The 95,671-nt window shown below is 70.9% G+C and carries 98 protein-coding genes, 2 tRNA genes and 2 pseudogenes; 58 read left to right on the top strand and 44 right to left on the bottom strand.

The features are described 5' to 3' along the window. The 5 genes from ACK4TT_RS12855 to ACK4TT_RS12835 form a co-directional block, all read left to right on the top strand. Positions 1 to 381 (top strand): aconitase family protein (locus tag ACK4TT_RS12855; RefSeq protein WP_410213087.1); only part of this gene is annotated, 381 nt, incomplete at its 5' end. After that, on the top strand, positions 378 to 1,274 hold the full coding sequence (locus ACK4TT_RS12850; RefSeq protein WP_410213086.1) for a VOC family protein: 897 nt from the start codon (positions 378 to 380) through the stop codon (positions 1,272 to 1,274). The genes ACK4TT_RS12855 and ACK4TT_RS12850, both read left to right, overlap by 4 nt. Further along, entirely contained in the window at positions 1,274 to 1,885 is a 612-nt protein-coding gene (leuD, locus tag ACK4TT_RS12845) for a 3-isopropylmalate dehydratase small subunit (RefSeq protein ID WP_409633530.1), read from the top strand. Before ACK4TT_RS12850 ends, leuD begins: the two co-directional genes overlap by 1 nt. Positions 1,886 to 1,914: 29 nt before the next feature. After that, entirely contained in the window at positions 1,915 to 2,967 is a 1,053-nt protein-coding gene (leuB, locus tag ACK4TT_RS12840) for a 3-isopropylmalate dehydrogenase (RefSeq protein WP_410213085.1), read from the top strand. A gap of 14 nt (positions 2,968 to 2,981) precedes the next feature. Continuing rightward, the gene (locus ACK4TT_RS12835; protein ID WP_410213084.1) at positions 2,982 to 3,389 is read left to right on the top strand and encodes an EVE domain-containing protein; all 408 of its coding nucleotides are present in this window, start codon (positions 2,982 to 2,984) and stop codon (positions 3,387 to 3,389) included. Here the strand turns inward: ACK4TT_RS12835 and ACK4TT_RS12830 are convergent. Next, entirely contained in the window at positions 3,379 to 4,305 is a 927-nt protein-coding gene (locus ACK4TT_RS12830; RefSeq protein WP_409633524.1) for a GNAT family N-acetyltransferase, read from the bottom strand. The genes ACK4TT_RS12835 and ACK4TT_RS12830 overlap by 11 nt on opposite strands. A gap of 214 nt (positions 4,306 to 4,519) precedes the next feature. Here ACK4TT_RS12830 and ACK4TT_RS12825 point away from each other — a divergent pair, with 214 nt between their 5' ends. Further along, positions 4,520 to 5,098, top strand: coding sequence for a two-component system response regulator (locus tag ACK4TT_RS12825; protein ID WP_409633522.1), 579 nt, complete (start codon positions 4,520 to 4,522; stop codon positions 5,096 to 5,098). Continuing rightward, entirely contained in the window at positions 5,095 to 5,556 is a 462-nt protein-coding gene (locus ACK4TT_RS12820; protein ID WP_409633520.1) for a hypothetical protein, read from the top strand. Before ACK4TT_RS12825 ends, ACK4TT_RS12820 begins: the two co-directional genes overlap by 4 nt. A 20-nt stretch (positions 5,557 to 5,576) precedes the next feature. Here ACK4TT_RS12820 and ACK4TT_RS12815 read toward each other — a convergent pair whose 3' ends face one another. Next, positions 5,577 to 6,377: an SDR family NAD(P)-dependent oxidoreductase gene (locus tag ACK4TT_RS12815; protein ID WP_409633518.1), complete on the bottom strand. Its 801-nt coding sequence runs from the start codon at positions 6,375 to 6,377 to the stop codon at positions 5,577 to 5,579. A 165-nt stretch (positions 6,378 to 6,542) separates the two neighbouring features. On the opposite strand from ACK4TT_RS12815, the gene ACK4TT_RS12810 reads away from it, so the two are divergent. The 3 genes from ACK4TT_RS12810 to ACK4TT_RS12800 all read left to right on the top strand — a co-directional run bounded on the left by ACK4TT_RS12810 (position 6,543) and on the right by ACK4TT_RS12800 (position 10,186). After that, positions 6,543 to 8,462 (top strand): potassium transporter Kup, encoded by a 1,920-nt coding sequence (locus ACK4TT_RS12810; RefSeq protein ID WP_409633516.1) that lies wholly within the window; start codon positions 6,543 to 6,545, stop codon positions 8,460 to 8,462. After that, the gene (locus ACK4TT_RS12805; RefSeq protein WP_409633514.1) at positions 8,463 to 8,828 is read left to right on the top strand and encodes a hypothetical protein; all 366 of its coding nucleotides are present in this window, start codon (positions 8,463 to 8,465) and stop codon (positions 8,826 to 8,828) included. It begins immediately after the preceding gene. Positions 8,829 to 8,917: 89 nt separating this feature from the next. Continuing rightward, positions 8,918 to 10,186, top strand: coding sequence for an argininosuccinate synthase (locus ACK4TT_RS12800; protein ID WP_409633512.1), 1,269 nt, complete (start codon positions 8,918 to 8,920; stop codon positions 10,184 to 10,186). On the opposite strand, the gene ACK4TT_RS12795 is transcribed toward ACK4TT_RS12800, so the two are convergent. Continuing rightward, positions 10,183 to 10,389: a KTSC domain-containing protein gene (locus ACK4TT_RS12795; RefSeq protein WP_409633510.1), complete on the bottom strand. Its 207-nt coding sequence runs from the start codon at positions 10,387 to 10,389 to the stop codon at positions 10,183 to 10,185. The two genes, ACK4TT_RS12800 and ACK4TT_RS12795, sit on opposite strands and share 4 nt — an antisense overlap. 115 nt (positions 10,390 to 10,504) lie before the next feature. On the opposite strand from ACK4TT_RS12795, the gene ACK4TT_RS12790 reads away from it, so the two are divergent. Both ACK4TT_RS12790 and ACK4TT_RS12785 read left to right on the top strand, forming a co-directional pair. Then, the gene (locus tag ACK4TT_RS12790; protein ID WP_410213083.1) at positions 10,505 to 10,906 is read left to right on the top strand and encodes an MAPEG family protein; all 402 of its coding nucleotides are present in this window, start codon (positions 10,505 to 10,507) and stop codon (positions 10,904 to 10,906) included. A 101-nt stretch (positions 10,907 to 11,007) separates the two neighbouring features. Further along, on the top strand, positions 11,008 to 11,592 hold the full coding sequence (locus ACK4TT_RS12785) for a CC0125/CC1285 family lipoprotein (protein WP_410213082.1): 585 nt from the start codon (positions 11,008 to 11,010) through the stop codon (positions 11,590 to 11,592). An 18-nt stretch (positions 11,593 to 11,610) separates the two neighbouring features. On the opposite strand, the gene ACK4TT_RS12780 is transcribed toward ACK4TT_RS12785, so the two are convergent. Together ACK4TT_RS12780 and ACK4TT_RS12775 are read right to left on the bottom strand one after the other, a co-directional pair. Further along, complete coding sequence (locus ACK4TT_RS12780) at positions 11,611 to 13,071, bottom strand: glycosyltransferase (RefSeq protein ID WP_409633504.1); 1,461 nt, start codon at positions 13,069 to 13,071, stop codon at positions 11,611 to 11,613. 74 nt (positions 13,072 to 13,145) lie between these two features. Beyond that, a complete protein-coding gene (locus tag ACK4TT_RS12775; protein WP_410213081.1) occupies positions 13,146 to 14,282 on the bottom strand; it encodes a serine hydrolase domain-containing protein in 1,137 nt (378 codons plus the stop codon). 139 nt (positions 14,283 to 14,421) lie between these two features. On the opposite strand from ACK4TT_RS12775, the gene ACK4TT_RS12770 reads away from it, so the two are divergent. Beyond that, complete coding sequence (locus tag ACK4TT_RS12770) at positions 14,422 to 14,976, top strand: TetR/AcrR family transcriptional regulator (protein ID WP_409633500.1); 555 nt, start codon at positions 14,422 to 14,424, stop codon at positions 14,974 to 14,976. 84 nt (positions 14,977 to 15,060) lie between these two features. On the opposite strand, the gene ACK4TT_RS12765 is transcribed toward ACK4TT_RS12770, so the two are convergent. Together ACK4TT_RS12765 and ACK4TT_RS12760 are read right to left on the bottom strand one after the other, a co-directional pair. Continuing rightward, a tRNA-Gly gene (locus ACK4TT_RS12765) sits at positions 15,061 to 15,135 on the bottom strand. A gap of 92 nt (positions 15,136 to 15,227) precedes the next feature. Further along, complete coding sequence (locus tag ACK4TT_RS12760; RefSeq protein ID WP_409633498.1) at positions 15,228 to 15,968, bottom strand: DUF6065 family protein; 741 nt, start codon at positions 15,966 to 15,968, stop codon at positions 15,228 to 15,230. Positions 15,969 to 16,027: 59 nt separating this feature from the next. Here ACK4TT_RS12760 and ACK4TT_RS12755 point away from each other — a divergent pair, with 59 nt between their 5' ends. The 4 genes from ACK4TT_RS12755 to ACK4TT_RS12740 all read left to right on the top strand — a co-directional run bounded on the left by ACK4TT_RS12755 (position 16,028) and on the right by ACK4TT_RS12740 (position 18,439). Then, positions 16,028 to 16,549, top strand: a complete 522-nt coding sequence (locus ACK4TT_RS12755; protein ID WP_409633496.1) for a prolyl-tRNA synthetase associated domain-containing protein — start codon at positions 16,028 to 16,030, stop codon at positions 16,547 to 16,549. 86 nt (positions 16,550 to 16,635) lie between these two features. Continuing rightward, positions 16,636 to 17,550, top strand: a complete 915-nt coding sequence (locus ACK4TT_RS12750) for a tetratricopeptide repeat protein (protein WP_409633494.1) — start codon at positions 16,636 to 16,638, stop codon at positions 17,548 to 17,550. A 13-nt stretch (positions 17,551 to 17,563) separates the two neighbouring features. After that, positions 17,564 to 18,223, top strand: coding sequence for an LON peptidase substrate-binding domain-containing protein (locus ACK4TT_RS12745; protein ID WP_409633492.1), 660 nt, complete (start codon positions 17,564 to 17,566; stop codon positions 18,221 to 18,223). Positions 18,224 to 18,232: 9 nt separating this feature from the next. Then, positions 18,233 to 18,439 carry a Trm112 family protein gene (locus ACK4TT_RS12740; RefSeq protein WP_409633490.1) on the top strand — a complete coding sequence of 69 codons (207 nt, stop codon included), beginning with the start codon at positions 18,233 to 18,235 and terminating at the stop codon, positions 18,437 to 18,439. On the opposite strand, the gene ACK4TT_RS12735 is transcribed toward ACK4TT_RS12740, so the two are convergent. Continuing rightward, positions 18,440 to 19,693 (bottom strand): UbiH/UbiF/VisC/COQ6 family ubiquinone biosynthesis hydroxylase, encoded by a 1,254-nt coding sequence (locus ACK4TT_RS12735; RefSeq protein WP_410213080.1) that lies wholly within the window; start codon positions 19,691 to 19,693, stop codon positions 18,440 to 18,442. A gap of 153 nt (positions 19,694 to 19,846) precedes the next feature. Next, positions 19,847 to 20,248: an endonuclease domain-containing protein gene (locus tag ACK4TT_RS12730; protein WP_410213079.1), complete on the bottom strand. Its 402-nt coding sequence runs from the start codon at positions 20,246 to 20,248 to the stop codon at positions 19,847 to 19,849. Positions 20,249 to 20,465: 217 nt separating this feature from the next. Between ACK4TT_RS12730 and ACK4TT_RS12725 the strand changes: the two genes are divergently transcribed. The 3 genes from ACK4TT_RS12725 to ACK4TT_RS12715 are packed head-to-tail and all read left to right on the top strand — an operon-like array spanning position 20,466 to position 23,875. Next, positions 20,466 to 21,569, top strand: a complete 1,104-nt coding sequence (locus ACK4TT_RS12725; RefSeq protein ID WP_409633483.1) for an HlyD family secretion protein — start codon at positions 20,466 to 20,468, stop codon at positions 21,567 to 21,569. A gap of 39 nt (positions 21,570 to 21,608) precedes the next feature. Then, positions 21,609 to 23,219: a DHA2 family efflux MFS transporter permease subunit gene (locus tag ACK4TT_RS12720; protein WP_409633481.1), complete on the top strand. Its 1,611-nt coding sequence runs from the start codon at positions 21,609 to 21,611 to the stop codon at positions 23,217 to 23,219. After that, positions 23,219 to 23,875 (top strand): TetR/AcrR family transcriptional regulator, encoded by a 657-nt coding sequence (locus ACK4TT_RS12715; RefSeq protein ID WP_409633479.1) that lies wholly within the window; start codon positions 23,219 to 23,221, stop codon positions 23,873 to 23,875. Before ACK4TT_RS12720 ends, ACK4TT_RS12715 begins: the two co-directional genes overlap by 1 nt. Positions 23,876 to 23,888: 13 nt before the next feature. On the opposite strand, the gene ACK4TT_RS12710 is transcribed toward ACK4TT_RS12715, so the two are convergent. The 5 genes from ACK4TT_RS12710 to ACK4TT_RS12690 form a co-directional block, all read right to left on the bottom strand. Continuing rightward, positions 23,889 to 24,704, bottom strand: coding sequence for an enoyl-ACP reductase (locus tag ACK4TT_RS12710; protein ID WP_409633477.1), 816 nt, complete (start codon positions 24,702 to 24,704; stop codon positions 23,889 to 23,891). Positions 24,705 to 24,764: 60 nt separating this feature from the next. Then, complete coding sequence (locus tag ACK4TT_RS12705; RefSeq protein ID WP_409633475.1) at positions 24,765 to 24,917, bottom strand: oxidoreductase-like domain-containing protein; 153 nt, start codon at positions 24,915 to 24,917, stop codon at positions 24,765 to 24,767. 91 nt (positions 24,918 to 25,008) lie between these two features. Beyond that, positions 25,009 to 26,220 (bottom strand): beta-ketoacyl-ACP synthase I, encoded by a 1,212-nt coding sequence (fabB, locus tag ACK4TT_RS12700; protein ID WP_409633473.1) that lies wholly within the window; start codon positions 26,218 to 26,220, stop codon positions 25,009 to 25,011. A 34-nt stretch (positions 26,221 to 26,254) separates the two neighbouring features. Next, positions 26,255 to 26,782 (bottom strand): 3-hydroxyacyl-[acyl-carrier-protein] dehydratase FabA, encoded by a 528-nt coding sequence (gene fabA, locus ACK4TT_RS12695; RefSeq protein WP_410213078.1) that lies wholly within the window; start codon positions 26,780 to 26,782, stop codon positions 26,255 to 26,257. 59 nt (positions 26,783 to 26,841) lie between these two features. Next, positions 26,842 to 27,363, bottom strand: a complete 522-nt coding sequence (locus ACK4TT_RS12690) for an SH3 domain-containing protein (RefSeq protein WP_409633469.1) — start codon at positions 27,361 to 27,363, stop codon at positions 26,842 to 26,844. Positions 27,364 to 27,498: 135 nt separating this feature from the next. On the opposite strand from ACK4TT_RS12690, the gene ACK4TT_RS12685 reads away from it, so the two are divergent. Further along, entirely contained in the window at positions 27,499 to 28,485 is a 987-nt protein-coding gene (locus tag ACK4TT_RS12685) for a 2-hydroxyacid dehydrogenase (protein WP_409633467.1), read from the top strand. A gap of 38 nt (positions 28,486 to 28,523) precedes the next feature. Here ACK4TT_RS12685 and ACK4TT_RS12680 read toward each other — a convergent pair whose 3' ends face one another. Together ACK4TT_RS12680 and ACK4TT_RS12675 are read right to left on the bottom strand one after the other, a co-directional pair. Further along, entirely contained in the window at positions 28,524 to 30,311 is a 1,788-nt protein-coding gene (locus tag ACK4TT_RS12680; protein ID WP_410213077.1) for an autotransporter domain-containing protein, read from the bottom strand. 259 nt (positions 30,312 to 30,570) lie between these two features. After that, on the bottom strand, positions 30,571 to 31,320 hold the full coding sequence (locus tag ACK4TT_RS12675) for a HesA/MoeB/ThiF family protein (protein ID WP_409633461.1): 750 nt from the start codon (positions 31,318 to 31,320) through the stop codon (positions 30,571 to 30,573). Positions 31,321 to 31,373: 53 nt separating this feature from the next. Between ACK4TT_RS12675 and hslV the strand changes: the two genes are divergently transcribed. The 4 genes from hslV (at position 31,374) to ACK4TT_RS12655 (ending at position 35,061) form a co-directional block, all read left to right on the top strand. Further along, positions 31,374 to 31,937, top strand: a complete 564-nt coding sequence (hslV, locus tag ACK4TT_RS12670; protein WP_409633459.1) for an ATP-dependent protease subunit HslV — start codon at positions 31,374 to 31,376, stop codon at positions 31,935 to 31,937. Beyond that, the gene (locus ACK4TT_RS12665; RefSeq protein ID WP_410213076.1) at positions 31,924 to 32,772 is read left to right on the top strand and encodes a DUF4440 domain-containing protein; all 849 of its coding nucleotides are present in this window, start codon (positions 31,924 to 31,926) and stop codon (positions 32,770 to 32,772) included. The genes hslV and ACK4TT_RS12665 overlap by 14 nt, the downstream gene beginning before the upstream one ends. A gap of 217 nt (positions 32,773 to 32,989) precedes the next feature. Next, positions 32,990 to 34,294 (top strand): ATP-dependent protease ATPase subunit HslU, encoded by a 1,305-nt coding sequence (gene hslU, locus ACK4TT_RS12660; protein WP_409633455.1) that lies wholly within the window; start codon positions 32,990 to 32,992, stop codon positions 34,292 to 34,294. Between the two features lie 8 nt (positions 34,295 to 34,302). Next, positions 34,303 to 35,061: a M48 family metallopeptidase gene (locus ACK4TT_RS12655; RefSeq protein ID WP_409633453.1), complete on the top strand. Its 759-nt coding sequence runs from the start codon at positions 34,303 to 34,305 to the stop codon at positions 35,059 to 35,061. Positions 35,062 to 35,077: 16 nt separating this feature from the next. Here the strand turns inward: ACK4TT_RS12655 and ACK4TT_RS12650 are convergent, their stop codons facing one another. Beyond that, complete coding sequence (locus ACK4TT_RS12650) at positions 35,078 to 35,551, bottom strand: DUF2244 domain-containing protein (RefSeq protein WP_410213075.1); 474 nt, start codon at positions 35,549 to 35,551, stop codon at positions 35,078 to 35,080. A gap of 68 nt (positions 35,552 to 35,619) precedes the next feature. Here ACK4TT_RS12650 and nth point away from each other — a divergent pair, with 68 nt between their 5' ends. The 7 genes from nth (at position 35,620) to ACK4TT_RS12615 (ending at position 40,462) form a co-directional block, all read left to right on the top strand. Then, positions 35,620 to 36,291, top strand: a complete 672-nt coding sequence (gene nth / locus ACK4TT_RS12645; protein ID WP_409633449.1) for an endonuclease III — start codon at positions 35,620 to 35,622, stop codon at positions 36,289 to 36,291. A gap of 62 nt (positions 36,292 to 36,353) precedes the next feature. Then, on the top strand, positions 36,354 to 37,343 hold the full coding sequence (locus ACK4TT_RS12640) for an adenosine kinase (protein WP_409633447.1): 990 nt from the start codon (positions 36,354 to 36,356) through the stop codon (positions 37,341 to 37,343). Between the two features lie 5 nt (positions 37,344 to 37,348). After that, positions 37,349 to 37,939, top strand: a complete 591-nt coding sequence (gene hisB / locus ACK4TT_RS12635; protein WP_409633445.1) for an imidazoleglycerol-phosphate dehydratase HisB — start codon at positions 37,349 to 37,351, stop codon at positions 37,937 to 37,939. 72 nt (positions 37,940 to 38,011) lie between these two features. Continuing rightward, positions 38,012 to 38,647, top strand: a complete 636-nt coding sequence (gene hisH / locus ACK4TT_RS12630; protein ID WP_410213074.1) for an imidazole glycerol phosphate synthase subunit HisH — start codon at positions 38,012 to 38,014, stop codon at positions 38,645 to 38,647. Next, entirely contained in the window at positions 38,644 to 39,366 is a 723-nt protein-coding gene (hisA, locus tag ACK4TT_RS12625; RefSeq protein ID WP_409633441.1) for a 1-(5-phosphoribosyl)-5-[(5-phosphoribosylamino)methylideneamino]imidazole-4-carboxamide isomerase, read from the top strand. The genes hisH and hisA overlap by 4 nt, the downstream gene beginning before the upstream one ends. After that, complete coding sequence (gene hisF, locus ACK4TT_RS12620) at positions 39,366 to 40,133, top strand: imidazole glycerol phosphate synthase subunit HisF (protein ID WP_409633439.1); 768 nt, start codon at positions 39,366 to 39,368, stop codon at positions 40,131 to 40,133. The genes hisA and hisF overlap by 1 nt, the downstream gene beginning before the upstream one ends. Then, positions 40,133 to 40,462, top strand: coding sequence for a phosphoribosyl-ATP diphosphatase (locus ACK4TT_RS12615; RefSeq protein WP_409633437.1), 330 nt, complete (start codon positions 40,133 to 40,135; stop codon positions 40,460 to 40,462). Before hisF ends, ACK4TT_RS12615 begins: the two co-directional genes overlap by 1 nt. A gap of 189 nt (positions 40,463 to 40,651) precedes the next feature. Here the strand turns inward: ACK4TT_RS12615 and ACK4TT_RS12610 are convergent. The 3 genes and pseudogenes from ACK4TT_RS12610 to timA form a co-directional block, all read right to left on the bottom strand. Further along, positions 40,652 to 40,822 (bottom strand): annotated as a pseudogene (locus ACK4TT_RS12610) (Smr/MutS family protein); the annotation flags it as partial. A 266-nt stretch (positions 40,823 to 41,088) separates the two neighbouring features. After that, the gene (locus tag ACK4TT_RS12605) at positions 41,089 to 42,180 is read right to left on the bottom strand and encodes an MltA domain-containing protein (RefSeq protein WP_409633802.1); all 1,092 of its coding nucleotides are present in this window, start codon (positions 42,178 to 42,180) and stop codon (positions 41,089 to 41,091) included. 10 nt (positions 42,181 to 42,190) lie between these two features. Then, the gene (gene timA / locus ACK4TT_RS12600) at positions 42,191 to 42,808 is read right to left on the bottom strand and encodes a TIM44-related membrane protein TimA (protein WP_409633433.1); all 618 of its coding nucleotides are present in this window, start codon (positions 42,806 to 42,808) and stop codon (positions 42,191 to 42,193) included. Between the two features lie 164 nt (positions 42,809 to 42,972). Between timA and secB the strand changes: the two genes are divergently transcribed. Beyond that, the gene (secB, locus tag ACK4TT_RS12595; RefSeq protein ID WP_409633431.1) at positions 42,973 to 43,449 is read left to right on the top strand and encodes a protein-export chaperone SecB; all 477 of its coding nucleotides are present in this window, start codon (positions 42,973 to 42,975) and stop codon (positions 43,447 to 43,449) included. 177 nt (positions 43,450 to 43,626) lie between these two features. Here secB and dnaQ read toward each other — a convergent pair whose 3' ends face one another. The 5 genes from dnaQ to ACK4TT_RS12570 form a co-directional block, all read right to left on the bottom strand. After that, on the bottom strand, positions 43,627 to 44,331 hold the full coding sequence (gene dnaQ, locus ACK4TT_RS12590; RefSeq protein WP_409633429.1) for a DNA polymerase III subunit epsilon: 705 nt from the start codon (positions 44,329 to 44,331) through the stop codon (positions 43,627 to 43,629). A 401-nt stretch (positions 44,332 to 44,732) separates the two neighbouring features. Next, entirely contained in the window at positions 44,733 to 45,326 is a 594-nt protein-coding gene (coaE, locus tag ACK4TT_RS12585) for a dephospho-CoA kinase (protein WP_409633427.1), read from the bottom strand. Next, the gene (aroE, locus tag ACK4TT_RS12580) at positions 45,323 to 46,195 is read right to left on the bottom strand and encodes a shikimate dehydrogenase (protein WP_409633425.1); all 873 of its coding nucleotides are present in this window, start codon (positions 46,193 to 46,195) and stop codon (positions 45,323 to 45,325) included. The genes coaE and aroE overlap by 4 nt, the downstream gene beginning before the upstream one ends. Further along, complete coding sequence (locus ACK4TT_RS12575; RefSeq protein ID WP_410213073.1) at positions 46,192 to 46,791, bottom strand: Maf family protein; 600 nt, start codon at positions 46,789 to 46,791, stop codon at positions 46,192 to 46,194. Before ACK4TT_RS12575 ends, aroE begins: the two co-directional genes overlap by 4 nt. Then, complete coding sequence (locus ACK4TT_RS12570) at positions 46,788 to 47,669, bottom strand: pyruvate, water dikinase regulatory protein (RefSeq protein ID WP_409633800.1); 882 nt, start codon at positions 47,667 to 47,669, stop codon at positions 46,788 to 46,790. The genes ACK4TT_RS12575 and ACK4TT_RS12570 overlap by 4 nt, the downstream gene beginning before the upstream one ends. Positions 47,670 to 48,161: 492 nt before the next feature. On the opposite strand from ACK4TT_RS12570, the gene hemE reads away from it, so the two are divergent. From hemE to rho, 4 genes are all read left to right on the top strand, one after another. Then, on the top strand, positions 48,162 to 49,199 hold the full coding sequence (gene hemE, locus ACK4TT_RS12565; protein WP_409633421.1) for a uroporphyrinogen decarboxylase: 1,038 nt from the start codon (positions 48,162 to 48,164) through the stop codon (positions 49,197 to 49,199). Continuing rightward, positions 49,193 to 50,230 (top strand): ferrochelatase, encoded by a 1,038-nt coding sequence (gene hemH / locus ACK4TT_RS12560; protein WP_410213090.1) that lies wholly within the window; start codon positions 49,193 to 49,195, stop codon positions 50,228 to 50,230. The genes hemE and hemH overlap by 7 nt, the downstream gene beginning before the upstream one ends. Beyond that, on the top strand, positions 50,227 to 50,703 hold the full coding sequence (locus tag ACK4TT_RS12555) for a CopD family protein (protein ID WP_410213072.1): 477 nt from the start codon (positions 50,227 to 50,229) through the stop codon (positions 50,701 to 50,703). Before hemH ends, ACK4TT_RS12555 begins: the two co-directional genes overlap by 4 nt. A gap of 292 nt (positions 50,704 to 50,995) precedes the next feature. Further along, entirely contained in the window at positions 50,996 to 52,426 is a 1,431-nt protein-coding gene (gene rho / locus ACK4TT_RS12550; protein WP_409633417.1) for a transcription termination factor Rho, read from the top strand. 315 nt (positions 52,427 to 52,741) lie between these two features. Here rho and ACK4TT_RS12545 read toward each other — a convergent pair whose 3' ends face one another. Together ACK4TT_RS12545 and ACK4TT_RS12540 are read right to left on the bottom strand one after the other, a co-directional pair. Then, the gene (locus tag ACK4TT_RS12545) at positions 52,742 to 53,710 is read right to left on the bottom strand and encodes a quinone oxidoreductase family protein (RefSeq protein ID WP_409633415.1); all 969 of its coding nucleotides are present in this window, start codon (positions 53,708 to 53,710) and stop codon (positions 52,742 to 52,744) included. Next, entirely contained in the window at positions 53,710 to 54,423 is a 714-nt protein-coding gene (locus ACK4TT_RS12540) for a dienelactone hydrolase family protein (RefSeq protein WP_409633413.1), read from the bottom strand. Before ACK4TT_RS12540 ends, ACK4TT_RS12545 begins: the two co-directional genes overlap by 1 nt. A gap of 96 nt (positions 54,424 to 54,519) precedes the next feature. Between ACK4TT_RS12540 and ACK4TT_RS12535 the strand changes: the two genes are divergently transcribed. The 6 genes from ACK4TT_RS12535 to ACK4TT_RS12510 all read left to right on the top strand — a co-directional run bounded on the left by ACK4TT_RS12535 (position 54,520) and on the right by ACK4TT_RS12510 (position 60,752). Then, entirely contained in the window at positions 54,520 to 54,762 is a 243-nt protein-coding gene (locus tag ACK4TT_RS12535; protein ID WP_409633411.1) for a DUF6489 family protein, read from the top strand. Then, positions 54,759 to 56,096 carry a tRNA uridine-5-carboxymethylaminomethyl(34) synthesis GTPase MnmE gene (gene mnmE / locus ACK4TT_RS12530; RefSeq protein ID WP_409633409.1) on the top strand — a complete coding sequence of 446 codons (1,338 nt, stop codon included), beginning with the start codon at positions 54,759 to 54,761 and terminating at the stop codon, positions 56,094 to 56,096. The genes ACK4TT_RS12535 and mnmE overlap by 4 nt, the downstream gene beginning before the upstream one ends. A 476-nt stretch (positions 56,097 to 56,572) precedes the next feature. Further along, complete coding sequence (gene mnmG, locus ACK4TT_RS12525; RefSeq protein WP_410213071.1) at positions 56,573 to 58,423, top strand: tRNA uridine-5-carboxymethylaminomethyl(34) synthesis enzyme MnmG; 1,851 nt, start codon at positions 56,573 to 56,575, stop codon at positions 58,421 to 58,423. Then, on the top strand, positions 58,420 to 59,064 hold the full coding sequence (gene rsmG / locus ACK4TT_RS12520) for a 16S rRNA (guanine(527)-N(7))-methyltransferase RsmG (protein WP_409633405.1): 645 nt from the start codon (positions 58,420 to 58,422) through the stop codon (positions 59,062 to 59,064). Before mnmG ends, rsmG begins: the two co-directional genes overlap by 4 nt. Beyond that, entirely contained in the window at positions 59,048 to 59,875 is an 828-nt protein-coding gene (locus ACK4TT_RS12515) for a ParA family protein (protein ID WP_409633403.1), read from the top strand. Before rsmG ends, ACK4TT_RS12515 begins: the two co-directional genes overlap by 17 nt. 4 nt (positions 59,876 to 59,879) lie before the next feature. Next, positions 59,880 to 60,752, top strand: coding sequence for a ParB/RepB/Spo0J family partition protein (locus tag ACK4TT_RS12510; RefSeq protein ID WP_409633401.1), 873 nt, complete (start codon positions 59,880 to 59,882; stop codon positions 60,750 to 60,752). Here the strand turns inward: ACK4TT_RS12510 and holA are convergent. From holA to ACK4TT_RS12490, 4 genes are all read right to left on the bottom strand, one after another. Continuing rightward, positions 60,749 to 61,801 (bottom strand): DNA polymerase III subunit delta, encoded by a 1,053-nt coding sequence (gene holA, locus ACK4TT_RS12505; protein ID WP_409633398.1) that lies wholly within the window; start codon positions 61,799 to 61,801, stop codon positions 60,749 to 60,751. The genes ACK4TT_RS12510 and holA overlap by 4 nt on opposite strands. Positions 61,802 to 61,805: 4 nt before the next feature. Then, entirely contained in the window at positions 61,806 to 62,309 is a 504-nt protein-coding gene (gene lptE, locus ACK4TT_RS12500) for an LPS assembly lipoprotein LptE (RefSeq protein ID WP_410213070.1), read from the bottom strand. Then, positions 62,306 to 64,897 (bottom strand): leucine--tRNA ligase, encoded by a 2,592-nt coding sequence (gene leuS / locus ACK4TT_RS12495; protein WP_410213069.1) that lies wholly within the window; start codon positions 64,895 to 64,897, stop codon positions 62,306 to 62,308. Before leuS ends, lptE begins: the two co-directional genes overlap by 4 nt. Positions 64,898 to 64,986: 89 nt before the next feature. Then, entirely contained in the window at positions 64,987 to 65,484 is a 498-nt protein-coding gene (locus tag ACK4TT_RS12490) for a DUF3576 domain-containing protein (RefSeq protein WP_409633392.1), read from the bottom strand. Between the two features lie 271 nt (positions 65,485 to 65,755). Between ACK4TT_RS12490 and ACK4TT_RS12485 the strand changes: the two genes are divergently transcribed. Continuing rightward, entirely contained in the window at positions 65,756 to 66,163 is a 408-nt protein-coding gene (locus tag ACK4TT_RS12485; protein WP_410213089.1) for an NtrZ family periplasmic regulatory protein, read from the top strand. Here the strand turns inward: ACK4TT_RS12485 and ACK4TT_RS12480 are convergent. After that, positions 66,160 to 66,783 carry a thiamine phosphate synthase gene (locus tag ACK4TT_RS12480; protein ID WP_409633388.1) on the bottom strand — a complete coding sequence of 208 codons (624 nt, stop codon included), beginning with the start codon at positions 66,781 to 66,783 and terminating at the stop codon, positions 66,160 to 66,162. The two genes, ACK4TT_RS12485 and ACK4TT_RS12480, sit on opposite strands and share 4 nt — an antisense overlap. On the opposite strand from ACK4TT_RS12480, the gene ACK4TT_RS12475 reads away from it, so the two are divergent. Beyond that, the gene (locus tag ACK4TT_RS12475) at positions 66,776 to 67,438 is read left to right on the top strand and encodes a YggS family pyridoxal phosphate-dependent enzyme (RefSeq protein WP_410213068.1); all 663 of its coding nucleotides are present in this window, start codon (positions 66,776 to 66,778) and stop codon (positions 67,436 to 67,438) included. The two genes, ACK4TT_RS12480 and ACK4TT_RS12475, sit on opposite strands and share 8 nt — an antisense overlap. Here ACK4TT_RS12475 and ACK4TT_RS12470 read toward each other — a convergent pair. Continuing rightward, positions 67,435 to 67,950: a L,D-transpeptidase gene (locus ACK4TT_RS12470; RefSeq protein WP_409633384.1), complete on the bottom strand. Its 516-nt coding sequence runs from the start codon at positions 67,948 to 67,950 to the stop codon at positions 67,435 to 67,437. The two genes, ACK4TT_RS12475 and ACK4TT_RS12470, sit on opposite strands and share 4 nt — an antisense overlap. Positions 67,951 to 67,998: 48 nt before the next feature. On the opposite strand from ACK4TT_RS12470, the gene ACK4TT_RS12465 reads away from it, so the two are divergent. Next, complete coding sequence (locus ACK4TT_RS12465) at positions 67,999 to 68,682, top strand: response regulator transcription factor (protein WP_409633382.1); 684 nt, start codon at positions 67,999 to 68,001, stop codon at positions 68,680 to 68,682. A gap of 54 nt (positions 68,683 to 68,736) precedes the next feature. Here the strand turns inward: ACK4TT_RS12465 and ACK4TT_RS12460 are convergent, their stop codons facing one another. Both ACK4TT_RS12460 and ACK4TT_RS12455 read right to left on the bottom strand, forming a co-directional pair. Then, the gene (locus tag ACK4TT_RS12460; protein WP_409633380.1) at positions 68,737 to 69,543 is read right to left on the bottom strand and encodes an exodeoxyribonuclease III; all 807 of its coding nucleotides are present in this window, start codon (positions 69,541 to 69,543) and stop codon (positions 68,737 to 68,739) included. 235 nt (positions 69,544 to 69,778) lie between these two features. Next, on the bottom strand, positions 69,779 to 70,426 hold the full coding sequence (locus ACK4TT_RS12455; protein ID WP_410213067.1) for a LolA family protein: 648 nt from the start codon (positions 70,424 to 70,426) through the stop codon (positions 69,779 to 69,781). A gap of 92 nt (positions 70,427 to 70,518) precedes the next feature. On the opposite strand from ACK4TT_RS12455, the gene ACK4TT_RS12450 reads away from it, so the two are divergent. Next, a complete protein-coding gene (locus ACK4TT_RS12450; protein WP_409633377.1) occupies positions 70,519 to 70,773 on the top strand; it encodes a UvrB/UvrC motif-containing protein in 255 nt (84 codons plus the stop codon). Here ACK4TT_RS12450 and ACK4TT_RS12445 read toward each other — a convergent pair. Beyond that, positions 70,770 to 73,151, bottom strand: a complete 2,382-nt coding sequence (locus tag ACK4TT_RS12445) for a DNA translocase FtsK 4TM domain-containing protein (RefSeq protein WP_410213066.1) — start codon at positions 73,149 to 73,151, stop codon at positions 70,770 to 70,772. The genes ACK4TT_RS12450 and ACK4TT_RS12445 overlap by 4 nt on opposite strands. Before the next feature lie 120 nt (positions 73,152 to 73,271). On the opposite strand from ACK4TT_RS12445, the gene ACK4TT_RS12440 reads away from it, so the two are divergent. From ACK4TT_RS12440 to ACK4TT_RS12420, 5 genes are all read left to right on the top strand, one after another. Next, positions 73,272 to 73,679 carry a hypothetical protein gene (locus ACK4TT_RS12440; RefSeq protein ID WP_409633373.1) on the top strand — a complete coding sequence of 136 codons (408 nt, stop codon included), beginning with the start codon at positions 73,272 to 73,274 and terminating at the stop codon, positions 73,677 to 73,679. 52 nt (positions 73,680 to 73,731) lie between these two features. Beyond that, entirely contained in the window at positions 73,732 to 74,196 is a 465-nt protein-coding gene (locus ACK4TT_RS12435; protein WP_409633371.1) for a hypothetical protein, read from the top strand. A 207-nt stretch (positions 74,197 to 74,403) separates the two neighbouring features. Next, a complete protein-coding gene (dnaK, locus tag ACK4TT_RS12430) occupies positions 74,404 to 76,314 on the top strand; it encodes a molecular chaperone DnaK (protein ID WP_409633369.1) in 1,911 nt (636 codons plus the stop codon). A 174-nt stretch (positions 76,315 to 76,488) separates the two neighbouring features. After that, positions 76,489 to 77,652 carry a molecular chaperone DnaJ gene (gene dnaJ / locus ACK4TT_RS12425; RefSeq protein ID WP_410213065.1) on the top strand — a complete coding sequence of 388 codons (1,164 nt, stop codon included), beginning with the start codon at positions 76,489 to 76,491 and terminating at the stop codon, positions 77,650 to 77,652. Between the two features lie 199 nt (positions 77,653 to 77,851). Next, positions 77,852 to 78,574 carry a transglutaminase-like cysteine peptidase gene (locus tag ACK4TT_RS12420; protein WP_409633365.1) on the top strand — a complete coding sequence of 241 codons (723 nt, stop codon included), beginning with the start codon at positions 77,852 to 77,854 and terminating at the stop codon, positions 78,572 to 78,574. Positions 78,575 to 78,580: 6 nt separating this feature from the next. Here the strand turns inward: ACK4TT_RS12420 and ACK4TT_RS12415 are convergent, their stop codons facing one another. Next, positions 78,581 to 80,512, bottom strand: a complete 1,932-nt coding sequence (locus ACK4TT_RS12415) for a PQQ-binding-like beta-propeller repeat protein (RefSeq protein ID WP_410213064.1) — start codon at positions 80,510 to 80,512, stop codon at positions 78,581 to 78,583. Positions 80,513 to 80,674: 162 nt separating this feature from the next. On the opposite strand from ACK4TT_RS12415, the gene ACK4TT_RS12410 reads away from it, so the two are divergent. The 3 genes from ACK4TT_RS12410 to ACK4TT_RS12400 all read left to right on the top strand — a co-directional run bounded on the left by ACK4TT_RS12410 (position 80,675) and on the right by ACK4TT_RS12400 (position 83,130). Then, a tRNA-Arg gene (locus ACK4TT_RS12410) sits at positions 80,675 to 80,751 on the top strand. 274 nt (positions 80,752 to 81,025) lie between these two features. Then, complete coding sequence (locus ACK4TT_RS12405) at positions 81,026 to 81,310, top strand: hypothetical protein (RefSeq protein ID WP_410213063.1); 285 nt, start codon at positions 81,026 to 81,028, stop codon at positions 81,308 to 81,310. 146 nt (positions 81,311 to 81,456) lie between these two features. Then, entirely contained in the window at positions 81,457 to 83,130 is a 1,674-nt protein-coding gene (locus ACK4TT_RS12400) for an MFS transporter (protein WP_410213062.1), read from the top strand. Positions 83,131 to 83,134: 4 nt separating this feature from the next. Here ACK4TT_RS12400 and ACK4TT_RS12395 read toward each other — a convergent pair whose 3' ends face one another. From ACK4TT_RS12395 to ACK4TT_RS12385, 3 genes are all read right to left on the bottom strand, one after another. Next, positions 83,135 to 83,497 (bottom strand): hypothetical protein, encoded by a 363-nt coding sequence (locus ACK4TT_RS12395; RefSeq protein ID WP_410213061.1) that lies wholly within the window; start codon positions 83,495 to 83,497, stop codon positions 83,135 to 83,137. Positions 83,498 to 83,700: 203 nt separating this feature from the next. Continuing rightward, complete coding sequence (locus ACK4TT_RS12390) at positions 83,701 to 85,350, bottom strand: ATP-binding protein (protein WP_410213060.1); 1,650 nt, start codon at positions 85,348 to 85,350, stop codon at positions 83,701 to 83,703. A 215-nt stretch (positions 85,351 to 85,565) separates the two neighbouring features. Continuing rightward, positions 85,566 to 86,084, bottom strand: a complete 519-nt coding sequence (locus ACK4TT_RS12385) for a BLUF domain-containing protein (RefSeq protein ID WP_410213088.1) — start codon at positions 86,082 to 86,084, stop codon at positions 85,566 to 85,568. Between the two features lie 647 nt (positions 86,085 to 86,731). Between ACK4TT_RS12385 and ACK4TT_RS12380 the strand changes: the two genes are divergently transcribed. Beyond that, positions 86,732 to 87,796: a chemotaxis response regulator protein-glutamate methylesterase gene (locus ACK4TT_RS12380; protein WP_409633353.1), complete on the top strand. Its 1,065-nt coding sequence runs from the start codon at positions 86,732 to 86,734 to the stop codon at positions 87,794 to 87,796. Further along, positions 87,793 to 88,632 carry a CheR family methyltransferase gene (locus tag ACK4TT_RS12375; protein ID WP_410213059.1) on the top strand — a complete coding sequence of 280 codons (840 nt, stop codon included), beginning with the start codon at positions 87,793 to 87,795 and terminating at the stop codon, positions 88,630 to 88,632. Before ACK4TT_RS12380 ends, ACK4TT_RS12375 begins: the two co-directional genes overlap by 4 nt. Before the next feature lie 116 nt (positions 88,633 to 88,748). Here the strand turns inward: ACK4TT_RS12375 and ACK4TT_RS12370 are convergent, their stop codons facing one another. The 3 genes from ACK4TT_RS12370 to ACK4TT_RS12360 form a co-directional block, all read right to left on the bottom strand. Further along, positions 88,749 to 91,148, bottom strand: a complete 2,400-nt coding sequence (locus tag ACK4TT_RS12370; RefSeq protein ID WP_410213058.1) for a methyl-accepting chemotaxis protein — start codon at positions 91,146 to 91,148, stop codon at positions 88,749 to 88,751. 147 nt (positions 91,149 to 91,295) lie between these two features. Beyond that, entirely contained in the window at positions 91,296 to 91,838 is a 543-nt protein-coding gene (locus tag ACK4TT_RS12365; RefSeq protein WP_409633347.1) for a chemotaxis protein CheW, read from the bottom strand. After that, the gene (locus tag ACK4TT_RS12360; protein WP_410213057.1) at positions 91,835 to 94,810 is read right to left on the bottom strand and encodes a chemotaxis protein CheW; all 2,976 of its coding nucleotides are present in this window, start codon (positions 94,808 to 94,810) and stop codon (positions 91,835 to 91,837) included. The genes ACK4TT_RS12365 and ACK4TT_RS12360 overlap by 4 nt, the downstream gene beginning before the upstream one ends. Positions 94,811 to 95,167: 357 nt before the next feature. On the opposite strand from ACK4TT_RS12360, the gene ACK4TT_RS12355 reads away from it, so the two are divergent. Next, on the top strand, positions 95,168 to 95,554 hold the full coding sequence (locus tag ACK4TT_RS12355; protein WP_409633343.1) for a response regulator: 387 nt from the start codon (positions 95,168 to 95,170) through the stop codon (positions 95,552 to 95,554). Between the two features lie 9 nt (positions 95,555 to 95,563). Here ACK4TT_RS12355 and ACK4TT_RS12350 read toward each other — a convergent pair. Continuing rightward, positions 95,564 to 95,671 (bottom strand): annotated as a pseudogene (locus ACK4TT_RS12350) (IS5/IS1182 family transposase); the annotation flags it as partial.

The following is a 95,671-nucleotide window of genomic DNA, read 5'->3' as shown; positions in this document are numbered from 1 at the left end:
GTCGTGTTCATCGGCTCGTGCACCAACAGCCGCATCGAGGATCTGCGGTCGGCGGCGAAGATCGTTGAGGGCCGCAAGGTCGCCCCCGGCGTCCGGGCCATGGTGGTGCCGGGCTCCGGCCTGGTGCGCGCCCAGGCCGAGGAAGAAGGCCTCGACCAGATGTTCAAGGCCGCGGGCTTCGACTGGCGCGAGCCGGGCTGTTCCATGTGCCTCGGTATGAACCCCGACCGCCTGGCCCCCGGCGAGCGCTGCGCCTCGACCTCGAACCGCAACTTCGAGGGCCGCCAGGGCCGCGGCGGGCGCACCCACCTGATGAGCCCGGCCATGGCCGCCGCCGCCGCCGTCGCCGGCCATATCGCGGACGTCCGGGACTTCCTGTGATCGCCGCCGCCATCTCCGGGCTCGACCACGTCGCGCTCTGCGTCCGCGATCTCGACGCGGCGGTCCAGGGCTATCGCAAGCTCCTGGGCGTGGAGCCCAACTGGATCGGTGGGGACGGCGGGGCCCGCCACGCCTGGTTCCAGTTCCCGAACATGGCGCTGGACGTCATCAGCCCCCACGGCGAGGGCGCGTTCGGCGACCGCATCCGCGCTCATCTGGGCGCCCACGGCGAGGGGATCTGGGCGCTCGCGTTCACCGTGGGCCGCGTAGAGGCCGACCTCGCGCCGTTCGCCAGGCTGATGGCCCGGCGCGGCCTGCGCATGACCGAGCCGGCCCTCACCCGCTCGACCCACGACGACGGGCGCAGGCGCTACTGGCTGGGCTCCAATCCCCGCCCCGACGACACCGGCGGCCTGCAGGTGCTGCTGATCGCCCCGCCCCGCGACGGGACCCACTGGCCGATGTCGAAGCCCGCGGGACCCGCGCCGGTCACCCGGCTCGACCACGTGGTGATCCAGACGGCCAGCGCCGACCGGGCGCTCGCCGTCTGGGGGGCCAAGCTCGGCCTAGACCTTCGCCTCGACCGCGAGAACGCCCAGTGGGGCGCGCGCCAGATGTTCTTCAAGGCTGGCGAGACGGTGGTGGAAATCGCCGCCAGCCTGAAGGCGCCGCCCCCCGGAATCGGGTCCGACGCGCCCGACCGCTTCGGCGGCCTGGCCTGGCGGGTGGCCGATCCCGAGGCCGCGCGAGAACGTCTCGTCGCCGCCGGCTTCGACGTCTCGGAGGTCCGCGCCGGCCGCAAGCCGGGCACCTGCGTCCTCACCGTCCGCGACGCCCCCGCCGGCGTCCCCACCCTGTTGCTCAGCGCCGAACCCGCCCTCGAGAAAGCCTGATGGAAGCCTTCACCCGCCTCGACGCCAAGGCCGCGCCCCTGCCGCTGGCCAACATCGACACCGACCAGATCATCCCCAAGCAGTTCCTGAAGACGGTGGAGCGCGCGGGCCTGGCCAAGGGCCTGTTCTACGACTTCCGCTTCGACGAGCAGGGTCGCGAGAAGCCCGACTTCGTCCTGAACCGGCCCGAGTACAAGGGTGCGGGCGTGCTGGTGGCCGGCGACAACTTCGGCTGTGGGTCCAGCCGCGAGCACGCGCCCTGGGCCCTGATGGATTTCGGCATCCGCTGCGTGATCTCCACCAGCTTCGCCGACATCTTCTACGGCAACTGCTTCCAGAACGGCCTCCTGCCCGTGGTGCTGAAGGCCGAGGAGGTCCGCCAGCTCATGGACGAGGCGCGCGGCGGCAACCACGTGGTCAGCGTCGACCTGGAGGCCCAGACCGTCACCTCGCCGTCGGGCGCGGTGTTCACCTTCGAGATCGACGCCCAGCGCAAGGCCAAGATGCTGAAGGGCCTGGACGCCATCGGCGAGACGCTGGAGGCCGAGAAGGACATCGACGTCTACGAGATGAAGCAGGCGCTGGCCCAGCCGTGGCTGGAAGGCGCGTGAGCCGCCGGCCCCAAGACCCAGAGGATATGATGACCGACCTGCTGCTCCTGCCCGGCGACGGGATCGGGCCCGAAGTGACGGCCCAGGTGCGCCGCGTGGCCGAGCGCCTGGCGCCGGAGTTCTCCATCGACGAGCGCCCCTTCGGCGGGTCGAGCTACGACCAGCATGGGACGCCGCTGACCGACGAGGCCCTCGAAGCCGCCAGGGCGTCGAAGGCCGTGCTGATGGGCGCCGTCGGCGGCCCGCGGTGGGCCGGAGTCCCCCGCGACAAGCGTCCCGAGGCCGGGCTGCTGGCCCTGCGCGCCGGCATGGGGGTGTTCGCCAACCTTAGGCCCGCCCTCTGCTTCGAGCCCCTGGCAGACGCCTCGACGCTCAAGAGGGAAGTGGTCGAGGGCCTGGACATCATGATCGTCCGCGAGCTCACCGGCGGAATCTATTTCGGCAGCCCGCGCTTTATCGAGGAGCTGCCCGGGGGCGGCAAGCGGGCCGTGGACACCCAGGTCTACACCACCGCCGAGATCGAGCGGGTCGGCCGCATCGCCTTCGAGCTGGCCCGCGGCCGCCGCAACAAGGTGACGAGCTGCGAGAAGTCCAACGTGATGGATAGCGGCCTGCTCTGGCGGGAGGTGGTCACCGACCTGCACAGGCGCGATTACGCCGACGTCCAGCTCGAGCACATGCTGGCCGACAACGCGGCCATGCAGCTTGTGAAGAACCCCCGCCAGTTCGACGTCATCCTGACCGACAACCTTTTCGGCGACATCCTTTCGGACGAGGCCTCGCAGCTCACCGGCGGTTTGGGCCTGCTGCCCTCGGCGGCGCTGGGCGAGGCCGGCAAGCCCGGCCTCTACGAACCCATCCACGGCTCGGCCCCGGACATCGCGGGGAAGGGGATCGCCAATCCGCTGGCGGCCATCCTGTCGTTCGAGATGGCGCTGCGCTGGTCCCTGGGCCGCGCCGATCTGGCCGACCGCCTCTACGGCGCCGTGGTGAAGGCCCTGGAGAAGGGCGCGCGCACGCCCGACATCGGCGGTAAGCTCACCACCGTGCAGATGGGCGACGCGGTCCTGGCGGAGCTCTGAACCCGGAGGCGTCCATGGCCCACTGGCTGGTGAAGTCCGAGCCCAACACCTACAGCTTCGCCGACCTTGAGCGGGACGGCCGCACCGTCTGGGACGGCGTGCGCAACAACGCCGCGGCCCTGCACCTGAAGGCCATGAGGGTCGGCGACGAGGTGCTGTTCTACCACTCCCAGGAAGGCCTGGCGGTGGTGGGGATCGCCAGGGTCGCCCGCGCGGCCTTCCCGGACGCCAGCGATCCCTCCGGCCGCTTCGTGGCCGTGGAGCTGGAGCCCGTGCGGCCGCTGGCCAGGCCCGTGACGCTGACGGAGATGAAGGCCGAGCCGGCGCTTTCCGGGATGGCCATGCTGCGCCAGTCGCGGCTGTCGGTGTCGCCGGTCAGCTCCGCCGAATGGGCGACGATCCTGGGGATGGCTAAAGCCTGAGCCGCCAGGTCTCGCCGACCTCCTCGACGCCGAAGTCGTCGTGGGTCCAGGTCTCCTCGATCGTGAAGCCCGCGTCGGCGTAGATCCTGCGCGCCGCCGTCAGGACCGCATGGGTCCACAGCACCACCTCCCGGTAGCCGGCGGCCCGGGCGAAGGACAGGCACTCGTCCACCAGCCGGCGCCCCAGCCCCTCGCCGCGGGCGGCGGGGGTCAGCAGCAGCAGGCGCAGGCGGGCCACGTCCTCGGCCTCCGGCTCCTTCACCAGGAACACCGAGCCCAGCCGCTCGCCCTCGCGCTCGGCGATCCAGCAACGCTCGCGCGCGGGGTCGTGCGTCTCCAGGAAGTCGGCGACGATGCGCGCCGTCAGGGCCTCGATCCCGGCGCCCCAGCCGTACTCGCGGCCATAGACCTCGGCGTGGCGCTCGACGACCCAGCCCATGTCCCCGGGCTCGGGGCCTCGCAGGACGGCCGGCGGCTTCACGCGTCCCGGCGCCAGCAGGCGCTCGGCGTCGCCCAGGCCGCGGATCAGGCGGTCCTGCTCGCCGGGCGCCAGGGCCTTGACCATCGCCGCCACCCGGGCCGCCTGCCTGCGGTCGATCTCGGCGAAGGCCTCGGCGCCGGCGGGCGTCAGGTGCAGGCGCACGCTGCGGCCGTCGTCGGCCGAGCGCTCGCGGCGGACGAGGCCGTCGCGCGCCAGCTTCGCCAGGATGCGGCTGAGGTAACCCGGGTCGAGGCCGAGCTCGGCGCCCACCGCCTTGGGCGTCACGCCGGGCGTCTTGTCCAGCTCATACAGGACCCGGCTTTCGGCCAGGGTGTAGGGACCGCCCAGGAAAGCGCGATCCAGGACCCCGATGGCCCGGGTGTAGAAGCGGTTGAAGCGGCGGATGGCCGCCACGGTGTCCTGCGGAGCCGTCATGGAGCGAGGGAACGCTGAGAAGTTGACCGAGTCAACTATTTTGCCGGCCGCGACCGGTCGCCGCACGGCCCGGCGTTGCACTTCACGGGTAAATACAACCCCTTAGGGCGTCATGCATCCAGAGGTGGAAGAAAATCCCCGGCGCCCGGAAAGCTCGTGTTAACGGCGTTCATCGTTAAGCTTGCCCCGAACGGAGGTCCCAGGGGGCAGGCCGATGTCGCTCGACGGCGCTTCGCGCGCGCGTTTCAATCTGGACAGGGCGGCGGTCCTGCTGCTGGACGACACGCCCCTGGGCATGTCGATCCTGGTGCAGATCATCACCGGCCTGGGCGCCAAGACCCTCTACCGCTGCACGAGCGTCGAGCAGGCCCGCGAGGTGGCGTCGACCTACGAGCTGGACCTGGCCATCGTCGATGGCATGGCGCCCTCGGGCGTCGGCTACGACTTCGTTCGCTGGATGCGCACCGAGGCCAAGGAGCCCAACTGCTACACCCCGGTGCTGATCACCACGGCCCACACGCCGGCCAGCGACGTGGCGCGGGCCCGCGACTGCGGCGGGCACATCATCATCAAGAAGCCCATCGCCCCGAAGGTCATGCTGGAACGCATCCTGTGGGTGGCGAAGGAAGGCCGGCCGTTCCTGTTCTCCGGCAGCTACGTCGGCCCCGACCGCCGCTTCCGCAACGACGGACCGCCCGACGGCGTGGGCCGCCGCCGCGAGGACCTGATCGAGAAGGCCGACGACGCCGTGGCCGAATCCCAACCCCAACCGGAGGCCCGGGCGGTTTCATGAGTTCCGTGCGTTTCGTCTTCCCCAAGGTCCGGCTGGCCGAGATCCTCAAGACCCCGGGCGGACTGACGGTGGCCGAGGCGCTGGAGCGCGCCGAGGCGAACCTGGAGGAGATCCGGCCCACCTGCATCGCCGAGCTGGCGACCCTGCTGGAATACGCCGAGGCCGCCTTCGAGCGACTGGCCGAGGATTTCGACGACGCCGGCCTGGCCGACCTCTACGCCATCGCGGTGCGCGGCATCGGGGCGGGCGCCGTCTGCGGCGCGCCGGGCGTGGACGATGCGCTCACCAGCCTCTGCGACCTCATCGACCACCTGCGCACCACCGGCCACTACGACCGGCCGGCCGTGGGCGTTCACGTGCGCGCCTGGCGCCTGCTGATGAACCCGGACCTGCCGCTGGCCGGCGCCCAGCCGGTCCTGGACGGCCTGCGCAAGGTCAGCGCCCGCTACGCGGCCTAGAGTTCGGGCCCAAGGCCGCCTCACGTCTTTCGGAAACGCCCGCCCTGGCTGGCCATGAGCGCCAGGGCCCATTCGTCCGGGAGCAGCTTGGCCGCCGCGGCGATGGCCTTGTTCGGCGCGCCGGGGACGCAGACCACGCGCCCGGCCTCCACCGCCTCGTAGCCGGCGGCCGCCACCTCGTCGGCGCCCAGCCACAGCCAGGACGGGGTGGATGCGCTGACCATCGCCCGGGTGCCGTTCACGTCGTGGAACTCGGTGAAGGTGAAGCCGGGGCAGAGCGCGGTCACGTGCACGCCCTCGTTCGCCACCTCCAGCGACAGGCTCTGGGAGAACTTGATGAGCAGGCTCTTGGAGGCGGCGTAGAGCGTATGGCCGGCCGCGCCGGGAACCAGGCCCGCCAGCGAGGCCACGTTGACGATCCGCCCGAAGCGCCGCTGGACCATGCCCGGCAGGACGCGATGGGCCAGTTCGCAGGGGGCGGTCACCATCACCTGCAGGAAGGCCGCCTGGTCGGCCCAGCGGGTGTCGGCGTAGGTCCCGGGCAGGCCGTAGCCGGCGTTGTTGACGAGGGCGTCCACGGTGCGGCCGTGGGCGGTGAGGTGGTCTAGGATCTGGCCCGGACCCTCGGGCTGGGCCAGGTCGGCGGCCACCGTCAGGGTCTCGACCCCGTAGCGCAGGCGGATCTCCTCGGCGATCTGGTCGAGCCGCTCGGTCCGGCGCGCGGTCAGCGCCACGTCGTAGCCGTGGCTGGCCAGGATCCGCGCGAAGGCGGCGCCGATGCCGGCGGAGGCCCCGGTGACCAGCGCAAGTCTGCGGTCCATGTGGTGAAACCCCCTCTCGCCCGACGCGGATGAAACTACGTGGCCCGGCGGCGGGCGCAACCCGCGCATTGAACCCCGTCTGGTTTGGGTGTATCGGCCCGCCCGCGTGACGGCATGGGGCCGCCCGAAGGGAACACTCTAGAGTTCCGTTCCCGGAGACGATGGATGGCTGAACCGGCCGGCGCTCCCGACAACGGAGCCCAGGGAACGCATCACGCGCCCAAGGACAAGTTCTGGGCCCTGGCCCTTGGCTCGGTCGGCGTCGTGTTCGGCGACATCGGCACGAGTCCGCTCTACGCCATGCGCGAGGCGCTGCACCATTCCCGCAGCGGCGGAACCGCCGAGCTGGCGGTCCTGGGCGTCGTCTCGCTGATCACGTGGGCGCTGATCCTCATCGTCACCGTCAAGTACGTCGTCTTCCTGATGCGGGCGGACAACAAGGGCGAGGGCGGCACGCTCGCGCTCATGGCGCTGGCCCACCGGGTGACTCCCGGGAAGCGGTCCGCGATGATCTTCTTCCTGGGCGTGGCCGGCGCGGCGCTGTTCTACGGCGACGGCATCATCACGCCCGCGGTCTCGGTGCTCTCGGCGGTGGAGGGCCTGCGCGAGGCGCCCGGCGCCGGCCACCTGCTGGCCCCCTACGTCCTGCCGATCTCGGCCGGCATCCTGGTGGGCCTGTTCCTCGTCCAGTCGCGGGGAACGGCCAGCGTGGCCCGCTTCTTCGGGCCCATCACCGCCGTGTGGTTCCTGGTGCTGGCCGGACTCGGCGCCTACCACATCGCCGACGACCTCTCGATCTTCCGGGCGCTCTCGCCGCACTACGGCGTGCTGTTCCTGATCGACAACGGCTTCCTGGGCTTCGTCATCCTGGGCAGCGTGTTCCTCGCCGTGACCGGGGCCGAGGCCCTCTACGCCGACATGGGCCACTTCGGCAAAGGCCCGATCCGGGCCGCCTGGGCCGTTCTGGTGCTGCCGTCGCTGCTGCTCAACTACCTGGGCCAGGGCGCCCTGGTGCTCTCCCGCCCCGAGGCGCGGGCCAACCCGTTCTTCGAGATGATCCCCGAAGTCGCCTACTGGCCCGTGCTGCTGCTGGCCACCACGGCCACGGTCATCGCCAGCCAGGCCGTCATCACCGGCGCCTTCTCGATGACCCAGCAGGCCGTCCAGCTCGGCCTCTTCCCGCGCATCGACATCCGCCGGACCAGCGAGACCCAGGCCGGCCAGATCTACGTGCCCCAGGTGAACACCTTCCTGCTGGTGGGCGTGCTGGTGCTGCTCGTCATGTTCCGCACCTCGTCGAACCTGGCCGCGGCCTACGGCATCGCCGTCACCGGGGCGATGTTCGTCGACACCCTGCTGTTCTTCTACATCGTCCGCTACATGTGGAAGCGGCCGACCTGGCAGGCGGTCGCCGCCTCGGCGGCCTTCGGCGCGCTCGACGTGGTGTTCATCTCCTCGAACCTGCTGAAAGTCCCGCAGGGCGCCTGGCTGCCCCTGGTGCTGGGCGCGGCCCTGGTGGTGGTCATGTGGACCTGGACCCGCGGCACCCAGATCCTGACCGACAAGACACGCCGCGACAGCGTCACCATGGCCGAGCTGGCCGACATCCTGAAGGCCCGCGCCCCGCACCGGGCGCCGGGCACGGCCATCTTCCTGACCTCGGACCCCGAGACGGCGCCCGTCGCCCTCATGCACAACCTCAAGCACAACAAGGTCCTGCACGAGAAGAACATCATCCTCACCGTCGCCACGGCCGAGACGCCCAGGGTCAAGGAAGAGGATCGCGTGCGGATCGAGCCCATGAACGAGGACTTCAAGAAGGTCTTCATCACCTACGGCTTCATGGAGAGCCCCAACGTGCCCAAGGCGCTGGGGCTGTGCCGCAAGCTGGGCCTGAAGTTCGACATCATGGCCACGAGCTTCTTCCTGGGGCGGCGCTCGGTGGTCCCCTCGGCCCAGTCGGGCATGCCGCTCTGGCAGGACAAGCTCTTCATCTTCCTGATGAAGAACGCCGCCAACCCCACCGACTTCTACAAGATCCCCCCCGGCCGCGTGGTCGAGCTCGGCACCCAGGTGACCGTCTAGATGCTGGGCCTGCTCCCCTATGTGGGCGACGGCCTGTGGATCCTGGTGATGGCCGCCATCGCCTCGACGAGCCGCGCGGCCCTGGCCCGCATCCCCCGCGGCGTCCGCATGCCCCTGCCGTTCGCGCCGCGCGCCGGCGCCCGGCCGCGGGGTCCGCGCGACGCGGCCTTCGCCCTGGCCATCGGCGCGCCGCTGCTGGTGGGCCTGGCCCTGCTGATCTTCGGCCGGCTGGCCGAGACGCCGGACAAGGCGATGCTGATCTTCCTCGTCCGCACGGCCACCGCCCCCCTTTTCGCCCTGGCCCACATCGCCTGGCTGCGCGGCGCCCTCCGGACGCTCGAGGACGAAGGCGCCCTCAGGCCGTGAGACTTCGCCCTTGAACGCGAGCGCCCGGCGCCCTTAAAGGCGCGCGTTCCCGCGTATCCGCACCTCATTTGGCAAGGTCCCCTCCCGCAATGGCCGACAAGCCCGTCAAGAAGGTCGTGCTCGCCTACTCCGGCGGCCTCGACACCTCGATCATCCTGAAGTGGCTGCAGACCGAGTACGGCGCCGAGGTGGTGACGTTCACGGCCGACCTGGGCCAGGGCGAGGAGCTGGGCCCGGCGCGGGAGAAGGCCTTGATGCTGGGCATCAAGCCCGAGAACATCTTCATCGACGACCTGCGCGAGGAGTTCGTCCGGGACTTCGTGTTCCCGATGTTCCGCGCCAACACGGTCTACGAGGGCCAGTACCTGCTGGGCACCTCGATCGCCCGGCCGCTGATCGCCAAGCGCCAGATCGAGATCGCCCGCCAGGTCGGCGCCGACGCCGTCTGCCACGGCGCGACCGGCAAGGGGAACGACCAGGTCCGCTTCGAGCTGGGCTACTATGCGCTGGAGCCCGACATCCGGGTGATCGCGCCCTGGCGAGAGTGGAACTTCCGGAGCCGCGAGGCCCTGATCGACTTCGCCGAGAAGCACCAGATCCCGATCAGCAAGGACAAGCGCGGCGAGGCGCCGTTCAGCGTCGACGCCAACCTGCTGCATTCCTCCTCGGAAGGTAAGGTCCTCGAGGACCCGGCGGTGGAGGCCCCCGAGTTCGTGCACATGCGCACGATCTCGCCCGAGGCGGCCCCCGACAGGCCCACGGTCATCACCATCGACTTCGAGAAGGGCGACCCCGTGGCCATCGACGGCCAGAAGCTGTCGCCCGCGGCCCTGCTGACCAGGCTGAACGAACTCGGCCACGACAACGGCATCGGCCGCCTCGATCTGGTGGAAAACCGCTTCGTCGGCATGAAGTCGCGCGGCGTCTACGAGACCCCCGGCGGCACGATCCTGCTGGCCGCCCACCGGGGCATGGAGAGCATCACCCTCGACCGGGGCGCCATGCACCTCAAGGACGAGCTGATGCCGAAGTACGCCAGCCTGATCTACAACGGCTTCTGGTTCGCCCCCGAGCGCGAGATGCTGCAGGCGGCCATCGACCACTCGCAGGCCATGGTCTCGGGCCAGGTGCGGGTGAAGCTCTACAAGGGCAACGTCACGGTCATCGGCCGCACCTCGCCCTATTCGCTCTACGACCAGGAGCTGGTGACCTTCGAGGAAGGCGCCGTGGCCTACGACCACCGCGACGCGGCGGGCTTCATCAAGCTCAACGCCCTGCGCCTGCGGGTCACCGCCAACCGCGACCGGCGCCTGGGCAAGCCCCTGCCGCCCGCCGGCGGCGAGCACTTCAAGGGCTAGCTGTCCAGCCGGTTGTAGGGATAGCGGTCGCGGATCTCGGCCTGGAAGAACCGCCCCTTGGACGGGGCCTCCAGGAACGAGCGATGCACCTCGCCCGGCACGCCCACGTAGACGTAGCGCTCGCCGCCCTCGAAGCGCACCAGGAGCTTCGAGCGCTGGGCGTCGTAGTCGATCTCCCGGATGGCTGCGGATTCGACGTCCATCGGCGCTCTCCCAGCGGTTCGGTCTCGCTCCTAAACGCCGGGGCGGCGGCGGACGGTTCCCCTTTCGCCCGGGAGGCGCCAAGCTCGCCGGCAAATCGGGGGGAGACCGAAGACCATGCAGACCCACGCCTACGTCGCCATCGTCACCATCCTGGCGCTCCTGACCTATCTCTGGATGGGCCTTGCGGTCGGCGCCGCGCGCCGCAAGTGCGGCATCGCCGCGCCGTGCATGACCGGGGACCCCGCCCTCGAGCGCGCGATCCGGGCCCACTCCAACACCCTGGAGTGGCTGCCGGTCTTCCTGCCGTCGATGTGGCTGTTCGCGCTCTACTGGAGCGACCTCGTGGCCGCGGCCCTCGGCCTCGTCTGGATCGTGGGCCGCATCGCCTATCAGCGCGGCTACGTCGCCGACCCGGCGAAGCGGGAGATCGGCTTCCTGATCCAGGCGCTCGCCACGGCCATCCTGCTGTTCGGCGCCCTGGGCCGCGCGGTGTGGGTGCTGGCCGTCACGGGCTGAGCCCAGAACTTGCGCCAGATCATGGCGACCACGATTGCGACAAGGTGTTGTGCCATCTAGCCTCGGTATCGAGGGACATCTTGCGAGTTCGAGACAGGAAAATGTCGAAGAAATCAGCCGCCGTCGCCATCGGCCTGGCCCTGGCCGCCGGCCTGGCGGCCTGCGCGACGCCTACGCCGTACCAGCCGAATATTCCCGGTCAGGCCCAGTCGGGCGGGTATTCGGAGATCCAACTGGAAGCCAACCGCTTCCGGGTGAACTTCCAGGGCAACACGCTCACCTCGCGCGAGACCGTGGAGGGCTACCTGCTCTACCGCGCCGCCGAGCTGACGGTGCAGCAGGGCTTCGACTGGTTCAGCATCGTGGACCGGGCCACCGACCGGCAGACCCGCACCTACGTCGAGCCCGACCCGTTCTACCGGCCCTGGTACGGTCCGACCTACGGCTACTGGCGGCCCTACTGGCGCTACTACGGCCGGAGCTACGGCTGGCGGACCTGGGACCCCTTCTGGGGCGACCCCTTCTGGGCCAACCGCGTCGACGTGCGCACGGTGGACAAGTACGAGGCCACCGCCGAGGTCGTCATGGCCAAGGGCGCCAAGCCCGCCGACGACCCGCGAGCCTTCGACGCCCGGGCGGTGATCGACAACCTGCGGCCCCGGATCCGTTATCCCGAGCCGAAGTAACGGCCATGGGCGGGGCCGTCAGGCCTCGCCCATTCGCGCCATCAGGGCCGCCGTGAGCGCCTCGCGGCGGTCCCACAGGTCGCGGTACCAGGCCACGCGGTCGGCGATCTGGTCGGCGAACATCCGCTCCTCGCGCACATAGGCCCAGGCGTTGCGCGCCAGGCGCAGGCGTTCGCCTTCGTCCTCCAGCAGCCCGCCCAGCATCGCGGCCCAGTCCCGGGGCCGCCGGGCGATCAGGCCGGTCTCGCCATGCCGGAGGGTGGCGGCGTAGACGGTCGGCGAGGCTACCGTGACGCAGCCGCGCGCGGCGGCCTCCAGGAATTTCACGTCGCTCTTGGCTTCCATGAACGGCCGGTCGTCGACGGGTGAGAGCGACACGGCGCAGGTTCCCATGAGGTCGAGGTAGGCGTCATAGGGCAGGATGTCATGCAGGCGCTTGCGGGCCGTGGGCAGGGCGTCGAACACGGCCCGGTCGCCCACGACCTCGAACTCCGCGTCCGGAAACCGTGCGACCACCGGCGCCAGCGAGCGGGCGACCGCGACCGCGACCGGACCGCGCTGCACCGCCCCGTAGAACACCCGGCGGGGGCGCTCCTGCGGCTCCGGCCCCAGCTCGAAGACGGCGTTCGGCGCCACCCGGACCTCGGGGTTGACGGCCCCGAACAGCTTCGCCAGCCGGGGCGTCGAGGTCTGCACCGCGTGGGCGAAGCGGAAGCGCGCCCAGTCGGCCTCGTCCACCGCCCGCCCGGCCGTCCGGGCCACCAGCTCCGGGTGGTCGTCATGCTCGACCACCGCCACCCAGCCGCGGCGGATGCATTCGGCGATGCCGGCGCGCCAGGCCGCCGCGTCGCGCACGGACGGACGCTGCAAGATCACGACCCGGGCCAGGTCCGGGGGGACCTCGGGGGGTCTGAAGGGCGGGGCGCGGAAGGCGAACACGAGGCCGGGGTCGGTGCGCAGGGCGTGGGCCGGGAGCCGCGTGCGCACGTCCAGCAGGTCGCGGGCGAAGGCGACGAAATGGCAAAGGAGCGGGGCCGGCCCCGGCCCCTTGCGGCCGACGAAGACCAGGCCCTGACGCGCCACGGCCTCCGACAGCGACGCGGCCTCCGCCGAAAGGTCGCCCGTCCGGTCGTCGAAGAACTCGGCGGGCGGCGCGATCAGGTGCAGCCGCAGGAGCGAGACGCCGGCCGCCGCCGCCGCCGCGATCAGCGCCTGGGCCCGCTCGGGCGGACCGGGCGGCACGACGGCCGTGACGGTCCCGCCGGGCGCCAGCGCGGCGGCCAGGTCGGCGTCCAGGGCGCCCAGGTCCTCCAGGACCAGGGCCTCGACGGTCCCGGCGTCGAACCGCGCCCTGGGGTTCCGCGCGAGGTGGGCGGCCTCGAACGCCCGGGCGTCGCGTCCGACGTAGCTCAAGGCCCGCGCGGAGACGGGCGTCCGCGCCAGCAGCGCCTGCTGATGTTCGGACAGGATCTCGGCCATGACCCCTGCCTAGCGGGTTTGCCGGCCAAGGGGAATCGGCCGGGCGCGGCTAGCGGACGGCGGGCGTTGCGGCCTCAGCCGTAGACCGCGTCCCGGACATCGGTGACGAAGCGTCCCGCCATGCCCTCGAAGGCCGTGTTGGTCAGCGCCACGACCGAGAGCCTGTTCACGGGATCGACGAACCAGCTGTGGCCGTAGACGCCGCCCCATTGCAGCGTTCCCGCCGCTTGCGGCGTGCCGGTGGGCTCCGGATCGCGGAGCACCGCCCACCCGTAGCCGAAACCCCAGCCGGGGCCCTGCGTTTCCGCCTGCGGGCCAACGTGGTCGTCCATCATCATGGCGACGGTCTCGGGCCTCAGGAAGGGCCCGCCGCCGTTGCGGATGGCTTCCAGCAAGGTCAGGACATCGGCCGCCGAGCCCGCCATGCCGGCCCCGCCCGACGGATAGGAACTCCCAATGAGAATGCGGTTCGGCGAGAACCGGACGGCGCCCTCCCAGAGCGGTGCGACGACCACGCCCTCCATCCGGACCGGCCCCGCGGGACCGTCGGCGTAGGGCACGGCGAGCCGGGCCGGATCGGCGAGGGAAAAGCCAGCGTCCGCAAGGCCGAGGGGGTCGGTCACTTCGTCCCGAACGACGCGGTCCAGGCGCTTGCCAGTCGCGGCCTCGAGCACCGCGCCGATCACGTCCGTCCCGAGCGAATAGCGCCAGGCCGCGCCCGGTGCGAACGCCAGCGGGGCTCGCGCCAGACGATCCAGGTTCTCGTCGAGGGCCAGTCCAGGCTGGTCGAGGCCGTCCGAAACGTCGAGCCGGTGATAGGCGCCGTCGTCAGGCTCGAGGAAGCGATAGCTCAGGCCGGAGGTGTGGGTCAGGAGCTGATGCAACGTGATCTCCGGACGCGACCCGTCCGGCAGGGCGGGACGGAACGCCGGCAACCATCGGCTGACGGGCTGGTCCAGGGCGATCGCCCCCCGCTCCACGAGCCGCATCGCCGCCGCCGCCACGAAGGGTTTGGACACCGAGGCGAGCCGGAAGATCGCATCCTCGCGCATCGGCGTCCCCGCCTCCCGGTCGATGAACCCGGCGCCGCGCCCGTAGGCGATCTCGCCGTTCCGGGCGACGATGACGACCGCGCCCACGAGTCTGTTGTCCGCGATGGCGCTGTCGATGGCGCGGTCGAGCCTGGATCTGAGGGAACATTGCTGACTCACCGGGAAATCTCCCATATTATCACAACGATCACTACACAATATCCGGCTGCGGTGAGTTTCCACAATGGTCGATGTGACAATTAGCAGAGCGCCGGCGCGTCGGCGCGGCCGGCCTCCGGCGTTCGACCGGGCGAAGGTGTTGGCGAAGGCGGGCGAGACCTTCTGGCGGCTGGGCTACGAGGGCGCGTCGATCGTGGACCTGACGGGCGCCATGGGTATCACGCCGCAGAGCCTCTACGCCGCCTTCGGCTCGAAGGCCGAGCTCTACCGGGAGGCGCTCGGCTGGTATGGCGCGGCGTTCGCGACGCTGCCGGACGAGAGGCTTGCGGCGCCCGGCGCGCTCGACACCCTCGCGGAATGGCTGGAGGTGCAGGCGGCGCTATTCACCGGCCCGGCCCATCCGCCCGGCTGCATGATCTCCACCGCCATGCTCGCCTGCGCGGTCGAGAACGATCCCGTCGCCCGGATGGCGTCAGATATGCGCGAAGCGGCCGTGGCGCGCATCCGCGAGCGGCTGGAGCGGGCGAAGGCGGAGGGCGAGCTGAACCCCGGCGCCGATCCCGGCGCGCTCGCCCGGTTCGTCGGCGCGATCATCCAAGGCATGTCCGTGCAGGCGCGCGACGGGGCGAGCGAAGCGGACCTTGTGGCCGTGGCCCGCCTTGCTGGCGAAGAACTGGCCCGTCAGCGGGCCTGACCCCGCCCGGCGCCCGAGCGCCGCCGAAAAGCAGAACGCCGCCCCGAAGGGCGGCGCTGTATCGCTGTTTTTCCCGAGGAAAAATGGAGCGGGCGAGGCGATTCGAACGCCCGACCCCAACCTTGGCAAGGTTGTGCTCTACCCCTGAGCTACGCCCGCGCTCCGCGGAGGTCGGTGACGGCCTCCAATTGCGAGGCGGGCCTTATGGCAGACGGCTTTTCGCTTTGCAAGCGGCCTCGCGCGGCATTTTTTCAGCCGAATTTCGGGGCCTTCAGGCGGCGCTTGTTGACGTGGCCCTGCGGGGCGGGCGCGACCTCCTCCGGGAACTCGCCCTTGAAGTAGTAGCGCTGCCAGGCCTCCTTGGTGGCCTCGGGGTCGCCGCGGAAGATCTTCTGGTTGAACTCGCTGCGGTGCTTCTCCCAGACGTCGTACTGGTGGCGCAGCTCCGGGTTGGAATCCAGGCGCCGGATGACCGGCTGGATCTCGTGCAGCGGGTGGTCCTGCAGCAGGGTGATGAAGCAGAAGGGCTCGCCCTTCTCGAACCTGACCTTCCCGGGCCGGGTGAAGATCCAGTTCATGGTGAAGGGGAAGGGCAGCCAGTCGGTTTCGACCACGCCGGCCAGGGGCTGGATGCCGTCCTTCACGTGATTGGGCGGGCCCATGACCATCATCGACCAGCCGGGCGGGGTGCGGAACAGGTATCCCGCGTGAAAGGTCAGCACGCCGTGGCTGAAGTGGCTGGAGGCGAGCGTGTGGAAGTCCGGGTGCGGGTGGTCCGGCGTCAGCTTTATGTCGTTCTGGTGGATGCCCCCTGTCCACTCGGCGGTGAACCCCACCGGCGAGAGCAGCTCCCAGCCCGAGGTGTTGGCCATCGAGAGCGGCAGGCAGCGGTAGGGATGGCGGGCCGAGAACCGGTCCATCCAGGCGCGGTCGGGGCGGCCGGGGACCAGCTCGGGCGGGTTGCGGGAGACGGGATAGCACTCGAGTTCCATGGGCCAAGACCCTTAATGCCCCCCTCGCCTTCCCGTCCAGTTCGGCTATTGGAGCCGCCATGCCCATGACGCGCGACGAACTGCTGGCCTTCCTCGGCGAGATCGGGGTCGGGCAGACCACCCACGACCATCCGGCCGTCTTCCGCGTGGAGGAGGGCGAGGAGATCAAGGCCCGCATCCCCGGCGCCCACACCAAGAACCTGTTCCTGAAGGACGCCAGGGGCCAGCTCTGGCTGGTCTCGGCCGAGGGCCACGCCGTCATCGACCTGAAGCGCCTGCACACGGTGATCGGCTCGGCCCGCCTGTCGTTCGGCAGCGCCGGGCTGATGGAGGAGGTCCTGGGCGTCACGCCGGGCTCGGTCACCGCCTTCGCCCTGGTCAACGACAAGGACCGGCGCGTGCGTTTCGTCCTGGATCGCACCCTGGCGGAAGCGGACCTCGTCAACTTCCACCCGCTGACCAACACCGCCACCACCACCGTGGGCCGCGAGGGCTTCCGGCGCTTCCTGGCCGCCGTCGGCGTCGAGCCGATGGTGGTGGACTTCGAGGCCATGGCCGTGGTGGAGATGGCGGCGCGTTGAAGCGGGCCGCACTTGCGACCATCTTCCGGTCGAGGCGTTCTAGCGGCTCAGCAGGACACGACAGTTAGGACAGGGATTTTCGGGCCATGACCCTGATCGGGGAGACCGGCGGCGCGCCGGCCGGCGGCGTGAACCTCGCCGACATCATCAAGGACGCCACCGACGCCAGCTTCATGGCCGACGTCGTCGAGGCCTCGAAGACCACGCCCGTCATCGTCGACTTCTGGGCGACCTGGTGCGGGCCCTGCCGCCAGCTCGGCCCGGCGCTGGAGAAGGCCGTCGCCGCCGCCAAGGGGGCGGTGAAGCTGGTCAAGGTCGACATCGACAAGAACCCGGCCTACGCCGGCCAGCTCCGCGTGCAGTCGATCCCGGCGGTGTTCGCCTTCGTCGACGGCCGCCCGGTGGACGGCTTCATGGGCGCTCTGCCCGACAGCCAGGTGAAGCAGTTCGTCGACCGCCTGGCCAAGCAGGGCGGCGGCGGCTCGCCCATCGACCAGCTCCTCGACATGGCCCGCGAGTCCCTCGAACTCGGCGACCCGGGCGGGGCGGCCCAGGCCTACGCCCAGGTGCTGCAGGCCGAACCCCAGAACGTGAAGGCCCTGGGAGGGCTCGCCCGCCTCTACCAGAAGTCCGGCGACCTTGAGCGGGCCCGCGAGATCCTGGAGATGGCCCCGGAGGGCGCCAAGGACCCTGACCTGGACGGGGTGCGCGCCGCCCTGGCCCTGGCCGCCGAGGCGCCGTCCGAGACCGCCGCCTTCGAGCAGCGGATCGCCGCCGATCCCGACGACCACGAGGCCCGCTTCGAGCTCGCCAAGGGGCTCGCCGCCGGCGGCTTCATGGCCGAGGCGGTGGACCACCTGCTGGAGATCGTCGCCCGCGACCGGACCTGGAACGACGAGGCGGCCCGCAAGCAGCTCCTGACCGTCTTCGAGGCGGCCGGGCCGATGTCCGAGGTGGCCAAGCAGGGCCGGCGCAAGCTCTCGTCGATCCTGTTCAGCTAGGGCGGAGGGCGACGTGGCGGCCTACCGGCGCTTGAGCGACCTGCCCCAGGTGATCCCGGTGTTCCCGCTGGACGGCGCCCTTCTGCTGCCCGGCGGCGACCTGCCGCTGCAGATCTTCGAGCCGCGCTACCTGAACATGGTGGACGACGCCATGGCCGGCGACCGGCTGATCGGCATGATCCAGACCAGGCCCGGCGGCGACCGGGTCCGCCCGGCCCTGCAGGCCGTGGGCTGCGTCGGCCGGATCACCAGCTACGCCGAGACCTCGGACGGCCGCTACCTCATCACGCTCACCGGCGTCTGCCGCTTCGACGCGGGCGAGGAGCTGATCCTGCGCACCCCCTACCGGCAGATGCGGGTCCGTTACGACCGCTTCGAGGGCGACCTCGCCCGGGACGAGGCGGCCGAGGCCTCGGAGGCCGCCCGGGCGAAGTTCGCCACGGCGCTCAAGCGCTACCTGAACCGGCGCGAGCTCGACATCGACTGGGAAACCGCCAGCACCGCGCCGCTGGAGGCCCTGGTCAATTCGCTCAGCATGGGCCTGCCGTTCGAGCCGGCCGAGAAGCAGGCGCTGCTGGAGGCCCCCGACCTCACCGGGCGCTTCGAGACCCTGACCGCGCTGCTGGAGATCGATTCCAGCGAGCCGGATGACGATCCCCAGCCGTTGCAGTAGAGGGTGGCCATGGAAGACGCCCTGCCCGCTCTGGAAGTCGACGTGGACCCGCGCCTGCTGGAGGTCCTGGTCTGCCCGGTGACCCGCGGACCGCTCGAATACGACCGCGCGAAGCACGAGCTGGTCAGCCGCCAGGCCCGGCTCGCCTACCCCATCCGCGACGGCGTGCCGATCATGCTCCCCGAGGACGCCCGCGAACTGGGCGAGGGGGAGTAGCTACAGCGCCTCGCCGCGCAGCAGCCGGGGCAGGTCGCCGACCGCGCCGCCGGCCTCGTGCATGAAGAACCGCCGCGCGGGCCCGATCCGGTTGACCGCCGCCATGCCGACGCCGCGCGCCAGCCGGACCAGCGGGTTGTCGTTGGAGAACAGCCGCACGAAGGCGTCCATGCCCGCCGAGAGCGTCACCGTGTCGAAGCGCCGCCAGGCCGCGTAGCGCTCCAGGACGACCTCGGAGCCGATGTCCTCGCCCAGGCGCGCGGCGTCCACCAGGGTCTCGGCCAGGGCCGCGGCGCCCTTCAGGCCCAGGTTCAGCCCCTGGCCGGCGATGGGGTGGACCCCGTGGGCGGCGTCGCCCAGCAGGGCTGTGCGCGGGGCCGTGAAGCGCTCGGCGAGCTGCAGGCTGAGCGGATAGGTGAAGACCGGCCCCTCGACGCGCACCTCGCCCAGGAACTCGCCGAACCGGCGCTCCAGATGGGCCTGGAAGACCTCGGGCCGGGCGGCCTTCAGCGCGTCGGCGCGGGCCGTGCTCTCGGTCCACACCAGGCTGGCGCGGTTGTCGGTGAGCGGCAGGATGGCGAAGGGCCCGCCTGGCAGGAAATATTCGTGGGCCACGCCCTCGTGCGGCCGCTCCAGGCGGACCGTGGCCACGACGCCGGTCTGCCTGTACGCCCAGCCGATGACGCCGATGCCGGCCGCCTCGCGGATCACCGAGCCGCGCCCCTCGGCCCCCACCACCAGGGGCGCCGATAGAGTGCGTCCGTCGGCCAGCGTCACCGTGGCCAGCCTGGGTCCGAACGCGGCGCCCGTCACCCTGACGGGGGCGATCACCTCGATGCCGGCGTCCTGGATGGCCTGGGCGAGGCCCGCGCGGGTGCGGCGGTTCTCCAAGAGGTAGCCCAGGGGCTCGCCCTCGGACCGGTCGGCGATCTCGGCGGAATCGAAGCGCAGGAAGAACGGCGTGGGCCCGCCCGTGGACGCCCCCGGCGTGCGCCCGTCGGTGACCAGGATCTGCTCGATCGGCTGGGCGTGGGGATCGAAGGCCGGCCCCAGGCCCAGGGCCCGCCACTGCCGGTAGGCCGCATAGGCGATGGCCGAGGCCCGGCCGTCGAAGGCCGGAGCGAGCTGGGCGTCGAAGGGGACGGGATCGACCAGCACCGGCTTCAGCCCGCCCCGATGCAGGGCCAGCGCCAGGGTGGCCCCCGCCATGCCGGCGCCGGCGATGATCACGTCGGCCTGAGTGCTCTTGGTCATGGCCCGTGGTTACGCCACGAAGCCGGCCCGGCGTCCAGTGGCGCGAGAGGGGAAGCATTGGCGCGAGCGAGGCTCCCCTCCTCTCCCCCCGCGCAGCGAGAGGGGAGAGGGTAGGGTGAGGGGCGACGCCGACCTGTCCGCCGCCCTGCCGGTTCAGCCAGAACCCACCGCCGGCCGCTCCCCGCCGCAAGCCTCCAGGATCGTCAGGCAGACCCCCTCGCGGTTGGTCAGCACCGCCGAGTTCCAGAACCGGATCACCCGCAGGCCCAATCCCTCGAGGAACGCCGTCCGCCGCGCGTCGTAGTCGGCCTGATCGGCGTGCTGACCGCCGTCGAGCTCGACCACGAGGCTCGCCTCCACGCAGAGGAAATCGACGATGAACGGCCCTTTCGGAACCTGACGGCGCCAGCGCCGGCCGCCCAGGCGCCGAGCCCGCAAGGCGTTCCACAGCCGCGCCTCGGCCTCGGTGTCTTCCCGGCGCATCGCCCGCGCCCGGTCACGCGGGGTGGTGTCCTTCAGCGTCTTGAACGTCGCCATGGCCGAAGAGTGGGTCATGGCTGGACCAGCGTGCAAGCCTTGCCCCCTGCGTCGCCCCTCTCCCCAACCTCTCCCCTCTCGCTTCGCGGGGGGAGAGGAGGGCGCTATCAGCTCCCCAGAAAATAATCTGGACGTTTCGGTCCAACTTTCACTTGTCGGTTACCGCTCCCGTCCCTATGTGGCGACCGATTGGACTGCGCAGTCCATTTTTGAGTTCTTCCCGGGATACGAAGTCATGGCGGGATTGCCCAAGCGTTTGGTTCCCATCGTCGCGGGGGGCGTGGCCACGGTCGCGGTCGCGGTCGGCGGCGGCGTCTGGTGGATGGACAAGCAGCGGTTCGAGACCACCGACAACGCCTTCGTCCAGGCCGACAAGGTGACCATCGCCCCCCTCGTCGACGGCTACGTCGCCGAGGTGCTGGTGAACGACAACGCGGCCGTCCGCCCGGGCCAGGTGCTGGTGCGAATCGACCCCGCCACCATCAAGGCCAAGCTGGCCCAGGCCGAGGCCAACGCGGCCGCCCTGGAGGCCGCCGTCCGCCAGGTGGACGACAAGGCCCGGCTGGAGCAGGCCCTCATCGCCCAGAAGTCGGCCGCGGTGGAAAGCGCCGCCGCGGAAGCCCAGCTCGCGAACGCCGAGCTCTCCCGCTACGGCCAGCTCGCCAAGTCCGGCTGGGTGTCCACCCAGCGGGCCCAGACCGCGCGGGCCGCCGAGCGCCAGGCCAGCGCCGCCGTGGAGCAGGCCCGCGCCGCCCTCGAGGCCGAGCGCCGCGCCGCCGCCGCCCTCGATTCGGCCCGCGCCCAGAGCCTCGCCCAGGCCGCGGCCGCCCGCGCCGCCGTCGAGCAGGCCCGCATCGACCTTTCCCGCACCGAGATCCGCGCCCCGGCCGCCGGCGTGGTGGGCGCCCGCTCGGTGCGTCCCGGCCAGTACGTCCGCACCGGCTCGGCGATGATGAGCCTGGTGCCGCTGGGCGACGCCTATGTGGTGGCCAACTTCAAGGAGACCCAGGTCGCGCGCCTGCGCATCGGCCAGCCGGTCGAGATCCACGCCGACGCCTTCGGCAAGGAGACGCTCAAGGGGCGCATCGACAGCTTCGCCCCGGCGACCGGGGCCGAGTTCGCCCTGATCCCGGTGGAGAACGCCGTCGGCAACTTCACCAAGATCGCCCAGCGCCTGCCGGTGAAGATCGCCGTCGACCCCGGGCAGCCCCTCTCCGGGGCCCTGCGGCCCGGCCTGTCGCTGAAGGTCAAGGTCGACGTGACCCGCGACACGGGCCCCAGCTTCGCCGAGGCCGGCCGGCTCCCGGCCCTCTACGCCCGCGAGGGCGCGTCGCGCTGAACCCTGGCCCCGTGATCCCCAGCTCATGACCCCCGTCTGATGACCGACGCCGTCCTCCATCCCGACAGCGGCCGCGCCCAGGCCCCGGCCTATCTCGGGTCCGACGGCGAAGCCGTGGACTGGGTGAAGATCTTCCTGGGCTTCGGCGGCATGGTGCTGGGTCAGTTCATGGCCATGCTGGACATCCAGATCGTGGCCAGCTCGCTCGTGCAGATCCAGGCCGGCATCGGCGCCACCAGCGACGAGATAAGCTGGGTGCAGACCATCTACCTCCTGGCCGAGGTGGTGATCATGCCGCTCACCGCGTACCTGACCAAGATGTGGGGCACGCGGCCGTTCTATGTGATCGCCGTGATCGGCTTCATGGTCACCTCGGTGGCCACGGGGCTTTCGACCTCGGTGGGCGTGATGATCGTCTTCCGCGCCCTGCAGGGGATCTTCGCCGGCGCGATGATCCCGCCGATCTTCGCCACCGCCATGACCGTCTTCCCGCCCGAGCGGCGGGTCACCGCCAACGTCATCGTGGGCCTGATCGTCACGCTGGCGCCCACCGTCGGCCCCACCCTGGGGGGCCACCTGACCGAGGCCCTGGACTGGCGCTGGCTGTTCTTCATCAACGTGCCGGTGGGCGCGCTGGTGATCTTCCTGGTCGGCCGCTACGGCGATTTCGACCGGGGCAACCCCGACCTCGCCAAGGGCATCGACTGGTGGGGGCTGGGCCTGATGACCGTCTTCCTGCTCTCCATGCAGTACGTGCTGGAGGAGGGCAGCGACGAGGGCTGGTTCCAGGACGACCTGATCCTGTGGCTCACCGTGGCCGCCGTCCTCACGGGCATAGCCTTCATCTGGCGCCAGCTCTCGTACCGCCAGCCCATCGTCTCCTTCACCCCGTTCCACGACCGCAACTTCTCGCTCGGCATCGTGATGATCTTCATCTCGGGCGCCAGCCTGTTCGGCGGGACCTTCCTCCTGCCGATCTTCCTGGGCCAGGTGCGCGGCTTCTCCTCGGCCGAGGTGGGCACGACCATGCTGGTCTCGGGCCTGTCGATGTTCCTGAGCGCGCCGATCGCCGGGCGCCTCATCCGCATGGTCGACGTCCGCGTGGCCATGGTCGTGGGCTTCGCGCTCGCGGCCTGGGCCATCCAGCTCGGGGTGCGGGTGACCGACCAGTGGGGTTTCCGCGAGTTCTTCGTGCTGCAGGCGGTGCGCGGGTTCGGCACCATGATCGCCATGATCGCCGCCCAGCAGATGGCCGTCTCCACGCTGTCGGTGACCGAGATGAAGGACGCCTCGGGCCTCATCAACCTGGTGCGCAACGTGGCCGGCGCCATCGGGCTGGCCATGCTGTCCACCATCCTCACCCACCAGAGCGCCGTGCACTACGCCGACCTGGCCTCGGCGTTGAGCGTGGCCAATCCCCAGGGCGCGGCCATGTTCGAGGGCCTGACCCAGATGATGACGGCGGGCGGCCTGGCCGACCCCGAGGGCGCGGCCCGCAAGGCTTTCAGCTTGATGATGCACAGGCAGGCCGCCACCCTGAGCTTCGGCGACGCCTTCGGCGTGCTGGCCCTGGGCTGCTGGGTCGCCGCGGCCCTGGCCGTCTTCGCCAAGCCGGGCAAGGGCGTGTCGCTCCAGGGCGGGGGCCACTGATGGCCCGCCTTCCCGGACAGATCGACCTCGCCAAGAGCGAGGCCATCCTGGACGCCGCCCTGGCGGTGATGGTCGAACGCGGCATCTCCGCGCCCATGGAGGAGATCGCCCGCCGCGCCGGGGTCTCCAAGCAGACGATCTACAACCACTACGGCTCCAAGGCCGAACTGGTCCGGGCGCTGACCGCGCGCCGGGTCCACGAGCTGGTCGCCCCGCTGGCGACCGAAGAGGGCGTCGCCGACCCGGCGCGCGCGCTGGCCGGCTTCGCCCGCGTGCTGCTGGGCAAGCTCCTGAACGACCGCAGCTCGGCCTTCCTGCGCGTGGCGATGATGGGAGCCATCGAGGCGCCCGAACTGGGCCGGGCGGTCTGGGAGGCCGGTCCCCGGACGAGCCGCCGGCGCCTTGCCGAATTCCTCGACATGGAGACCCGCGCCGGCCGCCTCGCCTGCCCCGACCCCTGGCAGGCCGCCGAGTTCTTCGCCGGCATGGTGGTGGGCTCCTACCAGACCGCCGCCCTGCTGGGCGTCGACCGGCCGCTCACCGACGAGATGGTGGAGCAGGTGGCGACCGAAGCCGCCGCCCGCTTCATGCGCGCCTACGCGCCCCTAGACCCTCCCCCTCGGGGGGAGGCGGCGCGAAGCGCCGGAGGGGGTTGAAGCCCGCTGAGCCTCAGCCTTCCTCGTCCTCCGAGAAGCCCATGATGTGGAAGCCGGCGTCGACGTGAACCACCTCGCCGGTGGTCGACTTGCCGAGGTCGGACAGGAGCCACAGCGCGCAGCCGGCGACGCCCTCCATCGAGGTGTCCTCCTTCATGGCGCTGAGCGAGCGGCCCTTGGCCAGCATGCCGCGGCCGCCCGAGATGCCGGCCAGCGACAGGGTCTTCATGGCCCCCGGCGAGACCGCGTTCACCCGGATGCCCTTCGGCCCCAGGTCGCGGGCCGCGTAGCGCACGGCGGCCTCCAGCGCGGCCTTGGCCACGCCCATGGTGTTGTAGTTCGGGATCGCCCGCTCCGAGCCCATGTAGGTGAGGGTGATGATCGAGCCGCCCTCCTCCGGCATCATGGCCGAGGCGCGCCGGGCGCAGTCCACGAAGCTGAAGGCCGAGATGTTCATGGCCCGCAGGAAGCCCTCGCGGGTGGTGTTGTCCACGAAGCTGCCCTTCAGCTCGTCCTTGTTGGCGAAGGCGATGGCGTGGACGAAGAAGTCGATCTGGCCGAAGGCGTCCTTCACCGTCTGGAAGGCCGCGTCCATGGCCGCGTCGTCGGTGACGTCGACGGGAGCCAGAACCTTCACGCCGATCTCATCGGCGAGCGGCTGCACGCGCCGCTCCATGCCCGGCAGGTGCAGGAAGGCGATCTCGGCGCCCTGGGCGGCCAGCTGGCGCGCGATGCCCCAGGCGATGGACTGGTGGTTGGCCACGCCGGTGACGATCCCCTTCTTGCCCTTCATCAGGGTCCCGGTCGGCATCTGGTAGTCGTCGGCCACGTCGTTCTCCCTCTCGTGGTCGCAGTCTGGGAGGGGTTTAGGCCGGTTCAGCCGGATGTGTCACCCCCGGCGCAGCGCGTCCGGATCGTGGCCCAGGGCGCGGACACGCTGCTCCCAGCGCTCCAGGGCGCGGTCGTAGTAGTCCATGATGCAGGGGTCGCAGCCGCGCCCGCAGCACTCCTCCCGCGTCGGCTCGCGCGGGGGCGCAGGCACGCCCGCCGGCCAATCGGGAGGCGGCTCGGCCAGGATCAGACCCTGGCCATCACGAGGCAGCCGTTGGCGCCGCCGAAGCCGCCCCGAAGGGCTAGATCCTGGACATGACGAGACATCCGTTCGTCCCCCCAAAGCCGAACGAGTTGCTCATCACCGTCTCCAGCTCCCGGTCCTCGCGCTTGCGCACGATGGGCAGGCCCTCGAAGGCCGGGTCGAGGTTCTCGATGTGGGCGCTCTCGGCCACGAAGCCGTTGTTCAGCATCAGCAGGGAATAGATCGCTTCCTGCGCGCCGGCCGCCCCCAGGCTGTGGCCGGTCAGGGACTTGGTGGACGAGATCAGCGGCGCGGCCTCGCCGAACACGGCGCGCACGGCCTCCATCTCCTTCACGTCGCCCACGGGCGTGCCCGTGCCGTGCGGGTTCAGGTAGTCGATCTTCCGCCCGCCAAGGCCGGCCATGGCCAGCTTCATGCAGCGCGCCGCGCCCTCGCCCGAGGGGGCCACCATGTCGAAGCCGTCGGAATTGGCCGCGTAGCCCACGATCTCGCCGTAGATCTTGGCCCCGCGGGCCTTGGCGCGCTCGTACTCCTCCAGCACCACGATGCCCGCGCCGCCGGCGATGACGAAGCCGTCGCGGTCGGCGTCATAGGCGCGGCTGGCCACGGCGGGCCGGTCGTTGAACTTCGAGCTCATGGCGCCCATGGCGTCGAAGAGCACGCTGAGGGTCCAGTCCAGCTCCTCGGTCCCGCCGGCGAACACCACGTCCTGCTTGCCCATCAGGATCTGCTCGTAGGCGGTGCCGATGCAGTGGGTGGAGGTGGCGCAGGCCGAGCTGATCGAGAAGTTCAGGCCGCGGATCTTGAACCAGGTGGCGAGCGTCGCCGAGGGCCCGGAACTCATGGCCTTGGGCACGGCGAAGGGCCCGACGCGCTTCGGGCCCTTGGCGCGGGCGATCTCGGCCGATTCGACGATGGCCCGGGTGGACGGTCCGCCCGAGCCCACGATCAGGCCGGTCTTCTCGTGGCTGACCTCGTCCTCGCCGAGGCCCGAGTCGGCGATGGCCTGCTCCATGGCGATGTGGCCGAAGGCCGTGCCCTGGGCCAGGAAGCGGGCCGCTCTGCGGTCCACCATGGCCTCCCAGTCGATCCGGGGCGGGGCGTGGACCTGGCAGCGGAAGCCGAGCTCGGCGTACTCCGGCGCGGCCACGACGCCAGACTTGGCGTCTCGCAGCGAGGCCAGGACCTCGCCCGCGTTATTGCCGATGGACGAGACGATCCCCATCCCGGTGATCACGACGCGGCGCATCAGGCCGTTTCCTCCGAACGCTTCTTGCTGTGGGTCAGGCCAGGTCTTCGGCGCGGAACAGGCCCACCCGCAGGTCCGTGGCCTCATAGATGGGCTTGCCGTCGGCCAGGAGAACCCCGTCGCCCACGCCCATCACGAGCTTGCGCATGATCATGCGCTTCAGGTCGATCCTGTAGGTGACCTTCTGGACCTTCGGCGTCACCTGGCCGGTGAACTTCACCTCGCCGACGCCCAGGGCCCGGCCCTTGCCGGGCGCGCCCGACCAGCCGAGGAAGAAGCCCACGAGCTGCCACATGGCGTCCAGGCCCAGGCAGCCGGGCATGACGGGGTCGCCGATGAAGTGGCAGGCGAAGAACCAGAGGTCGTCGCGGATGTCGAGCTCGGCCTCGACATGGCCCTTGCCGTGGGCGCCGCCGTCGGCGGTGATGTTCGTGATCCGGTCGAACATCAGCATCGGCGGGGCCGGGAGCTGGGCGTTGCCGTCGCCGAACATTTCACCCCGGCCGCAGGCCAGGAGCTCGTCGAGCGTGAAGCTGGAGGGCCGGGTCGCCACGTCGCGCATCGGATTTTGGCCTTTGGAGAACAAGGGGCTCCGGGCCTAGCACAGGCCCATGCGCGCCCTCAACGGCATTGCGGGGCCTCGGCGGTTCCCCACAGGGCGCCTTCGCGGACCCAGCCGGCGGCGTTGTCGGCCTTCACCTTGCACCAGCCCTTCTCGCAGCGGACCAGCGAGGCGAGCGCCCGGGCGCGCAGATAGGCGACCGGCCTGGCGTCCGGCTTGGGCCTGCGCAGGAGCGCGGCCGCCCGCGGCTGGACGTTGATCACGGCCCGGCGGCCGTCGGTCACCCGCCGGTGCACCCAGGCCAGCCCCCCCTCGGGATCGCAGACCCGGCGCCACTCCGCCGTCTCGGCCACCACCTGCACCGGCAGGCCCTTGGCGCGGTAGACCCAGAGCAGCCGGTGGTCGTCGCCGGGGCCCGCCCGGGCGTTCACCTTGCCGAACTTCAGGGTGACATAGCGCGGCACCGGCAGGCCCGACGGCGTCGGCCGGTCGGCGGCCAGGACCCCCGTCGCCACGACGAGGCTCAGGGCCGCGCCCAGCAGCGCCGCGAACTTCGGCGACCCCGCGCCCAAAACCCTCACGACGCCTTCACGCCCTTCGCCTCGCCTTGGCCGTGGGAGCCCCCTTTGCTAAGGGTCTCCCCGAGAGATCGCCGCGCGCCTCGGCGCGGCGCAGGAAACGTCCCCTTTTCAGTTCGCCTCCAGCTTTTTGCAAGAATGCCCGCCCGCAAGCCGAAAGTCATCGTCACGCGAAAGCTGCCGGACTCCGTGGAGACGCGGATGCGGGAGCTGTTCGACACCGAGCTCAACCTCGCCGACGCGCCCATGGGCCGCGAGGCGCTCATCGACGCCGTCGGGCGGGCCGACGTGCTGTCGCCGACCATCACCGACCGGATCGACGCCGAGCTGCTGGAGCACGCGGGCGAGCGCCTGAAGCTGATCGCCAACTTCGGCGCGGGGGTCGACCACATCGACGTGGCGGCGGCCCAGGCGCGGGGGATCACCGTCACCAACACCCCGGGCGTGCTGACCGAGGACACCGCCGACCTCACCATGGCGCTGATGATGGCGGTGGCCCGCCGCATCGTCGAAGGCGCCAACGTGGTCCAGGCCGGCGGCTTCTCGGGCTGGGCGCCCACCTGGATGCTGGGCCGCCGGATCACCGGCAAGCGCCTGGGGATCATCGGCATGGGCCGGATCGGCTCGGCGGTGGCGAGGCGGGCCCGGGCCTTCGGCCTGCAGATCCACTACCACAACCGCAAGCGCGTCAGCCCCCGCATCGAGGAGGAGCTGGAGGCCACCTACTGGGACAGCCTGGACCAGATGCTGGCCCGCATGGACATCATCAGCGTCCATTCGCCGCACACGCCCGCCACCTACCACCTGCTCTCGGGCCGGCGGCTGAAGCTGCTCCAGCCGCACGCCATCCTGATCAACACCGCCCGCGGCGAGATCATCGACGAGGACGCCCTGGCCGACCTGCTGGCCGAGGGCAGGATCGCCGGCGCCGGCCTCGACGTCTTCGAGTTCGAGCCCCAGGTGAACCCCAAGCTGCTGAAGCAGCCGAACGCCGTCCTCCTGCCCCACCTGGGCTCGGCCACCGTTGAGGCCCGCGTGGACATGGGCGAGAAGGTGATCATCAACATCAAGACCTGGATGGACGGCCACCGCCCGCCCGACCGCGTCCTGCCGCAGATGCTGTAGGCCTCCCTCCCCACACGGGGGAGGGAAGGCCTTTTCCCTCAGAACCGCCCCTGCACCCCGACCCGGAAGGCGGTCGTGGAGAGATCGCCGCGCCCGGCCGTCCCGCTGACGCCGGCCACCGCCGTCAGGCCCGCCTGGAGCGGCGCGGCCACGCCCACGCTGTAGGCCAGGTAGTCCCCGTCCGGCCGGTAGGTCTCGGTCGTGAACGGAACCGGCGATCCCTGGGCCATGACCCACATCTCCGGGGCGTCGTCCTTCAGCTCGACCCGGTAGCTGGCCCGGGCGAAGGGCCGCACGCCCCAGTCCGTCGCCCAGGTGAGCTCCGCGCCCAGCGCGGCGTGGACGCTCTCCAGCGTCTGGTCGCCGAAGATCATGCGGGTCGAGCGCTCGCCCTGCTCGCCGTAGCCGTCGACCTTCACCTTCTCGTAGCGGACGCCGACCGTCGGCCGCAGGCGCAGCGGCCCGGCCCCGCCGGCGAAGGCCGCCTCGACGCCCGCCGCGAACAGCTTGCCGTCGGTGTCGCCCGTCTCGATCCGCTCGGCCGGGCCCAGGACCACCCGCCGCTCCACGTCGTCGAAGGCCATGCCGCCATAGGTCACGTCCGCGGTCAGCTCGAAGGGCCCGCGCGCGACGCGCGCGAAGACCGCCGCGGCCAGGGTGCGGGCCTCGTAGCCGCCGGTGTCCTGGCCGAAGTCCGCGTCGGCCTCGACCCAGGTCAGGGCCGCGCCCAGCGACGCCCCGCCGCCCAGGCCGTACTCGGCCCCGAAGACCGCGCCGACGCCGTCGCTCTCCAGGCCCGTCGCGCGGGAACCGGCGTCGAGGTCCAGCCAGTCGCCGTGGGCGGCGCCGAACACCGTCCAGGCGCCCCGGGGCGAGACCGCCGAGCCCGCGAACTGGGTGGCCAGCGCATCGCCCAGGCCCTGCAGCGCCGCCTGGCCGGCCAGGGGCAACTGGCCGACCTGGTTCGGAGCCCGCAGCGCCGCCAGCACCGCGCCGGCCTCGATCTCGTGGACCACGCCGGTGAAATGCACCCCGTCGGCGAACAGGTAGGTGCGGTTGGCGTCGGGGGTCACATAGCTGTCGGGCAGGCAGGTGAACGACTCCACCGCCGAGCCCCGGCAGGCCGGGTCGGTGACGTTGACGATGCCGAACTCGGCCGGGTTCGCCTCGATCTCGGCGATCAGCGCCGCGATGTCGACGTAGAGCACGTTCACGCCGGCCGCGCCGATGGCCGCCTCATAGCGGGTGTTGAACACCTCGAAGCGCGGCACGCTGGTGGTGACGATGGTGGCCTGGCCCGCGTCCTCGATGCGCCGGAGCTGGCCCGCCAGCGCCTGGGCCGCGCCGTCCAGCACCGCGAGGTCGGCGTCGGTGAAGTCCAGGCCGTTGGACTGGGTGAAGAAGACGTCGTTGCCGCCGCCCTGGATGATCACCAGCGTGTCGCGGCCGAACGCGCCGCCGTCGGCCAGGAAGCTGTCCACCTGGTTCACCACCGGCTTGCGGGTCAGGCCGCCCGGGCCGATCGGCCGCGTCTGGGCCACCCGCGCGCCGCCCTCGGCGTAGTTGGTCCCGCCCGCCGCGCGGGGCGTGAGCTCCAGGCCGAGGCCCGCGGCGATGGTCTCGACCCAGATCGGGTCGGGGTTGGTCGTGAAGCTGCCGGCCCCGGCCGGCGCCCTCGCGGCATAGGCGCCCCCGTCCGAGATGCTGTCGCCGAAAACGACGACCTGGTTGAAGCGGGAAGGTTCCTGGGCGGCGGCCGGGCCGGCGAAGGGGGCGGCGAGGCCGACGGCGGCGGCGGCGCGGAGCAGGCGGATACGAAGGGACATCTAAGGCTCCTGAACGGGAAGGAGCCGGACCCTGGTCCGCGACTTCAGCGGGCGTGTGTGCGCCGCGTGAGCGAATGTGACAAAGCTTTGCGGGCCGGGCCCGCCGCAGATGCTCTGACCCTTCCCTCCCCCACGTGGGGAGGGTGGCGACCCGGACCAAAGGTCCGAGGGAGACGGGTGGGGGAGTGTTGTGACAGGGCGCTGAGCCCAGGGATTGGCTTCCCCACCCTGCCCGCCTGCGGCGGGCTGTCCCTCCCCATCAAGGGGAGGGAACGCCCCCGCATACCGGGCAGGCCGGGTCGCCCGCCACCCGCACCGTCCGGGTCTCGGCCGCGAGCGCGTCGTAGATCATCAGCCGCCCGGCCAGGGGATCGCCCGCCCCGGTGATCAGCTTGATCGCCTCCAGCGCCATCATGCTGCCGATGACCCCGGCCAGGGCCCCCACCACGCCCACCGCCGTGCAGGTCTCGGCGTCGGGCGGAATCTCGGGCACCAGGCAGCGGTAGCAGGGCTGGCGGCCGAACACGCCGACCTGCCCCGTCCAGCGGCCGATGGCGCCCGACACCAGCGTCTTGCCGTGGCGCACGCAGGCCTCGTTGACGCAGAACCGCACCCCGAAGTCGTCGGTGCCGTCCAGCACCAGGTCCACCCCCTCGACCAGGCGGTCGGCGGTGTCGGGGCCGAAGGCGCCGTTGTGGCCGGCCACGAAGACGTGCGGATTGAGGGCGGCGAGCCGGTCGGCGGCGGCCTCCACCTTGGGGCGGCCCAGGTCCTCCTCGGCGTAGATCACCTGGCGCTGGAGGTTCGAGCGGTCCACCTCGTCGGGATCGACCAGGATCAGGCCGCCCACCCCCGCCGCCGCCAGATAGAGCGAGGCCGGGGCGCCCAGGCCGCCCGCGCCCACCATCAGCACGCTCGCGCCCTTCAGCTTCTGCTGGCCCGGCCCGCCGACCTCGCGCAGCACCAGGTGGCGGGCGTAGCGCTCGATCTCCTCGTCGCTGAAGCTCATGGATCGGTCGTGTCCTGCTTGACCTTGGGCGCCGCGCTGCTCAGATCGCGGGCATGTCGAATAGCTCAACCTTTCCCGGCCAAATAAGCCAAGAGTGGCACGGGACCACCATCCTCGCCGTCCGCAAGAATGGAAAGACCGTGGTGGCCGGCGATGGGCAGGTGTCCATGGGCCCGACCATCGTCAAGGGAACCGCGAAGAAGGTGCGCACCCTGGCGGGCGGGCGGGTGATCGCGGGCTTCGCCGGCTCCACCGCCGACGCCTTCACCCTCATCGAGCGGCTCGAAGCCAAGCTCGAACAATATCCCGAGCAACTCGCCCGGGCCTGCGTGGACCTGGCCAAGGACTGGCGCACCGACCGCTACCTGCGTCGCCTCGAGGCCATGCTGATCGTCGCCGACAAGGCCCAGATCTTCACCGTCACCGGCGTCGGCGACGTGCTGGAGCCCGAGAACGCCGTGGCCGCCATCGGCTCGGGCGGCAACTTCGCGCTCGCCGCCGCCCGCGCGCTGATGGAGACCGACCTCGACGCCGAGGAGGTCGCCCGCCGCGCCATGCGCATCGCCGCCGAGATCTGCGTCTATACGAACGGGGAGCTGACGGTTGAGGTGCTCTAGCCTGGCGCTCGCCCTCGCCTTCCTCGCCGCGCCCGCCGCCGCCGAGGAGATCACCCCGGCCCCCGTGGTGGCGGCCGAGCGCGCCTTCGCGGCCGACGGCCTGGAGCTGGGCGTGCGCGACAGCTTCCTGAAGCACTCCGCGCCCGAGGGGATCGTCCTCGCCCCCGAGCCGCGGCTCGCCAAGGCCGTCTACGAGAAACCCCAGCCCAAGGGGCCGCCGCTGGTCTGGTGGCCGCTGTGGGCGGGAATCTCCCGCTCGGGCGACCTGGGGTTCACCACCGGGCCCTACACCTTCGACGGCCAGCCGCGCGCCTGGTACTTCACCGTCTGGGCGAAACAGCCGGACGGGTCGTGGAAGTGGCTGTTCGACGGCGGCCCGCCCAGCACCATCGAGGGCGCCGCGCCCAAGGACTCGCCCGTGACCTACGCGAGGCTGGCCGCCCGCGAGGCCGGCTCCCCGGCCAAGGCGATGAGCGAGGTGACCGCCGCCGAGGCCGCCCTGCACGCGGCCGCGAGGACCGACGTGAAGGCCGCCTTCCTGGCCGTGGTGGCCGACGACGGCCGGATCACCGGATCGAAGGCCGCCCCCCCTACCACCCGCGCCGCCCTGGAGGCCGAGCTCGCCACCCGGCCCGCGTCGATCGCCTATGCGCCCCTCGGCGGCAGCGCCTCGGCCGCCGGGGACTTGGCCTGGACCTACGGCGCGGCCAAGTGGACGGTCGGCGAGGCCGAGAAGCGTGGCCACTACGTGCGCATCTGGCGCAACGACAAGGCCGGCTGGCGCCTCCTGTTCGACGAACTGCTGGAAGCCCCGCCGCCGCCCAAGACCTCTTGAGCTGGTTCCAGGCTCTCCCTCCTCCCCCATCGGGGGAGGGGGACCGGCCGAAGGCTGGTGGAGGGGGGCCTGACATGAGGCTCGGCGCTCCCGGCAAACCCCCTCCCCCATGCTGCGCATGGTCCCCCTCCCCCATCGGGGGAGGAGAGGGGGCCTCAGCACCGGAGACGCGCAAAGCCTTCGCCGCGCGCGGATTCATGACTATCTAGCGGGCGACATGACCGAGTTTTCCCCCCGCGAGATCGTTTCCGAGCTGGATCGTTTCATCGTCGGCCACCCCGAGGCCAAGCGCGCCGTGGCCGTGGCCCTGCGCAACCGCTGGCGCCGCCGGCGCGTGCCCGACGACCTGCGCGACGAGGTGACGCCCAAGAACATCCTGATGATCGGGCCCACCGGCGTCGGCAAGACCGAGATCGCCCGCCGGCTGGCGAAGCTCGCCCAGGCGCCCTTCCTGAAGGTCGAGGCCACCAAGTTCACCGAGGTCGGCTACGTCGGCCGCGACGTGGACCAGATCGTCCGCGACCTCGTGGAAAGCGCCATGCAGATGGTCCGCGAGAAGCGCCGCGCCGCCGTGCGCGCCCGGGCCGAGGCCGCCGCCGAGGAACGCATCCTGGACGCCCTCACCGGCCCCGGCTCCACCGCCGCCCGCGAGGCCTTCCGCAGGAAGCTGCGGGCCGGCGAGCTGGACGACAAGGAGGTGGAGCTCACGATGGCCGACACCACCTCGCCCTTCGGCCAGGTGGAGATCCCCGGCCAGCCCGGCGCGTCCATGGGCGTGCTCAATCTGGGCGACATGTTCGGCAAGGCCTTCGGCGGGCGGACCAAGGTCCACAAGACCACCGTCTCGGGCGCCTGGGCCCCGCTGATCGCCGAGGAGAGCGACAAGCTGCTCGACCAGGAGGCCCTGACCCAGGAGGCCCTGGAACTGGCCGAGAACCAGGGCATCGTCTTCCTCGACGAGATCGACAAGGTGGCCAGCCGCTCCGACCGGGCCGGCGCCGACGTCAGCCGCGAAGGCGTGCAGCGCGACCTGCTGCCGCTGATCGAGGGGACCACCGTCTCCACCAAGCACGGGCCGGTGAAGACCGACCACATCCTGTTCATCGCCTCAGGCGCCTTCCATGTGGCCAAGCCCTCCGACCTCCTGCCTGAGCTGCAGGGCCGCCTGCCGATCCGCGTGGAGCTGAAGGCCCTGACCCGCGACGACTTCCGGCGCATCCTGACCGAGCCCGAGGCGAACCTGATCCGTCAGCACCAGGCCCTGCTCGCCACCGAGGGCGTGACGCTCGCCTTCACCGAGGACGCCATCGACGCGCTGGCCGACGCGGCCGTCACCGTCAACGGGGCGGTGGAGAACATCGGCGCCCGCCGGCTCCAGACCGTGCTCGAGAAGGTGCTGGAGGAGATCAGCTTCACCGCCGCCGACCGCTCCGGCGAGACGGTGACGATCGACGCCGCCTACGTGAAGGGCCGGATCGGCGAGCTCGCGGGCGACGCCGACCTCTCGAAGTTCATCCTGTAGGCCGCGGCATGTGTGGTGTCTGCTTCTCGCGGCGGGGTCTGCTGACGGGGCTGGGCGCGCTGTCGCTCGCCGCCTGCACCGAGAACGCCGCCACCGGCCGCAGCCAGCTCGTGCTGGTGGACGACGGCCAGCTTTCCGCCATGGCCGACCAGGCCTGGCGCGAGATCGCCGCCAAGGTCCCGCCCGTGCGCGATCCGGCGGTCCAGGCGCGCCTCGCCCGGATCGGCGCGCCGCTGGTGAAGGCCGCCGGCCGCGAGGACCTTCCCTGGTCCTTCACGGTGCTGGACAGCCCGGAGTTCAACGCCTTCGTCCTGCCGAACGGCAGGGTGGGCTTCTTCCGGGGCCTCTTCGAGTTCGCGGGCTCCGACGACGAGATCGGCTCGGTGCTGGGTCACGAGATCGGCCACATCGTCGCCCGCCACCCCGCCGAGCGGGTCAGCCACGAGCTCGCCGCCCAGGCGGGCGTCGCCATCGCGCAGATGCTGGTCTCGGACAGCGCCGGCGAATGGACCGACGAGATCGGCGCGGCGCTCGGCATGGGCGCGGTGTTCGGCGTCATCCTGCCCTATTCGCGCAAGCACGAGCTGGAGGCCGACCGCGTGGGCGTCGAGCTGATGCGCAAGGCCGGCCTCGACGCGCGGGCCGCCGTCACCTTCTGGGAGCGCATGGCCGGCCGGTCCCAGGCCCAGCCGCCGGAGGTGCTCTCCACCCATCCGGCCGACGACCGGCGGCTGGCGGCCCTGAAGGCCGCCGTCGAGGGCGCCTAGGGCGCGGCCCGGGCCCTCAGCGGCCGCGCTTGGCCCGCCAGATGGCGTCCTCCAGGGCCCGGGCGAACTCGGCCCGCTCCCCGGGGCTGAGCGCCGCGGCCACCGGCGTCTCCCGGCCCGACAGCGCCAGCCTCAGGCCCAGGACCCGCCCGTCCTGCGCGTCGGTTTCGACGTTCACGCGGGTGAAGGCGGTGGGGCTTTCCCAGACCACCCGCGACCAGCGCGGCGTCTCGTAGGTCACCACCACCTGGTGCGGCGTCACCCGCACCCGCTCGACGTTGCGGGCCGCCCGGAAGCTCGCCAGGAAGGCCACGACGATGGCCACGAGGTCGATCCCCAGGAACAGCGGCACGAAGTGGGCGCCCATCCGCATGAACACCGCCGCCGAGGCCACGTTGGCCACCGTGACGACGCTGATCAGCAGGATGAACCCCCGCTCGGACAGCGAGCGGTTCGGCTTGATCTCCGCGTCCATGTAGAGGGCCGACATCATGGTCCCGCCAGCATAGCCCCTTCCCCCCTGGCGGGAGAAGCCGGCGCGCGCCATCTTCCGCCCCCATGGCCAGGCGCTCCCGCAAGACCCTGAAACCCGCCGAACAGGCCCGTCTCGTCGAGCTGTTCTCCCGCTTCGAGTCGCTGGAGAGCGATCCGCGCACCGAGCTGGACTATTCGAGCCCCTACACCCTGGTGGTCGCCGTGGCGCTGTCGGCCCAGGCCACCGACGTCTCGGTGAACAAGGCCACGGCGAAGCTGTTCGCCGTCGCCGACACGCCGGAGAAGATGCTGGCCCTGGGCGAGGAGGGCCTGAAGCCCTTCATCTCCTCCATCGGCCTCTTCAACACCAAGGCGAAGAACGTCATCGCGCTGTCCCGCATCCTCGTCGAGCAGTACGGCGGCGAGGTGCCCCTGGAACGGGACAAGCTCCAGGCCCTGCCGGGGGTCGGCCGCAAGACCGCCTCGGTGGTGCTGAACGAGCTCGGCGTCGAGCCCGCCGTCGCCGTCGACACCCACGTCTTCCGCGTCTCGCACCGGCTGGGGCTGTCCGACGGCAAGACCCCCGACGCGGTCGAGGCCGACCTGCTGGCGACGATCCCCGAGCCCTACCTCACCCGCGCCCACCACTGGCTGATCCTGCACGGCCGCTACACCTGCACGGCGAGGCGCCCGAAGTGCGGGCAGTGCCCCGTCGCCGACCTCTGCCCCTCGCGGCATCTGTTCATCGGGACCTAGCCGCGGGCGGCCTTTGCCTGTAATCGGCCCGCACGCGCCTGCCCGGGGGAAGAAGTCCAGCAATGCCAGAGCTCTACGACGTCGCCGCCATCGGCAACGCCATCGTCGACGTGATCGCGCCGGCCACCGACGAATGGATCGTGGAGCAGGGGCTCGACAAGGGCGCCATGATGCTGGTCGACCAGCAGCGGAGCCAGGCGCTGTATTCGAAGATGCAGCCAGGCCTGGAGGCCTCGGGCGGCTCGGCGGCCAACACCATCGCCGGCCTCGCCAGCTTCGGCGGCAAGGGCGCCTTCATGGGCAAGGTGGCCGACGACCAGCTCGGCGCCGTCTTCGCCCACGACATGCGGGCCATCGGCGCCCGCTTCGAGAACGCCCCGCTCGTGGGCGGCCCGGCCACCGCCGTCTCGATGATCAACGTCACCCCCGACGGCCAGCGCACCATGTGCACCTTCCTGGGCGCGTCGGTGGAATTCACCGACGACGACGTGGAGCCCGCCGTCATCGAGGCCTCGAAGATCGTCTACCTCGAAGGCTATCTGTTCGACGCCGAGGCCGCCCGGCGGGCCTTCGCCAAGGCCGCCGCCCTGGCCCACGGCTCGGGCCGGATGATCGCGCTGACGCTGTCCGACAGCTTCGTGGTCGAGCGCCACCGCGCCGCCCTGCTGGGCTTCATCGAGAACCAGGTGGACCTCCTCTTCGCCAACGAGGCCGAGGTCACCGCCCTCTTCCAGACCGACAGCTTCGATCAGGCCGTCTCGGCCCTGCGCGAGCGCGTGAGCCTCGCCGCCGTCACCCGCAGCGAGCGGGGCTCGGTGATCCTCTCGCGGGGCGAGAGGCTTTCGGTCGCGGCCGAGCCCGTGGAGAAAGTCGTGGACACGACGGGCGCGGGCGACCAATACGCAGCCGGGTTCATGTTCGGCCTTTCCCGGGGGCGGCCGCTGCAGCAGTGCGGCAAGCTGGCCTCGCTGGCGGCGGCCGAGGTGATCTCGCACTACGGCCCCCGGCCGCAGGTTCCGCTCAAGGACCTGGCGGCCGCCAAGGGATACTGAGGGTTATGAGCCGCACGGCCGACGTCCGCCGCGACACCAAGGAGACCCAGATCCGGGTGAGCCTCGATCTGGACGGGACCGGCGTGTCCGAAATCTCCACCGGGATCGGCTTCTTCGACCACATGCTGGAGAGCTTCGCCCGCCACGGCGGCTTCGACCTCAAGGTCGAGACCAAGGGCGACCTGCACATCGACATGCACCACACGGTCGAGGACACCGGCATCGTCATCGGCCAGGCGTTCAAGCAGGCCCTCGACGGCTTCAAGGGCGTGCGCCGCTTCGGCCACGCCTACATCCCCATGGACGAGACCCTGTCGCGCTGCGCCATCGACCTCTCCAACCGGCCCTACCTGATCTGGAAGGTGGACTTCCGCACCCCCAAGGTCGGCGACATGGACACCGAGCTCTTCAAGGAGTTCCACCACGCCTTCGCCATGAACGCCGGGGCGTGCGTGCATCTGGAGTGCCTGTACGGAACCAATTCCCACCACGTGGCCGAGAGCGGCTTCAAGGCGCTGGCCCGGGCGCTGCGCCAGGCCGTCGAGCTCGACCCCAAGACCCACGGCCACGCGCCTTCCACCAAGGGCGTGCTCTAGTCACGACGGCCAGGAAAAGTGGGAGCCGGTTTTCCGCCCGGCCGCGTGACAGGAAAGGACTCGACTGATCCCATGCAGAGCGTCGCCCTGATCGACTACGGGTCGGGCAACCTTCGCTCGGCCGAGAAGGCCCTCGTCCGCGCCGCCGACGGCCGGGCGGACATCGTCGTGACCAGCGATCCGCGGGTCATCGCCGCCGCCGACCGGGTGGTGCTGCCGGGCGTGGGCGCCTTCGCCGCCTGCATGGCCGCGCTCCAGGCGCGCGAGGGCGTGGTCGAGGCGATGACGCAGGCCGTCCGGGGCCGCGGCGTCCCCTTCCTCGGCATCTGCGTGGGCATGCAGCTCATGGCCACGCGCGGGCTGGAGTTCGGCGAGACGGCGGGCCTGGGCTGGATTCCCGGCGACGTGCGCCGCATCGAACCCGCCGATCCGGCCGCCAAGGTCCCGCACATGGGCTGGAACGCCCTGCTCGACGTGGTCGACCACCCGCTGTTCCGCAGCCTGAAGGACGGGCGCCCGGTCTATTTCACCCACTCCTTCGCCTTCTTCCCGCAAGACTCGAAGGACGTGGCCGCCTATGTGGACCACGGCGGACGCTTCCCGGCGGCCGTCGTCCGCGCGAACATGGCGGGCGTGCAGTTCCACCCGGAGAAGTCGCAAGGCGCCGGCCTCTCCCTCCTCGCCGATTTCCTGGAGTGGCGCCCTTGATCCTCTATCCCGCGATCGACCTGAAGGACGGCCAGTGCGTGCGCGTCCTGCACGGCGACCTCTCCACGGCCACGGTGTTCAACACCGACCCCGGCGCCCAGGCCAGGAGCTTCGCCCAGGCCGGCTTCCACTGGGTCCACGTCGTCGACCTGAACGGGGCCGTGCAGGGCAAGGCGGTCAACGCCGCCGCCGTCGAGTCCATCCTCTCGGCCGTCTCCATCCCCGTGCAGCTCGGCGGCGGCATCCGCAGCCTGGCCGACATCGAGCGCTGGATCGAGGCGGGCGTCTCCCGCGTCATCCTGGGCACGCTCGCGGTGAAGGAGCCCGAGGTGGTGCGCGAGGCCGCGCGCCTGTTCCCCGAACAGATCGCCGTCAGCGTCGACGTGCGCGCCGGCAAGGTGGCCGTCCAGGGCTGGACCGCCGACAGCGACCTCGACGCCATCACCGTGGCCCGGCGCTTCGAGGACGTGGGCGTCGCCGCCCTGATCGTCACCGACATCGACCGCGACGGCACGGTCATGGGCTTCAACGTCGAGGCCTTCGGCGCCATGGCCGACGCGGTCTCGATCCCCGTCATCGCCGCCGGCGGCCTGGCCTCGGTGGACGACCTCGTGCGCCTGAAGGCCCGCAAGGGCACGCCGATCGCCGGCGCCGTCCTCGGCCGGGCGCTCTACAACGGCGCCATCGACCCGGCCCAGGCCCTGCAGGTGGCCGCCTGATGCTCAACGTACGCGTCATTCCGTGCCTCGACGTGAAGGACGGGCGCGTCGTGAAGGGCGTGCAGTTCGTCTCCCTGCGCGACGCCGGCGATCCGGTGGAGCAGGCCCGGGCCTATGACGCCGCCGGCGCCGACGAGCTGATGTTCCTCGACATCACCGCCAGCCATGAGAACCGCGGCACGATCCTCGACGTGGTGGCCCGCACGGCCGACGTCTGCTTCATGCCGCTGTCGGTGGGCGGCGGCATCCGCACGGTGGAGGACGCCCGGCGCCTGCTGCTGGCCGGGGCCGACAAGATCAGCGTCAACACCGCCGCCGTGAAGGACCGCGCGCTCATCTCGGGCTGCGCCGACGCCTTCGGGTCCCAGGCGACGGTGGTGGCCATCGACGCCAAGAAGGTGGCCGACCGCTGGCGCGTGTTCATCTACGGAGGCCGCGAGGACACCGGCCTCGACGTGGTGGACTACGCCCGGGACGTCGTGAAGCACGGCGCGGGCGAGATCCTGCTCACCTCCATGGACCGCGACGGGGCCAAGACCGGCTACGACCTCGACCTGCTGCGCGAGGTGACCCAGGCCGTCGGCGTGCCGGTGATCGCCTCGGGCGGGGCCGGGAACGCCCGGCACATGGTCGACGCCGTCCGGGCCGGGGCCGACGCCGTGCTAGCCGCCTCGATCTTCCACTTCGGCGAGGTCTCGATCGGCGAGGTGAAGGCCGCCATGGCCGCCGCCGGCATCCCCGTCCGCCGCACGGAGCTCGCCGCCTGATGGGACACCAGCGCTTCGCCCAGGTCATCGGCCGCCTCGCCGCCACCATCGAGAGCCGCCGGGGCGCGGATGCGTCCAAGTCCTACACGGCCCAGCTCCTCGCCGACCTCGACCGCGCCGCCAAGAAGCTGGGCGAGGAGGCGGTGGAGACCGTCATCGCCGCCGCGCAGGGGGACCGCGACGCGCTCACCGCCGAGAGCGCCGACCTCGTCTACCACTGGCTGGTGGTGCTGGCCGCCGCCGGCGTCTCCCTCGACGAGGTGGCCGAACGCCTGGAGGCCCGCGAAGGGACCTCGGGCCTGGCCGAGAAGGCCGCGCGCAAGGGCTAGCCCCATCCTCCGCCGCAGGGGGAGGCGGCCCGAAGGGCCGGGGGCCCACGAGCCTCGACCCTCAACCCCCTCTGCCGCTCCGCGACAGCTCCCCCTGTGGGGGAGCATCTCACCCCCCCTCGGCTTCCGCTTCAGCGCCACATAGAGCGCGCCCGCCCCGCCGTGGCGGCGGTGGGCTTCCGAGACCCCGGCCACGATGTGCGCCAGGTGCGGGGCGGCCAGCCATTCGGGGGCGGCCCGGCGCAGCACCCCGTCGCCCTGCACCCCCTTGCCGGTGATCACCAGCACCGAGCGGCAGCCGTCGTCCCACGACCGGGCCAGGAAGCGCTCCAGCGCCGCGCGCGCCCGGTCCTGGGTCATCCCATGCAGGTCGATGCGCCCGCCGATGGGGTCGCGTTCGCGGGCGATGCGGTGCTTGCGGTTGGGCTCGATGGGATCGACGCCCTCCCGCGTGCTGGCCGGGGCCTTGGGCGGGAGGGTCCTCGGGTCGATCCGCGCCGGCGCGTCGAGGCCTTGGGCGGGCGTTTGCGCCGAAGGCCCCTTGGGAGTCGCCCGGCCGGGAAGGGGATGGACCGTGGCCGCCACCAGCGACCAGATCCTCTGCTCCTCCGGCTTCAGCGGCCGTTTCATCGCGGGACCAGCCGGTACATCCGCAGCACATGCCGCACCCGGCCCGCCTCCGCGCCCGCCGCCGGACCCTCGCCCAGGTAGAGGTCGGCGCGCACCTGGCCCTTGATGGCCCCGCCGGTGTCCAGCGCCGTCACCATGCGCCGGTAGGCGGGGAAGGCGCCGGCCAGCAGCGGCGCCTCGGCGTCCAGCCAGAAGACCTCGCCATAGGTGTTGAACGCCGGGTCGACGGCGATCGCCCGCCCGGCCGGCAGGGGCACGCCCGCCGCGCCCACCGGCGGCTTGCCGTCGTCGGGCGCCAGCCGGAAGAAGGCGTAGCGCGGGTTGAGCCGCATGATCTCGTCGGCGGCCGGCCCCCGGTTGGCGGCCAGCCACAGCCGGATCGCCTCGCCCGAGGCGCCGTCTGGCGGCAGCAGCCCCCGCTCGCGCATGGCGTTGGCCACGCCCACGAACGGCCGGCCGTTGTTGGCGGCGTAGAGCGCCTTCATCCGGCTCCCGTCCTCGAAGGTCAGCACCCCCGAGCCCTGGATCTGCAGGAAGAACAGCTCCTCGGGCCGCATCCAGGCGAGCGCGTCGGTCGGGGGACGGGCCTCGATCTCGGTGCGTTCGGCGTAGGGGCCGGCTCCGGGGAGCAGGTCGGCGGGCCTGGGCCGCACCGGCGCGCTGAACTCGGCGTCCCGCGTCCGGCGCGCCTCGTAGACGGGGGCGAAATAGGCGGTCAGAACGCCCTCGGCCGGCAAGGGCAGGGCCTCGAAGTTGGCTTCCAGGAAGGCGCGGGCCTCGGGACCGGTGCGCGGCTCGCGGATCGCCGCCCGCGCGCAGGCCGCCCTGAGCGCGTCGGTGCGCGCGGCGTGGCAGGTCCGCCGCCAGGCCTGGAAGGCGGCGAGGTGGTCCTCGGCCTCCCAGCCGGGCAGTTCGGCGAGCGCCAGGCGCCTCGGCGGCGCCGGCGTGGGCGGCTCTGTCGGGGCCTGCGGCGGGGGCCGCGGGGCGGCTGGCGGAGGGCCGCCCGGGGGCTCTCCGGGCGTGGCGCAGGCGGCGAGGATCAGACCAGCCAGGAGAGCGGCCGGAAGGACCGCCCGAACCGGACGCATGTTCAAGGCCCTACGCCTCCGCGGCGTCGACGTGGATCAGCGTCCAGTTGGGGTCGCGGCTCTTGAGATCGCGTTCGAACGTCCACAGCTCGGCGGTGCGGCGGTCGTCCACGGCCTCGCCCTCGGGGCCCTTGGAGCGGCTGCGGAACTCGGCCAGGAAGCGGACGGTCACCCGGCCCAGGTCGCCGGGGCCCACGTCGGCCTTCTCCAGGTCGGCGCGCGGGGCGTGGAAGAATTCGACGCTCTCGGTGCGCCCTTCGGTCTCGCGCTGGGCGATGGCGGCCTCGAAGCTCGCGAACACGTCCGGCGCCAGCAGGTTCTTCAGCGTGGCGCGGTCGCCCTCGGCGAAGGCCCGCACGATCATCTCGTAGGCCTGCTTGGCGCCCGACAGGAAGTGGCCGACATCGAAGCTGGGGTCCAGCGCCTTCACGGCGGCGAGGCCCGTCAGCGCCACGCCGTCCTCATAGGGTTCGGGGGCGCGGTCCGCCTGGCGGACCGGCCCCGGGGCCGTTTCGGCGGCCGGCCGGTCCTCCGGCTGGCGTCCCACGCGCCGGCCCAGCACCGCGTAGAGCTGGTAGAGCACGATGGCCGCGAGGCCGGCGAAGATGATCAGCTCGAGGACTTGCAACGCTCTGCCTTGGTTGAGGACGAAGGGGGGTCGTCCAGCGGCACAATATAGGCTTCCCGAACGCCGCCGTCAGGGGCGGCGTTGCATCCCCGGAGGCGCCATGTTAGCCGGGCCGCCCGATAGGACGCGTTTTCCCGCGTTTACAACAGGATTCAAGCCAAACCATGTCCGAAACCGACGCCGGCGCGCTGGGCGCGCCCGAGGGCCCCGGCATCCGCATCCTCGCCCAGTTCATCCGCGACCTGTCGTTCGAGAACCCGCGCGCGCCCGAGGCGCTGCGCGCCAGCCAGGCCCAGCCGCAGATCGACCTCGGCGTCGAGATGAACGCCCGGGGCCGCGAGGACGGCCTGTTCGAGGTGGACCTGAAGCTCTCGGCCAAGGCCCTGCGCGACGACGGCCCCCTGTTCGTGGTCGAGCTGCTCTACGGCGGCGTCTTCCAGATCGCCGGCGTCCCGGCCGAGGAGATGGAGCCGGTGCTGCTCATCGAGTGCCCGCGCTACCTCTTCCCCTTCGCCCGCCGGATCATCGCCGACGTCACGGCCGAAGGCGGCTTCCCGCCCTTCATGCTCGACCCGATCGACTTCGCCGGCGTCTACGCCGCGCGCAAGGCCCAGGAGCAGGAACAGGTCGGCCACGCCTAGTATCTTCCCTCCCTTAATGGGGAGGGACGACTCGCCGCAGGCGAGCGGGGTGGGGAAGCGTCTCGTAGGGCGGTGCGTTTCGGACGGCCCGCCAATCCCGGATCGCCGCGTCCGGTCGTGACTCCCCCACCCGTCCGGCGCTCCGCGTCGTCCACCCTCCCCATTAAGGGAGGGAAGTCAGAGCCCGAACCTGCCCCAGAGCTCCTCGCTCTTGACCACCTCGCGGATGAAGGCGGCGTGCGCCGCGCGTTCCTCCTCGGTGGAGAGCGGGGCCAGCGGCCGGGGCCGCGCGCCATAGGCGTTGCGGGTGGCGGCGTGCACCGCGCCGGCCGCCGCCGAGGCGGTGAGCTCCAGGCGGCGTTCGCGGCCGCCGCGCAGCTCCAGATAGACCGCCGCCAGGAGCTTGGTGTCGATCAGCGCCCCGTGCTTCTCCCGCTCGGCCAGCGAGATCTTGAAGCGCTTGCAGAGCGCGTCGAGCGAGTTGTGCATCCCCGGGAAGCGCTGCTTGGCCAAGGCAAGCGTGTCGATCCAGCGGTGCTCGGGGATCTCGGCCCGGCTGCAGTTCGTCAGCTCCCAGTTGATGAAGCTCCGGTCGAAGGCGGCGTTGTGGGCGATCAGCGGCGCGTCGCCGATGAAGTCCAGGAAGGCGTCGACCACCTCGGGATGCTCGAACCGCGGCTTGCCGCGCAGGAAGGCGCTCGACAGGCCGTGGATCTTCTCGGCCTCGGCGGGCATGTCGCGGCACGGGTCGATGTAGACGTGCAGGCTGCGGCCGGTGGGGACGAAGTGCTCGATCTCCAGGCAGGCCAGCTCGACCAGCCGGTCGCCGGCCCTGGGGTCGAAGCCGGTGGTTTCCGTGTCGAGGACGATCTCGCGGGCCATGTCCCTTCCATGCCCCGCTTCGCCCGAAGCCTCAAGCGGGACTGGCGCCGCAGGCCAGATAACGAACCACAGAATACACAGAAAACACAGAAGGTTAGCTCGCCCCGACTTCCGTGTGGTCCGTGTATTCCGTGGTCTATCCCTCGGGCCGGCCTCGCCGGCCGGATTTCAGTCCCGCCGCCCTGCGGCGCGTCAGCGCCCGTCGATTTCAGACCACGAAGAACACGAAGGAACACGAAGGTCTCCGGCCAAGCCCTTTCGTGATTTTCGTGCCTTTCGTGGTTCAATCGCCTCAAGCCGGGCCAGCCGCCGCAGGCGATCCTTGGAAACCGCGGAAAACGCAGGAATCGCGGAAGCTTAGGTCGCGAACCCATTCTGCGTCCTTCTGCGTCTTCTGCGGTTCAATCCGCTTTCCGCAGCGCCGCGATGATCTCGGCGACCTGTTCCCGGGCGGCCTCCAGCCCCCGGCCGGTGTCGACCACGAAGTCCGCGCGGGCGCGCTTCTCCGCGTCCGGGGTCTGCTGGGCGAGGATGGCGTCCAGCCGCTCCGGGCTCATGCCCTCGCGGGCCAGCACGCGCTCGCGCTGCATCTGCGGCGGCGCCGAGGCCACCACCACCGCGTCCACCGCCTTGTCGCCGCCGGTCTCGAACAGCAGGGGGATGTCCAGCACCACCATGTCGGCGCCGTCGGACCTGGCCTTCTCGAAGAAGGACGCGCGGTCCAGGCCCACCAGGGGATGGACGATGGCGTTCAGGCGCTGAAGGGCTTCGGGGTTCCCCAGCACCCTCTGGCGCAGCGCCTCGCGGTCCACCGCGCCGTCCTTCACCACGCCGGGGAAGGCCTCGCCCACGGGGCCCACCGCCGCCCCGCCCGGGGCGTAGAGGGCGTGAACCGCCGCGTCGGCGTCGTAGACCGGCACGCCGGCCTCGCGGAACATGGCCGCGGTCGTGGACTTGCCCATGCCGATGGAGCCCGTCAGGCCGATGATCTTCATTGGCCGAGCGCCTTCAGGGCCAGGGCGCGGACGTCCACCTGGGCGGTCGGCGGAGCGACGCCATAGAAGGCCTCGAACGAGGGGACCGCCTGGCGGACCAGCATCTCCAGCCCGTCCACCGTGCGCCGGCCGAGCGCCCGGGCCTTGGCCAGGAACGGCGTCTCCAGGGGCTTGTAGACCATGTCCATGACCACCGCCGTCCCGGGCGCGGCCTCCAGCGGGGCGTCCAGCATGCCCTCGCCCGCAAGCCCCGCCGAGGTGGCGTTGATGACCGCGCTCACGCCGTCGAAGGCGCTGGCCGCCGCGTGCAGCGGGCAGGCCACGACGCCGCGGCCGATCGCGCCGGCGACCGCCTCGGCCTTGGCCAGCGTCCGGTTGACGATCCGCACCTGCGGCGCGCCGGCCGCGATCAGGGCCGCCACCGCGCCGCGGGCCGCCCCGCCCGCGCCCAGCACGGCGATGGGTCCCGCCTTCGGATCGAACCCCGGCGCCTGGGCTTCGAAGGCGCCCAGCAGGCCGATCCCGTCGGTGTTGTCGGCGGCGATGGTCCCGTCGCTTTCGAACGTCAGCAGGTTGGCGGCCGCCGCCATCTCGGCCCTGGGGCTCACCACGTCGGCGCAGGCCAGCGCCGCCTCCTTGAACGGGACGGTGACGTTCAGCCCGCGGATCGCCCCGCCCCGGAAGGCCTCGACGAACACCGCGAAGCGGTCGGCGTCCGGCGCGAAGGCCACATAGACCCCGTCGAGGCCGGCCGCCTCCAGCCAGGCGTTGTGGATCAGGGGACTGAGCGAGTGGCGCACGGGATGGCCCGCCACGCCCGCGACCAGGGTTCTTCCGGTGATCGGCGGCTTCGTTCGGGCCGGGTTCATTCTGGCAGGGCTCCGTGGCGGCGCAGCAGGTCCAGCAGGCCCCACAGCGGCAGGCCCAGGATGGCGAAGTAGTCGCCTTCGATCCGGTCGAAGAGCTGGGCGCCTGGGCCCTCCAGCCGGTAGCAGCCCACCGAGCCCAGGGACTTCTCGCCGTCGCGGGCGAGGTAATCCTCCAGGAAGGCGTCCGAGAAATTGCGCATGGTGAGCGTGCAGCTCACGACCTCGCGCCAGATCGGCTCCCCGTCGCGGGCCACGACCACCGCCGAATGCAGCTTGTGGGCTTCCCCGCGCAGGGCCTTCAGGCGCTCGCGGGCGGCCTCGATCGTGTCGACCTTGTCGTAGAGCCGCCTGTGATGCTCCAGGGTCTGGTCGGCGCCGATCACCAGGACGCCGGGCCACGCCCGGGAGACCTTGATCGCCTTCAGCTCGGCCAGGGCGTCGGCCACCTCCCGGGGGCGCGCGCCCTCGGCGGTGAGCGAGGCCTTGGCGGCCTCCTCGTCCACGCCGGCGCCGACCGCCTCGTAGGGCACGGCGGCCCCGTCCAGCACCGACCGGCGCGCGGCGCTCTTGGACGCCAGGATGATGGGAACGCTCAACCCAGGACCTCCACCTGACCATGCCCGCCGTGCAGCAGGTTCAGCACCGCCGCGGCCGTCTCCTCCACCGAGCGGCGGGTGACATCGATGGTCGGCCAGCCGTGGCGCTCGTAGAGCCGGCGGGCGTGGATGATCTCCTCGCGCACGGCCTCCACGTCGATGTAGCTCGACTCCCGGTTCTCCTTCAGGCTGAGGAGCCGGTTGCGGCGGATCTGGATCAGCCGGTCGGGCGAGATGGTGAGGCCCACGATCAGCGTGTTCTTCATGGTGAACAGCTTCTCCGGCACGGGCCGTCCCGGGACCAGCGGCACATTGGCGGCCCGGATGCCCCGGTGGGCCAGGTAGATGCAGGTGGGCGTCTTGGACGTCCGCGAGACGCCCACCAGAACCACGTCGGCCAGGTCCAGGTCCTGACCCCCCTGGCCGTCGTCGTGGCCGATGGCGTAGTTCAGCGCGTCCATCCGGTTGAAGTAGTCGTTGTCGAGCCGCAGGTGGGCGCCGACCCGGCTGGTCGTGGCCGCGCCCAGGTAGCGCTGCATGGCGCTGACCAGCGGGTCGAGGGCCGGGATGCAGGGCATGTCGAGGCGACGGCAGCCGTCCTCCAGCATCTGGCGCAGCTTCTCGTCGACGATGGTGTGCAGGACGATGCCCGGCGCCTCCTGGATGTCGCCCAACGCCCGCTCGAGCTGCCGCTGGGAGCGGACCAGGGCGTAGATGTGCTCGATCGGCAGGACGTTCTCGAACCGGGCGCACACGGCGCGGGCCATGGCGTTGAGCGTCTCGCCGGTGGAGTCCGACACGAGGTGGACGTGGAAGTAGGTGGCGAGCCGCGGCGGGCTGGATGTCGGCAAGGAGGGTGCGCCCACGAAGTTGGGGATGAATTCTGTGGACCCACTCTTAGCGAACGCGGACGGCGATGGGGATAGAGCCGTTGCGTCAGCCGTCCCTCCCGGCCGGCGGGGGACAGGCGGGACGAAATGGGCCGTTTACGCTTCATTAACGAACAGGCCCGGCGACCGGGGCGCCGATCCGGCCAGGCTGTCGACAGCCGGGGCGCCGGGCGCCGGAGACTCCCGTTCCTACCCCCGGAGGTTAATGGAATCTTAAGGGCGGCAGGCGGGGTTGGCGGGCTGTCCCCGCCATCCACAGGCCGGGAAAACCGGCGCCGGCGGGTCTGGACAGGCTGGGGAGGAATTGCGGACGGCCGTGGGCGCCGCCGGGTTATCCACGCCGCCGACAGGCCCAACCTCTCCTGTCCCAATCTTTTTCAGGATTCTTAAGGTTTGGAGGGAGGAAGGGCGTCCCCCTCCTGGACCCATCCTGACCCGTCCGGGCCTTGAGCCTTCCGGCGTCCCGCGCTTTAAGGCGGCATGATCCAGACAACGCCCAAGCTCCTCCGCGCCCTCGCCGGCGAGACCCTGGAGCGGCCCCCCGTCTGGTTCATGCGCCAGGCCGGCCGGTCGCTCCCGGAGTACCGTGAGCTGCGCGCCAGGGCGCCCGACTTCATCGCCTTCTGCCTGCACCCGGAGATGGCCGCCGAGGCGACGCTCCAGCCCATGCGCCGCTTTCCCATGGACGCCGCCATCGTCTTCGCCGACATCCTGCTGATCCCGCTGGCGCTGGGCCAGAAGGTGTGGTTCGAGGCGGGCGAGGGGCCGCGCCTCGGCCCGTTGCCGACCATCGAGGCCCTGCGCGGCGAGGTCGAGGCCTCCACCGGCCGCCTGGCCGCCGTCGGCGAGACCCTGAGCCGCGTCCGCGCCGGGCTGGAGCCCGACCGCGCCCTGATCGGCTTCGCCGGCGCCCCCTGGACGGTCGCCACCTACATGCTGGAGGGCAGGGGCTCCGAGCGCGAGGCCGCCCGGATCTACGCCTACGAACATCCCGACGAGCTCGACGCCCTGCTGGACGTGCTGGTGGACGCCACCGCCCGCTACCTCGTCATGCAGGCGAAGGCCGGGGCCCAGGCGCTGAAGCTGTTCGAGAGCTGGGCCGAGGGGCTGTCCGAGGACGTCTTCGAGCGGATCGTCGTGCGGCCCCACGCGGCCATCGTCGAGAAGGTGCGCGCGGCGGGCGTCACCGCCCCGATCATCGGCTTCCCGAGGGGCGCGGGCGCCGAGGTCGAGACCTACGCCGAAGGGGTTCCGGTCGAGGGGATCGCGCTGGATGTCCAGGCCACCGCCGCCTTGGGCCGCCGGCTCCAGGCCCAGGGCCGCTGCATCCAGGGCGCGCTCGACAACCTGCTGCTGCGGGCGGGCGGCCCGGCGCTCGACGCCCGCGTCGACCAGCTCCTGGAACAGTGGGGCCAGGGCCCCTGGATCTTCAACCTCGGCCACGGCGTCATGCCCGACACCCCCATCGAACACATCGCCCGCACGGTGGAGCGGGTGACCGGAAAGGCCCGCTGGTGAAGAAGCTCGCCGTCGTCCTCTTCAACCTGGGCGGACCGGACGGCCCGGACGCCGTGCGGCCGTTCCTGTTCAACCTGTTCCGGGACCCCGCGATCATCGGCCTGCCGGCGGTGGCCCGCTATCCGCTGGCGGCCCTGATCTCCACGACGCGGGAGAAGACCGCCCAGGCCAACTATGCGGTCATGGGTGGCCGCTCGCCCCTGCTGCCCGAGACGGAAGCCCAGGCCCGCGCCCTGGAGGCCGAGCTTTCCCGCCGGGCGCCCGCCATCGAGGCGAAGGTCTTCATCTCGATGCGCTACTGGAAGCCCTTCGCGAAGCAGACGGCGAAGGCGGTGGCGGCCTTCCGGCCCGACGAGATCGTGCTGCTGCCGCTCTATCCGCAGTTCTCGACCACGACGACGGCCTCCTCGCTGAAGGACTGGGCCCGCGTCTACAGGGGCCCCGGCCGCACCCGCACGGTCTGCTGCTATCCCACCGCGCTGGGCGTCGTGGAAGCCTATGCGAAGACCATCCGCGAGACCTGGGAGAAGTCCGGAAAGCCCAGGAAAGTCAGGCTGTTGTTCTCGGCCCACGGTCTGCCGCAGAAGGTTGTGGACGCAGGCGACCCCTACCGCGCCCAGGTCGAGGCCACGGCCGCGGCGGTCGCCCAGCGCCTGCCCGGGATCGACGACTGGCAGGTCTGCTTCCAGAGCCGGGTGGGGCCGCTCAAGTGGCTGGAGCCGGCCACCGAGGACGCCATCCGCCAGGCCGCCGCCGACGGCAAGGGCGTGCTGGTCAGCCCCATCGCCTTCGTCTCCGAGCACGTCGAGACCCTGGTCGAGCTCGACCACGAGTACGCGGCGCTGGCCAGGTCCCTGGACATGCCCTTCTACCTGCGCGCGCCCGCGCCGGGGGTGACGGAGAGTTTCATCAGCGCCCTGGCCGACGCCGTGCTCTCGGCCCCGGAGCGGTCGCCGGTCGCGCCGTTCGGGCCCTGGCTCTGCCCGGCCGGACATGGCAAGTGCGCCTGCCGGGAGGAGAGACAAGCATGAATTGGCCGGACTTCCTGAGCTACGACCTGCTGCGCGGCCTGCACATCATCGCCGTGATCGCCTGGATGGCGGGCATGATGTACCTGCCCCGGCTCTACGCCTACCACACCGAGACGGCGCCCCCCGGGACCCCGTTCGACGCCCACTTCCAGGTGTGGGAGGCCAAGCTCCTCAGGATCATCATCAACCCGGCGATGACGGTCACCTGGCTGCTCGGCGCCACCCTGATCTTCTGGCACGTCTATGCGGCGGGCGAGGGCTGGGGCTTCCTCCTCCGGCCGTGGATGCTGACCAAGCTCGCGGTGGTGACGGCGCTCTCCGGCTGGCACGGCTTCCTGGCGGGGGCGCGGAAGAAGTTCGCCGCCGGCCAGCGGCCGAAGTCGGCCAGGTTCTGGCGCGCCACCAACGAGATCCCCTTCCTGCTGGCCGTCGTCGCCGTGCTCGCCGTCACCCTCCAGTTCGGGGCCCGCTGAGGGGAAGCCCTGGCGCCGGCCCATCGGCCACCCCACATGAGCGTGTGACGCCCGATCCGCTTGACCGGCCGGGCGGCATGTGGTTCCGCTGGACCCACGCGTCGCGGAAAGCGGCGCGCCCCGCCTTTCCGCCGCCCCCTGCGCGGCTCTCGCGCAGCGGTCCGGCTCCCAAGAACGTCCACATCGGCGCCCCAGGCCGTCCCCCCGGGGTCATTCCGCAGGCGCCGCCAGCTTCTTCCCGGCCCGCGTCCGGAATCCGTCCGGCCGCGCGCCAATTCCCAAGTAGATTCAAATGCAAGACGACACCCAGGACTTCCCGGAAACCGAGACCCCGGAAACCGAAATCCCCGAGCTTGAGGCGCAGGCGGCTGCGGCCGAGGAGGCCGACGCCGCCGCCGAAGCCGACGAGGCGTCCGACGAGCCGTCGGAAGCCGCCAAGGCCATCGCCGCCATGGGGCTCACCCGCATGAGCCTCCAGGAGCTGAAGGACAAGTCGCCGGCCGACCTGCTCAGCTTCGCCGAGCAGCTCGAGGTCGAGAACGCGAACTCCATGCGCAAGCAGGACATGATGTTCGCGATCCTCAAGACGCTCGCCGAGGAGGGCGTCGAGATCTCCGGCTCGGGCACGCTCGAGGTGGTGCAGGACGGCTTCGGCTTCCTGCGCAGCCCCGAGGCCAACTACCTGCCCGGCCCCGACGACATCTACGTCAGCCCCTCGCAGATCCGGAAGTTCGGCCTGCGCACCGGCGATTCGGTGGTCGGCGCCGTCCGCGCCCCGCGGGAGGGCGAGCGCTACTTCGCCCTCGTCGCCGTCACCCAGATCAACTTCGAGGCGCCCGAAAGCGTCCGCCACAAGGTCCTGTTCGACAACCTGACCCCGCTCTATCCCGACGAGCGGCTGAAGATGGAGATCGACGATCCGACCCTGAAAGACCGCTCGGGCCGGGTCATCGACATCGTCGCCCCCCTCGGCAAGGGCCAGCGCTGCCTGATCACCGCCCCGCCGCGGGTCGGCAAGACGGTCATGCTGCAGAACATCGCCAAGTCGATCGAGACCAACCACCCCGAGTGCTACCTGATCGTCCTCCTGATCGACGAGCGCCCGGAAGAGGTCACCGACATGCAGCGCACGGTGAAGGGCGAGGTTATCTCGTCCACCTTCGACGAGCCGGCGACCCGCCACGTCCAGGTGGCCGAGATGGTCATCGAGAAGGCCAAGCGCCTGGTCGAGCACAAGCGCGACGTGGTCATCCTGCTGGACTCGGTGACCCGCCTCGGCCGCGCCTACAACACCGTGGTGCCCTCCTCGGGCAAGGTGCTGACCGGCGGCGTCGACGCCAACGCCCTGCAGCGGCCCAAGCGCTTCTTCGGCGCCGCCCGGAACATCGAGGAGGGCGGCTCGCTGACCATCATCGCCACCGCGCTGATCGACACCGGCAGCCGGATGGACGAAGTCATCTTCGAAGAGTTCAAGGGCACGGGTAACTCGGAAATCGTCCTGGACCGCAAGGTGGCCGACAAGCGCATCTACCCGGCCATCGACGTGCTGAAGTCCGGCACCCGGAAGGAGGAGCTCATCACGCCGAAGGAGCACCTCCAGAAGACCTACATCCTGCGCCGCATCCTGAACCCCATGGGCGCCCAGGACGCCATCGAGTTCCTGCTCGACAAGCTGCGCCAGTCCAAGAACAACGACGACTTCTTCCAGTCGATGAACACCTAGCTTTTTCGTGTTCTGAAAAGCTGAATGATTTCAGGGGCTTCGGAAGACCGGAGCCCCTTCGCTTTGGAAAATCGCCTCTGTCGCGAAATTAGCGCCGCCAACCGTACGGGAGTGCCTCTCCCTGCGCGACAGAGAGGGGCCCTTTCCCTCCCTTGATGGGGAGGGACGACTCGCCGGCAGGCGGGCGGGGTGGGGAAGGGTCTCACGGGACGCCGCGGTCCAGACGGCCCGCCAAACCCCAACCGCCCCGCCCGGTCCCGACTCCCCCACCCTGGCCTTCGGCCTGTCCCTCCCCACAAGGGGGAGGGAAGATGCTCACGGAACCAGCAGGCTCGCGCCGACCGTCGCCCGGCTCTCCAGGGCCTCGTGGGCCTGGCGCGCGTCGGCCAGCGCGAAGGTCTGGCCGATCTCGATCTTGACCCTGCCCGTGGCGATCATCTCGAACAGGGCCGCCGCGCTCGCCTCCAGCTCCTCGGGCGTCGCCACGTAGTCGAACAGGGTCGGCCGGGTGAACACCAGGCTTCCGCCCCGCATCAGCCTCAGCGGATCCACCGGCGGGGCCGGGCCCGAGGCGTTGCCGAAGGCCACGAACCAGCCCCGGCGGGCGAGGCTGCCCAGCGTGCCCTCGAAGGTGTCCTTGCCCACGGAATCATAGGCCACGGCCACGCCCTGGCCGCCGGTGATCCGGCGGACCTCGGCGGCCACGTCCTGCTCGCGGTAGAGGATCACATGGTCGGCGCCCAGCGCGCGGGCCCGCTCGGCCTTGGCCTCGGAACCGACCGTGGCGATCACCACCGCCCCGATGGCCTTCAGCCACTGGACCATGATCTGGCCCACCCCGCCGGCGGCGGCATGGACCAGCACGAACTGGCCGGCCCGCACCGGATAGCACCGGCGGACGAAGGCCTCGACGGTCATCCCCTTCAGGAACGAGGCCGCGGCCACCTTGAGGTCGACCTGCTCGGGGACCTTCACCGCCCGCTCGGCGGCGACCACATTGGCCTCGGCGTAGCCGCCGAAGCCGCCCAGGTAGGCCACCCGGTCGCCGGCCTTCAGGCGGGTGACGCCATCGCCCACGGCGTCCACCACCCCGGCCGCCTCGCCGCCGGGGATGCAGGGCAGCTTCACCGGATAGAGGCCGCCCCGCTGGTAGGTGTCGATGAAGTTGATCCCCGAGGCCGCGTGCCGGACGCGCACCTGGCCGGGGCCGGGCTCGGGCGTCTCCACCTCGACCAGCTCCAGGACCTCGGGCCCGCCGGTGCGGGCGAACTGGACGGCGCGCATCAGGCCCCGGCCTTCTCGGCGAGGTTCTTCTTGAAGAAGGCCAGGGTGCGGGCGTTCGCCGTCGCCGCGTCGCCGGCGTGATAATGCTCGCCGCCCTCCCGCGCGAAGGCGTGGTCGCGGCCGGGATAGGTGTGGATCTCGATCAGCGGGTGGTTCTTCAGCGACTTGAGGATCAGCTCCTGCGCCGCCTTGGGCACGAACTGGTCCTCCTCGGCGATGTGCATCAGCAGCGGCCGCGACAGCTTGTCGGCCTCGCCGACCCGGCTCTCGATGCCCACGCCGTAGTACGAAACCGTCGCGTCCGCGTCGGTGCGCGCCGCCGTCAGGAAGGCCAGCAGGCCGCCCAGGCAGTAGCCCACCGCGCCCACCTTGCCGTTGCAGGCGGGGTTCCCGCGGACCTCGGCGATCGTGGCGCGGATGTCGCGCAGGCCCTGGTCCACGTCGAAGGCGTTGAACAGCTCGAAGGCCCGCTTCCACTCGGCCTCGGACTTGTCGGTGATGTCGATGCCGGGCTCGATCCGCCAGAAGAGATCGGGACAGACCGCCAGATAGCCCTGGGCCGCCAGGCCGTCGCAGATGTCGCGCATCACCTGGTTCACCCCGAAGATCTCCTGGATCACGACGATCGCCGGGGCCTTGGCCGCCGCCGGCCGGGCCACGTAGGCGCTGAAGCTGCCGCCGTCGGCGGCGGTGATGGTGATGCGTTCGCCCATGCCTGGGTCTCCCGTGTTCGATGCCCTTCGGACGTTGCTACTAGCGCGGGGAGGGCCCCTGCGGCCATATGGAACCGAGCACGGGAACATGACGCCATGAAGATGACCATCGAAGTCGACTGCACGCCCGAGGAGGCCCGCCGGTTCCTGGGCCTGCCGGACGTGAGCGGCCTGAACGACCACCTGGTGCAGGAGATGGGCAAGCGCATCGACGCCAACGTCGCCATGCTCAATCCCGAGGAGTTCATGAAGAACTGGATGAGCTTCGGCGCCGGCGCCCAGGACCAGTTCCGCAAGATGATGGAGGCCGGCCTCGGCGGGTCGGGCCCCAAGGAATGACCGACACCATCTTCGCCCCGGCCACGGCGGCGGGCCGGGCGGCGGTGGCGGTGGTGCGGGTCTCGGGGCCCCGGAGCGAGGCGGCGGTGCTGGCCCTGGGAGGGGATCTGCCCGAGCCCCGTCGGGCTGCGGTGCGCCGGCTGTTCGATGGCGAGGGCCGGCCGATCGACGAGGCCCTGGTGCTGTGGTTCCCCGGCCCCGGCAGCTACACCGGCGAGGACGCCGCCGAGTTCCACGTCCATGGCGGGACGGCCGTGGTCGGCGCCCTGGTCGACGCCCTCGCGGGCCTCGGCCTGCGCCTGGCCGAGCCGGGCGAGTTCACCCGCCGGGCCTTCGAGAACGGAAAGCTGGACCTCGCCCAGGCCGAGGGGGTGGCCGACCTGATCGACGCCGAGACCGACGCCCAGCGCCGCCAGGCCCTGGAGCAGCTCGGCGGCCGGCTCTCCGAGGTCCAGGCCCGCTGGCGCGAAGCCCTGACCGAAGCGCTCGCCATGTTCGAGGCCGCGGTGGACTTCCCCGACGAGGAGGTGCCGGCCGACGTCGCCGCCCGCGCCCGGCCGGTGCTGGAGGACCTGGTCCGCGAGATCGAGGCCGCCGCCGCCGACGCGGCGCGGGGCGAGCGGGTGCGCGAGGGCTATCGCATCGCGCTCGTGGGCGCGCCCAACGCTGGCAAGAGCACCCTGCTGAACGCCCTGGTGGGCCGCGAGGCGGCCATCGTCACCGCGCAGCCGGGCACCACCCGCGACGTGATCGAGGTTCCGATGGTGCTGGGGGGCTACAAGGTCCTGCTCGCCGACACCGCCGGCCTGCGTGACACCGACGAGGAGATCGAGGCCGAGGGGGTGCGGCGGGCGCGCGCCTGGGCCGAGGGCGCGGACCTGCGCCTGTGGCTGGTGGACGGCTCGTCCGACGAGATTCCCGGCCTGCCGGACGAGGTGCGGGAGGGGGACCTCTGCCTGATCGCCAAGCGCGACCTGCCCGTGGGCCCGGCCGGCGCCTGGGCCGCCGAGGTCGCCCGCCGCATGGGCATCGCCGCCGCCGAGGTCACCGCCCGGGGGCCCAGCGACGTGGCCTGGCTGAAGCAGACCCTGACCGAGAAGGTGGTGGAGGCCCTGGGCGGCGCCGAGACGCCGGCCGCCACGCGCCTGCGCCATCGCGAGCTGCTGGCCGAGGCGGCCACGCGCCTGCGCCAGGCGCTGGCCCAGGAGGAGCACCTGGAGCTCGCCGCCGAGGACGTCCGCCTCGCCGCCCGGGCCCTGGACCGCATCACCGGCCGCATCGACCCCGAAGCCGTGCTGGGCAGGATCTTCGCGACCTTCTGCATCGGAAAGTGAGCGCGAAGCGACCCATCCCCGCGAAGGCGGGGATCTGCGCGCAGCGACGCCCTTCTCCTCTCCCCCGAGCGCGTAGCGCCGAGAGGGAGAGGGCAGGGAGAGGGCCAGCGCGCGCCTGTCCGCTACAGCGGCGAGAGACGCTGTTTCACGTGAAACACCGGAAAACCCCACGCCCGGGCCCGGGTGTCCGCGCGGCTGGAGAGAAACCGCGCGGACCTGCCGTGGCCTTAGGCAGCGCTGGCGCCCGCGCCCCGGAGGCGGGGTGTGTGGGGGGCTCGCGCGACCGGGTCGGGTATGCGCGCGGGGCCAGCGCGGCTCACTTGGGCGGGCGCCGGCCCAAAGCCAAGGTCCGGGCGTCGGAAAACCCACTAATGCCGTAGGGGTAAATTGACGCACCCGCGATAGCCGGCGCCGCGCGAAGCGTCGCGGACGTTTCACGTGAAACACGGACGGGCTTCGACTATATGAGCCGCCTCATGACCCAGTGGGACGTCATCGTCATCGGCGGGGGACACGCCGGCTGCGAGGCCGCTGCGGCGGCGGCGCGCTTCGGCGCGCGCACCCTGCTGCTCACCCACAAGGTCGAAACCATCGGCGAGATGAGCTGCAACCCGGCCATCGGGGGCCTGGGCAAGGGGCACCTGGTTCGCGAGATCGACGCCCTGGACGGCGTCATGGGCCGGCTGGCCGACCGGGCTGGCATCCAGTTTCGCATGCTGAACCGCTCCAAGGGAGCGGCGGTGCGGGGTCCGCGTTCGCAGATCGACCGCAGGCTCTATCGCGAGGCGATGCAGGCCGAGCTCGCCGCCACGCCGAACCTGACCATCAGGGCCGAGGCGGTCGAGGATCTGATCGTCGAGGGCGGCCGGGTGAACGGCGTCGTGGGCGCCAGCGGCGAGACCTATCCCGCGGGCCGGGTGGTGCTGACCACCGGCACCTTCCTCAAGGGCGTCATCCACCAGGGCGATACCCGCATCCCGGCCGGCCGCATCGGCGACGCCCCGGCCATCGGGCTCTCGGACCGCCTGTACGCCCTGGGGCTTTCCATGGGCCGGCTCAAGACCGGAACGCCCGCGCGCCTCGATGGCGCGACCATCGCCTGGGAGCGGCTGGAGATGCAGGACGCGGACGCCGAGCCGATCCCGTTCTCCTTCCTGACCGAGAAGATCACCGTCCCGCAGATTCAGTGCGGCATCACCTGGACGACGGAAGAGACCCACCGGATCATCGCCGAGCGCCTGGACGAGAGCGCGGTCTACGGCGGCCGGGTCTCGGGGCGGGGGCCGCGTTACTGCCCCTCGATCGAGGACAAGGTCGTCCGCTTCCGCGACAAGACCAGCCACCAGATCTTCCTGGAACCCGAGGGCCTGGACGACACGACCGTCTATCCGAACGGCATTTCCACCTCTGTCTCCGCCGAGACCCAGGACCTGTTCCTCAGGACGATTCCCGGCCTGGAACGGGTGGTGGTGAAGCGGCACGGCTACGCCATCGAATACGACTACGTGGACCCCCGCGAGCTCTATCCGACGCTCGAGGCCAAGCGCCTGCCGGGCCTCTACCTGGCCGGCCAGATCAACGGCACCACGGGCTATGAGGAGGCGGGGGCCCAGGGCCTGGTCGCCGGCCTCAACGCCGCCCGCGCCGCCTCGGGCGCCGACCCGGCCCAGTTCGCCCGGGACGAGGCCTACATCGGCGTGCTCATCGACGACCTGGTCACCCGCGGCGTGACCGAGCCCTACCGGATGTTCACCAGCCGTGCCGAGTTCCGCCTGACCCTGCGGGCCGACAACGCCGACCAGCGGCTGACGGGGAAGGGGATCGACCTGGGCGTCGTCGGCTCCGCCCGCGCCCGGGCGTTTCACGTGAAACAGGAGGCCCTGGCCCAGGCCCGCGCCCAGGCCCACGCGCTGCGCCTCACGCCGGCCCAGGCCCAGAGGGCCGGCCTGCCGGTGAAGGCCGATGGCCAACTGCGCGATCTGCTTCAGCTCCTGGCCTATCCGACCATCGCCTTCGAGGACCTCGCCCGCGTCTGGCCGCAGATCGGCGACTGGCCTCCCGCCGTGCGCGAGCAGATCGAGATCGACGCCACCTATGCCGGCTATCTCGATCGCCAGGCCGCCGACGCCGAGGCCTTCCGCCGGGACGAGGACCTGCGCCTGCCGGCCGACCTGGACTACGCCGCCATTGGCGGCCTTTCCAACGAGGTGCGCGAGAAGCTGGCCGCCGTCCGGCCGCTGACGCTGGGCCAGGCCGCCCGCATCGAGGGCGTCACGCCGGGCGCGCTCACCGCGCTTCTCGCCCACGTCCGCCGCCGCGCCGCGTGAGCCAGGTCACCGACGCCCAGAGCTTCGCCGCCGCCGCCGGCGCGACGGACGCCCAGGTGGCCGACCTGGCGCGCTTCCTGGAGATGCTCGCCGCCGGCAATGCGGTCATGAACCTCGTCGGCCCCAAGACCCTCCCCGACTTCTGGAACCGCCACGCCTGGGATAGCGCCCAGCTCCTGCGGCTGGCCCCCGACGCCCTCGTCTGGGCCGACCTTGGGGCCGGCGCGGGCTTCCCGGGCCTGGTCCTGGCCATACTGGGCAAGGGCCGGCCGGGCTTCCATGTCCACCTCGTCGAGAGCATGGCCAAGCGCTGCCGCTTCCTCACCGAGGTGGTGAACACCCTTGAACTGCCGGCCACGGTTCACAACGAGAGGGCGGAAAACCTCGACTTGGCTGTGGACATCGTCACCGCGCGGGCTTGTGCGCCGCTCGTCCGCCTGTTGGGGTACGCCCGGCCCTACCTGAAGTCGGGCGCGGTAGGCCTGTTCCTCAAGGGACAAGATGTAGCAGCCGAGATGTCCGAAGCCGCTAGATCTTGGGAGTTCGAGGCGGATGTCATACCGTCCAAGAGCGACGAGCGGGGCCGGATCGTGCGGGTGAAGCGTCTGGGAAGGGAACGGGGCCGTGGCCGCAAAGTCTGACCGGGCCTTACGCATCCTCGTGGTGGCCAACCAGAAGGGCGGGGTGGGCAAGACGACCACCGCCATCAACCTGGGCACCGCGCTCGCCGCCGTCGGCGAGAAGGTGCTGCTGATCGACTCGGATCCCCAGGGCAACGCCTCCACGGGCCTCGGCGTCGGCCGCGCCTTGCGCAAGAACACCCTCTACGACGTGCTGATGGGCGAGAAGGCGGTGCTGGACGCCGTCGTGAAGACCTCGGTGCCGGGCCTCGACCTCATTCCCGCCGACCCGGACCTTTCCGGCGTGGAGCTTGAACTCGGCCAGCGGTCCCGCCGGTCGTTCAAGCTGCGCGACGCGCTCTCGCCGCTGCGCGAGAGCGGCGCCTACACCTACGTCCTCATCGACTGCCCGCCGTCGCTGAACCTGCTGACGGTCAACGCCATGGCCGCGGCTGACGCCGTGCTGGTGCCGCTGCAATGCGAGTTTTTCGCCCTCGAGGGCCTGACCCAGCTCATGCGCACCATCGACCTGGTGCGCGGCAGCCTTAATCCGGCCCTGGAGATCCAGGGCGTCATCCTGACCATGTACGATCGGCGCAACTCGCTGTCGGAGCAGGTGGCGAGCGACGTGCGCGCCCACTTCGGCGAGACGGTCTACCAGACGGTGATCCCCCGCAACGTGCGGGTCTCCGAGGCGCCGTCGTTCGGCAAGCCGGCCCTGGTCTACGACCTGAAGTGCGCCGGATCGCAGGCCTATCTGAAGCTCGCGCGCGAAGTGGTGCTGCGCGAGCGTGACCGCCGCAGGCGCGCGGCGGCTGACGCGGTGGTGTGAGACGATGGCGGAAAAGCGTGGACTGGGCCGGGGCCTCTCGGCGCTCCTGGGCGAGGCCGAGGACATCGAGCATGCGGTCGATCCGCAGGCCGGCGTGCGCGAGATCCCGATCGAGCTGATCCACCGCAACCCGGACCAGCCGCGCCAACACTTCGCCGAGGCCGAGATCGCCGAGCTCACCGCCTCGATCCGCGAGCGCGGGGTGCTGCAGCCCATCCTGGTGCGGCCTTCGCCCCGGGCGCCCGGCGAGTACGAGATCGTCGCCGGCGAGCGCCGCTGGCGGGCCAGCCAGAAGGCCGGCCTGAAATCCGTCCCGGCCCTGGTCCGCGACGTGGGCGACGACCTGTCGTTCGAGATCGCCGTGGTCGAGAACGTCCAGCGCGCCGACCTCAACGCCATGGAGGAGGCCCGCGCCTACCAGGCCCTGATGGCCCGCCTGGGCTATACCCAGGAACAGGCCGCCGAACGGGTCGGCAAGAGCCGCAGCCACGTGGCCAACACCCTGCGCCTGCTGCAGCTCCCGCCGGCCGTCCAGGAGCACGTGGTCTTCGGCCGCCTCTCGGCCGGCCACGCCCGGGCGCTGCTCTCCTCCGACCAACCCGAACAGCTCGCCGATCGGATCATCGAGAAGGGCCTGTCCGTGCGCGACGCCGAGGCGCTGGCCAGGCCGCAAGGCGCCGCCGCAGCCGAGCCGAAGAAGGCCAGCGGCCCGAAGCGGTCGAAGGACGCCGACACCGCGGCGCTGGAAGCCGACCTTGAGGACGCCCTCGGCATGAGCGTCGACGTCGCCGACCGCGGCGGCGCCGGCGAGGTGAAGATCCGCTACGCCACCCTCGAACAGCTCGACGAGATCTGCCGGCGTCTGACGCGGCGCTAGAGTCCCAGGCGTCTCGCCCGACCTGCCACGGTCAGCGCCAAGCGCTCAGCGATCAGGCGGTCGGGGGAGCCGGCGGTCTTGCACGCCTTGTCGGCGGCCAGCACCTCGGACTGGATGCGGTCGAGCTCGTCGAGCGTCCAGGCCCGCGCCTGGCGCAGGAACTCCCGCTCCTGCTTCCAGAACACGCCCGAGGCCTTCGCCGCCTCCTGCAGGCCCGCGCCGCTCTTGTGCAGGGTGAGCGCGCGGCGGAGCTTGCCCAGATGCATGCCGATGGCCCTCACCGCGGCGGGGCCGGTCTCGCCCTCCTGGGCGGCGCGGCGGATGCCGGCCTGGGCGTCGGCCAGCTTGCCGCCGAAGGCGTCGGCCGCGGCGTCGAAGAGGCTGGCCTCGGGCTCGACGCCCAGGAAGCCCTCCAGGTCGGCAGGCGTCCCCACCGTGTTGCTGCCCGGGCCGAGGTAGAGGGCCAGCCGCTCGATCTCCTGCCGCGCCACGCCGCGCTCCTTGGGCATGCGGGCCACGAACAGGGCGAGCGCGTCGGCGCTCAGGCTCACGCTGTCGCGGGCCAGCGTCTCGCGCACCAGCCGGGCCACGTCGCCGGGCTCGTCCTCGTAGCAGGGGATCACTGCGGCGCCGTTCGCCTTTTCGGCGGTCTTCCGCAGGGCGGAGTCGCGGCCGAGGTTGCCCGCCTCGATCAGGAAGAAGGCGTCGGGATTGAGCTCGCCCGCCGCGTGGCGCTCCAGGGCCTCCGCCGCCAGCTTGTCGATGGCCGGCTTCTCGGAGGACAGGCGCAGGCGGACCATGCGCCGCCCGCCCATCAGCGACTGGGCGGCGAGCTCGCCCTCGAGCCGGGGCGGATCGTCGGCGACGTCTGTCTCGGTGAGGATCGCCACGTCGAAGGGATCGTCCGGGCTGTCCACCACCTTGGCGGCGAGCTGGTGGCCGCGGTCGCGCACCACGCCCAGGTCGCGGCCGTAGATCAGCGCGGCGCGGACGCCGGCGTCGGGCTTCGACAGGAACCGCTCGATGTCGGGTCGGCGGCTGAGGATCACGGCCTCAGCTCTTGGTCTTGGCGCCGTCGGCGAGCCAGACCGCCAGCTCGAGCTGGATGCGCCGGGCGGCCTCGGCGGCGGCGCGGTCCTGGGCGTCCTGCTGGGCCGAGATCGAGGCGTAGGGCTGGTCGGCGGAATCGTAGGTGAGCTCCACCCGCACCCGGCCGCGCTTGGCAACCGCCCCGGTTGGCTGCGCCCGCAGCTCGTAGTCGGCGACCAGTACGTATTCGTAGCGGGTCGCCACGTTGTCGATGCGCACGCCGCGCGGATAGCGGGATTCCCCGAGCGCCAGTTGCATGGTGTAGGCGCTGGGCCCGCCGTGGTTGCGGCCGAAGGCGTCGTCCAGGTGCTGGCGGATCAGGTAGCCGGCCCGGCCGTCGGGCGCGACCACGTCGATCGCCGCGAGGCTCGAAGTCACGCCCGGCTCGGCGTAGAGGGGCGTGAACCCGCAGCCCGACAGCGCGGCGGCCGAGAGGCTCAGGGCGGCGAGGAGCGCGGCTCTCTTCATGCGGCCACGATATTCACGATCCGGTCCTTGACCACAATGATCTTGCGAATGGTCAGGCCTTCCAGGCGCGCGGCGATTTCGGGATCGGCCAGCACGATCTTCTCGACGTCGGCCGGCTCGGCGCCAGCCGGCGCGGAGATTTCGCCCCGCCGCTTGCCGTTCACCTGAACGGGCAGGATCTTCACCGCGTCCTCGGTCAAGGCCGGGTCGAACGCCGGCCACGGAGCCTCGACGACCATGCCCTGGCCGCCGATCCGGGCCCAGCATTCCTCGGCCAGATGCGGCGTGAAGGGGGCGATCAGCCGGGCGAAGGCCAGCAGGGCCTCCTGGCGGGCCGCCAGCAGGGCGGGCGAGGCGTCCTTGGCGGGCGCCCCCTTCAGCGCGTTCAGGAACTCGTAGAGCCGCGCGATACCCGAGTTGAAGCGGAAGGTGTCGATGGCCTCGGTCACCGCCTTGATGGTGCGGTGCGTGGTCTGGCGCAGCGCCTGGGCCGCCGGATCATCGCCGCCCTCAACGGTCACGCCCTCCGGCTGACTGTCGAACTCGTCCCAGACGCGGTTGACGAAACGCCAGGCCCCTTGGACACCGCCGGTGGTCCATTGGACGTCGCGCTCGGCGGGCGAGTCCGACATGACGAAGAGGCGCGCCGCGTCCACCCCGTAGACGTCGAAGATTTCCTCCGGAGCCACGGTGTTTTTCTTGGACTTCGACATCTTCTCGACGTCGCCGATGATCACGGGCTCGCCGGTCTCGACCAGGCGGGCGCGGCGGGTCTTGCCCTCGACCACCACCTCGACCTCGCCCGGCTCGGCCCAGTCGCCGTTCTGCCTGCGGTAGGTCTCGTGGGTGACCATGCCTTGCGTGAACAGGCCGGCGAACGGCTCGCGGACACTGACCATGCCCTCGTCGGCCAGGGCCTTGGTGACGAAGCGGGCGTACAGCAGGTGCAGCACGGCGTGCTCGATGCCGCCGATGTACTGGTCGACCGGCAGCCAGTAGTCGGCGGCGGCCTTGTCGATCGGCTCGGCCGCGTCGGGATTGGCGAAGCGGGCGAAGTACCAGGAGCTGTCCACGAAGGTGTCCAGCGTGTCGGTCTCGCGCGTGGCGGGGCCGCCGCAACCGGGGCAGGTGGTGTGCTTCCAGGTTGGATGGCGCTCCAGCGCGTTGCCGGCCTTGCCGAACTCGATGTCGGCGGGGTGGACGACAGGCAGCTCGCTCTTCGGAACCGCCACCACGCCGCATTTTTCGCAGTGAACGACCGGGATGGGGCAGCCCCACGCGCGCTGGCGCGAGACGCCCCAGTCGCGCAGGCGGTAGACCGTGGCGCCCTCGCCGTCGCCCTGCTCCTCGATGCGGGCGATGGCGGCGGCCTTGGCGGCTTCGATGTCCAGGCCGTTCAGAAAACCGGAATTGATGATCGTGCCGGGGCCTGTGTAGGCCTCGTCCAGCAGCTTTTTCAGCACCGCGTCGGCCTGGGCCTCCTCGGGCGGCAGCACCACCGGCTTCACCGGCAGGCCGTACTTCCGAGCGAAATCGAGGTCGCGCTGGTCGTGCGCCGGGCAGGCGAAGATCGCGCCCGTGCCGTAGTCCATCAGGATGAAGTTGGCGATCCAGACCGGCAGCTCCCAGGTCGGATCGAACGGGTGCTTCACCGTCAGGCCGGTGTCGAAGCCCATCTTCTCGGCGGTCTCGATCTCGGCCTCGGAGACCGCGCCCTTGCGGCATTCCTCGACAAAGGCCTTGGCCTTCGGGTCCTTGGACGCGACCAGCGCGGCCAGCGGATGGTCGGGGGCGATGCCCACGAAGGACGCGCCGAACAGGGTGTCGGGCCGGGTGGTGTAGACTTCCAGCCCGGTTTCGAAGCCCGCCGGCGCCTGGCCGGCGAAATGGAACCGGAAGCGGCAGCCCTTTGACCGGCCGATCCAGTTCTCCTGCATGACCCGGACCTTCTCGGGCCAGCGGTCCAGCTTCTCCAGGTCGTCCACCAGTTGGTCGGCGTAGTCGGTGATGCGCAGGAACCACTGGGCCAGCTTGCGCTTCTCCACCACCGCGCCCGAGCGCCAGCCGCGGCCATCGACCACCTGCTCGTTGGCCAGCACGGTCTGGTCGACCGGGTCCCAGTTGACGACGCTTTCCTTGCGATAGACCAGGCCGCGCCTGAACAGGTCGATGAACCAGGCCTGCTGCTTGCCGTAGTATTCGACGTCGCAGGTCGCGAACTCGCGCGACCAGTCGATCGACAGGCCCAGCTCCTTCAGCTCGGCCCGCATCCGGGCGATGTTGTCGTAGGTCCAGGCCTTGGGATCGACCCCGCGCTCCATGGCGGCGTTCTCGGCCGGCAGGCCGAAGGCGTCCCAGCCCATGGGGTGCAGCACCGAGAAGCCCCGGGCCCGCTTGAAGCGCGCGATCACATCGCCCAGGGAATAGTTGCGCACATGGCCCATGTGCAGGCGTCCCGACGGGTACGGGAACATCTCCAGCACATAGTACTTGGGCTTGCCGGGCTCCATGACGGCGCGGAACGCCTGCGCCTCGTCCCAGCGCTTACGCCACTTGGGCTCGGTTTCCTTCGGATTGTAGCGGGCCATGGCCGGGCCTTTGGACTGGAGTGACGGTTCCGGTCAACGGCCGATTGGTTTTGCGGCGGCGCGCCGACCTTCGAAGGCGTCCGGGGCGATCAGCCCCGGATGTTCGAAAGCCGGAGCTGGCGCGCCCGCGACAGGATCGAGTTCTCGATGTCCGTCTCGGTCTGGGTCGCAGCGGGCGCGTCCACCCAGTTCCCGGCCGCGTCGCGGGTCTGCTTGAAGACGGCCACGTTCAGGCCGTCGGCGCGCAGCCGCGAATCCAGGATGTACACGGTGCACTTGAAGCGCTCGTCCGGCTTCTCCGGATTGACGTACCAGTCGGTGATGATCACCCCGCCGTAGGGGTCGGCCGAGGCCAGGGGCATGAAGGACAGCGTGTCCAGCGTCGCCCGCCACAGGTAGCCGTTCACGGAGATGGCCGGCTCGGCCGTCTTGGCGCCGCCGCGGCCGAACAGGCGGAAGCCGCCGCCACCCTCTTCCTGGGTCTGGAACGTCTTTGGGCCGCTCGAGCAGGCGGCCAGCGCCAGGGCGCTCAGGGCCGCAGCCCCCACCAGCAGGCCACGCTTCCAGTCACCGCGCACAAACGGCATATGAATCCGTCTCCCAAGATGTTCCGCGGACGCGCCGGGCGTCCACGGCGCCGCCCCGCGCCGCGCCCTCTATAACAATGCGATCCTTGGCGCCAAACAGGAATCGCGTGGCTCCGCCGCCACATATCCGGGCGATCTTGCTCGATAGGTGATCGGAGTCGCCGGGAGTCGGTTGACCTCGCCCGCTCCCCTTCTCTAATCGCTCACGAGCTCGCGAACCTGTGCAATGCCAGGGGCTGCGGGATTGGGGCTCAGGGGCTATATGGTGCGTATGTCGGTTGGCCGGATCAGCGCTGTGATCGCGACCGCCGCCCTTCTGGGGGTGGCGGCCGGCGGCGCGCACGCGGCCGACCGCGCGGGCGACCCCGCGGGCGACAGGGGCAAGCGCATCGACTTCACGGTGAAGTCGGAGCCGACCACCGCCATGCCGGGCGCCGGGGCGATCACCAAGTTCGACGCCAGCAAGGGCCGCTTTGGCATCACGCTCGGCCTGAAGCAGCCCGAGGCGCGGGAATCCACCCTGAACGACGTGCAGGCGGGGGCCTACTTCCGCATCACCCCGTCTCTGCGGGTCGGCGGCTCGGTGACCCTGGGCGAGCAGGAGCTGACGCCGCGGGCCAACCAGGCTCGGCCTGCCGACCAACCCAAGGTCCGGCTGGAAACCGCCTTCAAGTTCTAAGGCGCGTCCCGGGCCGCAAGGCCTTCCACGCCCGCCAGTCCGACGAGGCCCGCGTCCAGCAGACGACGGGCCGTCTTGTCATTGACGCCGCCCAGCGCATAGGCCGGCCGCCCCGCCGCCCGGACCAGGGCCGCCAAACGAATGGGTCCCATGGGCGCGCCGGCCGAGGGGCTGCGCGAAGGGAAGACGGCCGAAACCACCACCGCGTCGGGGCCCGCGGCTCGCGCGGCCCGCACCGAATGGGCGGCGGCGGTGACGATCCAGCCCGGCCGGGCGCGCTTCAGGGCAAGCGCGCGATGGGCCATGCGCTCGGGCAGATGGACGCCGTCGGCGCCGACCCTGGCCGCAAGCCGCTCGTCCTGGCCGATCAGGAGCCTTAGACCCCGCTCGCGCGTCACGGCCTTCAGGGCGCGCGCAGTCGCTTCGGCGTGAGGGGTTCCGAAGGTCCGATAGACCACCGCCGCCCCGCGAGGCAGCCGGCGGGCGACGGCCACGGGATCCGGCGTCCGTCCGGGATCGGTGAAGAATAGCAGGCGGGGCAGGCTCTTCCCCGCGCCGCCGGGGCGCTTTAAGAGCCGGGCCGTCCGCTCCATGGTCCAGAACCCGCCCGAAATGGCCACGCCTCCTCCGTCTTACGCTGACGTCGTGGCCCGGATCGCCCGCGCCGCGCAAGCCTGCGGCCGCGATCCCGCCGGCGTGACGCTGGTCGCCGTCTCCAAGCAGCAGCCGTGGGAGGCCGTCGAGCCGGTGGTCGCCGCCGGCCACAAGGTGTTCGGCGAGAACCGCGTCCAGGAGGCCATGGCCCGCTGGGAGGGACGCAGCCAGGGCCTGGAACTGCATCTCATCGGGCCGTTGCAGTCCAACAAGGCCAAGGAGGCGGTCGCCTTCTTCGACGTGATCGAGACCCTGGACCGGCAGAAGCTGGCCCGCGCGCTCGCCGCGCAGACCCAGAAGCAGGGCCGCATGCCCAGGCTCTATGTGCAGGTGAACACCGGCGAAGAGCCGCAGAAGGCCGGGGTGGTTCCGGCGGAGGCCGACGCCTTCATCGCCGCCTGCCGGAAGGATTTCGGACTCACGATCGAGGGCCTGATGTGCATCCCGCCCGTCGACGAACCGCCGGGGCCGCATTTCGCCCTCTTGGCCAAGATCGCCGGCCGAAACGGCCTCTCCAAGCTTTCCATGGGCATGAGCGACGATTTCGAGACCGCGGTCCGCTTCGGCGCCACCAGCGTCCGCGTGGGCTCGGCCCTGTTCGGAAAGCGGGCGAGCGCCTAGGCGGCCGCGACCGCCGAGATCTCCACCGCGTCCCCCGGCTGCGCCCGCGCCAGGAGGTCCTCGAGGTCGGCTCGCGCGATCGCCACGCAGCCCTGGGTCGGCGGATAGTCCGGCCGGTTCAGGTGCAGGAAGATGCACGAGCCCAGGCCGGGAAAGGGCGGGTCGTCGTTGTGTCCGAGCACCACGACGATGTCGTAGATTTCGTCCTCGCGCCAAAGGCGCTCCGCGCTGGCCGGGTAGGGCAGCTTGACGTGGCGATTGTAGGCGGGGTCGGCCGGGTCGTCGCACCAGCCGTCGTCCGGCGCCATGGCGTGCACCCGAAGCTCGCAGGCGGGCGGCGGACCCCTGTCGGGCCGGTACCAGACCTCCCGGATCGGCCACACCCCGGCGGGCGAGGCGCCGTCGCCCTCGCGCTTGTCCGGCGCGGGCCTCACGCCGGCCGGACCCAGGGCGCAACGCACCTTGCGTTCGCCAAGATCGAGCCACCCGTCCGCGGTCGCCGTGAAGATCAAGTCGCAAACCCTTTGCCCGAGACCCCGCATATGGTGTTTGTTCTAACCATGGCTCAACGCAAGACCCTCCTCATCGTCGATGATGACCAGGACCTTCGCGGGGCGATCGCCGAACAGCTCCAGTCCGAGGGCTTCGAAACCCTTGAGGCGACCACCGCCGGCGACGGCGTCCGCATCGCGGGCGAGACCAGGCCCGACCTGGTGCTGCTCGACGTCGACCTGCCCGACATGGACGGGCGCGAGGCCTGTCGGCGCATGCGGCAGAACGGCGTGACCGCTCCCGTCATCATGCTGACCGCGGCCGCCGCCGACGAGGACACCGTCCAGGGGCTGGAGGCCGGCGCCAACGACTACGTCACCAAGCCCTACAAGTTCGCCGTGCTGCTGGCCCGCATCCGCGCCCAGCTGCGCAGCCACGAGCATTCGGAGGGCGCCGTCTTCAGGCTCGGGTCCTACGAGTTCCGGCCGGCCGCCAAGCTCCTCGTCGACGAGAAGCAGAAGAAGATCCGGCTGACGGAGAAGGAGACCAACATCCTGAAGTACCTCTACCGGGCGGGCGAGAAGGCCGTCAGCCGCGAGGAGCTTCTGGCCGAGGTCTGGGGTTACAACGCCGGCGTCACCACGCACACGCTGGAGACCCACGTCTACCGCCTGCGCCAGAAGATCGAGCCGGACCCCGCCAACGCCAGGCTGCTGCTGACCGAGGCGGGCGGCTATAAGCTGGCGCCGTAAAGTCCTGAGCGCGATCTGATCGCAAAACCGGCGCCCACTTTTGCGGATCGCGCTTTAGAGCACCAGGTCGGCCGTCACCGGCGCGTGGTCGCTGGGGCGTTCCCAGGCGCGGACGTCTTCGTGCACGCGGCTGGCGGCGGCCCCCAGGCGGAAGGCGGCGTCCCTGAGCCCCGGCGTGACCAGGATGTGGTCGAGCCTGAGCCCCCGGTTCGAGACGCGGAAGTCGGCGGCGCGGTAGCTCCACCACGAGGCCATCTTGGTCGGCTCGGGCGTGGTCTCGCGAGGCAGGTCGATGAAGTCGAGCGAGGCCTTGAGTCTGCCGAAGGCCTCCACCTCGATGGGCGTGTGGCTGACGATCTTCGACATGTAGCGGTGGTTCCAGACGTCGAACTCGCCCGGGGCGACGTTGAGGTCGCCGACCACGGCGAGGGGCGCGGCCCTGTCGCGCTTCGACAGCTCGGCCGTCAGCTTCTCGTAGAAGTCGAGCTTGTGGTCGAACTTGGGGTTCTCGGCCCGGTCCGGAACGTCGCCGCCGGCCGGGATGTAGAAGTTGTGGACCTCGACGCCGGCCACGATGCCGCCCACGCAGCGGGCGTGGCCCTCGCGGCAGACATCCAGCTTCGGCGCGTCCTCGATCGGCAGGCGTGAGGCGATGGCCACGCCGTGCCAGCCCTTCTGGCCCGCGATGCGGACGTGCGGCAGGCCCATGTCCCTGAAGGCGTTCAGCGGGAACTCGCCCTCGCGGCACTTGATCTCCTGGAGACACAGGACGTCGGGCGCCTGCTCCTGGACGAAGCGGGCGACCTGCTCGACGCGCAGGCGGACGGAATTGACGTTCCAGGTGCAGAGACGCAGGCGCATGGCCCCCACTTAAGCCCTCCCGCCCGCTTCGGAAACGTGGCGAAAAGAAACGCCCGGGCGATGGCTAGGCGCCCGGGCGTGGGAAAGTTCGTCTCTCATGCCGCCGCCGGGAGGGGATAGGTTCCGGCACGGGTTCCTCGGCGCGCACCGCGCGTCGACGACGTAGTGGCAATATCGTCACAGTATGACAGAAAGTCAAAGGCTGATGCGGTAAAGCTTGTGTGTGATCAACAAATCACACTTTTCCGCGCCCCACGTTCTTCGGTCGGGGGTCCTTCAGGACGAAAAGCGACGAGTCCAGGCCCGAGGCCCGCTGCAGGCCCTGGAGCTGGATGCGGGTCTGGCGACCCTGGGCGTCGGTGACCGTCCAGCCCAGCAGCTCCATGGGCCGGTCGCGGAAGGTCAGCATGATCTGGCCGGCCGTGCGCTTGTTCCCGTCCCGGGCGGTGATCGAGAAGCCGTCGGCCATGCGCGCGACGCGCGTCACCGTCACGCCCCGGTCGAGGCGGATACTCTTGGCCAGGAAGACGGCGAGCGGCGTCGCCGACAAAGGATACTTGTCGAAGGTCTTCAGCCGCGTGTCCTGCACCGAAACGGTGCCGCCGTCCGAGACGACCAGCAGGCCCGAAGGCGCGTCGTAGTCGAAGCGGGCCTTGCCCGGGCGCTTCAGGAACACCTCGCCGCCGACCGCGCGGCCGCGCGAATCGGTCTGGACGAAGCGGGCGCGGGCCTCGGTGAGGCTCTCCAGATAGGCGGCGGCGCGGTCCACCAGCGCCTTGTCGGCGGCGGAGAGAGCGGTCTGCGCCAGGGCGGGGCCGGCGAGGGGGGCGGCGCAGAGCGCCAGCGCCAGGCTGCGGCGGGTCAGGTCCATCGGGAACTCCATGCTTGCGCTTCCTATCGCGCGCAAGCGGCGGCAATAGGGCTCGAAAGGGGCGGCGCCTGCAACGCTCCGGCTAGCACGGGTGTTCCGAAGCCATGGGCGCGATCGAGGATCTGGAGCGAAGGATGGCCGAGGCGGCCGAGGCCGGCGACTTCGAGACCGCCGCCCTGCTGCGCGACGCCATCGGGCGGCTGAAGCGCGGCGAGAGCAATCTGGTGGAGCAGCAGCCCGGCCGCATGGGCCTGGGCTCCAGCCAGGAAATGTATCGCCGCGATCCCGCGAAGCCGCTGCCGAAGAAGCCAGACCCGATGACCAGCGGCCACAAGCCTGGCGGCCGGCGCCGGACCTAGGGCGCGGCGCTGGCCAGGATCTCGCGCTTGCCGGCGTGGTTGGCGGGACCCACCACGCCCTCCTGCTCCATCCGCTCCATGATCGAGGCGGCGCGGTTGTAGCCGATCTGCAGGCGGCGCTGGATGTAGCTGGTCGACGCCTTGCCGTCGCGGGTGACGATGGCCACGGCGCGGTCGTAGAGGTCGTTGGCGTCGCCCGTGTCGCCGCCGAAGCCGAGGTTCGGGCCCTCCTCGTCCTCGTCGCCGCCGGCGGTGACCTCCTCCAGGTACGAGGGCTGGCCCTGGTCGCGCAGGAACTTGGCCACGGCCTCGACCTCGCCGTCCGACACGAACGGGCCGTGCAGGCGGGTGATCCGGCCGCCGCCGGCCATGTAGAGCATGTCGCCCTGGCCCAGGAGCTGCTCGGCGCCCTGCTCGCCCAGGATGGTGCGGCTGTCGATCTTGGAGGTGACCTGGAAGCTGATGCGGGTCGGGAAGTTGGCCTTGATGGTGCCGGTGATGACGTCCACCGACGGGCGCTGGGTGGCCATGATCAGGTGGATGCCGGCGGCCCGCGCCATCTGGGCCAGCCGCTGGACGGCGCCTTCGATGTCCTTGCCGGCCACCATCATCAGGTCGGCCACCTCGTCGATGATCACGACGAGATAGGGCATGGGCTCGGGGATGATCTTCTCGGATTCGAAGATCGGCCGGCCGGCGTCGTCGAAGCCCGTCTGGACGGTGCGCTCGAAGTGCTCGCCCTTGGCGACGGCCTCCCGGGCGCGTTCGTTGTAGGAGGCGATGTTGCGCACGCCGATCTTGGACATCCGCCGGTAGCGGTCCTCCATCTCGCGCACGGTCCACTTCAGGGCGACGATGGCCTTCTTCGGATCGGTGACGACGGGCGCGAGCAGGTGCGGGATGCCATCGTAGACCGACAGCTCCAGCATCTTGGGGTCGATCATGATCAGCCGGCACTGCTCGGGCGGCAGGCGGTAGAGGATCGACAGGATCATGGCGTTGACGCCCACCGACTTGCCCGAGCCGGTGGTGCCGGCGATCAGCAGGTGGGGCATCTTGGCGAGGTCGGCGATGTAGGGTTCGCCGCCGATGGTCTCGCCCAGCGCCACGGGCACGACCTGGCCGCCGCGCTCGTATTCCGGGGCGGCCAGAAGGTCGCGCAGATAGACCGTCTCGCGCCGCTGGTTGGGCAGCTCGATGCCGATGGCGTTGCGGCCCGGGACCACCGAGACGCGGCAGGCGGCGACGCTCATCGAGCGGGCGATGTCGTCGGCCAGCGCCACGACGCGGGCCGATTTCACGCCGGCCGCCGGCACCAGCTCGTAGAGCGTTACCACGGGGCCCGGGCGGATCTGGTCCACCTGGCCGCGGACGCCGAACTCGGCCAGCACGCTCTCGAGGAGCTGGGCGTTCTGGTGGAGCGCGCCTTCGTCGAACTGGGCGGCGCGCGGCTTGGACTTCGCCAGCATGGAGAGCTCGGGCAGCTTGAAGCCGCCCGGCTGGACGAACTCGAAGGTGGCCTGGGCCTCCTTCTGCTCGCGAGCGCTCTCCTTCGGCGCGGGCTTGGGCGCCTTCACCTTGGGCGCGGACGCTTCCACGCCGGATCCCGCCTGCGGCTGGGCGATGGCGGGCGCCTCGTCGGCGTCGAAGGGCGCGCCCTCGGGGATCACGCTCTCGAAGGCCTTCCGGCGCGGCGCTCGGGCAGGCCGCTCGACCGGGGCCTCGGCCTTCAGCTTCGGGCGGGCGGCGGCGTGCGCGACCCGGCTCGCCGCATCGCCGATGGCTCGGAGGTCCACGCGGGTCAGGCCGATGGCGTAGCCGAAGGCCGCCAGGCCCCCGAGGGAAAGCGTCACGCCGGCGATGATCTGGGCGAAGGGGACCCTGGCGTAGGCGATCAGCGCCGAGAGGCCGTTCAGCAGGGAGTCGCCCCAGAAGCCGCCCAGGCCCTTGGCCAGCGGCCAGGCGGCCGGGGGGGCGGGCCAGGCCAGGGCGCCCGCGAGGGTCATGACCCCCACCAGGCCCAGGAGGCCGCGCAGCCGAAGCCGCAGGCGGTTCGCGTCGGGTTCCGGGTCCGCCACCCGGGCCAGGCCCAACACCACCATCAGCAGGGCGAACAGGCCGGCGGCCGCGCCCAGGGACTGCACGCCGATGTCGGCGATCACCGCGCCCGCGCCGCCCAGCGCATTGGCGGGTTCGGCCGGGCCGGCCGCGTTCAGGCTGGGGTCGGCGGCGTTGTAGGTCGCGAAGGCGACGGCCAGGATCACGCCGAAGGCGGCGACGAGGCCCCCGCGCAGGCGCGCGGTCGCGGGGTGGTCCCAGGCGAGCTTGGCGATGTGGAGGACAAGCTCCACGCCGGTTTTCCGCGCCGCCCGCGCCATGCCCTGGTCACCCCTGAATAGACGTCCGTCTCCCGCCTGTTTGGGCCCGGGACGGTTAACGGGCGTTTACTCTGCGATGCCGCTTCCGCTCCGCGGGCGGCCGCATTAGGGTCCCGCGCCATGACCTGGTCGATGCCCCGTCCCGTCCTGCACATCGTCGCCGCCGTCATCGGCGTGGCGGCCCTGGGCTCGTTCGCCGTGGGGATTGTCACCGCCGATGCGCCCGCCCGCCTGCCCGGCGAGCGCGCGGCCGAGGCCGGCCAGGTCATCCAGGCCACCGAGGCGGTGCCGCTGGCCCAGGAGCGGATCGAGGGTCCGCCCCCACCTCCCGAGCTGACGCCGGAGGAGAAGGCTCGGATCGAGGAGGAGAAGAAGGCTAAGGCCGAAGCCGAGGCCGCCGCCAAGGCCGAGGCCGAGAAGGCCGCCCAGCCGCCGCCCGCCGCGGCGCCGGCCCAGCCGCCGGACAGGATCGGCGAGGTGCTGGACAAGGCCCAGTCGCCTCCGCCGCCCGAAGAGCCGGTGTTCTGACGAGGCGGATCGTTCCGAGGCCGCATCCGCGATGGCCGCGCCCGAGGTTCCGATGAAGCCTTTCGCCCTCCGCCGGCTCGCGGCCGGCGAGCGCGAACTCTGCGCCGAGGTCTTCGGGCCCGCCCTGGACGCCGGCCGCGTGCGCCTGTTCGCCCTTCCCGCTTGGACCCGCGCCTTCGTGGCGGGGCCGGCGCTGATCGTCTGGCCGGCGCGGACGGCCAGGGCGGACTTCGCGGCGCCGCACGTCCCCTTGCGGGATCAGGCGACGTTCGTGCACGAACTCGCCCACGTCTGGCAGGCGCAGCACGGCGTCTCGCTTCTCCTGGCCAAGCTCAAGGCGGGCGACCGGCCGGCGTCCTACGCCTACGACCTCGCCCAAGGCCCGGACTTCCAGGAACTGAACATCGAGCAGCAGGCAATGGTGGTGGAGCACGCCTTCCTCGCCTCGCGGGGCGGCCATGCGCCGCACCCGCCGGAACTCTACGCGAACGCCCGCTCGGCCTGGCGGCGGGCTTGAGCCATGTCCTTGTCAGGATTGGGGACATTCGCACTTGCGGGGGCCCCAAGTTTCCCCATATCGGCTAGCGACGCTGGTTTCCGGGGCGAAACGCCTCCCGGGGACCAGCCGAGACCTGATCGAACCGGGGGCGTCGCAATCCGAAGGGCGCTTCGCTAGAAGGCCCACCCGCGGCGTCCGCCAACAAGGAGCGAGCAAGACTCTCACATGAGCAAGATCATCGGCATCGACCTCGGCACCACGAACTCGTGCGTGGCCATCATGGACGGCAAATCGCCGAAGGTGATCGAGAACGCGGAAGGTTCCCGCACGACCCCCTCGGTCGTGGCCTTCATGGAAGACGGCGAGCGGCTGGTCGGCCAGCCGGCCAAGCGCCAGGCGGTGACCAACCCCACCAACACCTTCTTCGCGATCAAGCGCCTGATCGGGCGCCAGTTCTCCGACCCGACGGTTGAGAAGGACAAGGGCATGGTGCCCTACGAGATCGTGAAGGGTCCGAACGGCGACGCCTGGGTGCGCGCCCACGGCAAGGACTATTCGCCCCAGCAGATCTCGGCCTTCATCCTGCAGAAGATGAAGGAAGCCGCCGAGCAGCATCTCGGCGAGAAGGTCGAGAAGGCGGTCATCACCGTTCCCGCCTACTTCAACGACGCCCAGCGCCAGGCGACCAAGGACGCGGGCAAGATCGCGGGGCTTGAGGTCCTGCGCATCATCAACGAGCCCACCGCCGCGGCGCTCGCCTACGGCCTCGAGAAGAACGAGGGCAAGAAGATCGCTGTCTACGACCTGGGCGGCGGCACCTTCGACGTCTCGATCCTCGAGATCGGCGACGGCGTGTTCGAGGTGAAGTCGACGAACGGCGACACCTTCCTGGGCGGCGAGGACTTCGACCTGCGGATCGTCGACTACCTGGCCGACGAGTTCAAGAAGGAGCAGGGCGTCGACCTGCGCAAGGACAAGCTCGCCCTCCAGCGCCTGAAGGAAGAGGCCGAGAAGGCCAAGAAGGAGCTGTCGAGCGTCACCCAGTACGAGGTGAACCTGCCCTTCATCTCGATGAACCAGTCGGGTCCGCTGCACCTGAACATCAAGCTGTCGCGCGCCAAGCTCGAAGCCCTGGTCGAGGACCTGATCAACAAGACCGTCGGCCCCTGCGAGCAGGCGCTGAAGGACGCGGGCCTGAAGAAGTCCGACATCGACGAGGTGATCCTGGTCGGCGGCATGACCCGCATGCCCAAGGTCGTCGAAACCGTGAAGGAGTTCTTCGGCCGCGAACCGCACAAGGGCGTGAACCCCGACGAGGTGGTGGCGCTGGGCGCGGCCGTACAGGCGGGCGTGCTGCAGGGCGACGTCAAGGACGTGCTGCTGCTGGACGTGACCCCGCTGACCCTGGGCATCGAGACCCTGGGCGGCGTGTTCACCCCGCTCATCGAGCGCAACACGACCATTCCGACGAAGCGCAGCCAGGTGTTCTCCACGGCCGACGACAACCAGTCGGCGGTGACCATCCGGGTGTTCCAGGGCGAGCGCCCGATGGCGGCGGACAACAAGCTGCTGGGTCAGTTCGATCTGGTCGGCATCCCTCCGGCTCCCCGCGGCGTGCCGCAGATCGAGGTGACCTTCGACATCGACGCCAACGGCATCGTGAACGTCCAGGCGCGCGACAAGGCGACCAACAAGGAACAGTCGATCCGCATCCAGGCCAACGGCGGCCTCTCGGACGCGGACATCGAGGCCATGGTCAAGGACGCCGAGTCCCACAAGGCCGACGACGAGAAGCGCAAGGCGGCCGTCGAGGCCAAGAACCAGGCCGACGCGGTCATCCACTCGACCGAGAAGGCGCTCGCCGAACACGGCGACAAGGTCTCGGAAGGCGATCGGAACGCCATTCAGAGCGCCCTCGACGACCTGAAGGGCTCGCTGGAGTCGGGTGACGCGGAAGCCATCTCGGCCAAGACCCAGACGCTGATTCAGGCGTCGATGAAGCTGGGCGAGGCCATGTACAAGGCCCAGCAGGACGCCGCCGCCCAAACCGGCGGCGAAGGCGCCCAGGCTTCTTCGGACGATGTGGTCGACGCGGAGTTCGAGGAAGTGGACGGCGACGAGAAGAAGTCGGCGTGACAACGCGTCCCCTGGCGCCCTCCGCCCCTGCCAGCGAGGAGGGCGCCATTGGGGACGTCGCCCCCGTCTTCGCGGGAAATGTCGCCCTCGCCCACTCGGCTGGTGTAAGCCTTGCAGTCGGGCGGGGGCCCACCCACTTCAATTCCAGCCTGATTTTGAGCGCCTGACAGTTCGATGCGGGACTATTACGAGATCCTGGGCGTCACTCGCGGCTGCGACGAAGCGGCCCTGAAGGCTGCGTTCCGCAAGCTGGCGATGGAGCACCACCCGGACCGCAACGGCGGTTGCGAGGAGGCCGCCGGCCGCTTCAAGGAAATCAACGAGGCCTATTCGGTGCTGTCCGACCCGCAGAAGCGGGCGGCCTACGACCGCTTCGGCCACGCCGGCGTGAACGGCATGAACGGGGGCGGCCCCGGCGGCGCCCAGTTCCACGACGTGCATGACATCTTCAACGAGGTGTTCGGCGACGTCTTCGGCGACATGTTCGGCGGTCGTGGCGGCCGCGGGGGTCGTTCGGCGGGTCCGGCCCGCGGCGCCGACCTGCGCTACGACCTGGAGATCACCCTCAAGCAAGCCTACGCCGGCGCCGAGGTCGAGATCACCGTGCCCGCGACGCTCACCTGCGAGACCTGCGAGGGGTCGGGCGCCAAGCCGGGCACGGGCCCCACGACCTGCACCACCTGCCACGGCGCGGGCCGCGTGCGGGCCACCCAGGGATTCTTCTCCATCGAAAGGGCGTGCCCCCGCTGCGGCGGCTCGGGCCAGATCGTGCTGGACCCCTGCACGGATTGCCACGGCATGGGCCAGGTTCGGCGCGAACGGACGCTGGCCGTGCGCATTCCGCCGGGCGTGGACGATGGCGCGCGCATCCGGCTGGCCGGCGAAGGCGATGCGGGGCAGCGCGGCGGGCCGCGCGGCGACCTCTACATCTTCATCTCCGTGCAGCCGCACGAACTGTTCGAACGCGACGGCCTGGACCTGCTGTGCACCGTGCCGGTGCCGATGTGCGTGGCCGCCTTGGGCGGTGAGATCGAGGCGCCCTGCCTGATGGGCGGCGAGAACTGCGACGGGAACTGCAAGGTCACGGTCAAGGTCCCGGAAGGCGCCCAGACCGGCAAGACCGTCCGCGTGAAGGGCCGGGGCATGCCGTCCCTGCGCTCGCGCGAGCGCGGTGACCTGGTGGTGGAGCTGTTCATCGAGACCCCCACCAAGCTGACCCCCCGCCAGAAGGAGCTGATGCGAGAGCTCGCCGGCCTCTGCGGAGAGCAGCAGCATCCGAAGTCGGCCACCTTCATCGGCAAGGCCAAGCGCTTCTGGGACGAGGTGACCGGGGCCTGAGCCCGCCGCCGGCGCCGGTGCGACGCCGCGCCGCGCCAATAGATCGATTATTGCGACAATGCGCCACGGACGGCGCTCATATTGAGTAACTGGCGGCGGCCAAGGGTGGTTCTTGCCCCATATTGAGTAGTGGGCGGAATATCTCCCCGCACTCCCCCAGACTAGGTCGACGGCCTCTTCCCAAAGCCGGGCCGTCGTCTTGCCGATCTACACGCTTCCGCGCGCGGGCCTGCTCGCGCTCGTCTTGTCCCTCACCGCCCAGATGGCCTGGGCCGCGCCGTCCATGCCGGTCGGGCGGACCGGCCTGCCGCCGGTGGGCTGGGTCGCGTTCTGCGCCGAGCGCCCGCTGGCCTGCGGGACCGATGCCGAGGCCGTGCGCGCCGGGGCGGCCCGGGCCCGCGCCGAACGTGAGGCGCTGCTGGGCGGCCGCCCGCTCCCCGAAGCCCCTCGGACGCCGGTCCCGTCGGCCGCGGCGGCGACCCCGGCTCCGGCCGATCCTCCGATCCTCTCGCCGGGCGTCTGGGCCCTGCTGGTCTCGGTCAACGCCAAGGTGAACCGGGACCTGCGGCCGCGAGCCGACACAGGCTCGGCGGACGACTGGTCGCTGCCCCTGCAGGACGGCGTGGGCGTGGGCGACTGCGAGGATTACGCCCTCGAGAAGGCCCAGGCGCTTCTCCGGGCCGGCCTGCCCCGCAGCGCCCTCAACCTGGCGCTCGCCACCACCGAGACGGGGGAGTTTCACGCGGTGCTGCTCGTCTCGACCCGCGGCGGCGACTTCGTGCTGGACAACCGGACGGACGAGGTCCGCCGTTGGGACCAGGTTCCCTACCGCTGGCGCGCCCGCCAGGTGGGTGGCGAGCCCTTCGCCTGGGCCACCGCGCCCCGCGCCGTCGGCGGGGCCGACAGCCGCGCCGGACGCTGATCGCCGCTACTTAGCCCTGGGCTTCAAGGCCACGAGCACATTGCCCGGCTGCTGGCCGAAGGCGGCGTAGCCTGAGCTGACGAAGACGAGGCCGTCGCCGGCGAAGATTCCCGCCGCGTCGATCGAGCCGCCCGCCCCGGCCAGCCCGTTCACCGCCTGATAGGCCTGGGCGGTGTCGTAGACCCCCAGCACGTCGCCCTTGGCGGCGTCGAAGACCCACAGGCGACCGTCCAGCGATCCGGCCAGCACCGCCCCGTCGATCACCAGCGGCGGGGCCGACAGGCCGTACTTGCCCGCGCACGTCGGCATCCGGGTCTTGCGGTCGCCCTCGCAGTCGGGGGCGGCCTTCCACTGCCAGGCGACCTTGCCGGTGGCCACGTCGATGGCGTGCAGGCCGGCGGCGGACCTGTCGGCCGGCACGTTGGGGTCGCTGATCGGCGCGAACACCCGCACGCCGTCCGTGGCGATTCCCCAGTGGACGCCGCCCAGCGGGGTGCCCGGCCCGAACTGATGGCGCCACAGGACCTTGCCGTCGCGGGCGTCCAGGGCCCAGACTTCGCCCGACTTCTGGCCGGCCAGGATCACGTCGCGGCCCTTGCTTCCCTTGAAGATCACCGGCCCGCCGCCGAAGTCGTGGTCGCGGAGCACGCTGCCTTCGTTCGCGAAGAAGCAGTTGGGGTTGAGCGGCCGCCCCGGCGCGGGCGGCCCCACGGGGCACGACATGTTCCAGACATCGTTGGCCAGGGCCTGGAACACCCACTTCTCCCGGCCCGTGGCCAGGTCGATGGCGACGACGGCGTCGCTGGTCTTGGTGGCGGGCGGCGAGGTGTTCTCGCCGGTGGCCGTGTAGACGACCCCCTTCTTGAGATCGACGGCGGGGCTGGACCAGATCGGCGCGCCCGAGGGCCCGTAGGTCTCGACGCCGTGGGAGGTCTTGCGGCCCAGCGGCTTGGCGTCCTCCATGGTGTGCCAGGTCCACAGCGTCTTGCCGGTCGCGGCTTCCACCGCGACGATCGCCCCGTGGCTCTTGCAGCATTCGAAGGTCGGCCGCATGGCGTTGGCCACGTCCATGGCCGACACGGGCACGATGATCTTCTCGCCGGCGAACAGGGGCGAGCCGCTCAGCGGCACGTTCTTGTCGTGGCGGGGGTCGACCCGCCAGGCGATCTTGCCGGTCTTCGCATCGAGCGCCACGAGCTGGCCGGCGTTGTCGCCGCCCACCACCGCCAGCGGCCCCTTCGGTCCCAGGCGGCCCACGGCCAGGCTGTTGCGGATCGGCGACGGAAGCTCCGAGGCCCACTTCACGCAGCCGGTCCTGGTGTCCAGCGCCAAGACGTAGTTCGTCTGGCCGGCGGGATAGAACAGGGTGGAGCCCACCACTACGCCCTGGCTGCGCAGGCTGCTGGTGCGCGGGAAGGCGAAGGTCCAGGCGACCTCGAGGTCCGCGACATCCCGGGTCTTCAGGCCCGCCTGGGCGGCGCTCATCCGCCGGCCGTTGTCCTGGCCGACTCCGAAGCCGAGCTGGGCGGGCGGACCCGACAGGTCCACCTCGCGCCTGTCGGGTGCGCACATGGCCTTTTCGATCCACGCGGTCCCAAGCGGCCCTTCCGGTGCGGCGAGGTATTCGACGAGCTCGCGCATCTGGCGCCGCGTGAGCTGGTCGCCCACCGGCTTCATCACGCCTGTGGTGAGGGCGGTGGTGAGCGTCTGAGCGCTCATCTTTCGCAGGTTCGCCACCGGAGCCGCGCGGCTGCCGGGCTCGGGCTTGTCGTGGCAGGCGGCGCAGTACTGGTCATAGACCAGCTTGCCGGGCGTGGGGGCGTCGTCCGGCGCCTGGGCGCTGGCCAGCCGGCCGAAGCCGAGACCCGCCGTCAGGGCCAGGGCGGCGACCGCCGCCGCGGCCGCTCCGCCCCGCGTCGTCCGCGTGAAGACGCCCATCGCATTCCCCCCAGAACATACCGGCCGTTCGACGGCTCGCTCTCGGCGGACGCTAGCCGCCGACCGTGAACGCAAGATTGCCCGGCTGAAATCCTCGGGCGCAAGCCTCGTCCGGTTTGCCGGACGCCGCGCTTTCGGCTAGAGAGGCGGCCCGCTGAAGACGCACCCGTAGCTCAGCTGGATAGAGCGTTGCCCTCCGAAGGCAAAGGTCACACGTTCGAATCGTGTCGGGTGCGCCAGCGGACTTCACCGAAGCTTCGCGCCCAAGCTTCCCAAGAGGACGCGCATGCGCTATGCCGCGCTCGCCCTGTCTGAATGGTGAGCATTCGCGATGCGCGCCCCGCGCCTGATCTCGAAGACCATGATGATTACCACCCGCCATCACGGACGGGGGCGATCCCGCGCGGCCTGACGACCCGCCAGATCGAAGTTTCCACCCCGCTCCGGCCAGGACGCGGGGTTTTTTAATGGGCCCTTCCCGGCCGGAGCCGTCCTTCAAGGAAAGGTTCCCCGATGTCGAAGTTCCCCAGAACGCCCGCCGAGGCCGCCGAGCGGTTCGCCGCCGCCCTCCCCGCCGCGCCCGCCCGCGTGGAGGTCCGCCTGGACAGCGCCCAGGGGATGCCGGGTCTGTGCGCGGTCGAAGCGGTGCTCGGGCGGGCATGGCCGGCGGGCGCGGCCAAGGAGCTCGTATGGCTGACACGGGCCGCCGACACCGATCGGGACCAGCTCGAACTGCGCGCCTACGGCCCGGCCAACGAACTGCTGGCCGAGGCGGTGCACGAGTTCCGGGGCGGTTGAGGTTCCCCGGCCGGGCCATCGCCGTTAGACGAAGGTCGATCTCCCGTTCGGCCGCGCTTGCGGGCAGTGTGGGGTCTTGGGAACGGGGGCTGCAGAACCCTCGCCCGTTCACTGCACCCCGTCAGCGGGGGTCATCGGAGGGCGCCATGAGCAACACCACCTATTCCCCGACCGCGGTGGACGCCGAGCATACGGTAGACCGGAACGACCGGCTCGTGATCGGCGCCTCGTCGGTCGGCGCTGTCTTCGAATGGTACGACTTCTATCTGTACGGCTCACTGGCCAGCTACATCACGACCCACTTCTTCTCGGGCGTGAACGAGACGACCGGCTACATCTTCGCCCTCCTGGCCTTCGCGGCCGGCTTCGCCGTGCGACCGTTCGGGGCGCTGGTGTTCGGCCGCCTCGGCGACCTGTGGGGCCGCAAGAACACCTTCCTGGTGACCATGCTGCTGATGGGTCTCTCCACCTTCGCGGTGGGGCTCCTGCCGTCCTACGCCCAGATCGGCGTGGCCGCCCCGGCCATCCTCATCCTCATGCGCCTGGTCCAGGGCCTGGCCCTGGGCGGCGAATACGGCGGGGCGGCGACCTACGTCGCCGAGCACGCGCCGCACGGCAAGCGCGGGTTCTACACGAGCTGGATTCAGACCACGGCCACGCTCGGCCTGTTCCTGAGCCTTGCGGTGATCCTGGCCACGCGCCTGGGCATGGGCGAGGACACCTTCAAGGAATGGGGCTGGCGGATCCCGTTCCTGGTCTCGATCCTCCTGCTGATGGTCTCGATGTGGATTCGGCTGAAACTGCAGGAGAGCCCGGCGTTCCAGCGCATGAAGGAAGAGGGTAGGGGCACGACCCAGCCGCTGAAGGAGAGCTTCGCGCGCTGGGGCAACCTGAAGATCGTCGTCCTGGCGCTGGTGGGCCTCACCGCGGGCCAGGCGGTGGTCTGGTACACCGGACAGTTCTACGCACTCTTCTTCCTCGAGAAGATGCTGAAGGTCGATGGCGCGCTCACCAACACCCTGGTGGCCGTGGCGCTGCTGATCGGCACGCCCTTCTTCGTCCTGTTCGGCTGGCTGTCGGACCGGATCGGCCGCAAACGGATCATCCTGGCCGGCTGCCTGCTGGCCGCCCTGACCTACTTCCCGCTGTTCAAGGCGCTCACCTGGGCGGCCAACCCCGACCTCGCGCGCGCCGCGGCCTCCAGCCCGGTGACGGTGATCGCCGATCCCGCCGACTGTTCGGTGCAGTTCGACCCCGTCGGCAAGACGGTGTTCAACAGGAGCTGCGACATCGCCAAGTCGTACTTGGCCAAGGCGGGCGTCACCTATCAGAACCAGGCCGCGCCTGCGGGCGCCGGGGCCCAGGTGAAGGTCGGCGACCAGGTCATCGCCTCGTTCCCCGGCCAGACGCTGCCCAAGGCGGAGTTCAACGCCCGGAAGACGGCCTGGGAGAAGAACATGGGCGCCATTCTGGCGGCGGCGGGCTACCCGGCCAAGGCCGACCCGGCCAAGGTCAACAAGCTGGGCGTCGTCGCCATCCTGACCCTGCTCGTGATCTACGTGACCATGGTCTACGGCCCGATCGCCGCCATGCTGGTGGAGCTGTTCCCGACCCGGATCCGCTACACCTCGATGAGCCTGCCCTACCATATCGGCAACGGCTGGTTCGGCGGCTTCCTGCCCACCACCGCCTTCGCCATGGTCGCGGCCACCGGCGATATCTACTACGGTCTCTGGTACCCCGTGGTCGTGGCGGCGATCACCTTCGTGATCGGCGCCCTGTTCATCCGCGAGACCAAGGACGTCGACATCCACGACTGACTGATCATCGCCGTCGTGGCCGCCTACATGGCCGCGTTGTTCCAGGCGGCTTGGCCGGGCGACCGCCGTTCGGGCTCAGCCCAGGCCCTGCAGATGGCTTCGTCGGGCCGGCGCGGTTCTTGGGCAGGTCGGCGAACTGGATGCCGTTGTCGGTCGGCGCCGTGTGGATCTGGTGGGGGACGGCCGCGACCAACTCGTCGAGGAACGCCCTGGCGCCTTCAGTGGCCCGCTTCACCCGGCGAGCGAAGGCGTACTTCGACGTCCTGTCCACGGCCACAAAGAGGTGGAGCTCGCCGTCCTCGGTGCGCACCTCGGCCGCCAGCACGGCCGAGCGAGGAGCCTTGGGTCCCATCGGCGCGTCATGCATGAAGTCTCGCCCGCGCCACTCGCGCACCGTCCTGCGGTTCAGCCCGTCCCGCTGGGCTTCCTCTTGGATCGGAGCCTTCGATCGCCGTATCGCCGCTCGGATGGCGTGCGTGGCCGTGGCGCCGCCGTGGAGCATCTGGCCCATAGCTCCTGCCGGTGTGAGCACTCGGCTAAGCCGAGCCCCCACGCCGTGGGACCAGACAGCTAAGCGCCGCCCACGGCCCGCAGCACCCGGAACAGCCGGTCCACCTCCACGGGCTTGGGCACCACGTCGTCCATGCCGGCGGCGCGGTACTCGGCCACCTGGTGCTGCATGGCGTTGGCGGTGAGCGCCACGATCGGCGTGCGGCCGCGGCCCTCCGCCGCCTCGCGGCGGCGGATGACCCCGGTGGCCGTCGGTCCGTCCATCTCGGGCATCTGGACGTCCATCAGGATCAGGTCCCACGGCTCGCGCTCCCAGGCCTCCACGGCGGCCCGGCCGTTAGGCACCACCACCGGTTCGACGCCCAGCTGGGCGAGCAGCGTCTTGAGCACCAGCTGGTTCATGCCGTTGTCCTCGGCCACCAGCACGCGCAGCAGCGTCTCGTCGGGCACGATCTCCGGCGCCGGCTCGGCGGCGGGTTCCTCGACCTTGCCGATCCGCTTCAGCGGCAGGCGTACAGTGAAGGCCGCGCCCTTGCCCGGCGCGCTCTCGACCGCGATGGAGCCGCCCATCATCTCCGCCAGGTCGCGGCAGATGGCGAGGCCCAGGCCGGTGCCGCCGAAGCGCCGGGTGGTGGAGGCGTCCCCCTGCTCGAACTTCCTGAACAGCTGGGGGGCCTTGCCGGCGGGTATGCCGATGCCGGTGTCCTTGACGACGATCCGCAGCTCGCCGCCCCGGCGGCTCACCGCCACCTGGACGGAACCCTCCTCGGTGAACTTGAGGGCGTTGGAGATCAGGTTGTGCAGGATCTGGCGCAGGCGCAGCGGGTCGCCCAGGTAGACGCCCTCCGCCGGCCCGGAGACGTGGACGCCGAAGTCCAGGCCCTTGGCGGCGGCCACGGCGGCGAAGGTGGCGTGGGCGCCCCGGGTCAGCTCCTGGATGTCGAACTGGGTTTCCTCCAGTTCGAGCTTGCCGGCCTCGATCTTCGACAGGTCCAGGAGGTCGTTGAGGATGGCGAGCAGGCTCTCGCCCGACTGTCGGATGACGGTCAGCCGCTCGCGCTGGTGGGGCGGCAGGTCGTCCTCCATGGCCATGGCCTGGGCCATGCCCAGCACCCCGTTCAGCGGCGTGCGGATCTCGTGGCTCATGGCGGCCAGGAAGGCGCTCTTGGCCTGGTTGGCGGCGTTGGCCTCCGCGGCGGCCAGCGCCAGCGCCCGCTCCGCCTGGCGCCGGTGCGAGACATCGCGGAGGATGGCGGTGAAGATCAGCCCCTTGGACGTGTTCAGCCGCGACAGGCCCACCTCGAGGGGAAATATGTCGCCGTTCTTGCGCAGGCCCGAGATGTCCTCGCGGGCGCTCATGCGGCGGCTCGCCACCGAGCCGCTGGCGAACGCTGCGACGTGCCCCCGATGGGCCTCGCGATGGGCCTTGGGGATCAGCTGCTCGAGCTGCTCGCCCAGAACCTCCTCGGCCTGGTAGCCGAAGATCGCCTCGGCGCCGGGGCTGAACAGCAGGATCCGGAGCTTCTCGTCGACCACGACGATGCCCTCGGACGAGATGTTCAGGATGCCCGTAAGCACATCCTGCATGCTGTCGCCCAGCCCCGCGCGCAGCAGCAGCGAGCGGCGTAGCATCGACCGCGCCCGGCGGCCCTGGCGGGCGATCGTCTGGCGCAGCCTTGGTTCGCTGGTCTTCCCTTGGGAAGCGCTCATGCTGGGCGGTCTCCTGAGAGCCGGGGCGCCGGCGTCGGCTCAGGTGACCTGATTTGCCAGCCAGGCGGCAGCCTCATCCGCACGCGGCCCGCAACGCCACCTGCGGCCCAGTTCCCGCCGCCCCCGGGGGGATTTTGGACCACCCAGAGTGGAAATTTCGAGCCCCAAGGGGCAACGACCCGGAGGGGTGTGGCCTGTTGTCGCATGCCGCCGGTTCAAGCGCAGTTCGACAGGGAATCCGGCCCGGCCGGACCGTTGGCGCAGCTTCGGTCCAGGCACTCCGCCGCCAGGGTGCAGGCGGCGGGCCGGCCGCGCCGGCTGCGCGGCTCCAGGCGCTGCAGGTCGCGCATCGTCGCCAGCAGGCCCAGGGCAGAGGCGGGGGACAGGAGCTCGGGCTTGAAGCCGTCGCGCAGCGCCGGTTCGTGCGCGAAGGCCGCGCCGTCGTCCGTGAACACGCCGCAACACAGGCTCCAGTCGGCGAACTGGCGGCTGACGATGGCGCGGCTGTCGAGCAGCTGCACGTCGGTGTGCCTGGGGTCGAGCAGGATCGCGCCGTAGACCTGGCGCACCGCGTCCTTGTCGCCCTCCAGCACCTGCAGGAAGCGGCCGTTGCAGGCGAGCAGCGCGCCCGTCACGCCGAGGGCGGCGTTGCGCTTTGCGGCCGAGTCCGTGATGGCGTCGACCGTGTCCCGCAGGCTCGCGCCGGGCTCCGCCTTGATCCGGCTGTGGTAGATCAGGCGGTGAAGAAGCTGGGTCTGAGGGGCCGGTCCCGGGGGGGGCCGCGACGATCGGCCGCTCCCGGACGCCTTGGCCGGCCCGGCCCTCCGGCGGCCGGCAGACGCCGATCCCGCCTTCCTCGCAGGCCTCGAAGAGAATCCCGATCTCCCCGAAGGCGCCGACGATCGCGTTCAGGGTGCGGATGTTCGCCTCGACGGGCCCCCGAATGCGTTCGAGCCGTTTTATCGTCTCCAGACTGAGGCCGCAGCGGCGCGCCAGTTCCGCCTGCTCTATCCGGGCCAGGGCCCGCCCGGCCCGGATCTGTTCACCAGTGAGCGAAAGCGAGCGAAAGGGCATGCATCCTCCAGTATATCGAAATGCACTTCAGGCGCATTTTGGCCTCTGGCGCCAGAAACCATAGGTTTCCGGGGCCCGGATTACACCCTAGGGAGCAGAACAAACCTTACTGGACCTTTGCATGCGTCGAGAGATTGCCTCCACCCACCGCAAGTAGTCTGGTTAACTAATAATTCGCCTAATAATAATATCTCGTTTTTCTGAAGTACGACCCGGCCTCAAGCAGTCGCGAGGCGGGCGACGAGCTTTGCGGAGCGGCCGTGACGGCCGTCAAGGGAGGTGAGCCTTGGCGTTGGTGGAGGGGGGCGTGGCTGCCGATGTGCGGACGCGCGTTATGGTGGTGGACGATTCCGCCGTTGTCCGGGGCCTGATCGCGAAACAGTTGGCGGCCGATCCCCGCATCGACGTGGTCTGCACGGCCTCCAACGGCGAGCTGGCGCTCCGGGAGTTGGAACGCCACGACGTCGACATCGTCGTCCTCGACATCGAGATGCCCGTGATGGACGGAATCACCGCCCTGCCGCTCATCCGCGCCCGGCGGCCCGGCGTGCGGGTGATCATGGCTTCGACCCTGACCCGCCGGAACGCCGAGATCAGCCTGAAGGCGCTGCAGCTCGGCGCCTCCGACTACGTGGCCAAGCCGGAGACCGGCCTTGCCGGCGCCCAGGAGTTCCAGCGGGAGCTGCTGTCGAAGATCGCCGCCCTCGCCCCGAAGCGCCGACCGGCCGCGGCGGCTTCGGCCATCCAGGCGGCGTGGCCCCGCACGCCTCTGGTTACGCGCCCGCGCAAAGGGCGGCCTCAGGTCCTGGCCATCGGCGCGTCGACGGGCGGCCCGCCGGCGCTGCTGCAGGTCTTCGAGGCGATCAAGGGGGCGATCTCGCAGCCGATCCTGCTCACCCAGCACATGCCCGCCACCTTCACCGCCCTGCTCGCCGAACAGCTCGCCCGCGCTGGCGACCGTCCTTGCGCGGAAGCCCAGGATGGCGAGCCGGTGCTGGGCGGCCGCTGCTACGTGGCCCCGGGGGGCTGGCACATGACCGTCGAGCGTGACGGGGCGGGCGCCGTCATCCGCCTGAACCAGGATCCGCCCGAGAACTTCTGCCGTCCCGCGGTCGATCCCATGCTGCGCAGCGCCGCCAGGACCTATGGGCCGGGGGTCTTGGCGCTGATCCTGACCGGGATGGGCGCCGACGGCGCCAAGGGCTGCGCCGCGGTCGCCCAGGCGGGCGGCCGGTTCATCGTCCAGGACGAGGCGACGAGCGTCGTGTGGGGGATGCCCGGCGCCGCCGCCGCCACCGGCCTCGCCGAAAGCGTCCTGCCCATATCGGAGATCGGACCATGGGTTCGACGTGCTGCGGAGGCGGCCCAATGACCGGCCCGGACTTCGAGCACTTCTGCCAGTTCATCCGCGCGCGGTCGGGCCTCGTGCTGACGCCCGAGAAGGCCTACCTGGTCTCCAGCCGCCTGGCGCCGATCGCCCGGGCGGAGGGGCTGCCCGGGGTTCCAGAACTCCTCGCAAGGCTGCGCGCCGGCGCCCCGGAAGCGCTGGTCCAGCGCTGCGTCGAGGCCATGTGCACCCACGAGTCCTTCTTCTTCCGCGACGGGGCGCCCTTCGAGCAGCTCGCCCAGCGGGTGCTGCCCCAACTGATCGAAGCCCGCCGCGGCGGAAGCCGGTCCCTCAGGATCTGGTGCGCGGCCTGCTCGAGCGGCCAGGAACCCTACTCGGTGGCCATGGTGCTCCAGGAACTCGCCGCGCAGCTTTCCGGATGGAAGCTGGAGGTGGTCGCCACCGACCTGTCCGAGCCGATCCTGACGAAGGCCCGCAGCGGCCTCTACAGCGACTTCGAGGTCAACCGGGGCCTTTCGCCCGAGCGGCTGAAGCGCTGGTTCGTACGCGAGGGGAAATCCTGGCGCATCTCGCCCCAGCTGCAGCAGGTGGTGTCGTTCCGCACCCATAACCTGCTGCACGGCGTGGGCGGCCTGGGCGCCTTCGACGTCATCTTCTGCCGCAATGTGCTGATCTATTTCGACGTGGCCCAGAAGCGGACCATCCTGGCCGACCTGGCCCGGATCCTCGCCCCCGACGGCGCGCTGTTCCTCGGCAGCGCCGAGACGGTGCTCGGCGTCACCGACGCGTTCGAGCTCGCGCCCGGCGCGCGCGGCCTCTACCGCCCGGCCGCGCCCAGGGCGCTCGCCCGCACGGCCTGACGACGAAGGCCCGGCTGGAGTCTGACGCCGGGCCGTTCGTCTCCCAAACAGCGGACAAAAGGAAAGGCCCCGCAGCCGTCGGGCTGCGGGGCCGAAGCTTCGGCGGGGAGCCGAGGCTACTTCTTCATGAATTCCTCGATCTCGGCGCGAAGCTGATCGAGTTCCTGGGCCTTGGTGGCCAGGAGGTTGGTCGCGCCCAGCATGTCGGCGGCGGCCTGGGCGTTCTGGCCCGCCGCGTCCGTGACGCCAGTGATGTTGGACGAAACCTCGCGGGTGCCGGCGGCGGCCTCCTGGACGTTGCGGGTGATCTCCTGGGTGGCCGCGCCCTGTTCCTCCACCGCCGAGGCGATGGCGGCCGAGGCCTCGTTGGCCTGCTCGATCGTGCGGCGGATGCTCTCGATGGCCGAGACCGCCGCGTTGGAGGCCTTCTGGATCGAGCCGATCTGCTCGGCGATCTGCTTGGTCGCCTTGGCGGTCTGGTCCGCCAGGTTCTTGACCTCCGAGGCCACCACCGCGAAGCCCTTGCCCGCCTCGCCGGCGCGGGCCGACTCGATGGTCGCGTTGAGCGCCAAGAGCTTGGTCTGGGAGGCGATCTCCTGGATCAGGCCCACCACCTCGCCGACGCGGTCGGCCGAGTCGGCCAGACCTCGCATCGTCTCGTCCGTCGAGAGCGCCTCGTCCACCGCCTGACGGGAGATGCTGGAGGACTGCTCGACCTGACGCGTGATCTCCTGGATCGAGGCCGACAGCTCCTCGGCGGCCGAGGCCACCGTCTGGACGTTGGACGAGGCCTCGTCAGAGGCGGCGGCGACGGCGGCCGCCTGGTTGCTGGTCTCCTCGGCGCTGGCGGCCATGGTCTGGGCCATGCCGCGCATGTTGTTGGCGGCCTCGGCCACCTCCTGGCTGAAGTCGTTGACCTTGGCGATGAAGCGGAGCTGTTCGGTGATGATGTTCCAGGTCAGCATCACCGCGAGGTATTCGCCGCCGTCGCCGCGCAGGGCCTGGACGTTCAGGTCCAGGTTCTCGCCGCCCAGGCTGATGGTCGCGCGGTGGGGCAGGTTGTTGGGGTCGGCCAGCAGGCGGCGCTGCATCGACGGGTTCTTGTGGAAGATGTCGATGCTCTCGCCGATCAGCTTGTCGGCCGGGATCGGCAGGTGGGCCTGCAGCCCCCTCAGCGTCTCGACCGTCCGCTTGTTGATGTAGTTGATCCGCAGGTCCTGCGGATCGCAGACCATGACGTTGAACGGCGCCACGTCGAGCACCCGGCTCAACCGGTCGTTCTCGACCTCGCGGCGGACCTGCTCGGTGATGTCGGTGGCGTACTTGACCACTTTGAACGGCCGCCCGGAGGCGTCCATGATCGGGTTGTAGGAGGCCTGGATCCAGATGTCCTCGCCCGACTTGGTGATCCGCTTGTAGCGGCCCGCGTCGTACTCCCCTCGGCCCAGCTTTTCCCAGAACGCCTTGTATTCAGGGGAGGAACGCTCGGCGGGGTCGACGAACATCGAGTGGTGCTTGCCGCGCACTTCCTCTGCCGAGTAGCCGAGCGCGCCCAGGAAGTTGGCGTTGGCCTCGATGATCGTGCCGTCCAGGTGGAACTGGATGACGGCCTGGGCCTTGCTGATCGCGGCGAGCTGGCCCGCGGCGTCGGCGGCCGCGAGCTTCTCGGCCGTGATGTCCGAGGCGTACTTCACGACCTTGAAGGGCTTGCCGTTCTTGTCGAAGATCGGGTTGTAGCTGGCCTGGATCCAGATCTCGCGGCCGCCCTTGGCGATGCGCTTGTACTGGCCCGCGTCGAACTCGCCGCGGCCCAGCCGATCCCAGAAAGCGCGGTACTCGGGCGTTCCCTTCTCGGCGGGGTCCAGGAACATGCTGTGATGCTGCCCGCGGATCTCGTCGATCGTGTAGCCCAGGGCGTTCAGGAAGTTGTCGTTGGCGTCCAGGATCTTGCCGGTGGTGTCGAACTCGATCACCGCCTGCGAGCGACGGATCGCGTCGATCTGCCCCTTGTAGTCCTCCAGGAGCGCGGCCTGGTCTTCCGCCGCCTCCCAACGTTCCTGAACTGCGCGCGCCATGGCGTTGGTGCCGGCCATCTGATCCTCCGTATCCCGGTTGAGCACGTCGGCGCGGGCGGATTCCGCCAGGGCGCCGGCTTCAGCGATGTCGTCGTCGTCGGCGCCCAGCTCGCGGAGGGTTTCCGCGAGATGTCCCACCACGGCGTCGAAGTGACTGTCGTCCAGGCCCGCCGCGGCGAGCCTGCGATGGGCCAGGCGAAGATTCTGGCCGGTGTAGATGTTCGGACCCCCCATCAGCATGGTGAGGAACGCGCGTTGGCGCTCCACCTGCCTGGGCATGTCCACCTCGCCGAAGAAACCGGAGATCCGGTCGTCGGCGAGAATCTTCTGGTAGAAGATGTCGACGGCGGCCTCGACCGCCGGCGCCCCCCCGAGCCGCTCGAACAGGCTGGGGGGCGATCGCCTCCCGACCTTTCTCGCGGCGGCCGTCTTGCTGGTCATCACGTCCCCCTGGCTAGACCCGCAAAGTAAGAACCGGCCCGGCTGGCCTGATCGTCACCCGCTCACTCAGGGTGGCGCCGCCATCAACACGCGCGCGGCCAGCATCCGGATCGGCTGCTACTTCAAGAAACATGTCCCGAGGCCGCCTCATGCCGCCGCCTCGGCGGGCTCGCCCTCAGGCTCCCGGGCGACGGCTGCGGCGGCGGCGCTTCCGGCGCCCGCCGCCCCCAACGGCCGGCCCAGGGTCAGCACCTCCTCGACCTTCAGCACCAGGAGCAGCTCGCCTTCCAGGCGGTAGAGGCCGCTACAGACGCCCCGCCAGTCGCCCGAGAGCGTTACCGGCGGGGGTTCGTGCGAAGAGGCGGGCAGCCAGAGCACGTCGCCCACGTCGTCGACCAGCAGGGCGTAGAGTTCGCCGTTCCGCTCGACGATCACCGACATGAAGCCTTCGCCGGCGCCGCGGGGCTCCATGCCGAGCCGGCGGCGCATGTCGATGGCCGTCACGATGCGGCCCCGCAGATTCAGCGAGCCCGCCACCTCCGGCGGGCCCAGAGGAACGCGGTTGATGGCCGTCTGGGCGATGACGTCCTGGACCTGCAGGACGGGGACGCCGAACGCCTGGCCCCCGATCCGGATGGAGACGAGGCCTTCGGTCGCCTCGGCGGTCGCGATGTCGGCTGTCAGGCTCATGCGGCGCCCTTCATCTCGTCCAGCGCGCCCGAGACGGCGGCCAGCAGGGTGGTGGTGTCGAAGGGGCCGCCCGACCCCTGAGGATTGTGCAGCGCCAGGCTCAGCAGCGGGGTGCGGTGCCAGTCCTTCGCCTGGCCGAACGCCTGGGCGAAGGCCCGGACCTGGGCCTCGCCCGCGCCGGTGTCCGCCATGATCAGGTGGAAGTGCTCGCCGCCCTGGTAGAGCGTCAGCGCCGCGTTTGGATCGGGGACGACCGTGACGTCGTAGCCCGCCTGCGACAGCAGGGGCCGCAGCAGGAGCTGGGAGAACGGGCTGCCGTCGATGACCAGCAGCCGCTTCAGGCTGGCGGCCGGGCCCGGCGGCGGCGCGGCCGGGCGCGGCGGCGCGGCGGCGCCCTGGCTGGCGGGCGCATCGTCGTTCACCGCCCGCGCCCAGTAGTAGCCGACGTCGATCAGTTCGGTGGCCTTGCCGCCGATGATCAGGCTGCCGGCCGCGCCGTCGTTGCGGGAGGCCAGGTCGGAGTCCACCGAGCTTTCGACGATGTCCACGATCTCGTCGACCAGCAGGCCGATCGCCCGATCGCCCTGGGCGAAGACCAGCAGGGGGCGCCGAGCCGACCCTTCCCAGGTCGCCGCGGGCTGGGCGTCTGCCCCCACCACCGGCATGAGCCGGCCGCGGTACTGGATGACGGTGCGCCCGTCGACGCGCTCGATCTGGTCGGCGGCGAGCTCCTCGATGCGCGAGACGGTGGCGAGCGGCGCGGCCTTCAGCGCCTCGTTCGCCGCCCGGAAGACCAGCAGGGCCGCCGAGTCGCCGCGGCCGGCCTGGGCCGAGGCGTCGGCGTCGTCCAGGGTCGCGGCCCCGGCCTGGCCGGCGCCCGCCTCCACCGAGATGCCCTTGGGGTCCAGGATCAGGATCACCGAGCCATCGCCGAGGATGGTGGCGCCTGAATAGAGCTTCAGGTGGCTCAGCACCGTGGCGACCGGCTTGACCACGATCTCCTCGGTGTCGAACACCCGGTCCACGATCACGCCGAAGGTGAAGGCGCCCACGCGGGCCACGAGGATGCAGGTCTCGCCCGAGGGCTCGCCCACGGGCTCGAGGCCGAGCAGGGTCTGCAACGGCACCAGCGGCAGCAGCCGGTCGCGCAGGCGCAGGACCGCCGAGCCGTCGATGTACTCGATCTCCCGGCCCGAGGCGCCGCTGGCGCTGACCAGCTCCACCACGCAGGACTGGGGCATGGCGAACCGCTCGCCGCAGCATTCCACGATCAGCGCCGAGACGATGGTCAGGGTCAGCGGAATCCGGATGGTGAAGCGCGTCCCGGCGCCCTCCACCGAGTTGAGATCGATCGCGCCGCCGATCTTCTCGATGTTCGTCCGCACCACGTCCATGCCGACGCCGCGGCCCGAGACCGAGGTCACCTGGGAGGCCGTCGAGAAGCCGGGCAGGAAGATCAGCTCGCGGGCGTCGGCGTCCGACATCTGCTCGGCCTGCGCGGGCGTCACCAGCCCGGAGGAAACCGCCTTGGCGCGGATCTTGTCCGCCGGCAGGCCGCGGCCGTCGTCGGAAACCTCGATGACGATCGCCCCGCCCTCGTGGCGCGCCTGGAGGGTGATGCGGCCGGTGTCCGGCTTGCCCGCGGCCCGACGCTCGGCCGGGGTCTCCAGCCCGTGATCCGCCGCGTTGCGGATCATGTGGGTGAGCGGGTCCTTGATCAGCTCCAGGACCTGCCGGTCGAGCTCGGTCTCCTGGCCGTGCATGACGAGGTCGATGCTCTTGCCGAGATCCTGGGCCAGGTCGCGGACCAGGCGCGGCAGCTTGGCCCACGCGCCGCTGATCGGCTGCATGCGGGTGGTCATCACCCCTTCCTGCAGCTCGCTGGTCACCTGGTTCAGGCGGTTCAGCGGCGCGGCGAAGGGGCTCTCGGGCTCCAGGCGCAGGGTCTGGATGAGCTGGTTGCGGATCAGCACCAGCTCGCTGACCACGGTCATCAGGTGCTCCAGCGCGTCCACGCTCACCCGGATGGTCTGCGCCGCCCCGCCGCCCTCGGTCGTGGCGGCGGGCTTCGCGGCCGGCGGCTTGGCGGGCGCCGGGGCCGCGGCCCCGACGACAGGTTCGACGACGGCCTCGACGACGGGCCCGGGTTGCGGGGCCTCGGGCTCCACCGCCGCCACGATGTCCGGCGCCTGGGGTTCGACCGCCGGCTCGGCGGCGGCCGGTTCGCCTGGCAGCGCCAGGGCCTTCAGCTCGGCGATCGCCGCCGCACCCACGTCCAGGTCGTGCAGGGCTCCGGCCACCACGTCGAAGGCGGCTTCCAGCGCCGCGTCGCCCGGGGCGGCCTCGGCGAGGGCGCCCAGGCCGCTGGCGAAGGCGCCCGTGGCCTCGCCCTTGCGGGCCAGCGCGCACAGGCTGTCGCGCACCGCGGCCAGCAGGCGGTCGGGATCGGCCTCTCCGAACAGCGGTGCGAGGGCCGGATCGCCCTTCAGCTTGGGCAGGGCCATTTCAGCCGCGGCGTCCAGCGCCGCGTCGCCGCCCAGCCTTTCGATCAGGCTGCGGCCGTCCTGGGTTGCGGCTTTCGGCGCCTCCGCGGCCGGAGCGGCCGCGTCGGCCTCCATCACCGCCTCCAGGCGGGCGATCAGGGCGCTGTCGTCGCCCTCCGGTTCGGCGCCGGTCGCCGCCAGCGCATCCACCAGCGACCGAATCAGGTCCACCGTGTCGAGCACCGCCGACACCGCCGTCGGCGTCACCGGGACGACGCCGTCCCGGAAGCCGCCCAGAACGTTCTCCGCGGCATGCGCCACCGTCTGCAGGCGCATCAGCCCCAGGAAGCCGCAGGTGCCCTTGATCGTGTGGATCAGGCGGAAGATTCCGCTCAGGGTCTCCGGGTCCTCCGGCTGCTGCTCGAAGCGCACGAGCTCGCTGTCCAGCGCTTCCAGGCCCTCTCGCGTCTCCGCGATGAAGTCACTCACCAGATCGTCCAACGCCGCCCCCCGGTCGCAAACGTCCACCCTGTTCGGGCGGTGTAAGGCGGCGGCTGAAACGGTTAATGCGAGGCTAACGATAAAGTATAAGCCGCAGCAAATTAGGACGCCTCCTCCCCATTTTGGGTAACGTGCAGACTATCCCGCGCGGAGGTGTAGAAAAATCTCGACCTGATACAACCTAAATCATCTTACAGGTCACGAAATTGCACCTCAGGCGTCGCGGTTTACACTCCACGACCCAAGTGTTCGGCGCGCAGTGGCCGCATGGTTACTCTTTGTTATCCGTTTCGCGAATTCCGTTGTCCGGAGCCTGGCGACACAGGTTCGAGGAAGGGACGGGGCATGGCGGTCGACAAATCCATGAACGTGCTGGTCGTCGACGACTACAAGACGATGATCCGGATCATGCGCGGGCTGCTGGACCAGCTCGGCTTCAAGAACGTCGATGACGCGGTCGACGGGACGACCGCGCTCGAGATGCTGAAGCACAAGGACTACGGGCTGATCCTGTCGGACTGGAACATGCAGCCGATGACGGGGTACGAGCTGCTCAAGGCCGTCCGCGCCGAGCCGCGCACGAAGAACACGCCCTTCGTGATGGTCACCGCCGAGGCCAAGACCGAGAACGTCATCGCGGCCCGCCAGGCGGGCGTGAACAACTACATCATCAAGCCCTTCAACCTCGCGGTGCTGAAGCAGAAGCTCACGACCGTCTTCGGGGAGCTCTAGGGTCCAGACTCATAACCACCAGATGACGATGGCGGCGAGGCAGACGGCTGCGGCGTAGGTGCAGGCGAGCTTGTCGTAGCGGGTGGCGATGCGTCGGAAGTCCTTGAGGCGGCAGAA

Origin of the sequence: Phenylobacterium sp. (assembly GCF_046463815.1) — a bacterium.
In the GTDB taxonomy this organism is placed as follows: domain Bacteria; phylum Pseudomonadota; class Alphaproteobacteria; order Caulobacterales; family Caulobacteraceae; genus Phenylobacterium.
The sequence above is the reverse complement of the archived record's forward strand: the minus strand, read 5'-3'. Positions and strand labels throughout refer to the sequence as shown.

Coding starts and splice junctions, on each gene's coding strand:
- ACK4TT_RS12475 (WP_410213068.1), top strand. CDS start 66,776: ATGGCCACGCCTCCTCCGTCTTACGCTGACGTCGTGGCCCGGATCGCC.
- ACK4TT_RS12605 (WP_409633802.1), bottom strand. CDS start 42,180: ATGCGTCCGGTTCGGGCGGTCCTTCCGGCCGCTCTCCTGGCTGGTCTG.
- ACK4TT_RS12785 (WP_410213082.1), top strand. CDS start 11,008: ATGTCGAAGAAATCAGCCGCCGTCGCCATCGGCCTGGCCCTGGCCGCC.
- ACK4TT_RS12400 (WP_410213062.1), top strand. CDS start 81,457: ATGAGCAACACCACCTATTCCCCGACCGCGGTGGACGCCGAGCATACG.
- ACK4TT_RS12720 (WP_409633481.1), top strand. CDS start 21,609: ATGACCGACGCCGTCCTCCATCCCGACAGCGGCCGCGCCCAGGCCCCG.
- lptE (WP_410213070.1), bottom strand. CDS start 62,309: ATGAAGAGAGCCGCGCTCCTCGCCGCCCTGAGCCTCTCGGCCGCCGCG.
- ACK4TT_RS12435 (WP_409633371.1), top strand. CDS start 73,732: ATGAAGCCTTTCGCCCTCCGCCGGCTCGCGGCCGGCGAGCGCGAACTC.
- fabA (WP_410213078.1), bottom strand. CDS start 26,782: ATGCGCGACGTGGCGACCCGGCCCTCCAGCTTCACGCTCGACGAGCTC.
- hslV (WP_409633459.1), top strand. CDS start 31,374: ATGTCGAATAGCTCAACCTTTCCCGGCCAAATAAGCCAAGAGTGGCAC.
- ACK4TT_RS12805 (WP_409633514.1), top strand. CDS start 8,463: ATGCTGGGCCTGCTCCCCTATGTGGGCGACGGCCTGTGGATCCTGGTG.
- dnaJ (WP_410213065.1), top strand. CDS start 76,489: ATGCGGGACTATTACGAGATCCTGGGCGTCACTCGCGGCTGCGACGAA.
- ACK4TT_RS12830 (WP_409633524.1), bottom strand. CDS start 4,305: ATGACGGCTCCGCAGGACACCGTGGCGGCCATCCGCCGCTTCAACCGC.
- ACK4TT_RS12800 (WP_409633512.1), top strand. CDS start 8,918: ATGGCCGACAAGCCCGTCAAGAAGGTCGTGCTCGCCTACTCCGGCGGC.
- ACK4TT_RS12415 (WP_410213064.1), bottom strand. CDS start 80,512: ATGGGCGTCTTCACGCGGACGACGCGGGGCGGAGCGGCCGCGGCGGCG.
- ACK4TT_RS12355 (WP_409633343.1), top strand. CDS start 95,168: ATGGCGGTCGACAAATCCATGAACGTGCTGGTCGTCGACGACTACAAG.
- ACK4TT_RS12510 (WP_409633401.1), top strand. CDS start 59,880: ATGGCGGAAAAGCGTGGACTGGGCCGGGGCCTCTCGGCGCTCCTGGGC.
- ACK4TT_RS12680 (WP_410213077.1), bottom strand. CDS start 30,311: ATGTCCCTTCGTATCCGCCTGCTCCGCGCCGCCGCCGCCGTCGGCCTC.
- ACK4TT_RS12835 (WP_410213084.1), top strand. CDS start 2,982: ATGGCCCACTGGCTGGTGAAGTCCGAGCCCAACACCTACAGCTTCGCC.
- ACK4TT_RS12780 (WP_409633504.1), bottom strand. CDS start 13,071: ATGGCCGAGATCCTGTCCGAACATCAGCAGGCGCTGCTGGCGCGGACG.
- ACK4TT_RS12755 (WP_409633496.1), top strand. CDS start 16,028: ATGCCCATGACGCGCGACGAACTGCTGGCCTTCCTCGGCGAGATCGGG.
- ACK4TT_RS12795 (WP_409633510.1), bottom strand. CDS start 10,389: ATGGACGTCGAATCCGCAGCCATCCGGGAGATCGACTACGACGCCCAG.
- hisB (WP_409633445.1), top strand. CDS start 37,349: ATGAGCCGCACGGCCGACGTCCGCCGCGACACCAAGGAGACCCAGATC.
- hemE (WP_409633421.1), top strand. CDS start 48,162: ATGATCCAGACAACGCCCAAGCTCCTCCGCGCCCTCGCCGGCGAGACC.
- mnmG (WP_410213071.1), top strand. CDS start 56,573: ATGACCCAGTGGGACGTCATCGTCATCGGCGGGGGACACGCCGGCTGC.
- ACK4TT_RS12760 (WP_409633498.1), bottom strand. CDS start 15,968: ATGGAACTCGAGTGCTATCCCGTCTCCCGCAACCCGCCCGAGCTGGTC.
- ACK4TT_RS12460 (WP_409633380.1), bottom strand. CDS start 69,543: ATGCGCCTGCGTCTCTGCACCTGGAACGTCAATTCCGTCCGCCTGCGC.
- fabB (WP_409633473.1), bottom strand. CDS start 26,220: ATGCGCCGCGTCGTGATCACCGGGATGGGGATCGTCTCGTCCATCGGC.
- ACK4TT_RS12440 (WP_409633373.1), top strand. CDS start 73,272: ATGACCTGGTCGATGCCCCGTCCCGTCCTGCACATCGTCGCCGCCGTC.
- ACK4TT_RS12685 (WP_409633467.1), top strand. CDS start 27,499: ATGCCCGCCCGCAAGCCGAAAGTCATCGTCACGCGAAAGCTGCCGGAC.
- hisF (WP_409633439.1), top strand. CDS start 39,366: ATGCTCAACGTACGCGTCATTCCGTGCCTCGACGTGAAGGACGGGCGC.
- ACK4TT_RS12535 (WP_409633411.1), top strand. CDS start 54,520: ATGAAGATGACCATCGAAGTCGACTGCACGCCCGAGGAGGCCCGCCGG.
- ACK4TT_RS12455 (WP_410213067.1), bottom strand. CDS start 70,426: ATGGAGTTCCCGATGGACCTGACCCGCCGCAGCCTGGCGCTGGCGCTC.
- dnaK (WP_409633369.1), top strand. CDS start 74,404: ATGAGCAAGATCATCGGCATCGACCTCGGCACCACGAACTCGTGCGTG.
- ACK4TT_RS12540 (WP_409633413.1), bottom strand. CDS start 54,423: ATGGGCGAACGCATCACCATCACCGCCGCCGACGGCGGCAGCTTCAGC.
- ACK4TT_RS12750 (WP_409633494.1), top strand. CDS start 16,636: ATGACCCTGATCGGGGAGACCGGCGGCGCGCCGGCCGGCGGCGTGAAC.
- hslU (WP_409633455.1), top strand. CDS start 32,990: ATGACCGAGTTTTCCCCCCGCGAGATCGTTTCCGAGCTGGATCGTTTC.
- ACK4TT_RS12370 (WP_410213058.1), bottom strand. CDS start 91,148: ATGACCAGCAAGACGGCCGCCGCGAGAAAGGTCGGGAGGCGATCGCCC.
- ACK4TT_RS12405 (WP_410213063.1), top strand. CDS start 81,026: ATGTCGAAGTTCCCCAGAACGCCCGCCGAGGCCGCCGAGCGGTTCGCC.
- ACK4TT_RS12820 (WP_409633520.1), top strand. CDS start 5,095: ATGAGTTCCGTGCGTTTCGTCTTCCCCAAGGTCCGGCTGGCCGAGATC.
- ACK4TT_RS12395 (WP_410213061.1), bottom strand. CDS start 83,497: ATGCATGACGCGCCGATGGGACCCAAGGCTCCTCGCTCGGCCGTGCTG.
- leuS (WP_410213069.1), bottom strand. CDS start 64,897: ATGGCCCGCTACAATCCGAAGGAAACCGAGCCCAAGTGGCGTAAGCGC.
- ACK4TT_RS12365 (WP_409633347.1), bottom strand. CDS start 91,838: ATGAGCCTGACAGCCGACATCGCGACCGCCGAGGCGACCGAAGGCCTC.
- mnmE (WP_409633409.1), top strand. CDS start 54,759: ATGACCGACACCATCTTCGCCCCGGCCACGGCGGCGGGCCGGGCGGCG.
- aroE (WP_409633425.1), bottom strand. CDS start 46,195: ATGAACCCGGCCCGAACGAAGCCGCCGATCACCGGAAGAACCCTGGTC.
- ACK4TT_RS12715 (WP_409633479.1), top strand. CDS start 23,219: ATGGCCCGCCTTCCCGGACAGATCGACCTCGCCAAGAGCGAGGCCATC.
- ACK4TT_RS12810 (WP_409633516.1), top strand. CDS start 6,543: ATGGCTGAACCGGCCGGCGCTCCCGACAACGGAGCCCAGGGAACGCAT.
- ACK4TT_RS12675 (WP_409633461.1), bottom strand. CDS start 31,320: ATGAGCTTCAGCGACGAGGAGATCGAGCGCTACGCCCGCCACCTGGTG.
- ACK4TT_RS12450 (WP_409633377.1), top strand. CDS start 70,519: ATGGGCGCGATCGAGGATCTGGAGCGAAGGATGGCCGAGGCGGCCGAG.
- ACK4TT_RS12730 (WP_410213079.1), bottom strand. CDS start 20,248: ATGACCCACTCTTCGGCCATGGCGACGTTCAAGACGCTGAAGGACACC.
- hisH (WP_410213074.1), top strand. CDS start 38,012: ATGCAGAGCGTCGCCCTGATCGACTACGGGTCGGGCAACCTTCGCTCG.
- coaE (WP_409633427.1), bottom strand. CDS start 45,326: ATGAAGATCATCGGCCTGACGGGCTCCATCGGCATGGGCAAGTCCACG.
- ACK4TT_RS12640 (WP_409633447.1), top strand. CDS start 36,354: ATGCCAGAGCTCTACGACGTCGCCGCCATCGGCAACGCCATCGTCGAC.
- ACK4TT_RS12815 (WP_409633518.1), bottom strand. CDS start 6,377: ATGGACCGCAGACTTGCGCTGGTCACCGGGGCCTCCGCCGGCATCGGC.
- ACK4TT_RS12485 (WP_410213089.1), top strand. CDS start 65,756: ATGTCGGTTGGCCGGATCAGCGCTGTGATCGCGACCGCCGCCCTTCTG.
- ACK4TT_RS12825 (WP_409633522.1), top strand. CDS start 4,520: ATGTCGCTCGACGGCGCTTCGCGCGCGCGTTTCAATCTGGACAGGGCG.
- ACK4TT_RS12725 (WP_409633483.1), top strand. CDS start 20,466: ATGGCGGGATTGCCCAAGCGTTTGGTTCCCATCGTCGCGGGGGGCGTG.
- secB (WP_409633431.1), top strand. CDS start 42,973: ATGTCCGAAACCGACGCCGGCGCGCTGGGCGCGCCCGAGGGCCCCGGC.
- ACK4TT_RS12545 (WP_409633415.1), bottom strand. CDS start 53,710: ATGCGCGCCGTCCAGTTCGCCCGCACCGGCGGGCCCGAGGTCCTGGAG.
- leuD (WP_409633530.1), top strand. CDS start 1,274: ATGGAAGCCTTCACCCGCCTCGACGCCAAGGCCGCGCCCCTGCCGCTG.
- ACK4TT_RS12740 (WP_409633490.1), top strand. CDS start 18,233: ATGGAAGACGCCCTGCCCGCTCTGGAAGTCGACGTGGACCCGCGCCTG.
- ACK4TT_RS12375 (WP_410213059.1), top strand. CDS start 87,793: ATGACCGGCCCGGACTTCGAGCACTTCTGCCAGTTCATCCGCGCGCGG.
- ACK4TT_RS12490 (WP_409633392.1), bottom strand. CDS start 65,484: ATGCCGTTTGTGCGCGGTGACTGGAAGCGTGGCCTGCTGGTGGGGGCT.
- ACK4TT_RS12445 (WP_410213066.1), bottom strand. CDS start 73,151: ATGGCGCGGGCGGCGCGGAAAACCGGCGTGGAGCTTGTCCTCCACATC.
- ACK4TT_RS12650 (WP_410213075.1), bottom strand. CDS start 35,551: ATGTCGGCCCTCTACATGGACGCGGAGATCAAGCCGAACCGCTCGCTG.
- ACK4TT_RS12735 (WP_410213080.1), bottom strand. CDS start 19,693: ATGACCAAGAGCACTCAGGCCGACGTGATCATCGCCGGCGCCGGCATG.
- ACK4TT_RS12655 (WP_409633453.1), top strand. CDS start 34,303: ATGTGTGGTGTCTGCTTCTCGCGGCGGGGTCTGCTGACGGGGCTGGGC.
- ACK4TT_RS12790 (WP_410213083.1), top strand. CDS start 10,505: ATGCAGACCCACGCCTACGTCGCCATCGTCACCATCCTGGCGCTCCTG.
- ACK4TT_RS12555 (WP_410213072.1), top strand. CDS start 50,227: ATGAATTGGCCGGACTTCCTGAGCTACGACCTGCTGCGCGGCCTGCAC.
- rho (WP_409633417.1), top strand. CDS start 50,996: ATGCAAGACGACACCCAGGACTTCCCGGAAACCGAGACCCCGGAAACC.
- nth (WP_409633449.1), top strand. CDS start 35,620: ATGGCCAGGCGCTCCCGCAAGACCCTGAAACCCGCCGAACAGGCCCGT.
- ACK4TT_RS12390 (WP_410213060.1), bottom strand. CDS start 85,350: ATGAGCGCTTCCCAAGGGAAGACCAGCGAACCAAGGCTGCGCCAGACG.
- ACK4TT_RS12615 (WP_409633437.1), top strand. CDS start 40,133: ATGGGACACCAGCGCTTCGCCCAGGTCATCGGCCGCCTCGCCGCCACC.
- leuB (WP_410213085.1), top strand. CDS start 1,915: ATGACCGACCTGCTGCTCCTGCCCGGCGACGGGATCGGGCCCGAAGTG.
- dnaQ (WP_409633429.1), bottom strand. CDS start 44,331: ATGGCCCGCGAGATCGTCCTCGACACGGAAACCACCGGCTTCGACCCC.
- ACK4TT_RS12465 (WP_409633382.1), top strand. CDS start 67,999: ATGGCTCAACGCAAGACCCTCCTCATCGTCGATGATGACCAGGACCTT.